The following is a 112,523-nucleotide window of genomic DNA, read 5'->3' as shown; positions in this document are numbered from 1 at the left end:
GTGTTGGGCGCATGCTGATGTCCGGCATTGCCGACATATGCCGCGAACGTGGAGTTCGCGACATCTATTGGCATACGCACGAAAGCAATCAGCCAGCGCGCGGTCTTTACGACCGGGTGGCGAAAGACACCAAGTTCACCGTCTATCGGAAGGATATCGACTGACGGCTCCAAATCACATGTTGTTCCGCCAATGGACCAGAACAACCTTGTTGATGCGCTGCTCAATTCGTGTAGCGGTTAGACGTTCCAGCTTGTCTTATGTTTTCCATATCGATCTGCGAAGATTGAACCAGTGCGCATCAGATCGTTTTTTGATGGGCAGTGGTGGCGGCTGGATCGCTTTGGGCTTGGTCGTGATGGACCGTTTGTGAGTACGATCAGCCGCCGTCTTCGCATGAGGCCTGAACGGATACGCAAGCCAGTTTTTGTGGGCTTGCATGACAAGCATAGGACATGACGATGATGACGGATGATAGCATAGGTATTGATATTTCTAAAGATTCCCTTGATGCGCATCGGCTGAGCGATGGGCGCACAGCGACCTTTCCCAACGCTCGTGCTGGGTTCCGAGCGCTATCGGCATGGTTGGGTCGCGATATGCCCACCCGCGTCGTGGTCGAGGCGACAGGTCCGTATCACAGGGGTTTTGAGCGCGCATTCTCGGGGAAGTTCCCATTGGTGAAGGTCAATCCTTTGCAGGCGCGTCGGTTCGCGCAGGCATGCGGGACAAGGGTCAAAACGGATTCTGTGGACGCACGCATGCTTGCCAGCTTTGGAAACGCTTTGTTCTTGGAACCAGATCACCCTGTCGATAGAGAACAGTTTGATCTTAGAGAGTTGTTCAGCGCGCGCGCGGGCTTAATCAAGGACCGCACCCGTTTGTTAAATCGTCTGCAAACACAAACTCTTGCGCTCGTTAAGCGGCAAACCAAAGCGCGGATTGACCAGCTGACGCGGCAACTCAAAGCACTGCAACACGAAATTAACGAAAGGCTGCAAGGCTGCCCAAGCCGTGCCCGAGCCAACACCATCTTAAGGTCGATACCCGGCATTGGTGAAGTGGCCGCATCAACCATTCTGATTGAGATGCCAGAGATCGGCTGTCTTCGGAAGAAGAAGGCGGCAAGCCTCACTGGACTTGCTCCTATGACCCAACAATCAGGAAAGTGGCATGGCAAAGCACGCATCCAAGGAGGGCGAAAACCACTGCGCGATGCGCTCTACATGCCTGCTCTTGTAGCCACAAAACACAACCCGCAAATGCGCGACAAATACAAAGCTATGATTGATCAAGGGAAACCAAAAAAGGTTGCCCTCACAGCAGTCATGCGAAAACTCATCGAACTTGCAAATGCCTTAGTCAAAGCAGATCGAGAATGGCTACCAAACACGACTTGACCAAGACGGATACTCATAGTGCACTAGGCTGATGCGAAACGGGGGATTTGAAGATGGCCACAAAAAGATTTTCGTATGAGGGTTTGGGCCGATGCGAAGCGGTTGTATCGGATGGAACTGTTTATGCCGTTGCGACTGATCCACAGGGCTCAGACGGAATTCTAACGCAGACGCAGAATACGCTCGATGAACTCAACCGCATCCTCGAAAAAGCGGGGAGCGGAAAAGCGGGGTTGCTGCAGGTGACCGTCTATCTCAGCGACGTAAAACTAAAGCCGGAAATGGATACAATCTGGATTGATTGGATCGGGCCAGAAGAGAACTGGCCGCAACGCGCGTGTGTTGGCGTTGATCTGGATGAAGGATGTCTGATTGAGATCGTGGTGACGGCAAAGGTTATCTGACCGAGAGGCGTGGAAAGTCGCGCATCTTTGACTTAACGCGGCGGATTCTCTGAATCCCGCCGCGTCGATCTGTCAGGAAATATTGGCCCAAACGTCGTGCATTTCTAACCTAGAAAAGCGTCAGCCAGCTTAGCTGAGGTTTTGCGCGTATTCTTCAAGTTGGGTAGCAACCGTTCCCCACCCATCAAAGAACCCCATACCTTCGTGCGATTGACGGGCTTCAGATGTACGGTGCCGTGCGGTCGCGGTATATGTAGTCCCGCCGTTCCCATCATCTTCAAACTCGATAATAGCGGTCATGAACGGATCGGCGGCGGGCTTCCAACCTTCGCTGTAGGTGTCAGTGAACACCAGCCGCTTGCCTTCCTGGACCTCAAGATAAACACCCTCGTTTGCCATCTTTTTACCGTCAACATTCATCACGGTATTGAAACGACCGCCGACCCGCAGGTCAATTTCGCAATCGTCAATGGAATGCGGTTTCGGTACGAAGAAATTCTCTATGTGTTTGGGTGTCGTCCAGCATTCCCAAAGCAAGGAACGCGGCGCATTGATCGTGCGGGTGAAGGTCAGGTCGGTTTCAGGATTGAGTTTCATTTGTTACGGTCCTTCATCAAGTTGGTGATATAATCGTCCAGACGGTCGAGCCGTGCATCCCAGATCGCGCTTTGCTCGCTCAGCCAGTCTTTGGCGGGCACGAAAGCATCGGGAGCAAGTTCGCAGGTGCGAGTTCTGCCCTTCTTTTCCGATTTAATGAGGCCAGCCGCTTCCAGCTTCTTCAGGTGTTCCATGAAGGACGGCAGCGCCATGTCGTGCGGTTCAGCCAATTCGCTGACGCTGGCCTGGCCCCGCGCAAGGCGTTGCAGGATCAAGCGCCGCGTCGGATCACCGAGAGCGGAAAAGCAAAGATCAAGGTTCGAATCATACTTAGACATATCCCTAAGTAACATTCCGGGTGGAAAGCTGTCAATAAGACTTAGGTAATTTCCTAACTGTTTGCGATAAATCCACTCAAGTACATGGGTTTGAAATCACCCAAGGATAGCCATGGGCAGGTGACGTATGGATGCGTTCGCCCCGGTTTCTTCGCCAAATGGCTTTTGATGTGGATTGACATACATACCGTATAGTCGGTATTTTGAAACTATGCCAAGACCCACAAAATATCAGCCTGAAAGTGGTGACGCCCGCACAAGGCTTCTGAATGCCGCAATGGATGCAATTCGCCAGAAGGGGTTTTCGGCCACAAGCGTAGACGACCTTTGCAAGCGAGCTGGTGTGAGCAAAGGAGCCTACTTTCATCATTTCAAGAGCAAGGAAGATGTCGGCGTGGCTGCTGCAGATCATTGGTCCGCAGTCACTTCAGACATCTTCCGTACTGCACCTTATCATGACGCGGCAGACCCGGCAGATCGACTCATCGCATATGTCGATTTTCGCAAAGCCATCATTCAAGGTGATCTGGCCGCATTCACCTGTTTGGTCGGCACAATGGCTCAGGAAATCTTCGAAAGCTATCCGGCTATTCGCGATGCCTGTGGTGCAAGTATTATAGGCCATGCAGAAACACTAGAGGCTGATATTGCGGAGGCGATCAGTCAGTCGGCGCTGGACGTTGATTGGACCCCAATTGGCCTAGCCACACATATCCAAGCCGTCATCCAGGGTTCTTTTGTTGTGGCGAAGGCCACGAACAATAGCGCTGCCGCTGTCGAAAGCCTCGACCACTTGAAACGATATCTGGAACTACTCTTTCACCCCAAAGCAACGGAGGACGCAAGACATGCCAAATGAACACAAGGTCAGAACCTGTCTATGGTTTGAGAGCAATGGGGAGGCAGCAGCAAATGCCTACATCGCCCTGATCCCAAACAGTGAGATTGAAAACGTCGTCCGAGTGGAGCCGGATGGAGACGCCATCGTTGTCGATTTCACTCTTGCAGGGACGCCGTATCAAATTCTCAATGGTGGCCCTCAATTCAAGCAAACGCCTGCTGCATCGATTTCCGTCATGACAGTCGATCAAACCGAAACTGATCAGCTATGGGACGCATTGACCTCCGATGGTGGGGAAGAAGGTCGCTGTGGCTGGCTGGTAGATCGGTTTGGTGTCTCGTGGCAGATCGTTCCAAGGGCGCTGTCCGACATGCTGGGGGCGGAAGATCAGGCAGCCGCTGGACGTGCGCAAGCTGCGATGATGGAAATGAGCAAGATCGAGATTGGAACGCTCGAAGCTGCGTTCAACGCGGCCTGATCATCGATGAAAGCCGAACAAATCATATCGTGGCTGCAAGACAATAGTAGTGCGGAAACCAAGGCGGGGCTGCTACGGTATGGTATTCCCAATGAACGCGCCGTTGGGGTCCGCATGGGAGACATGAAACGCTATGCTAGGACCCTTGATCGTGACCATGACCTCGCACTGCAACTGTGGAAAGATGGTCGGTACGAGGCGCGTACGATGGCTGTCTTTCTGGCAGAACCTGACCGGCTGACACCTAAACAGGCGGACGGTTGGTGCAGCGACTTCGACAATTGGGCGATCTGTGACACGGCGTGCTTTGACCTGTTCGACCGAACGGCCTTCGCATGGGACAAGGTGCATCAATGGGCCCCCGGCCATGAAGAATTTGTGCGGCGTGCCAGCTTTGCATTGGTCTGGGCACTGGCCTTCCATGACAAATCGGCGTCAAACGCCGCGTTTGAAGCGACTTTCCCTTTGATGCGCGAGGCGGCCATTGATGAACGTCCACTTGTCAAAAAAGCCATCGACATGGCGCTTCGTGCCGCCGGGAAACGCAACTATGCGCTCAATCGCACGGCGGTTCAGTTCGCAACCGATCTGACAGACATGGATGACAAAACGGCCAATTGGATAGGGCGGCAAGCTCTCAAGAAGTTAGATGATGAAGCGTTACTGGAGAGATTAAGAGCCAATTGAGCTAGCATGATATTAATTGTTCGTTGGGGCTTAGGGCAAGGTCGGAGGCGCGGGACCAAGCGGAAGCTGGCCCAATGTCGGTTTTCAAGTTTGCGTCCCAATACAGGATAAATCGGTCAGTGCGCCATGCACGCACATACTAATCTATTTGGTTAAGTGTCTTGCCATCTACAACACTTGGTAATAACTTAACCAAATGGATAAGCATTTACATCACACTTTTCACGCCCTGGGTGACGCCACCCGCCTTGCAGTGGTCGAGCAATTGCTGAAAGGCCCCGCCTCCGTCAGTGAACTGGCCGGACCACATGATATGGCCCTGCCAGCCTTCACCAAGCATCTGCGTGTGCTGGAAGGGGCTGGGTTGATTTCGAGCGAGAAGAATGGCCGTGTTCGGACCTGCTTCATCCAAGCACCTACGATGCGCGACCTTCATGGATGGTTCGCGCAGCGTCAAAGAATGTGGGAAGCGCGGCTCGATAATCTTGCCGCCCATGTTGAAGGCAATGGGAAAGGCTGATCGTATGGATATTCATCACGAAACACTCGTTTTCGAGAGGGAGTTTGACGCCCCGCCCTCCCGGCTATTTGCAGCCTACATCGACACACGGGTACGGGAGCAATGGTCAACACCATCGCCTACCGCAGAGGTTAAGATCGACAGTTCGGATGTGCGAACAGGAGGGCACGAGACGGGGAGGTGCGGTGGTAAGGGCGACCTGCGATGGACGCTGAAAGTGATCTACCATTGCGTCACGCCCGACCGTCAAATTACGTTCACGGAAGAGCTTTGGGATGGAAATCAAGTCCTGACAGTCGCGTTGATCACCTTCGATCTGAAGCCCATTGGCGACAACAAGACGGCGCTGACTTTGACCGACCAGATCACGTCCTTTGTCGGTGCTGACGCTGTTGGTGGTCATCGAGAAGGCTACACCCAAGCCCTCGCTAATCTGGAGCAGCATGTAACGGTGGACGCCTAACGAGGAGAGAACTGATATGCCGCTTGTGAAGATATTTGCACAACTGAGTTGCACTGACATGGAGCGAAGCACCTTGTGGTTAACGCGACTGTTTGGACGATCACCTGACGCAAGCCCGATGGCTGGCCTAAATGAATGGCACCACGCGGGCAACGCGGGCTTTCAACTTGTAGAGAATGAGCATGACGCAGGGCATGGATGCATGACATTGATTGTCGACGATATCACCTCAGAACTGAGGCGGCTTCATGCTGTTGGCATTGAGACAGGTGAGACCAGCACCGGCGATATAGCGACCATTGCCCAAATGCGCGATCCGGACGGAAATGTCATTGTCTTGGCCGAACCAAGCAAATGATGGGCCGGAAACTGGCCATTCGTGCCGTCCGCAGCATCCTGTACTTTGGGCTCTTCCGGCACTTTCGCCGCTCCAGTCATTAAGGGCAGGTTCGGGCGACGCCGTCGTTCACCGCGCCACGCACGAACTGGTAAGACGCGGGACTTTGCCGACATTGGATTTTGCTACTTCGCTGACGCAGCATACATTCGCACGCGCGGCACTCCTAGCGCTGCAACGCAGTGCATGTCGCCAAACCGGTCGTTGATGTGTGTCGATTTCACCCGATCAAAGACCGCGCTTTCGCCGCAACTTGGTCGAACCAACGAGACACGGAGATTGTGTTGAAAAACTCCAAAATTCAGATTTCGCAATTTTCGAGCAGAAGCCCATCATACCAAGAAGTCAGATGAGATCGTTCATGAGGCGGCGAGAGCTGACACATGATTGGCGAAAGGCAAGTTTGGCCGAACCCCTCGCCACCAAAAGCTGGTCGGCCTGTACGGCGGGAAATTTCATCAATCAGAGCCAAAAACGGAGTTTTTCAACAGTATCCGGACACAGCGAGCTTTCGCTGCAATCGCACCAATGTCCGCTCTGGAATGGGCGGAATGCATACCAAACTGATGTCGTTGCCAATCAGCGTTCTTGCTGATCTTATTGGAAGGGGTCAAGAAGGCGATCTGGTCCGGGGGTGCATGTGCAAAACAAATCTGAGCCACGAGAACGCGTTGGTACGCTTGAAGCCAGTCTTCAGGCGATCCTGTCGTCGGCCGTCGATGCCATCATTATTATTCGCCACGACGGGATTATCGAGACGGTGAACCAGGCCGCTGCCGGCTTGTTTCTGTATGACGTTGAAGACTTTGTTGGGAAGAACGTGAAGTTCCTGATGCCTGATGAACACCGGCACAAGCACGATGAATACCTGCATAACTACAATACAACCGGCCACCGCAAGATCATCGGCATTGGACGCGAGGTTACCGGCAAACGCAAAGACGGTACGATCTTTCCGATGCACCTATCGGTTGGGGAATTTACGGAGAATGGCGAAAAATATTACACCGGGATCATTCACGACCTGACGGCGCGTAAGGATGCTGAGCAAGCATTGCTTCAGGTCCAGAAAATGGATGCGATTGGCCAACTGACCGGTGGCGTCGCTCATGACTTCAATAATCTCTTGACCGTCATTGTAGGCAATCTGGAGTTGATGGAAATCCAGATGGGCGAGTTTGAACACGCTGACTTGCTCAATGAAGCAATGGAGGCCGCCGAACTGGGCGCGCGCCTGACCGAACGGTTGCTGTCCTTTGCCCGACGCAGTCCGCTTGAGCCCCATGTTGTTGAATTGAATGGGCTCATCAGCGGCCTGACAGACATGTTGCAGCGTACATTGGGCGCGACCATTGAGCTAACGACGGTGCTTATTGATGATCCTTGGTCCGTAAAAGTCGACCCAACGCAATTTGAAAGTGCGATCGTCAATCTGGCCGTCAATGCACGCGATGCGATGCCCGATGGCGGCCGGTTGATTGTTGAAACCCGCAACATGACATTGGACGAAGACCTCATTGCAGACGAGTTGGAATTGAGCCCGGATGATTACGTGCAGATTTCGGTGACGGACACTGGAACGGGCATGCCTGCGGATGTCATTCGGCGCGTGTTTGAACCATTCTATACCACGAAAGATGTGGGTGAAGGCACAGGATTGGGACTGTCGATGGTCTATGGCTTCGGCAAGCAGTCAGGCGGCCACGTGACAGTCTACAGTGAATTGGGAACCGGCACGACCATCAACCTTTATCTCCCACGTTATCAGGATGCATCAGCCATGCCCGAAAAGAAAGAAGTCGAACCTGTTCTCAAATCTGCAACCGGCGGCACGATCCTCGTGGTTGAAGATGACGAGCGCGTGCGCCGGCTGACAAGAGGGCGGCTTGAGGCATTGGGATATCATGTGCTGGAAGCTATGCATGGACCAGCAGCCCTTCAGGTCCTCGCGGAACACACTGATATCGATCTCGTGTTTACCGATTTGGTCATGCCCGGCGGGATGTCCGGGTATGAGGTGGCCCAACACGTTCAGGAGAACCACCCTGACATCAATGTGTTGCTCACCTCTGGCTATGCTGAAGAACTGATGAACAGCGATAAGCTGTCAGCGCGCAATCTAAAACTCCTGCGCAAGCCCTATCGCCAAGCCGCATTGGCCGAGGCCATAAGTGGAGCGCTTGAGGGAAGCTAGCCTTCGGTGCGCTGCACATCCATGGCGAACATGTAGCCAATACCACGCACGGTTTTGATCAAGACTGGTGAAGCTGGATCGCGTTCGATTTTCTTGCGCAACCGCGCCACATGATTGTCAATCGTGCGGTCCAGCGGTGACCACTCTATACCATGCAACAAGTCCATGATCCGATCTCGCGAGAGCATACGCTTTGGGCTGTCCAAAAAGACTGCCAGCAGTCGGAAGTCGCCGCTGGTCATCTCGACTTGCGTGCCGTCGCGGTCCAGTAATTCGAAACGATCAAGATAGGCCGTCATCTCATCAAAGGTCACTCTTTGTGTTCCAGAGTCTGGCTTGTGGATTTCGGGTGCTTCTGGTTGCGTATCCGTTGTTTCACGAGTGCGGCGGATGACGGACCGAACACGTGCCAAGACTTCGCGCACATGAAACGGTTTGGTGATATAGTCGTCGGCACCGATCTCAAGTCCAACAACGCGGTCGATCACATCACTACGCCCCGTCACCATGATGATTGGCACATCAGATTGCTGACGAATTTTTTTTGCAACTTCGAGCCCGCTGTCGTCTCCCAGCTGAACATCAAGGGTAACAAGCTGAACATCCTGCGTTTCGAGTTCCGCTAGACATCCCGCTTCGTCTTCGGCTTCGATGACGTTGAAGCCATCACTTTCCAAACACTTGCGCAGAAGCAACCGCACCTTCGGTTCATCATCTACGATCAGAATTGTGCCTGAACTCATCGACATGCCCCCACAGAAAATTGGTCGCACGGTCTGACATGCCCTGCCTGATTTGTTACAGAGAACCGCTTGAATAGCAAAAGATTACAAAACTTTACGTTGCGGCGGAAGTCCCGCAGACAGTCTATGGCCAAAGTCGTCTCAACCAGAACAGGGAGACGACCAATGTATATTTCCAAAGCAACGGAATTTGAAACTTCGCAAGCAACTGCATCGCTGCAGATCAAGTGCCGTGGTGCCTCGGTCACTATGCGGGTCCGCCAGTTGAAGCCCGCGCAAAACCTGTTCCGTGAAGGTGACGAAGCCAAACATGTGTACGAAGTTAGCAGCGGCGTTATTCGGTTGAGCAAGGTCCTCGAGAACGGTCGTCGCCAGGTTATCACCTTCGGATACCCCGGTGACATCATTGGCTTCCCGCAAGATGGGTCTCATACCGCCGAATGCGACGCGATTTCGTCCGCTGAAGTCGTTGCACACAAGATAGGCGATCTCGAATGTGGTGCGCAAAATCCCGACATTCATCAGCGTTTGGTGAATGCTGCGCTCAAAGAGATCAGCGCAATGCAAGACCATTTCATGATGCTGGGGCGGAAATCAGCGGTCGAAAAAGTCGCATCATTTCTCCACGTACTGATGGAGCGCACGGGAAAGCCCTTAGGAGCATACACCCATTTTGAATTCCCGATGATCCGCGCCGACATCGCCGATTTTCTGGGGCTGACCGTCGAGACGGTTAGCAGGACAATCACATCGCTTCGCAAACAAAAACTGATCGCGTTGGACAACCCCAATTCAGTGATTGTGCTTGATGAAGAAGCCTTGTTTGACATCGCAAACCCGGCTTAAGCATTTCGGTTGGTTGGCGACACTAATCTGTCACGATTACCTCTGAGAGAGCTCTGCGTGCTGACGGCGCAGGGCTCCTTTCTGACCGACCGATACGCAAAAGAATCTGAGGCAACTCTGTCACCCCAGCCGCATCTTGCAGCGCGGGGCGCAGTCTATCAACTTCGATGGGCTGGTTCAGGTAGGAGGCCGTGAGACCGCGCGAGGTCAGCAGAAGCAGCAGTTTTGCCAAGGCGCGGCCTGTATTCAGCCAGTCTTCAACGCCATCGGAGGCGGTGCTCAGCAGCGCCAGAGCTGGTGAGCCAGCCAGAATCTTGCTTCTATCGGCAGCAGCGACGTTGTTGCCAAGATCAAAGGTCCGGATCACAAAACGGGCCGCAGGCGCAAGAACATCAGGCATACCGAAGCCTGAACCGGACATCCCGTCGCGACTCCCAAACCGGAAGGAATGCACCCAGGCGGCTAACTCACGCCGGAAGCGCGGGTCATCGAATTGTAACTGGTCACCCCGTGCGACCATATCCGCAATCTCCTCCATGGCTTGACCCTCGTCAAAGAATTGGACGTTTGCGCCAGTGCCTTCAACAACACTGCGACAGGCTGGCATTAAATCGTCAGGAAGCGCTTCCATGAAATAGGCCATGCGGTCGGTTCGCCGTGATTGGATGGCGTCAAACAATGCAATCTCGATTTCATCTGGCTGTTGACCCTTAGATACAGTGATCTGTGCCAGATGGTCTTGGAATGCCCCGTCCGGTACAAGCGCGACATCGGTTCGCAGCGCGAAACGTCGTGCCGCCACTTCAAGCAAACCAATCGCGGCCCCGCAACTGATTGTCAGCTCTCTGTCGTGAGGGTCCACAACCGGCAGCGCACGGGTTCGGTCGGCAAGAACATCAAGCCAATCCGGGCCAGTCCCGAACATCCAAGGTTGGGTGTTATGCCCTGATGGGGCGAGTGTCGCGTACCCAACAAGAAATCGGATTTGCTCTTCCAGCGTTCCACTGGAAGGGAAGTCCGTTTCGGGGCGTTGCCACAGATCCTCGTGGAGTTTCATTGCTGCCATCGCCTATCGTTACTGCAATTAATGATACATGAACCTACGGGAAGGAGTTTGATCTTGCTCAATGTCTCGTTGGTTCAGAAGCGTGACGGTTGCGCGTCAGTACGAAACACGTCCAAAAAACCCAGCGCCCTTCGATCTGCATATTTGTCGCTCATGAAGAGACGGTCTGCCAGCAGGTTGCCCGCCCTCTGAGTTTCCTCCTGGTTGCGATATTGTGGATGAACCGCCAAAGCGCGCAGCACTGCCCTCATGGTCGCATGCGCCGATGGCTTCGCCACGTTCTGACCAGCAGCAGCTTGCGATCTGACGCTAATAGCAGAGTGAATGCCTTTCCACCTTGTCGCGAGAGTCAAAGTAGAAGTTTTGTTTGGTTGACAAAAGTCAACGTCGGTTCGGAAGATCCATATTACCACTTGCCCAATCTAGGCGATCAGGTGGCCGCAAGCCCCAAGAAATGGCTGCTGTCGCAAATAGGAGCAGGATTGATGTCGCTACAGCCGTTTAAAGGATTTCAGAAGTACCCGACCCACCACTGCATCACTGGTTCGCTCAAACGTATCTATGATTTTCACAATTACCCGATCTCCGAAGAATTACTTTTTGGACTCGGGCAGGGGTTAGGATTTGTCTACTTTCACATTAAGGATACGGATCCATTCTTCGGTGGGCGCGCAAACCATGTAGGTGCAAAATTCGAAGGCTTGGAATGCACCGTTGGTCGACGAACCGGCGTCGTTGTGGAGTCGCACATCACTTCAAGTTCGCGCAGAGCAGAGCAGAATCTGCGAGAGATGCTGGCCGTCGACGAACCAGTGATGATCTACCTGGACATGGGCTTTCTGCCGTATTTCTACTCCCCTGAAGAGTTTCATTTTGGGGCACATGCCGTGGTCGTGGCGGGACACGATCCCAAATCCGATCAAGTCTTGATTGCTGATCGAGAAACGACATTTCATCCTGTAGATTGGGGCGTTCTCGAACAGGCCCGCGGGTCGACGTTTAAGCCATTTCCACCAAAACACCGCTGGTACAGCTTTGACTTCAAGAATGCCCGTCCGCCGGGGCCAGACGATATTCGCAAAGCGGTCTCTGGGGTGTGTCAGCAAATGCTTGAACCTCCAATTGCGAACTTTGGGATCAAAGGCATTCGAAAAGCCATCAAGCAGACACGCAAATGGCCTACAGTTCTCGATGATGCCGCACTTCGCCGGACGTGTCACGGCGTGGCTACGTTCATAGATCACAGAGGCGGAACTGGAGGCGGACTTTTCCGCTATATGTATGTCCGTTTTCTTGAGGAAGCCGCATCTATTGCCACCGAACCTCGTTTGAGAAAGCTCGCTCCTGAATTAGAGGCAATTGGTGATCAATGGGAGACCGTTGCCAAGGCATTCACAAAGGCTGCCGAAGCTAAGAACCCGGCAGACCATCTGGTCATAGTGACCGAACCAATGGAGCAAATCGCGACCCGCGAAGAAATTCTCTGGAATGCTCTCAAGGGGATCGTCAATGGTTAGATTGGATGATGTGCGCCGCAGAGAATTCAATAGCGGAGCTTCTCGAAGATGACCTTGGCTGCATCGCAGAAAACGGTATAAATGGGTTCCTCGCGGCCTAATGCACTTGCAGAGGGAATGCGTTCTCGTGCCTTCGGACAACGGCCATTCAAGTCGATGCTATGCTCTCAGCGTCAGCGCGGTGCTGATGTCTGGGTACGGAGGGAGGACTGGAGGGCATCCAGGAGCAGAAAGGATCAGGATGGCTCCATCGGAGGATTTGGCAATGAGTGAAGACGCAAACGGCAATGAAGGCGCAAGACTCGAGCGCGTTCGGAACTTCCTTTCAGGCTTTTCGATTGCGGTCTTCCCGGTCATGTTGTTTTCCGGTTTCGTCACGCATCCCAATATACTCAGCTTTGAGATGGTCACTGATCTCAATGAATGGATTGCTGAATGGCACAACACTCTTATGTTCCATGTCGGCCATTTATTGGTGATGTTTGCAGTGCCGTTTATCTTCGTGGCGACGATCCGGCTGATGTCGCTTCTACGCACGGACGGTGCGTGGTTTGGCTTGGTTGGCACCGTGCTCGCAACATTTGGCGCGTTCATGCTGGCCGTGGACAAGGGTGCTCTGACCTTCGTTCTGACTGCATTCATGGACATGCCCGAGGCTGAGATTGCTGCCATATCACCAGCTCTTGAAGCGATATTTGAGCGTTATGGATGGCTATGGGTCACTTGGGGATTCATCACACTTCCGATCGGATTTGCCCTGATCAATGTGGGACTGATGAAAGAACAGATTGTTCCTCGCTGGCAGGGCATTTGCACGATCATCGGACTGCTTTTCCTGATCAACCCAGACATTGAGATCATTAGCAGCATTGGAGCAATGCTGATGTGTATTGGGCTGATCCCACTTGGCATAAGGGATATGGCCGGAAAACTGGGATAGACATCTGACCTACCTTGGCGAGCGGCTCCGCCGTTCGCGATTTCGAAGCGGTTGTTTGTCTTTCGTGCGGCGACGGGCAGGATCGAGCCCAATTTGACCGATTTTCTGTTATGCGGCGCAGGTCGGCTCTTACTTGAGAAAGAACCGTCGGTTTGATCGCCGCTTTAGTTCCAAAACGAGATCGAGCTGGACCCGATGATCTTATTCTCAATGGCCTCTGTCATCACGGTCCAATCAACGTTGATACTGTCACCCGCGGGCAAGGTGTCTGCGGGGCTGTTGAGAGCGTAGAGGGTGATCGTATATTCATGGCGCGATCCGGGCGGTGAGCAAGGGGGTGTATAGCCAATATGTCGAGCATCCTTGTCCGACCCTTCATCGCCGACTGAAGCGGGATTTCCGCGTGGCAGGGTCTCTGTCTCTGCGGGTACATTCCAAAGCAGCCAGTACTGGCTGGGTACGTCAACGCCTTCGGCCCTGCCCTGGGGATAGTGATGCATGATCAGAGCCAAGCTTTCGGTTCCCTCTGGCGTGTTCGCCCACTCAAGCGGTGGCGTCAGCCCGTCACCACCGTCGCGGATACATTTCAGATCGTCTGGCAAGTCACCGCCATCTGCGATGGCGGGACTCGTCAGAGCAAAAGCGTCTTGTGCCGTGGCAGTAACGCTAAGCGCGAAGCACGCAACACACGATGCAAGTGCGTGTCGGATGACGGAGGTCATCTGCAGAATTCTCCTTCCATGACTTCGCCGCCATTGGTGACCGTGCTGGTCGTGTAGTCATAACAGTTCTCTGTGCCGGAGGGGGCGTAGCGAATGTAGTAGTCTTGGCCCTGATAGGTGTAGTCCATGCTCCGGCTGCCGTCTGCGTTCTGCGTGAACACAAGGTTTTCCACCCGCCGCGCGGCGGACGCCCCGGTTCAGCCCCACCACCCGTCGCGGCAGTGAGCGGACGCACCCTTGGCAGTTGGTCAAAACCTGCAACCGTGCCCATCAGGCATTGCACGATGTAGGGTGCCTCTTGAGTCGTATGATATCGGTACCCGTAGGTGTCATCCGTCTGCCCATTGCACACATCCAACACGCCGTCGGCAATGGCTGAGCCGTCGGGATTGGTGTCGCCGTAGATCGGAAAGCCATCAAAAGCCCAGCCAATGATGGCGTCTGGACCTGCGTTGTTCATCTGTTCGATCATGCAGGTCGGGGTGACGTGGTAATGATAGTCGTCGCCCCGTCCGGCATGTCCACCGCAGACGTCCAACTGGCCCGTTTGCAGCGTGTCATGCTGGGCCTGATGATGGGCCAAGTCGGCTTCGGTCATTTCGCCGCCGCCTGTATAATCATAGATTGGCACCCCGTTGACGGCGACGCCCAAGGCCGCGTCCCGCGTCAAAGGTGTGCCGTTGAATTCGGGGTTCAGCAAGATCGGCGCGCCATATTCTGCGGGCACGGGCACCTGTTCGTTCGTGCCGACAATGCCGGTCATCATCTCATGATTGGGATAGGTGTCGGATGTGAGAGTGGCGTGCGTGTCAGAGCAAGTGACGGCAACGCTGTCCGCAAACCCGGCATCTTCGACTGATGTCGCCACAGCAGCGCAGTGGTCCTCATGGGCCAATGCAGGAGCAGCGAGGATGCAAAGTAGTGGCACAAAAAAGATGGAACGGTTCATGGCGATGGCCTTTCTCAAATGGGTCATTCGACGGCCAGGCGGCACAAGACGGTGTTGCTTTGTTCAAGGTCGGGACCCCAGATGAACTCGGCTTGCTCGGCCCAGTTGATTTGGTCGTATCCGTCCTTTGGGTCGACCGCGCGCGCGGAATGTATATAGGCTGCGTCCCAACCCGAAGCGTCAAAATCTGCTGTGTCCCAACCGGCAGGTTCCTCTTCGGCTACAAATCCGCACGCGCCCTCACCAGCCACAGGGTTTGCAGTCTGTTCGCAGGCCTTATCCAAAGGTGCTGTGTGAATCACATAGCATTGCCAACCGCCGTTGCTGACAGCGGCAAGGATGCCTGCGCTATCCATAATCTGAACGATCACGCCGCCGTCGCCCATCTGCTGACGATTGGTGCCGATATACTCAAGGCCCGTATCGTTTTCCTTGAAATCCTTGGCAACAAGGCCAATCACGAAAGGGCGCTCTGCCTCAAATGTGAAACTTTCGGCATTAAAGGACCGCTCGGTCGTGATGGGGACACTGTCTTCGGCGACCTGTTCGCCGTTGATCCGCATTTCGAACCAATTGTCGGCCCAGACATCGGCAGAAAAGGTTTCAGCCGCAGCAGCCGTACTTGTCGCAATCACGGCGAAGATTGGAAGTAATCGGGTCATGGTGCAGTCCTTGTCTGTAGTTTCTGTGATTAAACGGATGGGTTTCACTTCTCCGTCGAGGGGTATTGCTGCTGAGGATCGACCTTCTGTGCTGTTCGGTCCTTCTTTACTCATCTGCGTCCGCGTTCGGGATGACAGGAACCAGCAAATGTGTATCGTATCGCCCGCCTGTGTGGATCAAATGCGTCCCTTCGTTGATGGTTGCGTCATGCGCCAGCGTGGGATGATCAAACTGATCGTAGCCTTGTATGGATATCTCAAGCGTTTCGCCCGGCGCAAAACGTGTGCTGCTCGGCAGTATCTCAATTTCGACCGGAACGACTTCACCGCGATCCATGGGTAGGCTTCGGGCGTGGGTTAAGACTGGCTGCTGCGGCGTGGACTGCTCAGCATCAAGTTCTCGTTGCGAGACACGCAACCAGCCAAGTGCAGCAGGCGCCTGATTGAAGCCCGTCTTGCCGTAGAACATGACCTCTTCACCGGCGGTATCATACTTCCGGATTGCAACGAAAAGGTCCATGTCCGGTGCGCCGTCTGTCTGCACCCACAGGCGTAGCTTCATATTCCCAGTCAGTTCGGTTTCTTGATCAAACGTCGTGCGAAAAATAGCTTCGCCGGTTTGCGCGTCGTATCTGGCCACGTCTTCATTTGTTGGCGTTTCTTCGCGCAGTGTCGCGTCAGAAGCATCAAGGTAGAGTGGCGTGTACACAGTTGAAGGCAGCGGCCAATTCTCTTCGTAGTTGACATCGTATTCGGTCAGCGTGTCGCGCACGTCCATCCTGACGCGTGGTCTCGTATCAAATCCGTTGTCTTCACCCTTCAAAAAGTGGTCGAAAAACGCCGTCTGAGTCTCACGCGCCTCATCACTGTAATAGACGGCCCATTTCAGCTGGCCATGGACGTACAACCACTTCTGGTCCGATGCGATACGTTTGAATCCCTCGAACGATCCGCGCGTATGTAGGCCCTGATCAGACCAGCTGGCACCTATGAGTGCGGGAACGGTAATACTCTCCAGGTCAATACCGGACGGCGGTTGTAAGTTGTCTTGCAACCAACGCATCAACATTGGTCGCACGCTGGCAAACGCGATTATGGACGTGGGCGGCAGACTGGTCTCAGTTGCCATTTCCTTAACCCTGTTTGACCAGAAGGCCGTGAACGCGGTCTCGGGAATGCCGCCGTGAAACTGGACGTCGCGGAAACTATCGGTCTGCCCTTCCCATGGCATGATTGCCTTGAGGTATTCGGGCGGTGTGCCGCTGGCAGCGACCCATTGTGCGATGGCCAAGTAGGACACCCCCGTCAGGCCAACGTCCCCGGTGCTCCATTCACGTGTGCCTGCCCAGGTGATCGCATCGTGAAAGTCACTCCGATCTTGCTCGGTCAGAACGCCAGCCACGCCTTCGGATTTGCCATATCCGCGACTGTCTATCGTGACAACGGCATACCCTTGCTGCACCCAATAGGCCGGATCTGGCCCCTCCCAAATCGTCCATGGGCTGACATTGATTTGCCCCAAGTCGAAATCGTCCTGCGCATTCAGACGCATGATGTCGGGATATCGATCTAACCCATCATCTTTGTGATAAGCGGTGAAGGCCATAATGACCGGAACCGCGCCTTCGGCTTTCGATCTGAAAACGTTGGCTGATAGACGCGTGCCATCTCGTGTGATGATAGCCACGTCGCGTTCAATGATGACCTCATCCTCAAGCCTCGAGGTCTCAGTCACCACAAGCGGATTGTCAGGCGTTTCAAAGAGGTCTGACAGGTCGGTTGGCTCGTACACTGACGGATCGTCCGACAAAATCCACACTGCACCAACAACGATACATCCCGTCAACAGTCCGAATCCCAAAATAGCCTTTTTCATGCGCGTTCTCCTTCGGTCACAGACGCCAGGCGGCTGGAGACGATGATCCAAACGAAAGACGCCAGACAGAAAATTACGAGAGTAGCCGGACCGAAAACTTCGAAACCTGCGAACAAGGCAGTGCCGGCAGCGAAAAGCGCCCATAATTGTGCAGGGTTTGCGATTCCCTCTCGCAAAGCGGCGCTCAGGATCACTACGTTGACTGGCAAGTAGACCAAAAGAGCCGTGATCGAGCCGGGGCTGAAATCCTGAAAAACCAACGTTCCCCCAACGTGAAAGATCGTATTCACAAGCTGAGAAGACATCAGAAAAATGATCACAACCCAGTTCGCTGCGCGAGTGCGAAGCGTTGTCGCAATCAGAATACAGACCAGTGTGATTGCGGTCAGAACAACGAACACCGCTTCCGTGCTCAGCGGGTTGTTATCCGCAAAATACCGAAGTCGCCAAACGCGGAAATCAAGAACCAGGTTCTCCTCGGTGTGGTGAATTGCGTAAGCCAACGGCGCAAGCAGGAGGGTGGTGTGAAACGGCCAGTTCAACATGTGTGTCTCCATATCCAATTGCCCTTTGGGTAGACTTCACCTAATTGACTATCTAGTCACTTAGCATTTGGGGGAGGGAAACGGCCATGAAACGCCAACCGGGATACCGTGGATTACGCCACACAAGCAACCGAGAGGCCCTTCTCGGTGCTGCGTCAGACCTGATCGGCACGCGCGGTCTTTGGAACGTTTCTATTGATGAAATCGTGCATCATGCCGGTGTGGCTAAAGGTACATTCTACAACCATTTCAAAGATAAACAGGATATTGCCCATCACGTCGCCCTTGGTGTCAGGCAAGATGTTCGAGATCGGATTGCACGGTTCAAGACCATCAATCCCGATCCCGCATGGCGCCTGTCCATCGCGCTGACGCTCTTCCTGGACCTCGCAGTTCATAGCCCGAAAAAGGCGCAGATACTGGTGACAATGCTGACTGATGTGTCAGATGTTGGCGCGCCGATGAACGCACGTGTTCGTGAAACACTGGAAGCAGGACTTTCGACGAACCGGTTTTCTTTCCGGTCTCTGGATTCCGCGTTTGTCTTTATTCTGGGCATCGTTTCCGCAGGGATAAAATCCATTCTGGAACGCGACATCCAAGGCGATACTCCCGAACTGATTGGCGATTTGATCGCGCATGGTCTGATTGGCCTCGGGCTATCATCCACAGACGCAGAATTGATGGCCACAACGGCAAGAGACCAAGTGCGTTCAGCATCGACATCTGATCAATCGTAAAACGGCTTCAAAAGCTTTCTTTTTTAACTCATAAGGTGCGACGGTTCCGCAGGTTGTTTCCAATAGCAGTCATTAAACAACGAATATTCAAGGGCAACCTTGTCCGCATCGACGCCTTCGACTTCATCCGGCTACAATTGGCAATGAGTGAGTGTACGTAATGGGAGACCGCAAATGCCGATGCCCTGGACATACCGGCACGCCTCCAAAGAATGGCGGGCTTTTTTGGACGATGTGAAAGAGCGCATGTCCCTTGAAACCGACAATATGGCCTACACCGCCGTAGATGCAGTTTTGCAGGTCTTTCGACGCCGCCTCACTGCACAGCAGGGGCTGGCCTTCGCAAGTGTTCTGCCAACCGTTCTTCGTGCGATTTTCGTGAACGGTTGGGATGTCTCTGAACCGCCCGAGCCGTTTTCGGATCGACTGGCACTCATCGACGAAGCCAAGCAGGTTCGCGTGAACCATAACCTGACGCCAGACAATGCAATCGAAGCGACGGCCTGGGCTATCCGCCGTTGCACGGACCAGAGGGATTTCGAGAGAGTGCTCGCGCAACTACCTGACGAGGCTGCGGCATACTGGCATGTCGAGGTTGAAGATCCGACAGAACTGGATCAGCGGATTATCTAGCGGCAGAAGCGGACGTTCAAAGTGCGAGAACAAACGTCAGGAAAGTCCGCGACCTGATCCTTGCCCTCGCGTTCTTCGCCGCACGCTGCACAGATGACTGGTTAGGCCGCTGCTTCGCGGCGAAGCGCTTTACGCAAGTCCAGAAGTTTTCACGCTGCGTGCGCGCGCAGCACAAATTCATTACTCCTGCTATGGGCTCTTCTGGTACCCTCGCCGCGGTGGTCATGAAAGGCCGGTTCGGGAAACACCGCCTCTCGCTGCACCGCATACGAACTGGTAACATGCGGACAAACCGGTCATCCAATCTCTAACTCTGAATGACCGCTAAGTAACCGAAAACCCGCTTCTAGAATGTTAGTTCTTGTATCGCCGTCATTACCGCGCCTGCGTTCCCCGATGTCATGGATGCAAAGTTGCCAGTATCGTTGTCCCAATATTTGCCAGTTGCATCCGCAAATGCGTCGTCCAGCGCCAGGCGGATGAGAATGTCCGCTCCGATCTGAAGGTCGTTACCTGCCACTCCAAAGCCTTCCTTGACCATTTTGGACGCAAGGAGAGAGCCAGGATTGACGGCAAGTAACACGGGTCCGTCAGGAAGGTCCTTCGCCACTTGTTGCGACCAGATCGCAATGGCGCGTTTGCTTTGAGCGTAGGCTCCCATGTCGTCCAATTTGATTTCCCCGGTTAGGGCTTGGATATCGACGGGGGCTTGGGCGGCCGACGACAAGTTGATGATGCGCCCATCCTTAGGAATAATAGGCAATAGAGCCTTGGTGAGCGCAAAAGGAGCCAATGTGTTGACCAAGAACCGAACATCCTGACCATTTGATAGAACCGGGTTGGGTACTTTGTAGACACCCGCGTTGTTGATGAGAACATCAATGTGTTTATAATCTGCTTGGATGGCTGATGCCAAATCCGCCGTCGCCTCAAGTGAGGACAGATCGGCATTGTAGGTTGCAACATCACCGCCAACCTCGGCGGCCGCTGCCTCAAGTTTAGACGGGCTGCGCCCGTGCAGTATGATCTGATGCCCTTTATCTTTCAGCGTTTTTGCCGTCAAAAGGCCGATGCCGTCCGTTGATCCTGTGATCAAAATGGTCTTGGTCATTTTAATGGTCCTTGTGTGGTAAAGCCCGGCAGCAAATCGTCAGCCAAGCGCTTCATTGTGTCTTCGATATTGGCTTGGTTGAAGCGGAGGTTCAGGGCGACATGATTGATGCCCCGCGCTTGCAGTTCGGCCAAGTAGGATTTCAGGAACGAGACACCAGAACGAAACCCGAGGTGTATCGGTTGGGGCTGCATATCTGCGTCTTCAACGAGGTCCACGTATAGCGACTGCATCACCGGTTTTTCGGACAATCCTGCTGACATGGATCGCGCCCGGTAATCTGCAACCAGCCGCCCTTGCGCACCCACGTCGCGTGGATAGGTCATCCATCCATCGCCATGGGCTGCGATCCATTCGGGGCTTTGTTGACTGCCGCCGGTGATCAGGATCGGCAGGCGTCCGGCACTAGGCTTGGGCAGCATATCCATATCGCCATGCAGGGCACCGTGACTACCCGCATATGTAGGATAGTCGGATGCCATCGCGCGGATATAGGCGAGGCTGTCGCGGAAACGCTCACCCCTGTCCGGGAACGTCATGGCTAAGGCCGGATACTCTTCGGGGCGGTCACCTGACGCTACTCCTAGAAGCAGTCGTCCGCCCGAAAGCTGATCCGCAGAAGCTGCGGCCTTGGCGACATGTGCCGGGTGCCGGAGCGGAAGAATGACACTGGCGACACCAAGCGCGATGTCGCGCGTCACGCCAGAAAGAAGTCCGAGATACACGAAAGGATCAAACATTTGACCCGCATCGCCGAAGGTCGGGACGTTATACGGTACGTCCCTCAGCCAGAGTGCCGCGAAGCCCAGTGCATCAGCCAGTTGTGCCCGCTCGATATGGCGTGTCATGTCGGGCGTCGGACTATTGCTGTGGGCGTCAAGTGGGACGACTAGGCCGATACTCAGCGCACCCGGCTGGAACACCGCGTTATAGGCGCGGTTCAGCTTGGGGAAACTAGTTGTCGCAGTGCCATCGGGCATATTATCGTCCTTTCATCGTTCCAGTGAGTTAATATAAAACCAGCGTCCGGCTCTCGATGCTCTTGCGTGGAATGGTCAGTGATGTGTCTTCGATCAGATCAAGCGCACTATGGGCGACAGAGGGTTTCCCCTGATTGTCATAGATGTTGAACAGTGCCACTTCGTCCGGGGTCATGCGCGACTGATAAACCCATTCATGATCCGGGTTCGCAGCCAATCCCATGATGTGGCCTTTGCGGTCCGGATAAATTAGGTCGATCAGCAGCCAGTCTTGGTCGATCACACCGGATGGTCGCACGAAGCCGAGCGGGGCCGAGTTGATCGGGTTTTCGATAGGACGCCACACGTTGATAAAGGCGTAGTGACCGTTGGCCCATGATGCGGCTTTTTCGTCTCCCAGCACTGTAATCAGCCGTTGCTCTGCCCCTTCGCGACTATAATCACTGTGAACATTGCGTGCCGGTTTGCGGGAGAAATTTGGATCATCTATCCGCACGGTATGATCAAACACCACCACCTCTTTTGCGCCAATCTCGCGTTTCAGAAGTGTTGATAATTCCTGATCGTAAGCGCTTTGCCATTCATTGTCTTGCTCGAACCCTTTGACTTGCGAGGTTGCTTTGAAAAACCCAACACTATCACTGGAGAAATTCACATTTGCGTCGCTGCGCACATCATGGACAGCAATTTCTGTCACTGCATGCGGCGGCGAGATAATCTCACCTTCTACGCCGCCCGCATCGATGTGATACGCCTGACGCTGATCCGAATGGATGTGGTAGTTGACAATCGCTGTACGTGGCATGTGTTCACCTTTCGAGGAACGAGGCCCGACATTATGCGCCGGGCCTCTTGGAAGATCAGGCGAGGTCGTCTTTGCCTTCGATCAGGAAGTGATAGCTCTCGGATCCGGCGTGACGGGCTTCCAGATGTGGCTTATATTCCGGGTCGTTCATAAAGTTCATCGCGGCTTCTTTGGACGGCCATTCCATCACGATGCGCAAGGCGGCGGGACGATCATCGCCTTCCACCTGTTCATGACTTGATGTCCGGGCAAGGTATTTACCACCATGCTTTTCAACGAGCTTGTTGGCTGTTGGCAGGTAGTCTGGAATCCAGTCATCGTTGGATGGTGAAACTGCAAGAACGGAATAATAGGTCATAGTGGTCTCTCCTTTGGTTGACGGGTTGTCCTCACACATATGAGGCATTGAAATTCAGAAGAAACCGCTCATTATTGAGTTCAGAATTCTGGTTTTGGATATAATATGGATACGGAAGCGTTGCGCCTGTTCGTTCTCGCCGCTGACAAGCTGAACATCAGCGCAGCGGGCCGTGAGCTTGGCCTTGCCCCATCGGTTGCGAGCGCATGGATGGCGAAACTGGAGAAGAGTGTCGGAGCTGATCTGTTGCACCGTTCTACACGTCAAGTTTCTCTTTCGATTGAGGGTGTCGACTTCTTGCCCTATGCGCGTGACATCATCGAGCGGGAAGACGCAGCTCGCGCGGCCTTGGGTCAGGGCAAGAAGCACGTTTCAGGCACATTGCGGTTTACGGCTCCCAGCACCTTTGCACAGCTCTATATCGCGCCCATCTTGCCGGATTTCATGGGACAGCACCGCGACCTTACGCTTGATCTCCACCTCTCGGACAAACAGGTTAATCTCATTGAAGGGAGTTTTGATCTGGCACTCCGAAACGCGACCCTTGAGGATTCAAGTCTCCGAGGTCGGAAGCTGGCGGATGACACACGCATCTTGTGCGCCTCGCCCGCCTACTTAGAGCAACATGGACACCCAAAAACACCGGATGACCTGTACAAGCACCAGATCATTGCATTTGGCACTACTGACAAAAATGAGCTAATCGGCAACGATGGCTCAGAACATGTCTTTGCACCGAAGCAGGCGGATTGCCGTTTGATCATTGATGATGGTTGCAGCCACAAATGCGCGACTTTGGCTGGAGGCGGGATATCAGCAAATTCGCTCTGGAGCGTCCATCAGGAATTGTCGTCAGGAACGCTTGTGCGGGTTCTGCCTGAGTACAAGCTTGCCGAAGAAACAGTCCTTTGGCTGATCTATCCACAATCGAACGTCTTGTCCGCCAAAGTCAGGCTCTTCATGGATTACCTGCTAGATCGAATTGGACGACATCCTCCGTGGGTAGCCCGATAAGTTAGTGATGAAGTTAGGAGCTAGAGGGGCGAAAAATTGCATCAAGATGTCTGCAAAGGAGTTTCAGAAGTTATTCGGGTAGCGCCCAGCATTTAGTAGCTTGAGCTCGATCCAGACCTTCGCTGCGCCCCACCCTAAGTCCGCTGCGCAGACAAAAACGACCTTGAGTTCTGACACTTCGCTGACGCAGCATCCCTTTACGGTTGCGGCGGGAACACCGCTGCCGTGCCGCACGTTTCACTGAACCGGACGTCTATGGTAGTCAAGATGACTGAATCGAAACGGCAAGTTCGCCGCAGCTTGATCCAACTAATCAGACGCGGACGAAACCGACCTTGGGTTTTCTGACTTTGCTGATGAAGCATCGCATTGCACATGCGGTGACCACTCTTCCAAAAAGACCAAACTTTTCGACTCAATTCGCGCGGGTAACTGAAGCAGCAAAACATCCAGGTTTTGCATTGTGCAGATGTGCATAGGAAACCTGTTCATCCTCAAAAGCAGCTTTGATGGCATCGGCAAGCTCATCTCCTTGCAGGACATCAGCATCAATCATCATATGATTGCGGTCGAACAAGCGAAGTGAAATGGCGCGAGATCGCAAAACCTCTGGAACCTCGCCAACATTCAGCTGCGCTTGCAGAGCATTCTCACGCACAAAGATTGCGTGGGTGGCTTTATAGGGTGAGTGCGCCGGTTGATGTTCATAGTTCAGTAGAATGACCGTCTCGCCCACCTCGGCGTCCGCCATGCTAACGCGACAAGGCGTACCCGGCTTTGATTGAACAATCTGCCGACAGGCGTTCCTTTCGACTAGTTCAGTATCAGAAAGCGCAAATAGATTGGCAAAATCTTCGGCGGGAAGAGAATGAATTTGAAAGCTCATTTTGTTAGTTTCCTTGTGTGTGGCTTCCGAGTTTTGGCATCATCATATGCGCCACTCGGTCCATAGCGCGGGCAATACGCCGGTTGCCCGCGCTTGTTTCGCAGAGCGAATTGTGAAGTCAGATCAGTTCTTGCTTTAGTCCAGCGAGTTAAAGCCGATCATGTTGCCTTCGGTGTCTTGCGCCAGTGCGACAAAACCGAATTTGCCGATTGAGAACTTCGGACGGATCACTTTGCCACCGGCGTCTTCAATGCGGGCCTGTTGGACAGCGCAATCCTCAACCGAGAAGTAAATCTGCGTCCCACCAGGTCCGGGTTTCGCATAGGGAGCCCTAACAAGCGCGCCAGCCGCGCCATAGACCTCCATGTTACCTACGAAACCCTTCATCTCAGTCTCACCTGTTGGGTCGGCCATATCTTCCATTTCAGCGCCCAACACCGCTTCGTAAAATCCTTCGGCACGATCCATCTGATCCACATAGATGTCGAACCAACCTACTGCATTCGTCTGTGTCATAGTTTTATCCTTTCAAGACAACTTCAATTCCACTTGTACGGGCCGCAGCTCGGAGAGCCGCACAGCACAAGGAAAGAATTAGTTGGCGGAACTGATTATCGAAATACCCGCAAATGCGGGGGGGACCAAAAGGTCAAATTGAATGGTGCTTTGGTTGTGGTTCAAATCAGTCCAAGCGAAGAAGCTCTGGAAACCGCTTGCGCCAGCGTCACACTCTCAAGCTTCATGCGCGCGTCTTTGAGGTAGCTGCGAACCGTATGCTCGGACAAATTGAGAATAATCGCAATCTCGGTATGCGCCTTGCCTGCGGCGGTCCACCTCAGGCACTCCAATTCGCGCGGCGACAACAAGGGAATGCTTTCGTCATCGCCAACGATCTCAGCAAGCGCCATTCGGTGCAGCTCGGCCGCAAGACAGATCAAGTGATCGCAATTTTCTGTCAGGAATGGCTCCCAAGTCTCCCCGCCATTGGCAACGCGGGCATTGAAAGACAGCACGCTGCGCCGCCCTATTGGGTCGACGTGGCTGACACTGAAACCTGTGGGCAAAACGCCGTGCTTTTCAGCTTGTTCCATCATAGCTGTAAGCTCAGGTTTGAGCCGAAGTGATGACCAGCAGAACGGCAAGTTCGTAGTCTCCGCCATCTGCAGGACCGGGTCGATCCGAACATAGTCATTCAGCAGATAGTGGCTGACCCAAGCTTCCGGATAGTTGGTTCTTACATATGGCTTGTCTTGGGCATCTTTTCCTCGTCGGAAGAGATGCAAGGTCACATACTCGACGCTAAAATGTTCGGCAATACGCGGGACAGAGGCCTGAACCGATTTAGCCAGATAATTTACCTCGCCCCGGTCCACCATCTTATCTCCCTTGCTGAAGGTCAGCATTGAGCACGCGGAAACCTCAAATTTATCCCACGCTCAATAATGTCCGCACGAGCGCCGTTTGGGAGTTAACACCGGTTTTCTCATAAATACGAGACAAGTGCGTTCTGGCGGTGTTTTTACTTATGCCAAGCTCTTCGGATGCCGCAATCAAATTATCACCTTGTACAATACGATATGCCAGTGACATCTGCCCCTCCGACAACCCAAAAATAGTCTTTGCAACAGTCATGCGGGCCTCCACGTCACCGTCGCTTTCGGTTTCGACAAAGGTTAGGCCATCTCTGACAAAAAGTACGCAGACAATGACATTCCCTTCGTCTGTTTCCCCAAAGACCACAGGGAACCGAAAGCTCCTGCCGCTTTCGGAGATGTATCGGTAGTGCTGAAAGTAGCCGTGTTGTTCGGCAGCGCATTCCAAACCCGCTTGAAGCAGCTTGTCCCATGAGGGTCTCGTGGCGCGCAGACGGTTGTTTGAAATTTGAAGCCCCTTGTGGTTCTCAAGTTTCTTGCGTGCTTCATCCGGGGCACATAGAATTTTGCCCTTAGCATCTACTGCCAATCTGCTTGCGTCAATTTGCTGATGCCCACGTAGTACGAAAGAGGCATAAAGGATGCGCCATATTCCGTCTGATCGCTCCAGCACTCTGGTTTCGAACGTATTTTCAATCCGCCCATTCGCATGCCGTGAGGTTTCATCATACACAACGTGTGCGATGTTTCCGCTGACTGTGACGTTCACATTGAGACGCTGAATGTCGGATATCTCATATGTTGCGCCGTTCGCCATCACGTTTTGCATGTAGCGACTCAGCGACTCCCACCCTTCAAGAACAGTTGCGCCGAAAGAAGACGAAACGCAGACTTCACGCGCCCGCGCGTCTTGCACCCAACATTCTGCCCAGCCATCAAAGTCCTGCCGCACAAACATATCAGTTTCGCGTTTGAGAACGTCCATAATTTTGGAATTTCCGGTAATTCCGTTGGTTGGTTGCGTCATAGTTCGCTAGAGCTCATGAGGATGTGAATTTCGTAACGGTTCAAGATGTTTTTGCGGTTTCAATTTCGACGTCTTGCAGGCTATCGATCTAACCACTGCAAGCCACTCGCAAGAATGTCGTCTATAGAATTCATCTTCGGTCAATCTTAGTCCAGAAAGAAGATCAGCCCCAACTTTCACTTGTAAAGGGTCCATCCGGTTTCATCCTGTTAACAATTTCTATCAAGATGACATTGGCAGAAAGCGCGGGCCCAGATTGTCATCCGAAGTGACCACACGCTGGGTTTACTTCCAAAGAAAGTGGCAACCTAAGAAGACCATTGCACATCAATACTGAACGGCTGCTAAGCCGCGCGGCTGGTTTCTTTGTCTGCGCCCCTCTCGTCGCATGGCGTATGAATGGCCGTTTGCTGCCATGGGGCACAATCGTCACGTGATCGCTTGGACGCCAAGGTTTGCGTCCATTCCCGACCTCGTGGCGAGAACCGGCGCAATCGCGACGATGCCTTTGCCAATCGCACGGCACCACGTGGCCCGCTTTGGGCTCGGTGTGGCCCAGCTACCGTTCAATCTCGATTCCGTTCCCGTCCGTCTTTGCTGGCACGAGAGACGGCGGACCGACCCCTTGAACAAATGGCTCCGCGAGCAGGTCAGGGTCATAGTCGAAGATCGTATGAAGAGTTGATCGCGCGCATTGCAGACATTCGCCGCATTGCGCGAAATTGGGAGGTATGGGCTCTCTCCAGACCTTTGCCGCAACGACGACCGATGTAAGCAAAGCAGATCAGAGCCCAATCCCCCGGCTTCGTCCGAAGTCCCAATCGACGCCGCCATTTCCGCGCGTGACGCCTGAGATGTGTTTGCCGAGATGCTTCTCGACGGACGGTGTCCAGGGCACGAGTTGGAATCCGAGGCCATCGTCGATCATCGCGAAACGGCCCGAGGCGAGCGCGATGCGCCGCTGATAGGTGCCGGCGACATATTCCCCTGATGCAGACGGCACGTATGGGCGGCCGAGCTCTTCCGACAGTTGTTCGCCGACCGCATCCAGTTCTCCCTTGCGCAGCGTGTTCAGCAAGTCGCGATTGAAGATCACACGCTGACCTTGCCTCATCGCTAAGCCTTCACCAATCAAATGCTCGGCGCGCCGTTCCAGCGCATCGCTGACCTCGGCGCCAAACCCGCCACCGCCGAGCGGCGTCGGTTCGCGTGCGATCGCCTGCCGATCGAGCCAGGTCGCCCCTGACGCGGTCACTTGCCGTTCTGTCGAGAGGTCAGAGCGGACCGCGAGCACCACGCGGCGGCGGCCCTTCGCATCGTCGAATTTCCGCAACTCGACGATTGATCCGGGTGCGCCGTCTCCGGCCGCGTCGATATGCGGCAGCCGGACATGATGGGTGCGACCGTCGACACCGTCGATCACCGCATAAGCCGTTCCCTTGAGTTCGTCATCGAGACCGCGATCGACCAGTCGGCCGATGACAGGATCGCTCAGGCTTTCGCCAGCCAGCACGTAGCTCGATGCGCCTCGCTCAATGCCGCGCTCAGCAAGCCCGCGATGGATGCGCTTGATGATGTCGCCGCGCTCACCGAGTTCGCGCAGCGTCGCCTCTGCGCTCTCCTCCATCACCCACTGACCGGGGCTGATCTGACTGGCGAGGCCGAGGGATTCAAGCCTGCGGATTCGTCCGACCTTGAGCGTGTGAAGTTCGTCTGGCCCGCGTCCGCGGCGGGGCGCGAGGTCGATGATGCCGTGGGGATTGGCGTCACGCTGGAGTTGGCGGTCGAGGGTGGTCCAGCGTTCGCTGTCGATCTGTCGTTCAAGGGATTTGCGGATGTCGTGGTCGGTGCGTGGACCGAGTTCCAACGTGATGAAATCGCGGGCGCGATCGCGCATACCCTCCCTGATGTAGTCCCGGGAGATCACTAGGTCGTCGCCATCATCCCGCACGCCGCGCACGATGAGATGAATATGCGGGTGTTCGGTGTTCCAGTGGTCAACGGCGACCCAGTCAAGTTCGGTTCCGAGATCTTTTTCAATCTGCCGGGCGAGGTCGGCGGTGAAGGATCGGAGGTTTGCCATCTCCAGCGCATCGTCAGGTGAGACGATGAAGCGAAAATGATGACGGTCATCTTCGCAGCGCTCGGCAAATGTCTTGGCGTCTATTTCTTCCTCGCCTGGCCCGAACAGCCTTGCCTTTTCTCCATCGCGGGTCACACCCTCTCGGCGCAAATAGGTGAGATGTTTTGCAAGCGGCGCACTGCGTCCATTGTTACGGACGACGTGCGCCTTGACGACGGCGCCGCGGGAGCGTGCCGTGATGAATCGATTGGCTTGTACGGTCGCCCGTTTCCCGCGCCCGAAGTGGGAGCGGTTGCCGGGCACGATCATCCCCTTGCGCGAGATACCGGAACCCGCCTTCTGTGCCGCCGCCATTGCCTGTGCGATGAAGGGTCGTGCGCGCTGGCTGGTCGAGGAGCGGATGCGGCCAGGCCGGATGCGGAAGTCGTTTTCGTCGCTCATGCCGAATGTCCCGCACATCGCGCAAACGCATTGAATTTGCGGAGAAACAAAGATGATCGCAGGCTGCGCGTGTGCTGCGCACATCGTGAGTGCATCACATAACCCTTTGAAAACCCACAACCGTCCACAGCCGCACATCGTCGGCTTTTATCCTGCCATCCCCTTCCCCTGTTGCAGACCTTTCCGCTCATTCCACGCCACATTGCGCTTCTGCTTTCGGAACTGCGAATTGCGCCAGCGATCGTCATGGGCGCCCATCTATACGCGTCCGCGCAACAAACATGGCATCGGGCTGTGCGCCGTCGGCGCTTTGGTGATGCGATTTTGGTCGTCGTGGATGCGTCTCCAAACGGCGCTTGTCTTGCGTTGCGTCTGCAGCCGAATTGCTCTGGGATCGTTCGACAAACAGCGGAGCTTCGCGCCAATCGGGCGGTAGCGGAACCGCAACGCGAGTGTTGCCATTCGACGCCAGTCCGAGCATCGGAAGCAGTGTCGCCATGTAAACGCGGGTCTCGCGTGGCAGCGCGCGACCGGTGTCCAGATGCTGCTGGTAGCGTTCCGGCCCTGCATTGTAGGCCGCGAGAAAGCCGGGCGAACCGAAGCGGTCGTGCATCTCGCGTAGATAGGCTGTACCGCCGAGAATGTTGTCGCGCGGGTCGAACGGATCGCGGCCGAGACGATGGCGGATGCGCAGATCCGCCCAGGTTGCGGGCATGATCTGCATGAGGCCCATCGCGCCGGCGCTGGAAACGGCGCGCACGCGCCCTGCGCTTTCGACCTGCATTACGGCGCGGATCCAGCGCTCGGGGATGCGGAAGCGCTGCGATGCCTCTGTGAAGTAAGCGCCATAGGGATCCTGCACCGACTGCGCGATCGGCGTGCTATGAGCGATGCCGACCGACGGCAGTCCGACAGTGGAAAAGAGGCCGGTAAGGAGAAGGAGAGCAACCGACCGGATGGCGCAAAGCCATCCGGCGGCGCTGCGATGGCGGAGTATGTGCATCGCTTCAGCTCTGTTCGCGGCGCTTCGGCGGCCGGTTCCAGGTGAGTAGATAGGTGTCGTTCTCGCTCACCGAATGAAACAGGTTGGCGTGGATTGGATGCGGCAGAGCCGGATCGTCGATCAGCAGCGAAACGTAATCCCCGGCCTTCTCGCCGGTGCGTTTCCAGCCTGCGCCGATCTCCTGGGCTTGGTCGTCCGTGCCGATATGGACACGGTAGTCTGGTGCGTTCTCGGCGTCGGTTTGTTCGGCCGGAACGAGCGTCAGTTCAGCGTCGAGGGTGAGCGTCTTGAGGTGGCCGCGATAGCCGTCCCTGGTGCGGGTGAAGTGTCCGATATGTGCCATGGGAATGTCCTTTCGGTTGGCGTTGGTGGAAGGTTTGCCGTGCTGGTCATCGGGAATCCGCACGCCAGCGGTAGCCGCCCGTTCCATCCTCGTCGGTCCACAGCGGGACCGCCGAGCCGATGATCGAGGTGGCGGGGATCGGGCCGAAATACCGTCCGTCGAGGCTGTTCTCGACGCTCCGGTTCATGAGGAAGACTTCGCCTGCCGCGATGCGCCGGCAGCCCTGCCAGACGGGCATCGGTCGACCGATGGAATCGTGCCGAAGCGCCTCTCCCATCGCCACTCCATCGACGGTGATGTTGCGGTCGATGCGGCAGACGGTCTGATCCGGCAGGCCGACGATGCGCTTCAAGAGCGGGATGTCCGGCGGCAGATAACGGCGTTCCGTCACGAAGCGTTCGAGCCGTTCAGGCGGATTGACGGCGACGAAGTCCTGTACGTCGATCTGGTCGACGGGGTGCACCTGGTAGAACCCGATCGGAGCGGACGGGCTGGCGTTCCAAATGACACGCGTGGGGAAATCGACGAAAGCAGACGCTGCGATCGCACCGATCGCCGCGGCGCCGACGAGGAGCAGCGCTCGGTGTTTCATTGGCCGACCCTCCGCCGCTTCAGAAAGGCGGTATGACGGGTCGGTGTGTAGCGCCGTGGCTCAAGACGTGCGGCCATTCGGTTGTGAACGTGCCGCCAATATTCCGGTGGAACATCGGCGGGATCGATGTCGATCGCGTCGATGGCATCGACCGCCTGCAAAACACGCGCGACCTTCGGCCAGCGCTGGGCATGTAGAAGGATGTCGCCACCGGGCCGCACGAAGGGGAGCGTCTGATATGCTTCGCCGGGTTCGACCGCGCGCACGATGTCGATACGCGACAGGACCGTGCCATAGTCGTTGGACTGCCAGCGCACGAAGGCGAAGACGCTTCCGGGCGCGAAGCTGACCATACGCCGCTGGCGATTGATGATCCGTTCGCCGGCCTCGCGGCCGAAGCGAAGCCAGTGTTCAACCTGCTTCTCGATCCAGATGAGCTCAACTTGGGTATGGTGGGACGCGAACGGGATCATCGCTCCGCTCCCGGAATAGAGCTTGTGCGACGGCGCGGATGCGTTTCGGTCGCGCGGGATTGCGTCTCTGCGGATCTGTTTTCCACACTCGCTCGCGCGCAACAAATGTTAGATTCTTGGTTAGACTCTAAGTTAGAGGCGCGATTTTCGTTTTTGTCTTCGGACGTTAGGCCCGGTTTCGGTTCCCGATGGCACGACACCGCGGTTCCCGATGGCCCGATAGGCCGGGTTCCCGATAGCACGAGGCCGTCAACATCCTGTCCACAGGGCGCGGGCTCGAAGGCGAGCAGCGTCTTGCCGCCAATCGTGACCTCGATCGACAGAATGTATCCGGGCAGTGGCTGGCGGCGAACGATGTCGCGCAGTTCATAGGCGAAGCGCTTGAAGGGCGAGAGGCTGCCGGACTTGAGATAGAGATGGCGAAACTCGAACCGCCATCCGGCGCGCTGCTTGCCGCCGTGTTTGCGCACGATCCGGTAGAGCCAACGGTCGAAGCCGCCGGTCAGCGAGAAATAGGCGCGGTCGATGGTGAGGATCAGCGCGTCGTCGAGGACGGCGCTGTAGAACCAGTCCGGCACGATCAGTTCGATGCCGGCAGGATTGCCCTGATGATCGGTGCGCTCGACCCATTCGTTGATCCAGGAGAAGCGGTGCCGTCGTCCCAAGGCGGGCTGGCGGATCGTCGTCGCCACTGTGGTCGATTGAAGCCGATCGAGCGCGGCCTTGAGCCGTTTGTAGTCGCGTGAACTGACGCCGCGACCGATGAAGGTGAGAATCTCGTAAGGCGTCGCCGCCATGAGGCGCGACGTGCGCAGCCCGGCGTCGCGCGCTTCGACAAGCTGGCTGGCCGCCCAGATCAGGATGTCTGCATCCCAAATGGTCGCCATGCCGTGTTCGGGGACCGCCTCAACGCGTATAGCGATATCGGCAACCTCATAGTCGATCGGTTTAACCCGATGCGACTTGGACAGGCTGAAAAAGGGATAGGCCATGAGATCCTGCGCATCGCGGGGCGCGAGGTCGCCGCCGAGAGCATGAAACAGCTCCAGTTGGGCGCGCTCGGACTGGGTGGGTTGTTTCCTCATCATGGTGGGCCAAACACGCTCAGCGTGGCTCGCCGCTGGATTTCGCAAGTTTCTGATCATCATGGCGTTTGGCGGGCAGAACCGATCCGCGCGGATCGGAGGTGGACGTCACAGCGCCGCGATCAGCCCAGGCCTGCAGATCGTCTATAGAATAGACGACGCGCCCGCCAAGTTTGCGGTAAGCGGGGCCAGTTCCGTAGGTGCGATGTTTTTCCAATGTGCGGCCGGACAGGCTCAGGAAGCGAGCCGCTTCGGGCGTTCTCAGGTAGCGTGGCGGTAGGTCGGCAGTATTGGCGGGCATGATCTGGCCTCCGTGAATGCGATGGAGCCACTCACAAGGAGTGGCGAACAACGGTCACGATGGCGAAGCAGGACAGCAAAGGGGGATGGGGAAGTTGGGGGTGCTAAAATCTCACCCTCAGTCGAGTCAATATAGGCGGTTGCGGTCGATAGATTGTAGACGTTTGGTTAGCGCGCCTGATTGCGGCCTGAAGAAGCTTCTTACCTGTCGATCAGCGGCCCGGTTTGTGCTTTCGCTTGAGATGCCCGGTTAGCAATGGGGTATAGAAGTCATCGAACAGGAGCTTGTGCGGAAGCGTGGTGTCTAGTGCCGTGCGCTTCTTGATCCCACTGCGTGTTTCTCGGCATTTTGGCTGACATCCCCTAGCGACCGGTACACACCCACGGCTCCGGGTAGAAGGTCAGCTATGTAGGCCAGTCATCGGTGTCGTTGTCGGGATGTTGGCGCGATGTCCGCCGCGCGAGTGCGGTGCCCTCTGGATCGTCCTCTTCGCTTGATCCGAAGTTCGGCAAGTCAACGAGCTGCGCAGTCTGTGGTAGCTTGCCTTCGATCCCTAACTCAAAGGCAAGAGCGATGTCGGATGGATCATCAAATGCACCGATCGAGATCGAGAACCGCTCGCTTTCCTCGTTGTGATAGAAGAGTGGCGTGCCGCAATCACCACAAAACCCGCGCGCGATTCCTTCCGAGCTGTAGAACTTCGATGGTTGCCCACGTGTCCAGGTCAGATCACGGACCAAGACGCCAACGCGCGCACCGAAGAGGTTTCCAGCCGCCTTCTGGCACATGCGGCAATGGCAGACATGCGGATTGTCGCTGAGTGCCGCGGCGTGGAACCTGATCGAACCGCATTGGCATCCACCCGATTTTGCCAATTGAAGATCTGTCACTTGAGTGAGTTGGCGTATTCTTCGAGCTGCGTCGCTACTGTACCCCAGCCGTCGTAGAACCCCATGTCTTCGTGGCTCTGACGCGCTTCGGGTGAGCGACGCCGTGCGGTCGCGGTGTATGTGGTGCCGCCATTGCCGTCGTCCTCAAATTCAATGATTGCTGTCATGAAGGGATCGGCCGCAGGCTTCCAGCCTTCGCTATAGGTGTCGGTGAAGACGAGGCGCTTGCCGTCCTCGACTTCCAGATAGACCCCTTCGTTTTCCATCAGGTTGCCCTCGACATTCATCGTCGTGTTGAACTTGCCGCCCACACGCAGGTCGATCTCGCATTTCTCAATCCCGTGTGGCTTGGGGACGAAGAAATTCTTGATGTGCTCGGGCGTGGTCCAGCACTCCCATAAGACAGATCGGGGTGCATTGAGCGTGCGGGTGAACGTGAGGTCGGTTTTGGGATCGGAGAGTCATTTGTTCTTCTCCTTCATAAGGTTGGTGATGTAATCGTCAAATTGGTCAAGCCGTCCTTCCCAGATTTCGCTTTGCTCTGTCAGCCAGTTCTTCGCGGGCGAGAAGGCATCCGGTGCCAGTTGGCAGACACGGGTCCGTCCTTTCTTCTCGGATGTGATCAATCCGGCTGCTTCCAGCTTCTTCAGATGTTCCATGAAAGAGGGCAGCGCCATGTTGTGGGGTTCCGCCAATTCGCCTGCGGTCGCCTCACTACGCGCAAGGCGCTCGAGGATCATTCTCCGCGTCGGATCGCCGAGGGCCGAGAAGCACAGATCAAGGGTCGAATCAAACTTAGACATATCCCTAAGTAACAAGGCTCCGTCAGCTTTGTCAAATTATTTAGGAAAATCCCTAAGTAATGCGAAAGCCGTCATTTGCTGCACTGCACGAACGGGGAAGTATGGGGGCTCGGAGCGGATGAAGTGGATGGCTCCTGCTCCACCCGGCGTCGCAATGCGCCATAATGCAGGTGTCGAAATCTGCTTTTGAGAGGAGCCACCCAATGCAAGTAAAAACCATAGGACTGGATCTGGCCAAGAATGTTTTTCAGGTTCACGGAGTTTCTGTGACTGGCGACAAGGTCTTCAACAAGAAGATCAAACGCGCAAAACTGTTAGAGTTCTTTGAGGGCCTACCGCCTTGTGTGGTCGGTATGGAAGCCTGCGGTTCGGCCCATCATTGGGGCCGTGAACTTCGCAAGTTAGGGCACGATGTCCGTTTGATGCCAGCAACTTACGTCAAGCCATATGTCAAACGCGGAAAGACCGACGCAGTGGATGCAGAGGCAATCTGCGAAGCGGTTGGCCGCCCGACGATGAGATTTGTTGAGATCAAGACCGAAGACCAGCCAGCTCTTTTGACCGCCCACCGCACGCGCGAACTCATCGTCCGCCAGAGAACCCAGGTCTCAAACATGATACGGGGGATGCTGCGTGAGTTTGGCTATGTTCTCCCAACCGGGGTTGAGGCTGTGGCCCGCTTTTCCAAAAGCCACCTGGACGGTGATCAACCTAAAATTCCCGAACTGGCGAACGGGGTTCTCGGCACCTTGTGTTATCAACTCCTTGGGCTCAGCGCCCGAATTGAAGGCTTTTCCAAGTTGATCGAGAGCCATGCTCGGCGAGATGCCAACGCACGCCGACTGATGCAGGTGCCTGGGATTGGTCCAATTACGGCGTCGGCCATCGTGGCGACCGTCGGCGACGCCAAACAGTTCAAAACCGGACGAGATCTGGCCGCTTGGCTGGGCTTAACCCCGCTCAACAAGTCCAGTGGCGGCAAAGAGAGGCTTGGGCGGATTACCAAGAAAGGTGATCATTACCTCAGGAAACTTCTTATCGTTGGCATGACATCGCGCGCATTGATGGCAAAACTCCATCCCGAGAAAGTCGATATCTGGACAGCGAGGATGCTCGCTGGAAAGCCGGTTCGACTTGCAACAGTTGCCATGGCAAACAAAACCGCGCGCGTGATCTGGGCAATGTTGACGAGACAGGAGAATTACCGGCAGCCGGTCACCTGATCGGGACACCTGCCAGAGATGCAAGGCGCATGACGTGATGATGCGGACTAAGTCAACCAAGAGCGAGGACACTCCGGGAATGACGTTGGCCCTCGAAGGCCGTGAAGCCGATTGGAACCTCGCTTGCGGAAATCATCAAGGCCAGTGGCAGATCACCACATGAACAGGCCGGACAGACGACTGTACTGATTAAACGCCGCAATAAACGTCAAAAATGTCTTGCAATGCAGGAGCCATCCACAGACGACATTCGGTGATAGCAAGGCCCCACCTGAAGAACTCAGGTGGGGCTTTTCGTCAGGGACTCAGTCGCCATTGCGGCGATTGGGGCGGCTCCAGATGAGGCTGAAGCCTTCGCCGTCTTCCTCGTCGAAGAGGTTGGCATAGATTGGAGCCGTGAAGCTGGGGTCGTCCAGTTTGAGGCCGAGATAGCCGCGACCCTCGTTTGAGGTCTTTGACCAGGCGGCGCCGATTTCGGCGCGGCCCACCAGTACGCGGTGGCTGGGTGCATTCTCGCTGGCCTGGCTGGTTTCTGGAACGATGCGGACGTTCTTGGCCTGTACATTGAGGGTGACGATTTCGCCGGTATATTCGTTGCCGGACTTCTTGAAGGTGCCGATGGTTGCCATTGTAGTTCTCCTTGATCAGATGTTTCCGAGCCCGCACCATTGCGGCCTCGATGGAGATCGGCAGGTCGAAGGCGACCGACGGCTCACCCGTGAGGGCCCAGCGTCAGCGCCGGACGGAGGCGGGAGACTTTCTTGATTTCGCGAGGAATGGCGGCGCAGCCGGCAGGGGAAGAAAGTGGGCCGGCACCGTTGAGCCATAGGCGGTCGAGGCGAAGCCGCCTTTCGGCCAGATCAGTCCATTGAAGAGGCCGTTTGGAGCGGTCGACCCCCAACTCTGAAGATCAATGGAGAAACTGGAAACCCGGTGACGCCGCGAAAGTCCGACCCTATTACGGTGACATCGCAATCGTCGCCATGTCAGGCAAGCTCGTCTTTCCGTCAGCTAACGAGCCAATCCAGCATTGATACTGCTCCAACGTGCCATGACGGCTTGCGCTTTCGGGTGCCGTACAAAGGCCTACACATAAATCGGGTCCTGCGTCGGTCGATTCAGGATATCCATTCAACCCCCACGCCTTCGATCACCGGCCTGGGTGTTTGGAAGATCAAGGCATCAGACTCTCCCTTTCCCGTTCCGGCCATCCGGGGACTACGATCCGCGCAAATGCTCCATATCTGATTCCGTTGGGGTCATGCCTGCCATACGAGCGAGCGCCGCAATACCGATGGCGACAGCGCCCACGATCGAGACGGCGATTTGCCAGTTATCAGAGGGCATGATGTGTTTCGCGATGCCATGTGTGGCGGCGTAACCGGCCACCGCCGCCGGTCCGACGAACAGGGCTGCGACAACCAATCGGATCCACAGCGGTCGTGCGAAGCTGAAAACGAGTTGTCCAATGATGAAGATCGCAGCGGTGGCAACGGCTCCGATGACAATGGCGCCAATCGGGCCAGCTCCGCTGCCATGCACCCACAGACCCGCCGTGACACCAATGAGTAAAGGCAATGCATAGATGGCGAGCGAGAATACCAGCCAGCACAAGAGGCCGATAGTGGTGATGAGGAGCAAAATGTTGAACGCGATCATGGTGGATGTCTCCGTGCAAAACGATGAACGGTTGCGCCTGCCACCACCACCTCGGCGCTCAATCAGCATAGCAGAAATGCTGCGCTCCTGACAGTTCGATGACGGGGAACTGAGCACAACTGGCCAAAGAATGCTGGCAATCGCGAGGATTGCGCCGCGACCAAGGCTAGTGGTTGCCACGCATAAAGGAAAATGGGGAAAGAACAATATCCGATCTTGACTATATAGCTAATTAGTTATATTAATACAGCCATGTCATCACTCGATCATATTTTTCATGCGCTGTCTGACCCGACCCGCCGGGCGCTGCTGGCCCGTCTTGTCGAGGGGGAGGCGACTGTCGCCGAACTTCTGCAGCCTTTTGAGATATCCCAGCCGTCGATTTCGCGACATTTGAAGGTGCTCGAAGATGCCGGGCTCATTTCGACGCGCATTTCCGGTAACGCCCGACCCCGTCGTATCGAACCGGCCGCGTTTGAAGCGATTTCCGACTGGCTTGAGCATTACCGCATGATCTGGTCGGAGAATTATGCGCGGCTTGATGACGTTCTGGAAACCATGAAGACAAAGGAGCCGAAGACATGAGACCCCTCGCGATGACCACTCCCACGGAGACGACGATTGTAATTACACGCAGCTTCGATGCACCGAAATCGCTTGTCTGGCGCGCACATACTGATCCCGAATTGGTCAAGCGTTGGCTGACAGGGCCTTCTGGTCATACCATGCCGGAATGCGAAATCGATCTGCGTGTGGGTGGCGCCTATCGCTATGTTTGGGAATGGGCAGACGGCCGTATGGTTGCCACCGGCACCTTCCGCGAGATTGAGAGCGAAGAGCGTCTTCTCCTGACCGAAGTCTTCGACATCTTTCCCGACAATGAGACGCTGGTCGAGCAGGTTTTCTCCGAACAAGATGGTCACTCGACCGTGGTGATGAGCCTGCACTATGACAGCAAGGAAACACGTGACGGTGTGTTGCAAAGTCCGATGGATGAAGGGCTGGAAGCAAGTTATCGCAGTCTCGACGCACTGGTTGCCAAAGTTTCGTAGAGGCCATGAATGTCGCAAATCAACGATCTGATTGCCTTTTTGGAAGAGAAGGTGGAGCCTGCGAAGATCGATGATGTTGCACGCTTCTTCAAGGGCGGCGATGACGAAACACGCATCATGGGCGTCCCCATGCCCAAGGTCTTTCCGGTCGCGAAGCAGTTTGCCGATCTGGGTTTGGCGGATATCGAAACGCTGCTCGACGATACACGCTACGAGGTTCGCATGGCGGCGGTTTCCGTGATGGACTTTCAAGCTCGGCGGAAAAAGCTGCCGGAGGCGGACCGGAAGGCCCTTTTTGATCTCTACCTGCGGCGCCACGACCGGATCAACAACTGGGATTTGGTTGACCGTGCAGCACCTCATGTCGTCGGCGCATATCTGGTCGACAAGGATAGATCGATCCTCAACACACTGGCGCGCTCGAATGATCCGCACGAACGGCGAACAGCGATTGTGAGTACATTTGCCTTCATCCGACGCGGTGAAGTGGAGGACACGTTTCGCATCGCGGATATGCTGGCCGCTGACGGCGACGATTACGTGCAAAAGGCCGTTGCGTCCTGGACGCGCGAAGCAGGTAAAAGAGACGCCGAGGCCTTGATTGCGTTTCTGGAACGCAACAAGAAGCACTTGCCGCGCTCCACGATCACAGCGGCGTCCAAGCTGCTTCCGGACAGCGTCCGAAAAGCACTGCGGTCTTGACGCTGTACATTGTGCCGGAAAAAGTCTCCTGACAGGTTCTGGCAGACCGATCTGCTATACTTCCTTCAAAGCATCGTTTTTTGGAGGCTGGCCTTGCACATTATTCTTGGAGGAACTGGTCAGGTTGGCTCTGCCACGGCCCGCGCTCTGCTCGGTCTGGGTGAAAGGGTTACCGTGGTCACCCGCAAAGAGCAGCATGGTGAAGCGCTAAAGCGCCGTGGCGCGCATATCGCCGTTGTTGATATTCGTGATGTTGAGGCATTGCACGATGTCTTTCGCGGCGGGCAACGGGCTTTCTTGCTTAATCCGCCCGCTGATCCATCCGGCGATACGGATGCCGAGGAACGGGCGAATGTCGCTGCCATCATGGAGGCGTTGGACAGCTCGGGACTGGACAAAGTCGTGGCCCAATCAACCTATGGCGCTCGACCGGGTGACCGCTGTGGTGACCTGACAGTGCTGCACGCGTTTGAACACTTGCTTGCAAACCAGCCTATCCCGGCGGCGATCAATCGCGGCGCCTATTATATGAGTAACTGGACCGGGATGCGCGACATGGTGCGCGAATCCGGCACTCTGCCGAGCTTTTTTCCGGCCGATCTCAGCTTGCCGATGGTGTCCCCTGATGACCTTGGGCGCGTGGCTGCCCGTCGCCTGATGGAGCCCGTCAGCGAAACCGGAACGCTCCACATCGAAGGGCCAAACCGGTATACGCCGAACGACGTGGCTAAAGCCTTTTCTGATGCCTTGGGTCGGCCCGTCACAGTTCAGGAAATTTCGCGTGAGGAACTGGAGCGCACCTTCCGCCAGTTCGGCTTTTCCGAGGAAGCGGCGGCATCCTATGCCTGTATGACCAGGGCCGTGATCGACGGAGAGACGGATACCGCCGAGGCACCCTTGCACGGTGAAACATCCTTACGTGACTACATACAATCCAGCATCAGCCGTTCAGATCAATGAGACCCGCGACCATGGGTGGCGTGGCCACCGCCTGTCGACGCGGATGTCATATGCGTTTGACGGTCAGGCGACCGCCGCCGCAAGCCAAAGCAGGGGGCGGCCCTTGAGCAGCGATCAAGCGCAGCCCGTCTTGCGGAAATCATAGGCCTTGATGCCGAGCTTTCGCGCCTTATCCGCGAAATTGTCCTGAATACCGGTTCCTGGAAAGACAATCACGCCAATCGGCAGTACTTCTAAAATTGCATCATTGCGTTTGAAAGGTGCGGCCTTGCCGTGGCGAGTCCAATCCGGCTTGAAGGCGACCTGCGGCACTGTGCGGGTCTCAGCCCATTTGGCGGCAATCAGTTCGGCGCCCTTGGGTGATCCGCCATGTAAGAGCACCATATCGGTATGTTTGGCGTGGACCTTGTCGAGCGTCTCCCAGATCAGGTGATGATCATTGAAGTCCATGCCGCCGGTCAGCGCGATCCTTGTACCTGTTGGCAGATGCACTTCAATGTCTGCGCGTTTTTTCGCGGCAAGGAAATCCCGGCTGTCGATCATCGCCGACGTGAGGTTGCGATGGTTGATCCGGGATCCGGATCGCGGTGACCAGGGCGTGCCAGTCAGGCGGAGATAATGCTCGGCGGCCGTGTCGCGGAAGACCTCCATACCGTCACGGCGTTCAAGAAGAGTCTGGCCAGTGGCGATCAGATGTTCGAGCTGTACGGCCTGAACCTCGGACCCGTCCTGGTCACGCTGTCCGCGTTTCTGCGCCTGTTCGTTGTCGTCGAGCTTGCGTTCGATCCGGCTCACGGCGCGGTGGAACATGTTGACCGTCGACCAAAGCAGTTCGTCGAGGTCGGTATCAAGGCTGGTGTCGGCCATGGTCGCCACAAGCGCATCGAAGATATCGGCGATGGCGCCTGCGATCATATGATCTTCGGGAACATCACGCGGATCGGGCTCGTTTTCGGAATGCTGGTAGCCGTAAAGGTGCAGCTCGCTACAGATGGTGCCGGTGGCGGATGCGCTGTGATGGGGCTCGTCATCCGTGTCATGTGGATTGGTGACCATGGGAGGCTCCTTCGTCAGGTGGCCGCGACCGCCGCGGCCTTCATGGCGACGCAAGACGGCGGGCGGGACGGCCCTGCACCCAAAGCAAGGCGTAGGGCCGCAGCGCAGCGGAGGATGGTGGAGACCGGTTCTTTTGGGTCGCGATGGAACGGCGGCTCTGCCGCCACCGGAAAAGAACCGGGCGTAGCCATTGCCAGTCCGTCCCGTTTGCCGTTCTGTCGCCCTCTGAAGAAGGCCGAGGTCGCGGCTCTTGCCGATGATGGTGCGTGCGTCCCATGACCGGTCCCGACAGGATCGATCAGACCTGTTCCGCCTTCCTCCCGGACATCCCAGCGTGACAGATGAAACGGTGGACATCATGCGGGGCGATCTGAACCCGAACAGCTTGGCACAAGGCATCGCTCCCAAGGCCGCGCAGATCCTCGTTGAAGTCTCCTCGTTGTGGCGACAGTGTGATCGCCTCGAGCCCCGCCGCATGCGCCCGGTTGATCAACGTCTTCGTTGCACCATCCCCGGCGGGATCGTCATCGCTGGCGACATAGAGCCGGCGCAAGGATGGCGGAAACAGGATGGCGGCAAGATGAGCGGCGGACAGCGCTGCGACCATCGACATGTACGGCAGGACCATTTTCAGCGATAGCATGGTCTCAATGCCTTCCCCTGCCGCCATGGTATCCTGCGGGGTCCCGAAGCGGACGGCGTTCCCGAGCAGAACGCCCATGGCGCGGCGCGGCGTGTTGATTGGGGCTTTGCCGAGATTGATTTTGGAAAAACTGTCTGGATCATGCGCGGCAGGATCAAGATAGGTGCGATGCGCGCCGGTGACCGTGCCATTCAGATCCGTGACAGCGGCAACAAGGGCGGGCCACGTCTCCGACTCTTGGCCGGGTCGATAATAGCAGCGCGGATGAAAGCGGATGTTTCCGGTGTCCCGCAACGCCGTAATGCCGCGGTTGTGCAGGTAGGTTTCTGCCAAAGTGCCCGCGATGGGGTGTGACATCGCGAACAGCCGCTGGGCCGCTTCTGGCGATCCAACACGTGCTGCCGATGGTCGCGGCTTTGGTTGGGGACGCGTCTCCGGGGGCGGCAAACGCAGAAACCGTCGCGCCTCTGCGGCAACATCGGCGAAATCGACCAGCCCGCACCTCTCGCCGATGATGTCGAGCAGGTCCCCATATTCGCCAGTGGCCGCATCGGTCCATTTGCCCGCCGCCCCCTTGCCGGCATCCGGCCCAGTCAGGCGGACATACATTGAGCGACCCGGCGTATTGCGGACATCACCAATCATCCAATAGCGGCCTTCACGGCGCCCGTTTGAAAGATAGTACCGACAGACGGCTTCGGCATTGCGGGCCAGAGCCTCGGTCAGTTCCGATAGGGAATGTGCCATGGACATGCCTCCATAGAAAAAAGGCCCACCTTGCGGCGGGCCCAGTTGGGGAGTGATTTGATCATTCCGCTGCGGTGAGCTGCTCGTCCTGCCCCGCATCTTCATTGTCGGCGGGGTCGCCTTCTGCGTCCATGGCCGTTTCGCCGTCATTTGCCGCCGGTGGCACGTCGACAAGATCGCTACCATCTTCGATCTGCCGTTCCGGTGTGCGGAGCGGCTCCGGCAGCCAGCCGGTATCAGCGAGCAATTCTTCCGCCTTTGCGACCATCATGTCTTTCTTGAGAGGCTTCAGATCTGATGCAGTCTTGTCACCCTTCGCCTCGGCCACAGCCGCGGCAATGCGCGCCTTGGTGACGCGCCCGAGATAAGCATCCGCTGTTGGCTTCCAGCCTGCTGAGATCATGTCGAGCTCAAGCGCGACCGCCAACCGATCGGCATCGGCAATGGCGCGTGGTCTAAGGTTATATGCGTCCACGGTTGCATTGGTTGTCAGAGCGACACAATGGGCGAAAAGCGCCTGACATGTCGCGTCATCCAGGGCACTAAGATGATCCAACAATTGTTCAGGATCATTTGGCAACTTGTCTGCAAAACCCTCGTGCCGCGCATCAAGGGCGATCGCATAGGGTGTATCGCCAAGGCCCGGTGCCTGCGATCCGAAATAGACGCATTTCGCCGTCAGTTCGAGACAACTGTCCTGCGCGTAGCTGTAGAACTGGTCCAATACGAGCTTATGAAGGCAGGCCAGGAATGCCGTGTCGAAGGATGCACTCAGCGCAAGACGCAATGCCACTGTGCGATGCGCGGTGAGTTCGGCGACCAGCCGGTCCGGTATGGGTTTCAGGTCTTCATCCTCATCCGGTTCGCTTGCGGGATCGACGGATTGTGCACCATCATCCTCTGTCTGATCGGTTTCAGGCGTCTCCGTCTCATCGATCTGCGGCGCAACAGGAAGTTCGTCTTCGGGTCGCATATATCCGCGCGCCACATGCAGGTGACCGCTGGGGCTGACGCTGACATAGGCCCCAGCGCGCGACACCTCGTCGGCATCATAGACCAGCGGACGATCATCAATCGCATCAATTGCCGTCTCAATCTCGCCCAGGCGTTCGTCGATCTCATCGGGCAGTTCCGGCGCATCGGCATAGTCGGCCTCAAGCTGGTCGAGTTCGGTCTGCAACGCGTCGCGGGTCGCCTGCTGCTCATCGGTCAGCGGCTCCTGTTCGCCGAAGAGACGCCGCAGCCCGTAGGTGTGGCCGTAAGGGAAATCGAGACCAACCTCGACCCACTTCCAGCCTTCGGCCCGGATCGCGTCACTTTCCTCATTGAGCTTCTCGGTGACAAGCATGTCGACCAGAGCCACATCCTCAAGCCAGCCACCATCATCGCTTTCGAACAGATCGCGCATCACTGCGCCGCCTGCCTCTATGTAAGCCTCGATACCAATGAACTGCGCCCGCTTGTCCGACGCGCGCACCGCATCCTCGGTTAGCATGCGCCGGATCTGATAGGGTTGCGCGGTATAGGCGTCCTTGATCGCGTCCCAGACCTGGGTCTGCCGCGCATGATCGGGATTGACCGTGAACGCCATCAACTGGTCCAGCGTCAGCTCGTTCTCGGCATAGGCCCCAAGCAGGATTTCACTCACCGCCGCAAGCCGCAGCCGCTGTTTCACGACATTCACAGACACGAAGAACGCGGCCGCGATTTCTTCCTCGCCCAGGCCCTTCTCACGCATCACCTGAAACGCGCGGAACTGGTCGAGTGGATGCAGTGGCGCGCGCTGGACGTTTTCAGCGAGACTGTCTTCCTCGGCGAGGCCCGCTGTGCGGATCACACAAGGGATGGGTGCGGTCTTGTTCAAACGCTTCTGTTTCACCAGCAGTTCGAGCGCGCGATAGCGCCTCCCACCGGCGGGCACTTCATACATGCCGGTCTCTTTGCCATCCTCGTTGATGATGGGCCGCACGGTCAGGCTCTGCAGAAGCGTGCGTCGGGCGATGTCCTCTGCAAGCTGCTCGATCGCAACGCCGGCTTTGATCCGCCTAACGTTCGACTGGGACAGCAGCAGCTTGTTAAAGGGGATGTCGCGCGAGACACTGAGCGTGATCTTTGATTTGGGTTTTGCATGGGTCATGGATTTTCTCCGCGACGGGCGGCCGGGAGCCTCTCTCTCGACCTCCAACCCGTCACAAAACCCCTTCACGCCTCTCCCTCTTTATGACGCCGGATCAGGTCGAGGTCCGGCTAAGCTTGGGCGCGGTCATACCATCTGGCGGTATGTCGTCCGGCAAGAATCCAAGCAGATAGTCAGCTGCCTTGCTGGCCTTGGAGGCAGCGCGGATGATGGCGCGGTTGTCCTCCTTCAGAACCTTGAGCCAGGAACCGATATAGTCGGTATGTCGCACTGTCGGCACGATCCCAAGCGAGGCACAGCAGAAGGCGGCGTTCATCTCAGCGACCAATTCTTCGCAGGCGTATGTCTTCGAGCCGAATGAACCGGAGAGGTCGCGATTTAGGCGGTGCGCCGCGCCGCTGGCATGCCCCATCTCATGCAGCACCGTCCGATGCCAGTTGATCGGCTCGAAATAGACCTGCGGTGGTGGCACTTGTACATAGTCATCAATTGGCGCGTAGAAGGCGCGATTGCCGCCAATGCGAAAATCGATACCGGTCGCCGCGATCAAGGCCTCGACCCGGGGCGCGATCAGGCCAGGCGGGGTCGGTGGCGCTGCCACTGTGACATCCGCAGGCAGGTTTTCGCATTGCGCGGCATTGAAGACGGTAAAGCGCTTCAGGAACGGGATTGCTTTTGGATCATCGCCGGTTTCCCGGGCGCGTTTCTTCTCATCATTTGGGACGAAGCGATCTGCATAGACGATGGTGGTGCCGCGCTCACCCTTGCGCACATTGCCGCCTAGCGACAGGGCTTGGCGGAAGGTCAGCCAGCTCTGGCCCGGAAAACCATGCTCAATCACCGCACTCCAGAGAATGAGGATGTTGATCCCGGAATAACCGCGGCCGGTCGCGGTGTTGTTCGGCATGGCAAGCGGCGCCTTGGCCGCCGCTGTCTCCCAGGGCTGAACCCAGGGCACATGGCCAGCTTCCAACTCACCGAGGATTTTGTTCGTGATTTCGTCATAGAGGTTCGTCCGGTTCTTGGCGGACCGGGCGCGGGATTGAGATCGGGACATTATGGGATACTCCGCGACAGGCGCCGGAAGCCTCTCTCCCGACTTTCAACCCGTCACGGCACAGCCGCCTGCACTCTCACTCTCAAGAATGGTGGCGTTGTAGCGTTTCCCAGCGAGATATGGCCTCGCCACGGCTCTGGCTCGACGGCAGGTGGAAACCCAGATTTCTGCAGGCATTTTGTGGACAGAGATGGGCAGGGAGGGAATTATCGCGCATGTGAGATGCGTGATAATTCTTGACGTACGTGCGCAAATATGGAATTAGCACGCATCTGAAATGCGAGAAAATGCCATGTCCATCTATCTTGTTGGCGAAACTATTGATGCCAAACAGGCGCATCTTCGCGCCCAGGCGGGAAATCTGATCCAGCTTGTGCGCGGCGTCTATGTTGCGCATGACGTCGATATAGACCGGACGATCCTCTCGCACGCAATCCGTATTGCGCATTACCTCTATCCCACCGCCTATCTCTCCTCTGCAAGCGCGTTCCTTCTGGCGCCAACGGAAGATGGCCGACTGTTTATCAGTGGTAAGCGCAATCAACGGACGCGGCTGCGCAATTTGGAAATTGTCCAGAACCAAGCCCCCGCACATCCCTCAACCGCTCCTGCCGTCATCGGCGACGAGCTTGGCGAGGTACATTTGCAGGTCGCCTCGCCACGACACCGGTTTTTGGAAGCCTTTCGGTTAAGAAGCGAACATGCCAGCGCAATCACAACAGATATGCGCAGACAGATGGCCGAGCGACTGATTGAGGAACATGGTTCCCCCAAAGCGGCAGCCGATGCCACGTGGGCCTTGGCCCGGGAGAATGGTTGGTATCGGGAAGGCGAGGGGGCAGAGCGGTTTCTGCTAACACAGCCGGGTACGGCCAAGCCGCCCGCCAACAAGGCGGCGCTTGATTTGTTGATTGCCTGGCATGGTGAACCCTTGGGGCAATTGACCCATGATGGTTTTGAATGGCGTTGGACACCCCGAAAGAGGCTAGGTCCCGTACTTGTGCGCGAAACAACGCCGGGCAAGCTCCCCGCCTTCGTGGAGTCGCTCCTGCCGGAAGGCTGGCTTGCGCAGATTCTCCATGACCGCGATGAACGTGAAGCGCTGCGGCGCGGTCGGCGCTATATGTCCAACATCACAATCGTCGAAAGCCGCGCGGAACTGGCGGAATTGCCTGCCGATGTGCTGACCATGCCATTGTCGGTGTTCACGGATGCCGGGCGTTTTACCGGCCATTATGCAGGACCCGCGCGCGGCGAAATCGAAGAGACGTTCGAGCAAAACCTCGCACGCGTCTTTGCGCGGGCTGAGACACCGCGTCTGTCGGGTGTCCAGATCAAGGCCCCGATGAGTCTCATGGCCGATGGCGCGTTGGTCCCCGCGATCGATCACCCTTTCACGCATATTCTCAAACCAGCGGGCACGGCAGGGTTCGAAACGCTGCCGATTGTGGAATGGCTCTGTCTGGAGCTGGGACGTGTCGCCGGTTTTGATGTGCCCGCTGCGGCGCTGATCGAGATGCCGGACGGTATGCCGCCGGCGCTGGTGGTCGAACGGTTCGACATCCGGCACGGTTCCGACGACATGCGCCGGTTTGCACTGGAAGACTTCTGCTCCATTCTCGACCTGCCCGCGTCTGCTAAATATGATGGCACCATCGAACGCATGGCCAAAGGGTTGCGGCCGTTGTCGACGGATCCCGCTGCTGATCTTGATATCTTGTTCCGGCGCGCCGTCTTTGCCTGGCTCGTCGCGGATGGTGACATGCATCTCAAAAATCTCGCCATGCTGAAAATAGCCGACCCGGAATCAAAGAACTTCACCTCGGTCCGTTTTGCGCCCCTTTATGATGCGGTGACAACACGGGTCTTCCCTGGTCTTGCCACCGACCGCATGGCGCTCAAGCTCAACGGCAAGGATGATCGGCTGACAATGGCGGATTTTCTGGCACTCGCCCGGACGATTGGTTTGCCAATGGGTAACGCCGAGGCAGCGGTGAATGCGCTAACGACGACGCTGTTGGAACATGGGGCAGAGATGGACTTACCAGAGTTTGCTTCACAGCTAGAAACTGCGACAAGGGCAAGGGGGCAAGTCCGCGCTTTTGTGTGCGGCCGTTCTTCCGATCTCACAGCACAGTGATATCCCGCTCGGCAAGGCTGAGCATCGCCGCAAAGGAATGATCCCATGTCTACAATTTGCTATTCAACGTTCCCAAGAACCGAACCGCCTCCGGAATTCATCGCACCGCTTGTTCAACTCTTTGTAAACCACGAAGCGTCAATTTCGACTCTCGGGCGCGAAAAGGGACTCACTAGCAATGCGGTGCTTTCAGAATTGCGAAGAGATCTCGAGAAAATTGGATTTGACGTAGAGCAAGGCAAAACAGCTGCGGATAAAGCGGTTGCTGATCCAGCGCGCAAGGATTGTCAAACGCGCTGAAGGAAAAATCTCCTTGGCCGCTGAAATCGTGTCTGGATCCTACAGACCTGGTGAACGCTGGATTGTCTATTGCGACGATCAATACCAACTCGCGAGTGTCAAAGACGCTATTTCGTCGGCGGGAATCGAAGACAATTTTGAGTATCACAGCGCCATGGTTGGAGATCGGGCACGCACACTTGATATCTTCAGCAAGCGAGGTGGCGTATTGGTATCGATCCGGTGCCTCGACGAGGGGGTGGACATACCGTCGGTCAGTCACGCACTTATTCTGGCGTCATCCAAGAACCCCAGAGAGTTCATACAGCGGCGGGGGCGGGTCCTGCGAAAGGCAGAGGGCAAAGCGCTTGCGCATATTCACGATGTGATCGTCGCACCTGAGATGGAAGATGACGACCATGGCGGTGGATCGATCTTAAAGGGGGAGATGGCAAGGGCCATCGAGTTTGGCCGGCATGCGATTAATCCAGGAGCAGTTGCGGACCTTACTGTCAGTTGGTCACAATATACTAAGCCAGATACGATTGCCTTCTAAAAACCAGTTGAAAAATGCATTCATTGTCTCGGTCACAATGCTTGGCTTTGCAGCCGAACATGTGCCACGATAAACACTTGTGTAGGTGCTGTTCTGTCTCGGAGTGGTCGTGCCTAGAGGGTGCTCAGCGGGAGCAATGTCAATTCTCCAAGATACTGGCAACGCCAAAGCAGATACCTGCAACACCAAGAATAATGGACCAAACCGCAAGCCACGCGGGGATACGTATCAATGGGTCACTGATTGTGAGGTACCACCATAACTTAGCCGGTAAGCGTACCGACGCGACGTCAAAGGCGAGTGTGTCACCCTTCGAAACGCCGATCTCATCGCGGGTGTCATAATCCATATAGATTCCTTGGATGTCATCGTGGCCTAGAATGACTGCAACGACACTCTTGCCTGTCTCGGTGTTGGTAATCTTCCCAAGACCGTATCGCTTCACACCGTTCCTATGTGAGTAGTGCAGACGCACACGGCTCGTACCCCACTCGCGGCTATCCAGTCCTTTTACAGTTAGCATATGAACCAGCTTCTCCCCTCAAGCGTGAACTTCGTACCGTTCTGAGTCTATGTATTCTGATACCCATTCTATCTTTGCAATTTTTATTTTCCGCCCACTCCACCATCGGGTCGATCAGGGGCGAGAATGTTACGAACTCACCTTCACATTCGTTGGCCTCGTTTTGCCACTATGCGCTGACACCGGACACTGGTGCGGTTCCGGCGAATTCATATTTCGTCCGCTTTGCAGTCGTCCTATTGGCAAATGATGAACGTCAGCTTTGCCTTTGTGGATTCAACGGATATGGGACTGAAAGCCGTGGTCGACTATACGCAACCTGACAGGCCCCAACAGGTTCGAGATCTGACAGACAGCAGCGGGTAGATCGCGTCATTAACATGGGTGGAATGTCGATCTTTGGCCAGTCGATACGCTGCGCGGTGCAGGGGGCATATCGCAGAGATCGCGGGACGTTGGCTGGTCCTGGAGCGCTTGACGGGGCCGCATTTGGTGCGAACAGAGGCTATTTTTATAGTGTCATGACCGTCCGCACCTGCAAGAGCAGCTACTATCCAGCAGCTCGAAACAACCCGCTCTTTGCCGCCCCAGGCAGCCTTTGTAGAAGTTCAAAATCAGACGATTGATGGCGCAAGTTGAAATTTGAGCGCCCTCCCGCAACCAACTTTGCGACGCTAGGTAGAAGGCTTAGCAAGTCAAATTTATGTAAATCAAAATTGAATGCAGCACCTTGGTGATTTTGTTCACCTTGATGCAACCCTTGAAAGATACGCCATAGCGGCTGGGTCGGCCCTGATTTATGTTAATTATCATCGCGGCAGGCAAAGCTGATACGTCCGCAGCTGCGATATTTCAGGACGGCTGTATATTCATCCGGAAGGTTTCCTGAAGGCTCCAATACCTCGAAAACGGGAATGCTGAACTCTACTGTTTTACCGTTATTTTTCAGAACACCGTTAGTATCTTCGATCTCCAAAGCATACAGACGGAAAATCATATTTTTACCTGCCAGATCTTCCTGGGCGCCTTTAAATTGCGTTTTGTATTGGTTGAACTGAGATGGTTTAAAGGCGATATTTTCGAAATCCAGCGGCAGCGTTACCTTAATGCGCTCTTTATCCAGACGTTCCAGTTTTATGTCTTTTAAAAATGGGTCCAGATACTTGATTTTTGCGACATTGCTAATCGCTTCCTCAATATTGGTCTGTTCCGAAAACTCGCAAATAACCGCTCTTGTGCCGACTTCTCTTCTTGCGTTTGGCGGGCATACTTTTTCAGCGCCTGGGTTGTCTTCTATTACCATGTCAAACAGCGCCCTGCTGACTTCAACCGTCATATCGGAATCAATGGTTCCATCAGAATTGAGCTGCAAATCTGCTTCAGACTTCAAACAGGCTGAAAGCATCAGCGCTAACCCAAGGGCGGTAAAAATACGTAAAATAATCATAATGTTTCCCATAAAATTTTTAGTACTTTAAAACAAAGCGCCAAAAGGGAAAGTCTTAACTTGCTATGCGAGATTGCCGCTTACGCTCATGCGGATCAAGGAAGCGCTTGCGCAAGCGGATCGCATTCGGTGTGACCTCGACCAACTCATCATTATCAATATAGGCAATCGCCTCTTCCAAAGACATTTTCACCGGTGTCGTCAGACGAACAGCCTCATCCGTACCAGAGGCCCGCACATTGGTCAGTTTTTTGCCTTTCAGCGGGTTCACTTCAAGATCGTTCTCGCGGGAATGTTCGCCAATGATCATGCCCTGATATACATTTTCCTGCGCGCCAATGAAGAATTTCCCACGATCTTCGAGGTTAAAGATCGCATAAGCAACAGACACACCATTCTCCATTGAGATAAGAACACCTGCACGCCGCCCTGGAATAGACCCTTTATGAGGTGCCCATTCGTGAAAAACACGGTTCAATACGCCAGTGCCACGCGTGTCGGTCAGAAATTCGCCGTGATATCCGATCAATCCGCGGGATGGGACATAAGCGATAATCCGTGTCTTGCCCACACCAGCTGGTTTCATCTCGATCAATTCGCCTTTGCGCGTCCCAGTAATCTTTTCGATCACCGCACCGGAGTATTCGTCATCTACGTCAATGGTCACTTCCTCAATCGGTTCAAGCTTTTCACCGTTTGGACCATCCTGAAACAAGACTTGCGGACGTGAAATGCTCAGCTCGAACCCTTCACGGCGCATGTTTTCGATCAGAACGCCCATCTGTAATTCGCCGCGTCCAGCGACCTCAAAGGCATCACCGCCCGCTGTATCTGTTATCTTGATAGCAACATTAGATTCCGCTTCTTTCAGCAGCCGTTCGCGGATCACGCGGGACTGGACTTTCTTACCGTCCTTGCCTGCCAATGGGCTGTCATTAATCCCGAATGTTACAGTAATCGTTGGTGGATCAATCGGTTGTGCCGGAATAGCCTCTGTTACATCAGCCGCGCAGATCGTATCTGCCACTGTCGCTTTGGCCATACCCGCCAAAGACACGATGTCGCCCGCCTCTGCTGCATCGATAGCCACCTGTGTTAGTCCACGGAAGGCAAAAATTTTCGTCACACGAAACTGTTCGATCCGTGTGCCGTCCCGTGAAAGCGCTTTGACACTTTCACCGGTTTTCAACGTACCGCTTTCAACGCGCCCTGTCAGGATACGGCCAATGAAGGGATCAGCGCCCAATGTTGTCGCCAGCATCTTGAAGGGTTCAGCACGATGCGCGATCTGCGCGGGGGCTGGCACGTGATCTACGATCAAATCCAGAAGGGCAGACAGATCCTTGCGCGGGCCGTCCAGTTCCATGTCAGCCCAGCCGCTGCGGCCTGAAGCGTACATTGCCGGGAAATCAAGCTGGTCGTCATTGGCGCCAAGGTTGGCAAACAGATCGAACACCTCGTTCAACGCGCGGTCTGGCTCTGCATCCGGCTTATCGACCTTGTTCAGCACCACGATAGGACGCAGGCCCAGCGCCAGCGCCTTGGAGGTCACGAATTTGGTCTGTGGCATCGGCCCCTCAGCAGCATCCACCAGCAAAACGACACCATCTACCATGGACAAAATACGCTCTACCTCGCCCCCGAAATCGGCGTGGCCAGGTGTGTCTACGATATTGATGCGTAGACCTTTCCACTCCAAAGACGTGGCTTTGGCTAGAATGGTGATACCACGTTCGCGTTCCAGATCATTGCTGTCCATTGCCCGCTCAGCAACAGCTTGATTTTCCCGGAAAGACCCGGATTGTTTAAGCAGTTCATCCACCAGCGTCGTTTTGCCGTGGTCAACGTGAGCGATAATCGCGATATTGCGAAGGTCCATAATCTTTGCCTTTGAAGGAATGTTGCGGGCGGCGTACCCGACCTTGCCCCAAAAGGCCAGCGTTTATGCGGCACTGCGGCGTAACGCTACGGAAATCAGCGGTTCAGACGCTTTAACAGCTGCAAAGACGCATACCCATCTGGCACCATCCCAACCGAACGTTGGAAACCGCGGATTGCTTCGATCGTCTTTGGTCCGATCCTGCCATCCACACCCTGAGTGCTAAAGCCGGCGGCTGTAAGACGGCGTTGCAATTCTTTGCGCTCAGCAAATTTCAATGCGCGGTCTCCGCGTGGCCAGCCTGCTTTAATAGGGCCGCCACCCTTCAGACGGTCGGATAGATGGCCAACGCCAATCACATAGGCATCTGCGGTGTTATAGCGCTCAATCACGCTGAAATTCTTGAAGATCATGAAGGCGGCCCCTTGCGCACCGGCAGGCAAAAGGATCGAGCCCGCGCCATAATTTGGCACAGCCGACCCTTTCTGCCCTCGCACACCAAGTGAGGCCCATTCGGCCGGGGACTTCTGAATTTTCCGGCTTGCCAGCGCGTAATCGAATCCGCTTGGCAAAACCACCTCAACACCCCAAGGCTGTCCAGTAACCCAGCCAAACCGTTTGAGATAAGCTGCCGTGGATGCCAGGGCATCAGTTGGGTTATCAGACCAGATGTCGCGCTTGCCGTCTCCGGTAAAATCTACAGCATATTCAAGATATGATGTCGGGATAAACTGCGTATGCCCCATTGCACCAGCCCAGCTTCCGGTCATTTGACGTGGTTCTACATCACCTGACTGAATGATTTTCAGCGCTGCAATCAACTGCTGCTCGAAGAATTTACCGCGCCGTCCGTCAAAAGCCAGTGTGGCCAGTGAACTAATCAGATCATTGCTGCCGCGAAACTCACCATAAGCGCTTTCCAGTCCCCAGACTGCCGCAACAACTTCTTTCTCAACGCCATAACGCGCTTCGATAGCCCGCAGAGCTTTATCTTGTTCGCGCAAGGCTTTCTTGCCATTCGCGATCCGTTTGTCACTGGCCGCGCTATCAAGATATTCCCACAGTGTTTTCGTGAATTCGGACTGATTGCGGTCTTTCTCGATAACATCGGGATCATAGCCTGCGCCCCGGAAAGCGCGGTCGAAGGTGCTTTCTGAAATTCCTTGGCTCAGCGCACGAGGACGAAATGATCGCACCCAGCTTTCGAAACCGGCATTTGCAGCGACCCGAATTACAGGCTCTTGTTTCTGACGCAAAATAGGCCGATTCGACCGTGTGACAGGTTTATTAGAGGCGCTAGCCAATGTGATATCGACCCCGCCTGGTCGTATCAGAGGCCGTTGCGAGAACTCTACCGCCTTTGACGGCATTGGGCCAAAGATAAATAGTCCTGCGGATAAGACAGTCAGAATTATTTTCATGTGAAACACCTGCTCGTGTTTGTTATTTTGTTCTAGTCTACCCGGAATGGCATCAGTCGCAAAGTATAAGAAAAATTACAGTCGGATTAACGCCTACGTGCTGCTTTCTTTTTGAGCTTTGCGCCTTTTTTTCGATGTTTAGCCAGTTTGCGCGACCCGCCACCAGGCCGCCGATGACCAGCGGTTTTCGGCAAAGCTTTGCCTTCGAGCTCTAAAAGGTCGACCACCAGACCACCTGTAACCGGCTCAGCCTCCGCAAGACGCACCAGAACGCGCTGTCCTAATGATAACGTCAGCCCTGACGATTCGCCTGTCAGAGTCTGCGCGTCACGATCATGGTGGAAATATTCTCTACCAATGCTGCGCACGGGAACCAGTCCATCCGCGCCACTACCATCCAACCTGACAAATACCCCGAATTTCGCAATGCCTGAGATACGGCCTTCCATCTCGGCCCCTACTCGCTCTGACAGGTAAGCCGCAAGGTAGCGATCCACCGTGTCGCGTTCCGCCATCATTGAACGGCGTTCGGTTTCAGAGATATGCTCGCCTGTTTGTTTCAGTTCCTCCATCTCTGCGCTACTCAGACCGTCATCACCCCACTTATGCGCCGAGATCAAAGCGCGATGGACAATCAGGTCAGCATAACGGCGAATGGGTGACGTGAAATGCGCATAATTTCTCAGTGCCAAGCCGAAGTGCCCTAGATTTTCGGGCGCATAATAGGCCTGCGTCATAGAGCGCAGGGTCGATATATTCATCAGTTCCACATGTTCTGTATCTGCGGCTTGTTCAAGCAACCTGTTCAGGTGGCTGGTTTGCAGAACTTGCCCCTTGGCCAGCACAAAGCCGCTGGCTTGTGCCGTTTCACGCAATGCATCCAGCTTTTCAGGCGCTGGCTCTTCATGCACCCGAAACAAAAGTGGGCTTTTGCGTTTGTTCAGCTCTTCCGCGGCAGATACATTCGCGAGGATCATGAATTCCTCGATCAGTTTATGCGCATCCAGCCTGTCCTTGAACGAAACCGACGTCACTTTGCCTGTCTCATCCAGAGTAATGCGGCGTTCCGGCAAATCCAGATTCAGCGGTTGCCGTTTGTCACGGGATTGCTGCGCTGCATAGTAGGCCGCGTAAAGTGGTTTGATGACATCTTCCAGCAAAGGCGCGACTTTATCGTTCGGGGAGCCGTCAAACGCTTGCTGAACCTCCTGATAATTCAGTGAGGCTGGCGACCGCATCAAACCGCGGGTAAACCTATGGCTGATCTTGTGGCCGTCAGCATCAAGCACCATACGCACAGCGACACAAGGCCGCTCAACCCCTTCATGCAGTGAGCAAAGATCGCCAGACAACGCATCGGGCAGCATTGGGACAACCCTATCCGGGAAATAGGTTGAGTTTCCCCGTTTGCGTGCCTCACGATCCAGAGCAGAGCCGGGTGTGACGTAGTGGGCCACATCAGCAATGGCGACCCAGACCACGTGGCCGCCGGGATTTTTCGGATCGTCATCTGCATGGGCATAGCAGGCATCGTCATGATCGCGCGCATCGAATGGGTCGATCGTGATCAGAGGCAGATCGCGTAAATCCTCGCGCTTACCCAGTTTTACAGGTTTCGCGGCTTCCGCCTGTGCAATGACTTCCGCAGGGAAATCGTCAGGGATGCCATGCTGATGAATGGCTATGAGAGATACCGATTTCGCCTCAGTTGGATCACCCAACCGCGCTGTGATCCGCGCAAGTGGCAGGCCCAAGCGTGATTTCGGACCCGTTTGCTCTGCCTCTACCAGCTCCCCCTCAAGCGCGCCTTCGGTCGCACCAGCGGGCACGCGCCATTCCCGGTCAGAGCCTTTATCGATTGGCATGATCCGCCCGCCTTCGGCGGTTTTCTTGAAAATCCCAAGTATCTTTGCAGGGCCTATGCCAATTCGTCGGATCAGCCGTGCTTCATAGGCGTAATCACCACCAGAAACCTTGGTCAATCGACACAGAACGCGATCACCTTCGGCCAAAGCAGGCTCCGTTCCCTTCGCAATAAACAGAATACGCGGAGGCACGCCATCGCCAGTCCAATCAACAGGTTCCAGAAACAGATCGCCATCCCCGTCAATGCTAGACACACGCAAGACCGAGACAGGCGGCAAGCTGTCCGGGTCACGATAGGTCTTCTTGCGTTTTTCCAGGTGCCCTTCGGCTTCCAGCTCTTTGAGCAAACGCTTCAGGTCAATTCGGTCAGCCCCCTTGATCCCGAATGCCCTCGCAATATCGCGTTTGCTTGTTTTCGTTGGATTATTTGAAATCCAGGTCAGAATATCTTCTTTGGTGGGAATATTTTTCATATGCCTGCCCTATCATGACCAAAGCAGAAGGTCATGATGTCTTATTGGCAAAACCATCTTAGCCAAGATCATCAACCGTATCGACATCGCGCAAGGTCGTAACAAGGCCGACGCGCTTGTTGCCTAATGATGCAACACTGTCAGATAATGCATGTTCTGTAGACCACCGAACATTTTCGAATAAACAGGGCGGAACAGCCGAGTTCCGCTTCAGCCCGACCGTCCAGTAGCCGCCGTCAAAGGCAGGCCCAAACACCGCATCATTATGCCCAAGCGCGGCAAAGGCTTCTGCAACCCTTGCACGATTTATGCTTGGAATGTCCGACCCGATGATACAAATTGGTCCAAGGAACACATGGTGAAATATCCGTCGCATCCTGTCGCCCAAATCACCACGTCCTTGTGGCCAGCGGGGAAGATGCACAGGCCATATGCGGCTTCGCACCCCTTCATAATCCGGGGCAACGGCAAGTACCGTATCCCAGCGTGGGTCTTCGATGCGGCGGATCAAAGCAGCACTTTGATGGCGAAACCACCATGCAGCGCGGGTCATGCCGATATCACGCCCAAGGCGTGTTTTGACCTGCCCCGGGCGGGGTTCTTTGACCATAATCACCAGGGTTTTACGCAAAATAATCCTGCAAAATGCGGGTATAAATCGCCTTGAGCTGATGTATCTGCGCCATCTCAACCCGTTCATCGACTTGATGCATGGTTTTGCCGACCAGCCCGAACTCGACCACCGGGCAGTGGTCTTTCACAAACCGGGCATCCGACGTGCCGCCCGATGTAGACAACACCGGCATGCGATTGGTTTCGGTCTGCACCGCTTTGGCAACCAGATCGGATAGCGGGCCGGGCGGCGTCAGAAAACTTTCGCCCGAGACTTGGGTGGTCATATTAATCTTTGCTCCAGTCTGCGCTGCAAGCGTATCAGCAACCCCTTGCAGCCATTCGGTCAAAGACCCAGAGGAATGTGCATCGTTGAAGCGGATATTCACCGTTGCCCTCACTTCGGCTGGAATCACGTTATTAGCGGGGTTGCCTGTATCAATTGTCGTCACAACAAGGGTCGAGGCGTCGAAATGGTCTGTCCCTTCATCCAGCACATGGGTGCTTAACTGATCCACCAGCCGGGCCATCACTGGAACAGGGTTAAGTGCCCGATGCGGGTAGGCAGAATGCCCCTGAGTACCCGTCACAGTAAAATAAGCCGTCATCGAACCGCGCCGTCCGATTTTCATCATCTCGCCTATATGGTCAGGACAGGTCGGTTCCCCGACCAGACAGGCAGACATTGCTTCGCCTTGCTGGTCCATCCAGTCAAGCAACGCGATTGTGCCATCCGTCGCGATACCTTCCTCATCCCCGGTGATTGCCAGAACTATCGAACCATCCGGCGGGGTGTTTCGGACAAAATCAATCGCAGCCGCCGCAAAGGCTGCGACACCGGATTTCATATCCGTCGCCCCACGACCATAGAGCCAGCCATCCTTTTGCTCTGCCCCGAAGGGATCAACGCTCCACGCTTTGCGATCGCCCACAGGCACTACATCGGTATGACCATTAAAGCCAAATGTCTTCGGGTGCGCCTTGGTACCCCAACGCGCATACAGGTTGGCAATCCCACCTCGATCCACACGGCTACATTCGAAACCGACACCATCAAGCAGATCCGCCAAAAGCGAAATTGCCCCGCCCTCTTCCGGAGTTACGGATGGGCATTTGATCAGATCTGCGGTCAGCGCGACCGGGTCTGTTGTTTGTGTCATAGGCCTTTTTCTCGTAAAATGCTGTCGTTTGAGCAATGACGACAGAGTTCTCGTCAAGCACTCGCTGCATCAAAGCGCGTTCATCATCATCAATATCATGCCCTTCAGCCAAACGTTCCTCAAGGCTGCCATACCCCGTCACATCCAATGGCGCGAGGTCCGCCTGCTTGAGCAGTGCAACGGTTTCGCGCACCGCCTCGGCCTCATCCACACCGCTGGCATAACACATCAACGCAGCACCTGTGGCCTTGTCCGGCAAGCCATCGCTGTCCCTACGACCGACCTCGACCAGTAGGGTGTAGACATAGTGGGGGCGTTTGGGTTTATCAGTCACGCAGTAGCTCGTTGATCCCAGTCTTGCTCCGCGTCCGTTCGTCGACGCGTTTCACGATCACGGCACAGTACAAATTCACCCCGTTTTTCGATGGCATAGAGCCCGCAACAACAACCGAATAAGGTGGCACTTCGCCATACATTACCTCGCCCGTGTCACGGTCGACAATCTTGGTGGATTGGCCAATGAAAACACCCATGCCAAGAACCGAGCCTTCGCGCACAATGCAGCCCTCGACGACCTCGGACCTTGCACCGATAAAGCAGTTATCCTCAATGATTGTGGGCCCCGCCTGCATCGGTTCAAGCACACCACCAATGCCGACACCACCCGATAGATGCACATTCTTGCCGATCTGTGCGCATGAACCGACCGTAGCCCATGTGTCAACCATCGTGCCCTCATCAACATACGCACCGAGGTTTACAAAAGACGGCATTAGCACCACACCCGGCGCGATAAAGGCTGATTTGCGCACAATGCAGTTGGGCACGGCACGAAAGCCCGCGGCTTTCCATTGATTGTCACCCCATCCAGCGAATTTACTATCAACCTTGTCCCACCAGCCGCCACCTTGCGGGCCGCCGGCCTGTTGTTCCATATCCTTGATACGGAAGCCCAGAAGAACGGCCTTCTTGGCCCATTGGTTTACATGCCACGATCCATCGCTCTGCTTTTCAGCAACCCGCAATCCGCCACTATCCAAAGCGTTCAATGTGTCTTCAATCGCCTCACGCGTCTCGCCTGTGGTGGCTGGGGTGATCGTGTCGCGGGCGTCCCATGCGGCTTCGATTGCGGTCTCAAGTTGGGCGTTAGACATGATATTTCCCTCAAACTGGCTGGCTTAACTGTTGCGCTCGGCTATAGAGGTAAGACAAACAAGACGCAATCAACCCAGAGGCAGGCATGAAAGACGATCACCGCAAGCATCCGATGCGCTATTCGCGTCAGGATATTGAGACAGCAGAGACAGTTCCAGACACGCCCCAGACCCGATCCCCTGCTTATGCTTTAGCCTTTGCGGATGAGGACTTTCTGTGCCGGGACGAGCTGCGCCCGGTTCGCTTGCAACTTGAACTGCTCAAGCCCGATATGATGATGAACGAGGCCCAGATCGAAAGCACCATTGTGCTATTTGGTGGCGCACGTATTCCGGACCCAGCGATGAAGCATGCTGCCCGGACCGAGACTTTGGCCGAGCTTTCCAAATATTATGAAGAAGCGCGGAAATTTGCAAAGCTTGTGACTGAAAATTCTGATGGCAAGAAAAATGTCATCGTCACCGGTGGTGGCCCCGGTGTGATGGAGGCCGGCAATCGCGGTGCGCAAGAGGCTGGTGGCAAAAGCATCGGCCTGAACATTGTGCTACCGCATGAACAGGCCCCAAATGAATATGTCACGCCCGAACTGTGCTTCAACTTCCATTATTTTGCGATCCGTAAGATGCACTTTCTGATGCGTGCTAATGCGGTCGCGATCTTTCCGGGTGGCTTTGGGACGTTAGATGAAATGTTTGAATCCCTCACCCTGATACAAACCGGCCGCATGGAACGTCTACCATTTCTGCTGTTTGGAGAGGCCTTCTGGCGCAAGATCATCAATTGGGAAGCTTTGGCCGACGCAGGGACTATTTCGGCTGAAGACCTGGATCTTTTCCATTTTGTCGAGACTGCCGAAGACGCGTTGAAGATTATCAAAGATTTTGAAAAATAGGCTCTAAAAAGGCGGTTTTTGCTTTATGGGACAAGGCGATACTCAACTAGCTCTGTCCGTTGAAAGAAGTTGAAGTTATCATCCGAGATCAGCGTTACCCATATATCACCCTTTGGTCCGTGCCAGACCGAAATACCTTCAAGGTTGTCATGGGCGGCAGACGCTGTTTCCAACAATGTCTGCTCTTGTGTCAGGGCTGTATCCGTCACGGTAAACCGACGTATGCGGGCCGAGAACCCGGACAAGCCGCGAAAATCACGTTCAAGCAGGTAGAGCTTACCGTCTGGTCCAAAGTCTGCCCCCACTGGCAGAAACGTTCCCCGTCGCAGAACGCTCATTGGCTGGTCCCATTTACCATTGCGAAACCGCCAGATAGGAAAGGGTTTATTCAAGCGGCCAGATCGTTCGGGTAACGTATAAAGCGTGCCGTTTTGGTCGACCGCCAATGCCTCTAGTGACGCATTTCCCTGAAAGGTATCAAACGCTTTGAGGCGCGGCAGCGCCTTACCGGCACCAGAGATCTTTTCATACTCAAGAATGCGATGCAGACCCTCAAAGGCAACCCAGAACACTTTATCCATGATCGCCAATCCTTCGGCGTCTGTCCCATGGTGGATCAGAGGGCTACCATCTGTATTTTGAAGTGGGGAAAGCTGGGTATTCTGCACCTCAATGATTTGACCATTCGCGTCACGTAACAAACTTGCTTCGGCAAACTGTCCGCGATCAGATGTCGCAAAAAACTTCTGACCATCCTGCGTTACTTCAATTGACGAGAACCCGCCAAAGCCCTCGGATGGATCTTGCCATGTATAGCTGCCAACCAATTCCAGTACCTGCGCATTTGGAGCCCCTGCAAAAGGGACAGAACGCAGGCCATAAGCGTTAATTTGATTGCAGAACCCCCCTGCAGGCTTGAGGAAGATCAGCCATAACAAGTTCCCGACGAGGTTTAACCGGCGGTGGATTCTTTGGAGGTGGGGGTGGGTTGAGAATATCGTTCACCCAACGCTGCGCGTCAGCACACCCGTCCCCGGCAGGGGGCGGCGCCTGATTGGTACAGTTACGTGACCCTTTAGGGCAGGACAGGCGCACGTGAAAATGATAGTGGTGTCCATACCAAGGGCGGATTTTACTTAGCCATCTACGGTCGCCCTTTTCATCTTTGCACATTTGCACCTTGGCACCGGGAAACACGAAGATCCGCGCGACACGACGATCGCTCGCTGCAGCTTTGAGAACTTCGTGATGGGTACGTGTCCAGTTCTTGTTTACAAAAGCACCGTTTGCGCGGCGCATGGAAATAGCCGAAATGTTCTCACGTTGAGATGGGCTGAGCGTCATTTTTTTGGCGGGGTTCATCCAGATATCCGCATCCAGACCAATTTGATGTGAACGATGTCCGGTCAGCATCGGCCCGCCACGCGGTTGCGACATATCACCAACATAGATACCCGCCCATCCCAGCGAACGCGCCTTACGGCTGAGGTCTTGAACGAAATCCACGGTTTCGGGGTGCCCCCAGTTGCGGTTGCGTGACAGGCGCATGGCTTGCCAGGTTGGCCCTGTTTCTGGCAGCTGCATCAAGCCTGCAGCACACCCTTTTGCGTAAGAACCATGAGCCTGCGGTGACTGTGTTGACCCAGCGCGCTTGGCACCGAAAAGCTTCTTGGCTTCGACAAACCTGTTGGGGTCAGCTTTTTGGCTTACCTGAACCTCACGCGGCGCAGGTGCGCAGCTTGAAATCAGCATAACAGTCAGAACGGTGATCAGGTAGCGATTGCCCATACGGATTTGTCCTCTCCTTCTGGTTTCACCCAGACTAACAGAACAAGGGCCAATACGAAAAGCCCAATGACGGGTGAAACGCCAATTCGTTGGCTGTTTGAAATGTCCGTCGCAAAGGCAATCAGCAAAGGTGCAAGAAAAGAAGTGGCTTTGCCTGCCAGGGCGTAAAGGCCAAATGCTTCGGTCATGCGATCCGGGTTGCCCTGCCGAACCAGCATCGTACGCGATGCTGATTGCAGCACACCACCTGCAGCCCCAATCAATACACCGCAGCCATAGAAGGCAATATCAGGTATAATAGACCCTTCTGGTGTCATTATGCCCAGAACCGAGTCGCGTGCGATGCACACGACACCGACCGCTGCCAGGATCAGCAGAATAATGCAGACCAAAATCACAGGTTTCGGTCCATAAGCGCGGTCTGCATGGCCGCCAAGCCAGGCAAATAACGCACCGGAGGCTACGGTAAGTAAGCCAAATACGCCAACATCAATCACAGACCATCCCAGCACCCCAAACGCGTAGAAGCCACCGAATGTATACATTCCATTCAGCGCGTCCCGGTAGAGCATGGAAGAGGACAGGTAAGCTGTCAGGCTGGGGCTTTTGGGCAAACGCTTGATGGTGGCCAGAAGTCCTATCAAGCCTTCCTTGATCGCACCTTTCTTTCGTTTGACGGGCGGCTCATCTTCACGGACCCAAAGGAAGAACGGAATCATGAAGATTATAAACCACAGCGCCGTAAAAGGTCCGACGGACCGGGTTCCTTCGCGCGCTTCGGTATCAAGACCAAAGAGCGGTGAAATACCCAAAAGCGTCTTGCCTTTGCCATCAGCAGCTAGAAAACACAGGCACAAAATAAGCGCGAACAATCCACCAACATAGCCCATCGCCCACCCTGTACCAGAGATACGCCCAATCTCGGATCTGGGCCCAAGATCCGGGAGCATCGCATTGGTGAAGATAGTCGCGAACTCCATTCCGATCAGGCCAATGATGAAAAACCCTAAGATCAGGGTCGTATTTACTGCATCAGGTACCGCGAGCCATAACCCTGCCGATCCGACTATGTAGAGCAGTGAAAACACATAGATATAAGGCATACGCCGACCAGCGCTGTCGGCTACGGCCCCCAGCGTGGGTGCCATCATGGCAATCATCACGCCGGATATCGTTAACCCTATACCCCAAAGACTTTGTGCCTCGGCTTTGGCTAAACCCACAGGCAGGCCGTTTGCAATGCCGCGATTTGTAACAATTTCTGCGAAGTAAGGTCCGAAAATGAAAGTTAGCAGCAAAGTGTTATATGGTTGACTGGCCCAATCGAACATCATCCAGCCCATGATGCGCTTGCGCATTGGCACGTCAGTCATTTCACTTCCTCATTGCTACCTTTGGATATTTAACATGCGGTAGGCAGAGGCAAGGAATTTCTTACCTTTTGGCTCTAAATAAGCCTACTAGACACTGAATCAACCTAATAGATGGGCGGCCATGGGCGAAGGCTTTCCGCTTCAATCCATGCTGCAATCCAGTCAGGCATCTCTGGTGTGGATACGACATCTTTGAATTCCGCCATGACTTTTTCTGTTGGCACAATACCAGAGCTGTCAGTTACGGCCGAACGATAAAGTATGTGGGATGCTGCTTCGCCCCTGACCCACATGCTTTGTTCAAGATATATGAACCGTGCATCCCATGCGACAGCGCGGGATCGCATCTCGAACCGGTCAAACATGCGAACCCGCTTGCGATACCGGACTGAAGCACCAGCCATGGTCAGGCCCCACCGGTTCTTTTTGAGAACCTCTATCAGACCGACCCTTTTTGCCAGAGGCAAACGCCCCAGATCGTAAAGGCTGAGCGTGCGGCCGTTGTTCAGCTCCATCCAGAAGTCCAGATCCCACGGCCAGCAGATATGATGGGAGACATGCGTTTCAGTCAGAGCCAGCGGGCTGGCATTACGGTGCACAAAAAATTCTTTAGCAAGACGGATAAACGGATACATGGAAATCTCCTTTGCAGCAGGGATTCCTCTGCCATGCGGGAAGATCAAGCGAAACCTGACGTCAGCATCAACAATACACGCTGGTCTTGCACATAGGTCATCATGCGACTACCTCTGATCCAATTACAGATCGCCGGAGACACAGAATGACATCGCTCTTTCAAATATTGCTTATGCTGTTGGGTGTGGTGCGATTTGTTATCCTTGCGCATTTCATACTGAGCTGGCTGCTGAGTTTTGAGGTACTCAACCTGCGCCAGCCAATTGTTGCGCAAATTTGGAATGGGTTAAATCGCTTGTTAGAGCCTATTTACGGCCCAATTCGCCGCTTCTTGCCGAATATGGGAGGCCTTGATCTAAGTCCAATTGTTGCGTTGTTGGGCGTCTATGCTGTTGAAATTATCCTGCGCAACAATGCTGCATTCTTCTATTGATCAATGCGTGAACGGTGCAGCATCGCCCCAAAGCGCTTTCACACGCTGGTCACGACCACAAGCTTCCCGGTAACGCTTGTAAGCAGCTGATTTTCTAAGCGGACCAAAGCGCGTGAGGATTCTATCACTGCTTTTATAATAATCCTGATGATAGCTATCGGCTGGATAGAATGCGCCAACCTTCAATATCGGCGTTACGACTTTCTGGCCAAGGGCTGACTGTGCTTCGGCTTTTGCAGCTTCCGCCGCTTTGCGTTGCTGAGCGTCCTCTACAAAAATAGCGGTACGGTAGCTATTGCCGCGATCACAGAACTGACCACCGGCATCCGTCGGATCTACTGAGCGGAAAAACAGGTCATAAATCTGCTTTGGACTTATGACCGCAGGATCATAGGTGATTTTGACGGATTCATAATGCCCTGTGCCGCCTTTCGTGACCTGTTTGTAACTTGGGTTTGCCACAGTCCCGCCGGCGAAGCCGGAGACCACATCTTTTACCCCTTTTACTTTCTCGAAATCAGACTCAACACACCAGAAGCAACCACCCGCCACAACCAGGCTATCTGTGCCCGCTGCATGGGCATTATTGCCTTTGACAGCAAAGCCAACAGATATTGCAAGTGCCAGAAGCCCAAGTTTCACGTTTTGAAGTGTCGATGAGAAAGCCATGATATACCTCATTCATAGGTTATGGCGAACATGCCGAGTGAAACAGTTATGCGCAATTAACGACGCTGTGACCTCACACAAGGGTGATTTACTGCGCTTCAGGGCAACGCTTCGATAATCTCGTCAATGTCTTCAAGGCGTTCACTGCTGGACGGGTGTGTTGACAACCATTCGGGGGGTCCCCGCCTAAATCCGACATGGTTCTAAAAAACACCTTGAGGCCAGCAGGATCATACCCGGCCTTGTCAGCAAGGATTATACCAAATTCATCCGCATCACTTTCATGACCACGGGAATAGGACAGCGATAAAAGAAGGTTTCCTTCAAGTATGATATCTTCAAGAATAGGTCCTGTATCCCCCGCCAGAAACGCGATCATGATGTAAATACCAAGCGAGCGGTAGATCTGGCGTAACCCGTGCTGTTCAACGACATGGCCCATTTCATGACCAAGAACACCTGCAAGGACATCCTCGCCGGGAAATTGTCGCACGAAGTCGTCCGTAATGATCATCGTACCGCCTGGAAGCGCAAATGCATTTGGGCCAATTCCTGGCATATCGCGGAAAAGCAGTTGAAAATTGGCAACCTCTTTGTCTTCTTTATCCAGATTGTTCAGCATGTTTTTGAAAATTGCGGTAACGCGTTTCCGCTCGGCCTTATCCAGATTTGTCTCTTCTGCCATGCTGAAATCAATCGCACTGAGCGTGCCCTGATCAATTTGCTCAATCAAAATAGGCGGCGTCAGCGCGATTGCAGCAGATGCAACAAGATCCAGCCCGTATCGCCACAGTATCCAGCCAATAGCCGCGCAGACCACAATTACACCAAGAAGACGGGGATGCAGCGCTTCATAATGATGCAAAAGGCCCCCGCGGGTCTGGCCGCTCAAGGCTTGTATGGCTGCGTGGTTTTCTGTCTCAAACATCAAGCCATCGGGGAAGGTTATTCGGCGTGGGGTCGAGCCCAACGGAGGATCGAGTTTGCATTGGCTTAGAAATGCCGCAGACAAAACGGCGTTTGTTTCATCCACAACCTTGATCATGATATCTTCGCGGCTGGCATAATCACCTGACATTGTCAGTTGGGTGATAAGCTGTGCCGGTGTTGCGCGCGAACTCAGCGGCGCAAAAGCCTTACCTGAGATCGCAGCGCTTTTGTCTTGCCGCAAATCAACCATGTCTAAAGTGCTTTAGATGGGCAGGCCAATATCAATACCTTCCAGATCAGTATAGGCATCACCAAGAGCTGAGCCCTCTTTCTGTACCTGACCTACAAAATCATCAACAGACCCACCCGGCGTGAATGTCGTGTTGTTCGCCATATATCGCGCCAGACGTATCTGTGCCCATGGTAGCATCAGGCCGAAAGTAAACACCACAGCCAGCATGTTTGAGACGGCAATCCAAAGCAGTTTTGGTGCAGTTACACTTGATCCAAAACTATGTCCGCCTTCAAGCGTCGTTGAGTTGTAAATCACATTACGGGTCATTGCCTGATAGATAAAGGCAGCAGGTAGGAAAGCCGCAAAGAAGATACCGTAAAACAGCATCACGATGGCCAGCACAACTGTCGGATCGCCCTCGTCAGGATTTTCCATGGTTTGCGCAAAATCGGCAAAGTTAAACCCAGTCAGCACGACCAGAACACCACCGACAAATAAAACCCACGCGATGGCGGCTAGAAATGCTTTATAGAAAGGGCCAATCGACGCGTCCATCTTGAAAGATGATGTGCCCAAACGGTGATTATCTATAGAAAACCTCTTAACGGCGCGATCAAGAAACGGGAATGTTGTGTATAGGGTCAACGCCGTCAATATTGGGAAAATCAGGTAAACCAGAAATGCACGCCCAACCCCACCAATAAAATTGAAGCGCACATTTGACCAGCTGGACATGCGCGCATTAAAGGCCAAGCTACGCACTATGAGATAAGGGAACACTACAAGAAGCCCCAAAATCAGGATGACGCCGACAAACGGAATAGCTGCAAGAAGCGAATAGACAATGAAGCCGACCACCACGATGATCCGTCCAATCAGGATCTGCATGCCAGTGGCGTGATAGTCAAAATTTCGACCCGCAACATAGGTGTTGTTGTAGAAATACTTCTTGGTTCGTACCTTTGCCCATGCAGAATATATGCCAAGTGTTATGCCGCTTAATAGCAGGTTCACGATCCATATTCCGAACCATTCCCCGGCTTTTCCACGAAATTCAAACTGTTCCGGACCAGTTTGGCCTTGAGTGTACATGCCACCTATCCCTCTGAATTATTTTGCAGGACACTAACGAACCAGCCCTAAAAGTGAACTATAAAGACACTTATCTGCTATTAATAATTTAACATTGTCACAGTAAGGCCTAGCGCAAACGACGGTCTCGCATGGCCAATAGCCGCAAGCGGAGTGCATTCAGTTTGATGAAGCCTGCCGCATCCTTTTGATCATAGGCTCCGGCATCATCCTCAAACGTCACATGTTCTTCAGAATAGAGCGAGTGGTCAGACCAGCGCCCGACAGTACGTGCCAGCCCTTTGTAGAGCTTCAGGCGCACTGTGCCTGTCACATGCTCTTGCGACTTATCTATCGCAGCCTGCAACATCTCGCGCTCAGGGCTGTACCAGAATCCGTTATAGATCAGCTCTGCATATTGCGGCATAAGCTGGTCTTTAAGATGCGCAGCTCCACGATCCAGAGTGATCTGTTCAATACCGCGGTGGGCCTCCAGCAGTATCGTACCGCCAGGGGTTTCATAAATGCCACGAGATTTCATACCGACGAACCGGCCTTCAACCAGATCAAGCCTGCCAATACCATGCTTGCCGCCAAGCGCGTTCAGCTCGGTTAGAAGTGCTGCAGGCGACATGGCCTTGCCGTTGATTGATACTGAATCACCATGCTCAAATCCGACCTCGATAAACTCGGGCGTATCGGGTGCGTCTTCCGGATTAACCGTTCGCTGATAGACATAATCAGGCGCGTCATCCGCCGGGTCTTCTAAAACCTTGCCCTCGGAAGACGTATGCAACAGGTTCGCATCGACACTGAACGGTGCTTCGCCACGTTTGTCTGTGGCAATCGGTATTTGGTGCGCTTCTGCAAATTCCAGCAACTTTGTCCGCGACGTCAAATCCCATTCGCGCCATGGCGCGATCACCTTGATGTCTGGGTTCAACGCATAAGCCGACAGTTCAAACCGGACCTGATCGTTGCCCTTGCCCGTTGCCCCGTGCGCTACGGCATCTGCGCCGGTCTCTGCCGCAATCTCGATCAGACGTTTCGAAATCAATGGGCGCGCAATCGAAGTTCCCAGCAGATATAACCCTTCATACAACGCATTGGCCCTGAACATCGGAAACACGAAATCGCGCACGAATTCTTCCCGCACATCTTCGATGAAAATACTTTCCGGGCTGATCCCCAAAAGCTCGGCCTTCTTGCGTGCTGGCTCAAGCTCTTCACCTTGGCCGAGATCGGCAGTGAAAGTCACAACTTCGCAGTTATATTCCGCCTGCAACCATTTCAGGATGATCGAGGTATCAAGCCCGCCCGAATAGGCAAGCACAACTTTCTTGGGGGCAGACATAAGAACGCTCCGACATTTATCAGTTGTTGCGCGATAGCGTCTCTTCCGCCGCTGTGCAAGACCAGCGGGGGTCTATGATTGACCCGAAGGACCTTTGCCTCTTAATCAAGGGAAGTTAAAGACACACTTTAAGGCAAGGCATAGCATATGCGCACAGGTTTCGGCATTTTCTTGAACAGTTTGAAATTACTGCTTGGTAATTTTTTTCAGGCAATCCGTCTGACCTCAGTGATCTGGATACTTTCTGCGGGCGCGCTGTGGTATATGGCCGACGTTCTGCTTGGCTGGGAGTTTGAAACAACCGCACAGTCAGACACGTCGCAATTACCACCTCTGTTCTGGACCTTCACAATGCTATCGATCGTGATGAATTATGTCACGCTCAGCTGGATTGCGGTACGCTGGCATCGATACATATTGAGCGGAGATGAAGGCCGCGGATGGATACCCATGGTTTCGATGATAACCCTGTCCAATTACATGACGCAGATATTGTTGCTTATCATGATATTTGCGCTGATCTACGTACCGGTTCGTTTTGCAACACTTTCGATCATACAATCTGATGCTGTACCAATTTTTGTGATCAGTATTATCAATATTTCGGGTCTATTGATCGCGTTTTATGTGGTTTTGCGGCTCTCTCTCAGCCTGCCAGCCAATGCGATAGACAAATCGATCAATATTCTGAAATCGTTTAAAGCGACGAAAGCCATTCGGAGTGTAATTTTAATTCCACTGATGCTAACCTTAATACTTAGTATCGCGCTTCTTCTTCCGGGACTCACGCTCAGGATAAATCCGCTTGTTTCTGTACTGCTCAGCTCTCTGTCCGGGTGGATCGTGACATTGCTTGTTGTCAGCCTTCTTAATGCGCTGCACCTTCATTTGGCCGATGAACTTAAACCCGATGCCGTAGCGGCATGACCGATTTTGCAGAAGCTGCCCGCTCTGCCACGCAACAGATGCGGTCGCTTTTTGATCAAACGCCATTGCAGCGTAATGATTATCTCTCGGATCGGTATGATTGTGAGCTTTTTCTGAAGCGTGAAGATTTATCGCCTGTGCGATCCTACAAGATACGCGGTGCGTTTAATGCAATGTTCAAACGCAGGATTGCAGCACCGGATCAAAACCGCTTTGTTTGTGCCAGCGCGGGAAACCACGCACAGGGATTTGCCTATGCCTGTCGGCATTTCCATGTGATGGGCGAGGTGTTTATGCCAATCACCACGCCGCAGCAAAAAATTCACAAGACCCGAGCTTTTGGCGGGGAGAATGTGAAGATCAGGCTAACCGGTGACTATTTTGACCAAACGCTGGCCGTAGCGCAGACTCATTGCGTCGAGATCGGGGCGCATTTTCTGGCACCTTTCGATGATCCGGACGTGATCGAAGGGCAGGCCTCGGTCGCAGTCGAAATACTTGCAGGAATGGATTTATCGCCTGATCTGGTTATCCTTCCTGTTGGTGGCGGTGGTTTGTCTGCTGGGATGCGGCGGTATTTCAAAGAAGCTGCGCCAGAGACAGAGTTCCGCCTGATCGAGCCAGCAGGTGGTGCCAGCCTGACTGCGGCACTTGCCCACGGTGGTCCTGTAACCTTACCTCATGTGGATAGCTTCGTTGACGGTGCCTCGGTGGCCCGGATCGGCGATCATACTTTCGAGCAGCTCTGTGATATCGACCCAGCCAATGTTCTGACCGCCCCTGAGAACCGTATATGCGGCACGATAGTTGATCTTCTGAATATTGAAGGCATGGTGCTGGAACCTGCGGGCGCACTTGTGATTGATGCGTTGCAGAATCTGCAAGACGATATTCGGGGCAAAAAGGTTGTCTGTGTGACGTCTGGTGGAAATTTCGATTTTGAGCGCTTGCCCGAAGTGAAGGAGCGCGCCTTGCGCTACGCAGGTGTGAAGAAATACTTCATCCTGCGCATGCCACAGCGTCCTGGTGCATTGCGGGATTTTCTCGCGCTCTTGGGGCCAGATGACGATATTACCCGGTTTGAGTACCTGAAAAAGTTCGCCCGCAATTTCGGGTCTGTTCTTATTGGTATCGAAACCAAGCATGCCAGTGCATTTGAAAAGCTACAGGCCGAAATGACCGCTGCGGGATTTGATCCCCGTGACATCACGAATGATGAAGTTCTGGCGGAGTTCTTGATCTGATTTCAGGTGTACGCCACGCTTCAAGCAACATGTCTTATGTCGTCGGACGCGGCTAAAAACGCTTCTTTCGACGCCTTATAGCATGTCATGATAGCGCTGATTGCGTCTGTATTCTGCTCTTTCTCAGCCTGTTCACATAGCTTTCTGAAAGACGCAAAGCCCAGATTGGCCGCACTGCCTTTCAAAAAATGCAGATCATGGGTGAACATGGCCGCATCACATGTCGCCAAAGCCGCTAACTTATCTTCCACTTCTTCAAGAAACAGCGCGATCACTTCGTCAAAGTCATCTATGCCAAGATCGTCCTTTAATTCCTTTACACGCGTCCAGTCTATCATATTGCACCCCTTGCAACTCTAGCATGGGTAGAAAGACATAAAGGCTGTTAACAGCCAGTTATTGCTAAAATTGAAATGAACAGCATTTGAACAATAATCTCTCTTTAAGTTCTTTCGCGCAAAGAAATCTATCAAGGTAATGTAATCATCAGACCTATAGCTGTGACTGCACATGTAAATATGCAAATAAGCCCATCGGATACATCCCGGCTTGTACTGGTCGTGGACGATAGCCGTATGCAACGCAAGATGCTAACAGCTTCTTTGCGCAAATGGGGTTATGAGGTGATCGAAGCCGGGTGCGGGCATGAAGGTCTTGAGCTGTGTGAGACCCATGATGTCAGTATGATAATCAGTGACTGGATGATGCCCGGCATAGACGGTCCGACATTCTGCAAAAGCTTCCGGAATATGGAACGCAGCGATTATGGCTATTTTATCCTTCTAACCAGCAAAGCCGAAACGCAGGAGGTCGCTCAAGGTCTCGATTCTGGTGCAGATGATTTTCTTAAGAAACCGGTCAATTTTGGTGAGTTACGGGCGCGTATGCGGGCGGGCGAACGGATCTTGCACATGCAGTCCGAACTGGTCGAAAAAAATCGTATCGTCCATGAGACACTGGACGAAATCCAAACCCTTTATGATGGTTTGAACCGTGATCTGGCCGAAGCACGCAAGTTGCAACAGTCACTGGTGCGTGAAACGGATATCCATTTTGGCACCAGCAGTGCCGCTTTGCTTTTGCAGCCCAGCGGGCATGTCGGGGGCGATCTGGTTGGGCAATTTAGAATTAACGACGCCGAAGTGGGCTTGTTCTCGCTTGATGTGTCTGGCCATGGTGTGACGTCAGCACTGATGGCTGCGCGTTTGGCAGGTTATCTGAGCGGTTTAACCCCAAAGCAGAATGTCGCGCTTTGCCAGCGTGAGGATGGCAGTTATAAAGCCCGCGACCCCTGTGAGACCGTTGGCCATCTTAATGACCTGTTGCTGCGTGAACTGGATACAGAGCATTATTTCACGATGGCGCTCACGATTATCAATCTGCAAACCGGGCAGCTATGTTGTGTGCAAGCTGGTCATCCTCATCCGATGATCCAGCGTGATACGGGTCAGGTAGAACTACTGGGCTCGGGTGGCCTGCCTGTTGGTCTGATTCCAGGCATAAACTACGAAAGCTTTGAGGCATGGCTGAAACCGGGGGATAGATTGATCCTCTATTCCGACGGTGTAACCGAATGCGCAACCCAGGATGGTGCCTTGCTGGACGAAACGGGGTTGATAGATATTTTGCAAAACCATAGCGCGCTTAACGGACGGGCGTGGCTTGAAAAATTGATGGATGAACTGCAGATATTCAGCGGCACATCAGATTTTGAGGATGATGTCTCAGCCCTTGTGTTTGACTTCGCCGGTTCAGCCTGACGCCCTGAAAAATCGTTCCACAAAATGTCTGTCACCATCATTGGCTAATGCGTCGTAAACCTCGGGGACCGGCATCCAGAGCGCTGTATGCGCAGGCTCTACCGGGTCGCTTCGCCGCAAAACTGGCCGGGCAAGGTAGATATGGCACAGCTTCTCGGCCCAGATGTCGTATTCTGGCATATACACAAACCGCCGGAATGCCCCTAGACGACGCGGTGCTGCAATGGCCCAGCCGGTTTCCTCAAATACTTCACGATGCAAAGCCTGAACAGGGCTTTCGCCTGGATCAATGCCACCACCGGGTAGTTGAACCTCCGGTTTTGGCTCTGATTGGAATGTCACGAGCATATCGGACCCGGCCCAAAGAATCGCATAGGCACCGGGGCGTAAACGATAGCTTTGCCCATGCCTTACAGGCTCTCCAAACCGTCTGATCATGCTGCCTCTCCAAACTGTTGATGCATCGCAGGTCTTGGAGACCCCGTTGCCGTGCCTATATAGACGCGGTATGCCAATCTCGATGGCTTAAGGAAACCCCATGACACTTGGACAAAAAATCGCTTGGGACGATACTGTTCTGCCCTTTCAGCTGGACCGTTGCGACATTCGTGGACGGTTTGCACGACTGGATGGCGTTCTGGATCAGGTTTTGTCGCAGCATGACTATCCCCCTGCTGTTGAAGCCGCTGTTGCTGAAGCTGCTTTACTGACAGCTCTTATCGGACAGATGGTCGAATTGCGCTGGAAACTGTCTTTGCAAATCCGTGGGGATGGCCCTTTGCGGTTGATTGCAACGGATTACTACGGGCCGACAGAAGACGGCGAGCGCGCACGCATACGTGCCTATGCCAGCTATGATGCCGAGAAGCTTGACCAAACCGCACCGCATTTCCCGCAAATCGGGAAAGGTTTCTTTGCCATTTTGATTGATCAAGGTGATGGGATGACCCCCTATCAGGGGATCACGCCTTTGTCCGGTGGCAGCCTGTCTGCTTGTGCCGAGACCTACTTCGCTCAATCCGAGCAATTGCCTACCCGCTTTGCATTGACCTATGGCCGCAGTCAGGAACCGGGGCAGGACGAAGGTTGGCGTGCTGGCGGTATCATGTTGCAACATATGCCAAAGGCTTCCCCTTTTGTCGCAAAAGATGGCAGTTCTGGGGAGCAAGGGCTTCTATCCGCAGATGATATTCTGGATGGGGCTGCGTCCGAGAACTGGACCCGTGCCAATGCGCTGTTAGATACGGTCGAAGAGATGGAGCTGATTGGGCCAAGTCTTGCACCGACAGATTTACTGGTGCGCCTCTTCCACGAAGAAATGCCCATTGCTTATGATGCACAGCCCATGAAGTTTGGATGCACCTGCTCTGAAGATAAGGTTCGCCAAAGCATGTCGATATATTCTGCCCGCGATATTGCGCATATGACCAAAGACGATGGAACATTGACCGCTGACTGCCAATTCTGCGGGGCGCATTATGTTTTGGACCCCAAGACGCTTGGTTTTGAGGCAGAGCCCAGTGCAGGAAAGTGAAGATATCGCCCAGATCAAAGCGGCCCTGCGGTATAGTGGATCGGCCTCATCTGACTTTGATCTGAACCCTGATACTGTGCTGCCCGCCAATCGCAAGTTGCGTGACGCAGCAGTCCTGATCCCACTGATCGAAGGGTATTACGGGTTAGAGGTGCTGTTGACCAAGCGCTCTTCGGCGCTGAAACATCATCCGGGTCAGATCGCCTTTCCGGGCGGGAAACTGGATGCCTCAGACGCAACATTGGAAGCAGCAGCCATACGCGAAGCTCGGGAAGAAGTGGGCCTGCCGGACAGCGCGGCAGCTATACTCGGGGCTTTGCCATGCCATGAAACCGTGACCGGTTTTCAGGTCACGCCTTTCGTTGCCCATATCACGCAACCTTTCGATCACCGCCCAGAAGCTGGAGAGGTGGCAGAAATATTCACCGTACCCCTTTCTCATGTCCTAAAACCGGAAAACTTTGCTATCGAAGGGCGCCGCTGGCGGGGACAGATACGCCGCTATTATACCGTGCCATATGGCCCCTATTATATCTGGGGGGCGACGGCACGGATGTTGCGCGGCCTTGCCGACAGGCTGAAATAATGCGCGCCGACGGTTCATGGAGGAATATGCCGGGCACACAGGCGCTCATGCGCTTGTTGTCTGATGCAGACTATAAGGTCTTTTTCGTTGGTGGCTGCGTGCGTAACGCACTTCTTGGTGTCCCCGTATCAGATATTGATCTGAGTACGGATGCCACACCTGATCAGGTAACTGACCTGGCCACGACCGCAGGTCTGAAGGTGATTCCCACAGGGTTAGACCATGGCACCATCACTGTCATGGCGGGTGGGATCGCCCATGAAGTGACGACCTTTCGCAAGGATGTCGCAACGGACGGTAGGCGCGCGGAGGTGATGTTCTCCAAGGATCTGCGCGACGACGCAAGGCGACGCGACTTCACGATGAACGCACTTTATGCTGATGCGAATGGAGTGATCACAGACCCGGTCGATGGGCTCCGGGATTTGCGGGCAAGGCAGGTTCGCTTCATTGATGATCCAGCCCAACGCATCGCAGAGGATTATCTTCGTATCCTGCGCTTCTTCCGGTTTCATGCGTGGTATGGCGATCCACAAACTGGAATTGATCCAGAAGGTCTGGCCGCCTGTGCCGACGGTGCCGATGGGCTTGCAGGTCTGTCGCGCGAACGGATCGGGGCGGAAATGATCAAGCTTTTATCTGCCCCTGATCCGGCCCCATCTGTCGCTGCAATGGCACAAGCAGGTATTTTACAGCGCGTCATGCCCGGCGCGGACCCAAAGGCTTTGGCACCGCTTGTGCATCTGGAAAAGGGCCTCACGCCCGATTGGATCAGACGTGCGCTGGCATTGGGTGGTGGTGAGTTGCGCGACAACTGGCGTCTCTCAAAAAGCGATGCACGCGATCTGGCGACAGCACGTGGCGATCTGGGGAACCTCAGACCATTAGCAGAATTGGCCTATCATTATGGGGCTGCACATGCCCGAAACATCGCACTGGTTCGGGCGGCACTGTTTGAGCAACCTTTGCCTGAAGACTTGGACAAAGAGATTAAACACGGCTCAGAAGCCAGCTTCCCCATCAAAGCCAAAGATTTAATGCCAGAATTTACTGGTCCAGCCCTTGGCGCAAAACTGTCAGAGTTGGAAGAACGCTGGATCCGCTCGGGCTTTGCTTTGACACGGGAAGATCTGCTTTCGTGACATTCGATCCGCTGTACGCCTTTGTTTTTGCGGGCCTCTTTTCTCCGGGTCCGAATGTTATCCTGCTGACAGCATCAGGGGCGCGTTTCGGGCTAAGGGCAACTGTGCCACATATTCTGGGCGTTGCGTTTGGGGTCGGGATCACGTCCGGGTTAACAGGGCTCGGCATCGGGGCCTTGTTGCTTGCACAACCAGAATTGGCACTCATCCTGAAAACCCTGGCAGCATGCTGGATTCTGTGGATGGCCTGGAAGCTGTTCACAGTCAGCCGCAGCCCTACTGCAAAAGCGCAAGACAAACCGTTTACATTCGTTGAGGCTGTCCTGTTCCAATGGGTCAATCCAAAGGTCTGGGCCGTAGCTCTGGTCGCCTCAACCGCCTATGCAAGCGGTCTTCCGCCAACGCAGGAAGCGGTAAGGTTGGCGACAGCTTTCTCGGGCCTGAACCTCTTTGTTTGCTTGTTCTGGACCTATGCTGGATCGCTTTTGACATACCTTCTGAATTCCCAAAAGGCCTGGCAAATTTTTATGATAGGTATGGCTGCATGTCTTGCGGCGTCAGCTGTCATGGTCTTTTTATAAAGACCTGATTATATGTGCCACTCATACACAAGGCACATTTTCAATGTTTCGGCTTCTGGGAAATCGGGGCGCCCTCTATTGGGAGTGCGCGGTCGTGTCATTAACGACCCTACGATCTACCAGCACAGCAACCGCGGACATGATTGCAGCGATCATGGATATGTTCCTGAGCAAGGAGGCAGCAGAATGATAGAAAGAAGCTTGAAAGCGCTTGAGCCGCTGCTGGTCAAGCTTGGCAACCTCATCGATGGGTTTCAGCCTGCTGACACAGATCCGCCGCGCACGCTATGGGCCTTTTGCAAGTGGTGTATTGCAGGATCCTGGCCTGTGCTTTGGGTGGCTGCGTTTTTCTCGGCATTGGCGGGCACGATGGAAGCTGTGACTGCCTTGCTTCTGGGGGCTGTGATTGATGCAGCCACTGGCGATCCTGCGACCTTTTTTGCTGATAATTGGGTTCTTGTTGCAGTCTTCGTTGGGTTCTTCTTGATTCTGCGACCTTTGAGTTTTGGGACGAGTGCTGCATTTAACGGCATCGTTGTGCCACCCAATGTCTATCCGCTGATCCAGAGCCGTCTGCACCGCTGGACCCTTGGCCATGCAGTGGATTACTTCGACAATGACTTCGCAGGACGCATTGCGCAAAAGCAGATGCAGACTGCGCGTGCACTAACGGAAGTGGTTAATGAAACCATCAATGTTGTATTCTTTGCGCTTGCCTCGCTTATCGGATCAATCCTGCTGCTTGTGACAATAAACTGGACCATGGGCGTTCTTCTGACCGTCTGGCTGGTCGGCTATTTGCTGATGATCCATTGGTTCATGCCACGCATCCGCAAACGATCAGCAGCGCGTGCAGGTGCACGCACGATGGTCACGGGGCAAGTGGTGGATACGATCACCAATATCAAAACAGTGAAACTTTTCGGCCATGCCCGTCACGAGGACGCGGCCGCCATCGATGCCATGGCCACTCTACGCGACCGCGCCTTGGAGTTCGGGCGTTTGTCTACCGGGTTCCGTTTTGCACTTATGTTCACCGCAGGCGTGCTGCCAGTGATCCTGATCGGCGGCACTGTGATGCTTTGGCAATCGGGCAGCGCAACAGCTGGTGATATTGCCGCTGCCGGGGCGGTCTCTATCCGTATCGCGCAGATGACGGGTTGGGTCAGTTTCACGCTGATGGCGATGTATGCCAATGTCGGCGAAGTCGAGGACGGGATGCGCACACTGACCCCGCCGCATGGGTTACTGGACAGCCCGAACGCCAAAATGCTGCAAGTCCAGAAGGGTGAAATTGTTTTCGACCATGTCAGTTTCACCTACGGGCGCGAGATTGGCGGTATTCGCGACATTTCCCTGACAATCAAACCGGGCGAAAAACTGGGGCTTGTCGGGGCGTCCGGTGCAGGCAAATCAACGCTCGTGGCGCTGCTCTTGCGCCTTTATGATCGGGAGCAGGGCGACATTCTGATAGATGGTCAAGACATCGCGAAGGTGACACAGGAAAGTCTCCGCCAGAGCATTGGTATGGTTACGCAAGAGACTGCGATGTTCAACCGCTCTGCGCGCGACAATATCCTTTACGGTCGCCCTGATGCCTCAACAGGCGAAATCTTCGAGGCCGCCAGCAAAGCCGAAGCGCATGAATTTACCCTTGGGCTTCAAGATCATAAGGGTCGTAAAGGATATGAGGCACATCTGGGCGAGCGGGGTGTAAAGCTTAGCGGTGGACAAAGACAACGCATCGCATTGGCCCGCGCTATGCTTAAAGACGCGCCGATTCTGATACTGGACGAAGCGACAAGTGCGTTGGATAGCGAGGTCGAGGCCTCGATCCAATCCGCGCTGGAAAAGGCAATGCAAGGTAAAACCGTTATCGCCATCGCCCACCGTCTGTCTACCATTGCGCGGATGGACAGGATCATCGTTCTGGATCAGGGCCGCATTGTAGAAGACGGCACGCATGATGCCTTGCTGAGCAAAGACGGGCTTTATGCACGCTACTGGCGACGCCAATCCGGCGGGTTTATCGGGATCAATGAAGCCGCCGAATAAACGTAAGCGTTTGGCAAATCCGCTCTGTCATTTCCCTTCGTTGTCCAAGAGCGTCAGCTTTTGAACATCGGTCCGGCGAATCTGACGTAAAGCTAATCCGCGCACCGGAAGCTACATAATAATATCAGGGGCCGCCGGGACCGACTCTACTATCTGCGCTCACTGCGGCGTCATACCAGACACCACCAGGGCGATCAGGATGCTTGTCCGAACTGCGCTCATCCCCACTTGCTTCGACCCATCTGTATAGGCGCGCGTCGCTATCATAGCGCAGGCTTTCACGTCTGAGGCGCAACTCTGCAACGCGATTTTTGCGCATGATAAGAAAACCCACGCCGCCAAACGCAATGCTACCGGCAGAAATAAGCAATAAGAATATAAATTCCAACTCTCGTATCCCCAATACTGCGGTTTATCGAAGTGGCGCACTACAACTTTACATATTTGAACGAACAAACCAATTACGTGATCAGACGGATCTTGCTTCGATTCAGTTCCGGCCTTTTTCCAATAAAGCGGCTTTCTTGGATAGGTTCGATACGCTATCCCAAGCCAATGCAGACGGTTCAGATCACAAGGATAAACCATAAGGGTGAGGGCTTTGGCAGTGACCAAGGCCCGTTTGAGCGCGTATTGCCGGGTGAAGTGATTGAGCTGAACCCTGACTTGCGCATTGTGACCCCATCCTCAGATCGTGTTGCGGCGCCGTGTCGTCATTTCAAAACCTGCGGTGGCTGTGCAATGCAACATGCCAGCGATGACTTTGTCGCCGCTTGGAAAACAGACATTATCCGACAAGGTCTTGCCGCACGCGGGATCGAAACATCGATCTTCCCAATTCTGACCTCACCACCTGCAAGCCGCAGGCGCGCAACATTGCATGGGCGGCGCACGAAGAAGGGTGCCCTGATCGGGTTCCATGCAAAAGCCTCGGACGTTTTGACCGACATCCCTGATTGCCAGCTTTTGCAGCCCGATCTTATGGCTGCGCGCCCCGCGCTTGCCGCTTTGACGCAAGCGGTTGGCTCACGCAAGCACGAGGTTTCCTTTGCTGTTACGCTCTCTAAAGCTGGCACCGACATTGATATACGTGGCGCAAAACCGGTTGGGCCACAGGATCTGGTAACACTTGCCGCGCTCGCCAAGCAGTACAACATCGCGCGCTTGTCCAACGAAGGCGATGTGGTCGTGACCCGACATGCCCCTGTTCAGACGTTCGGTCCGGCGCATGTTACGCCGCCACCCGGCGCATTTTTGCAAGCAACACAGCATGGCCAATATGCGCTCGTGTCTGCTGTTCAGAAAGCCATAGGGTCAGCAGAGCATGTCATCGATTTGTTCGCGGGATGCGGGACGTTCACACTCCCATTGGCGCAAACGGCTGAAGTTCTTGCATTTGAGGGGCACGCCGATCTTGTCGCGGCATTGGATCAGGCATGGCGCAAGACACAAGGGATCAGAAAAGTTACCGCGATCGCGCGCGATCTGTTCCGCAGACCCCTTCTGCCCGATGAGCTGCGCCATGTGGATGCTGTTGTCATCGATCCGCCGCGTGCAGGTGCCTTGGCACAAACAGAAGAGCTGGCGCGAGCCGCGGTTCCCAGAATTGCCGCTGTATCGTGCAATCCGGTCAGCTTTGCGCGCGACGCGGAAATCCTTCTCAAAGCAGGTTACACCCTTGACTGGGTGCAACCCGTCGATCAATTCCGTTGGTCAACCCATGTTGAGCTTGCCGCGCAGTTCACAAAACCCCATATCAGCCGAACTTGAATGTCTGAGATATTTTTATGACCTTAAGAGAAAAGACAAGCCAACTGCTGGACCGACGGGATGTTCGTAATTTCATCCTTGGGGTGATCCTGTTCAATGCGGTTCTGTTGGGCTTTGAGACATCGAAAACTGTTATGGACAGCTGGGGCTGGTTGATCCACGTTTTGGATGCGGTTTGCCTTGCTATTTTCGTGGCCGAAATATTGGCTAAGCTCTTTGCATACCGCCTGTCCTTCTTTCGCAGCGGTTGGAATAATTTCGACTTCGTAATCGTCGGTATCTCACTGGTTCCCGGGACCGGGGGGCTGTCTGTCTTAAGGGCCCTGCGGATATTGCGTCTGTTGCGGGTTATATCGGTTGCCCCAAGTTTGCGCCGCGTGGTGGAGGGCTTCATCACAGCATTACCCGGCATGGGGTCTGTCTTTGTCCTGATGGGCCTGATTTTCTATATCGGATCTGTCATGGCGACCAAGCTGTTCGGGGACGCTTTCCCGGATTGGTTCGGAACGCTGGGCCTGTCGGCCTACTCTCTGTTTCAGATCATGACGCTGGAAAGCTGGTCCATGGGCATCGTGCGCCCTGTTATGGAAATCTACCCCTATGCCTGGGCCTTCTTCGTACCCTTCATCATGGTCACGACATTTGCTGTGGTAAACTTGCTGGTCGGCCTGATCGTGAATTCGATGCAAGACGCCCATCATGTGGAAGATACCGAAAAGACCGATGCTTATCGGGACGAAGTCATGATGCGCCTTGATGCCATCGAGGTGATGCTGAAGGACGAAAGATCTAAAAAGCAGTGACAGCGATTGTGTCAATTGCATCTTCCGCTCGCATGTTTGTGCAGAGTTTCCAAGTAATGATGTAGCGGTTGTAATCATCAAGGATTGTACTGAGATAAATCAACCGCAGCCTAGAACCTTGAACTAGGGAAAGCCCGTCTGCCAAAGCTGGTTGACGGCATTCGCCATTGTTGCTTGGACCAATGGCGCCACATGGCTCATCTTGTGCCCGGACGGATTACTGACACCCAAGTGGCTTGATTTAACGGGGCCGGGTCAACAGGCTGACATCAACAAACTGCTACCCTGGAACTACACCAAATCTGTGTGACTGCCGCGCAGCTTACCGCTTACAACCTAGCTGAACATCTCGCTCATACTAATTGCCAAACTATCATAGATATGATCCGGCACGGCTTGACCTCTTTGGACTGTCAAGCACGTTTCTGTGACAAGTTGATCTTCGCGTTCAGGAAAGCCGTTGTGTCGGATTTTTCTTCGTAACTCTACAGCTTCATTTCGTGTTCTGGCGAGTTCTGATACTCGAGGTAACGGCGCGTGTTCAGGGTGATATCGCATGGCAATAGCATAATCTCCCCAATAAAAGCACATATTCGCCTTATCAACTCCGATTGCTGGCGCTGCTCGAGCCTCTTCGTTTTGAATGCGTCGGCGTTCTTGCTTAATCTCAGGCGATCCAGATTGCTCTTTTTGTTCTTTCTTTACCTCTGAGTGCGTCATTTTCTGTTCGTTCAAAAACAGAAATTTCTGTACAATCATGTCGATAACGCCCGATACAAGCATAATTATTATAGCGATCAGCACCATCTTCTGCGCGGTCGAAACACTTGTTTCTACAATACACGGAATACCGCAGATATCGAAATGTAAGACAATGTCTCGGACAGTCCAAATTAAGACCAACACAGCAATTAGCCAGATCAAGAACCGAACAACAGCTTGCAAGGTTTCTAACCAGCCACGCATCCCGTAAATCCGCTTGAACCCACTTTTTGGTGAAATTCTAGTTATATCTGGAATAATTGGTTTCATCGCAAAAGCGATGCCGCGATTATATATTAATGTTAGTAGTATTGCCGAACCCGTAACAATGCCAATAACCGGTCCTGTTATGAGCGCCAACTGCACCAACATCTGGCTTAGAACCGCCGAAGCCGCGAAACGAAACGGCTGTCCTATTTGTGAGATAGACAAATCGAACAAACCACCTAGTCGATTTATGATCAGGCCTAAATTGCCCCACAGCAAAAGAATTGCAAAGATTATTGCCAGTATTGCAGCAGCATCTGTTGCTTGAGCGATACTGCCGTCTTGTCTTTGCTTGCGTAGTTTTTGATTAGATGCCGGGTTGTTCTTACTTTCGCTTTCACTCATCTCAGCAAACTTCCTAATAGCATTAGTCCGTCATTAATGCCATTCGTAAGCATCGGCGACATCCGGAATATCACCATAGTAATGACAGGCAATGCGACAACTGCCAGTGTGTTTTTGGCTGCAAATGACAAATCATAGACCCCCATCTTTCTGCTCATTTTGGCACCTGCAATTAACGTCAACTCGACGGCCATCATAAAAAACAAGAGAGGACTGCAAATCTTGATTGCAAGCAGAAGCGTGTCGGTAACGATCGTGCCCGATACTTCAATCCAGCGATTTGAAGGAATTGGAAGTAGTACTGTCGCTGGCCATATTTCGAAACTTTGATAAACCATGCTAATGACGTTCCACATACCGCCACTTACAAAAAAGACAAAAAAACCAATAATCATATATAAAACAGAATATGTCTGGATCGCCCCGCCAGCGGGGTCCTGAAGCCCACTCTCAGTTTCACCGCGAAAGCCGTCCGTCACTGCACCGGCATATTGCAAAGCAAAAAATGGCAAAGAGCAAAGAATCCCAATTCCATAACCAAGTGCAAATTCTTTGGGTGCAAGAAGAGCTAACTCGAAAACAGATGCCGTTTGTGCGAGAAGACCAACATCCTGAATATTGCCGATTATCAATGGCATTGCCAACGACATGGCCACGCTTACACGCAATACTGAGGACTGCCCAAAGCACCATTGAAATACGAGGAAACCAAATGTAAAGCCTAAGGGCCTCAATAGACCCATTATTATTATGAGGTAAAGATTTTCAAACCTTGCGCCAAGCACAACGATTGCAAGTTCGTCGGACATACTAGCGTACCATCATATGGAATGTTCCGAAAACTTCATTGGTACTGTTTAGAAGCGGCCCGGCGAGCCCTGCACCAAATGATAAAAGGATGAGAGCAATCGCGCTTATCTTGATAGTCTGGCTGAGGGTTTGGTCCTGAATTTGTGTAATCGCTTGAAACATCGAAACTACGAGCCCTAGCACTGTCGCTGCCGCCAAAGGCACACCGGCGAGAAGTGCGGTGTCAGCCATGAATTTGACAAGGTAGTTAAGGTATAGACTACTTTCCATGATTACCCCACATAGGTGAGTATCAGGCCTTGAACGAGCTTCGACCAGCCATCAACGAAGACAAAAATCAGTAATTTGAATGGCACGGCAAGAATATTTGGCTGCACCATTTGCATACCCATGGCCATCAAAACGCCAGTAACCGCGAGGTCGATTGCAATAAATGGCAGGTATAGCAAAAAACCGATCTCAAAAGCTTCTGTCAATTGGGTGATCATAAAAGCTGGAACTTGGATGACAAAGTCATCCACAGTGCCAACTAGGCCTGATCCTTGCCAGATCTGATTGGATACATCGACAAAGAACATAAGATGTTGAGGGGTTATGTTTGCTTTCAAAAAATCTTGAAATGGTGCGATTCCAATGCGCCATAGGTCAAGCAGATCCTCGGCAGTTTTAATCTCAATGTTAGCCTCAACAAGCGCTGTCGTTGCTGCGCTAAATACGGGCATTGAAATGAAAAACGCGAGAAATAGTGCCAGGATCATCAAGATCATATTCGACGGCACTTGTTGAAGTCCCATTGCATTACGTATGATCATAAAAACAACTGACAGCTTGATAAAAGCCGTTAAAGACAGCACGGCGACCAGAAAAAACGATCCAAGAAACCCAACGACGAGAGGTGTGGTAAGCTCCATAGATCAAATCATCTTACTGATACGAATACCGGTCTGCGTTCCAACTTTCACCAATTCCCCCTCAGCAATAGCGGTTCCATTTGCGATTAGTTTAACGGTCTCAGGAGTCTCTGTATCAAATGTCAACACGCTACCGACCGACAAGTCTGTCAATTCGGACAGCATCACTTCCTTGCGGTCAATCTCGATGGAAATGACAACAGGCAAATTATTCGTGTCGAGCGAAAGGGCATGATCTTGCATGTTTGGAAGTCTCCTTTGTTCAGGTGAAATTGGTATAAAAGCATCTATGCAAACATGGTCACCTGAGACGGAGGCCATGGCTACAGGTTGATTGGAAACATAGACTTGGTAGTCATTGTGAATATTCCATGATTTGCCGAAAGTCAGCGCATCACCGGGGGCCAATTGCCTTATCTGATCGAGACCCAAAGCATACTGGGCACTTCGCAAACTCAGATTAAATGAGATGTCGACAAATGGCGGATCATCTTCGTCTTCATCTTTGGCGTAGAGCAGAAGTTCCTGAACTAAATGGTCGATGACATCCTTGACACCTTCGATCATTACAAAACCGCGTAACTCGCTCAGTTCGGTATCAATACACTCTAAATAAACACTACATGCTGTGTTTGCAGGCACGACGCAGTCTCGGCAAGCCTTTTCAAATCTAACTTTGATTTCGAGAATTTCTTCCAGCTTGGCCAGTTCCGCGGTAAAAATATGTTCAAGCAGCAGCGCAAAAGCATCTTGGCCCATCACACTTGTGTCTATGGTAATCCCGGCAAGGGACAGAAAATGATCTACCAATCTCTGAGAAACAACTAAAGTCGTTACTTGCCCATCAACAACCATACCAATGACTGTTACCAGCGCAGAAGCGCGGTCTGGCTGACCCGGCGCTGAAACATGGAAGGAATGACCGCAAAGTTGAATCGGCACACTCAATTCACGACTGTCCAGCTCTGCGGCAATGCTCGCGCAGGTTCTGTTTTGCTGTTCAAGATCAAACCTGTACAATGTAGTTGCGGGGACAAGGTCCAGATTAGGATTAAGCATATCTGTCTCGCCCAAGTTTGTTAGAGATTATTTCGGAAATGTCCTCATCTTCTTGAAGCTCATGTTGGCGTTTTAAGAGCAATGTTTGTTGATTAATAATTTCCTCAATCACGCTAAGTTTCTTACGAGCAAGTTTCAGTTCGACGCTAGCGCTATCCATTAGCCCTTGGGACGCCGCTTTACGATCTACCGCTCTACTAACACCGCGGTCGGCGCGTTCTAGATCGGCCTTCGCATGTCTGAGAATATGACCAAAAATTGCAAATCTCGCAGCTGGATCACGCACGAATTCAGCAGTTTCCTGTGCCTTCTTGATGTCCTTCCGTACCGATCGCTCTTTGTCTTTCTTACGTTGTTGCATCACACGAACTCGTTCCTGCCGCCAATCAAAATCTTTGCGCGCCGCTTGCGTTTGACGCTCTAGACGCTGCTTGCTAAACTCGCGAATTTGGCGCATCTGACCCAATCGACTGTCTGTGCTCATCGGACCAATTCCTGAAGTGTTTCAACTGTGTAAGAAAAGTCACTTGCATCGTGGGTGTTCTGCGACAGGAATGATCGAATATCATTGATTTTGGCAATTGCGATATCGGCATCATCATCATGGCCCGGCTGGATTTCGCCAAGCTGCACCAAGACCTCTATTTCTTGATACTTCGCCAGTATCTTACGCAGTTGAATACTCGACCGCATATGTCGCTGGGACACGATATCGGGCATCACACGACTCAGACTCTGCAACACATCAATCGCCGGGTATTGACCTTCGTCAGCAATTTTTTGGCTGAGCGTAATATGGCCATCGGTCAGGCTCTTGACTTCTTCAGCAATCGGGTCGCCCTGGCCGTCGCCCTCAACGAGTACGGTGTAAATTGCTGTGATCGAGCCGGAATTTGCACAGCCAGCGCGTTCGATCAGTCTTGGTAATTCTGGATAGACAGAAGCCGGATAACCTCTACGTGTCGGAGCTTCTCCAGCTGCCAGCCCGATTTCTCGCAACGCTCTCGCAACGCGCGTGAGGCTATCGATTAACAGAAGTACAGATTTGCCTTCGTCGCGAAACCCTTCTGCAATTGCTGTTGCAGTATGGGCTGCATAAAACCTCTCCATCGGAGGTGCCTCTGATGTAGATGCCACAACGACTATCCGGTCCCGCATATCTTGGGGGAGCTGGCGATCCAGAAACTCTCGTAATTCCCGGCCTCGTTCTCCAATCAAACCCAAGACAACTACGTCCGCATCGCAGTGCGTCGCAATCGCCGCAAAAAGTGATGATTTACCTGTGCCTGGTGGTCCAAAGATCCCAATGCGTTGTCCACGCCCAAGTGTTATCGTCGCATCAATCGCGCGCAATCCAGTTGGCAGGACATTCTCAATCAATGGGCGCGTCATTGGGTTCAGGCGTTCTCCTCGCACAGGTCGAACAGCCTCAGACCACTCCGTTGTGTCATCGTTTTCCAACTGCGTAATAGGCTTGCCCAGACCAGAAAATACGCCGCCCAACATGTGATCGCCGACGCTTACTGTAAGCGCTCCAGTTCCAGGAGACACCATTGCACCGGTTGATATGCCCGATAGCTCCGAAAATGGGCTAATTAAAGCCAAATTACCCCTGAACCCGATAACTTCACCCGGAATTGAGCCGGTCTCAGTGTGTATGGTGCAGGTCTCATTAATATATGCGGGTGACATTATCGCACTTACTATTGGTCCTTGAATGTCACAAACGCGGCCATATCTGCGATGCAATACAGCATCGTCTATTGCGCGTTTTGCCGATTCTGTTCGGCGTATCAGCTCTTTTACGTTCATCCTTCCGTACTTTGCTCTTCTTCCAAAATCCGCAACAGGATTTCGAGTTGGACCGGCAAACTGATGTCAAAAACGCCAGATTGACTTAGAACACGCATCTCGCCTGACTCCAGCCCAGTGATAGCCCGGATTTCCTTTATGCCATCGAAGACCGAGTGACCGCTCTCTTTCAATTTTGATAATTTCGTTGCCGTCGTGACATCGGTTTCCAAGATCAATTCCCAGCGTTCAGAAATTTTTTTGAGCCCTTCCGATAGCACTGCCGTGGCTACTTCTTCCTCAGATAATTCCCCAAGTATTGACTTCATTGCAGATCTTAGAAGATCTGAGAGCCATGGGGTCAGTTTTTCAAAATCATCCCGGATTTCTTTAACAGTTTCTGAGGCCTCAATCATAGCGCGCGCAAAGATATCGTCGGCAGCCTGCTCTGCCTTCATAATTATCTTATCACGGTGCTCACTTTGTAATGCTTCTAATTGGCGTTCATACTCTTCTTGGGCGGTAACTTTCAAAGAATGAGCGGCTTCTTCTGCATTGGCCAAAATTTGCTCGGCTTGTTCCGTCGCTTCGGCCACAAGAAGCGCGCTGCTTTCGATTTTCTTCATATCCTCAGCAGGAATTCTTTTAGCGTAACTCAGACCGCCCATATCAAGCCTCGCCTTGACCAAGTGCGTCTATGGTGATCTGCGCTACCTCTAACTCTTGATTGCTACTGACCCCGACTGGCGATTGGAATAGGTCTGGCCTTAAAAACGCGATACGCTCAACTACTAAATCTGGAATTTGTGCCAACCATGCTCCGAGGCAACGTTGGCCATCTTCACATATTTTCGACAAAGAAAAATCCTTAGCCGAATTTTTGTAGCTATATTCCGGCGATAATTTAACATGATGTCGCGCGGCAAATCGAAAATGTGAATCAAAAGCTTTTAGTTCATCCGCACAAAGCTGCCCCTCAAACGCGTATCGCAAAACGGTTTTTGCGTTCCACAAAAACCCCATATTTTTTGTAAGCAACTCAACGTCAGCTTTAAGCAATTTCAAAAGATCTGCCATTTCTGAAAATACAGGACACTCAAAGTTTGTTTCGATATCAAGTTGACCAGCAAGGTATTCCTCAATACGTCCTTTGAGGCGCGTGTTCTGTTCCATCGCCTTCCGAGCATCGCCTTGGGTGATTTCTGGGTACCAAAGTGCTCGCAGGTCCTCGTCGACATACTTCAGATCCAGGCATAGTAGCGCCGACACTTCGAGAGCGTCCGATTGTTCAACATTAGTCATGATTGCTGTACCCAAGACCCAGTCGACGGAACAGAATGCGACCCCCAAAGAATATTCCCATTAGTGCCAGCGCACCAAAAAAGATGAGGTCTAGGGCATGTCCTTTGCGCAGCTGATCTGGCATAACCAGATTGTTGATGTTTGAAGCGGCGGCTGCAGTCGCAGAATCTGAATACGTTGGGTTCACCTGTCCTACCTGCGGACTAGAAACTTCAAAAGATGAAATCGCGACTGACTCGTAGTTCAAATTTTCTACGGCATGCGACATCATCGTTTTGAGAGCGGATTGTATTTCGATTAGATCGAAGCCGGGTTCGGTGTACAGTACAATCGACGCACTGGCTTCCATGCTTTGTGTATCAAAGTTGTTCTGCTCTGGTAAGACAACGTGAACCCGCGCAGCCTGTATTCCATCAATTTGCGAGACTGTATTGCTCAATTCTTCATTCATCGCGTAGGTAAATCGTGCTCTTTCTTCTAAAGCTGTGCCGACGATGCGATCGGAAGTGAATACATCAGCAAGCGATTCAAACTTGCGATGTGGGTATCCATTGTCACGCAAGATAGTGACGGATGTGCCAACCTCATCTGTTGCAACACTAATTGAGTAGATGCCGTCCTTATCGCGCTCTCGGCTTGCCGCAATACCATGCGACTCCAGAACAGCCACCATTTGGTTGGCCTCGATTTCATCAAGATTGGAATACAAAATCTCTTTGCACCCAGCCAGACTGACGAACAAGGCTAACAGGGCGATCAATATTATCCTACGCACTGAGCGTTTCTCCCGCATTTCTTTATCGCGACTCACTGGCCGCACACAAAGCGTAGGCCAAGCTTCAGTTAGAGTTTGCGATAGAGAATACGTAGAAATATGCGGGGTTACTTAGTGCCGCTCGCAACGTCGTTGTGGACTAGATATTTAGCTGCTGAGTTTCTGCATCATATAGCCGATTTTGGAATCGGACCGGCTGACGGGGTCCACCACCTTGAATGGAGGCACGTGATGGCGCTAAAATCGTTGAATTAAGACGATCTATTGCATCCTGTGGTTCCAGCGAGATACCCATCTCAGTTGCAAGACTTACAATCTCACGCGAAAACCCATCTACCGTCGCGGTTTGAAGATCCCGAAAACCCAGATCAGCAGACAATAGCACAACGCTCTCGCTATTTTCGTCTTGAACGAACGCACTATCCGCATCCTGCGGCAATACATTTGCACCAGGGCCTTCTTGCACACGCCAAGAGTCGCCAGATACGGCACTAACAAATGTTGGTGGGCTAAAAGCTTCAAAACGAATATCTGCCGATTGATTATTCGGCATTTCGAGACGGTCTAGAAGCTCTTCAATTTTTTCCTGTTCACTCAGACTGCGTTCGCCTTCAGTTTTCCCATCAATCGCAGTAGCCAATTCAGCTCGTGCTTCGAAATCTGAAGCCATACGCCCGATGCGCTTTCGTACAGTAGAAACTGAAACATCGATATCTGCGGCGTCAGTGTCCTGAACTTCCCTACCCCGCATCACAGGAGGCTTGCCAAACTCAATATCCTCCGGCAACGACATTGGCGGAGAAAGCTGGCTTTGTTTCAGGTCATCAGTTGTTCTAAAGATAATTACATTAGAAGATGCCTTAATGTCATCGGCATTACGCAACAATAATACTCCCTCATTAGTACTATATTAGTGCCTAACTGAGCTTTAGAGTATTTTAAATAGGAAAAATATACGTACTTTTGTCGCGCTGCACTACCGAACGCAGTTGTAAGTCATCTTAATTCATTGATAATACTATTTTATTTAGATCCGCCGAGCAGTTGCAATCGGTCTTACGATAGATACTATTTCTGTGAGTTTCGACAGTTCGTACACTAATATTGAGGTTATGGGCCACTTCCTTTGTCGTTTGACCACTTACACAAGCCTCCAAAATTTCCACTTCGCGGGGCGATAATCCGAAAATATTCCCCGTTCGGGTCAGATTACGACGCGACTTGACGAATTCCTTCAAGAATTCTACCGGCAAGTACGTATAGCCACTTTTTGCAGCATTTACTGCGTTAATAAAATCTGCACCCTTAGCTTGTTTCGGCATAAAACCAATCGCACCTTGCGACAAAACAAAAAAAGCATTCGATATGCTCGGATCTGATGAAACGACGACTATTTTCATTTCCGGGTTGCTACTACGCACCTTTGTAAGAGTCTCCTCGCCTGAAGGTCTTGTTAATGACAAATCCATCAATAGAATATCAGGCTGGTGATGGCGACATGCTTTTATAGCTGTGTACCCATCTGCTGCCTCAGCGACTACGTCTGCTTCGCAAGATGCCTCCAAACGGGCAGCGATACCTTCTCGTACGATTTCATGACTGTCTGCTATAACTATAGTTGTCTTGTCCAAGGTAACGCTCTCCCGGGCTTAGAATACCAAATTCAGAATCAAAGATTAACGTAAGGTTAACGATTTTATTCTTGAACTTGCAAACATTAATAATATGTACACTAGGCTGCCCTAAATTAATCGAAAATATAGGCTATACGGGCCATTTGAACAGCTACATGCTGTTTTATTCGCCCATTTTTGGCTTGGCTACGGCGCAACCGATAGTGATCGCCACAGTTTGGAATTGGGTATGCCCGATACAGGCCATTTGCCTATTTATTGCTCAAGTTGTTGGACTCATAAGCTCTGGTCCAAAACCTCGCTGATGCAGATTCAACGGGTAAAAAATAAGTGACAAACAACTTTCCAAATCGAACGGCGGATGTGACCCGCCATGGTTTTTCCGGAGACCGGTTACTCTGTTTCACGCGACTTTACCGAACTCGTTATGCTGCTCATAGAATTTCTGCTAGACCCATTTCAGAGTCTCCCATTCTGCGGGATCGAAACTGCGCCATGGGCCACGGCGGTGGATGACCTCAGCTTTGAATAGGCCGTTGATGGTTTCGGCGAGTGCATTGAAGCTGCAGCGAAGGTATCGAAAGCCCATTTTAGCCGGCGCTGCTCATTGAACGAATGACGTCTTACATGAACACTGCATAGGCAGTTGTCCATGTTAACCGCCTTGTTGATCTGCGTACCTGACTGGATATTTGTTAAGCCTGCCTTTGTAGTCACATGAGAATGAGAAAGTTACCCATTTCCCGAATAACAGAGAAAGCACCGACTAACCGACGTTAGCTAGTGTCAAATTCAGGCTCCTTGCCAACATTTGACATGAGTCGTTACCTATTTCGCCAACCAGATTTCCACCCGACGGTTGATCGCGCGACCATTTTCGTCTGTATTACAGACGGCCGGTGCCAATTCGCTGTAAGCGCGTGTCTCAAAGGCAATATTTTGAAGTCGTCCGCCTGCCTGCGCCGCGATAGCCCCGGCGACTGCCTCAGCACGCCTACCCGAAAGACGCTCATTATTTTCAAACGGCCCGATGCTGTCTGCAAATCCTAACACAGCAACGCGTGTGCCGTTTGGAAAACGAACTGTCGTTGATAGGCGGTCCCATTGCGACATGTCATCACGCATTTGTGCAGCCAGACTAAACTCATTTTGGCTGCCCAAACCATTGAACAGGGAGTTGATCCGCGACCGGCTTTGAGGCGATCTTTCCACTACAAACTTTGATTGCGCAATCGCATCATCAGCGTCAGGCGATAGGACGTACTGCATGAACTGGCGCGCATCACGCCTAGATCTGTGTCAATAAGATAATTCCCATCCACTATGTCTGTAATCTTGCCGGTAATATTGATCACTCCGTCAGGGGATTGCAGCGTTATCTCAGCGTCGGGGTCAAAAGAACTGTTTGTTGGGCAACTTGCACCAATGCAATCCACCCTACTTGCGTCAATCTCCATAACTCCGGCAGCGGTCGAAATGCGGAATTGCCCGGATGGCGCTTCCAATAGCGTGCCGGTTAGCGTCGTATTGCCGTCTTTGCTTTGCAAGGTGACTGTATCGCTCGACTGCGCTATTGCCATCGTCCCACACGCCACGCTCAGAAGCATGCCCACAATGAGCTTTTGTCAAATAATCATACTATGTCCTAACTCGTTTTACATTCACCCGATGATAGCTTATCTCGCAGCTAACACATTTTTCGCCTAAAAATCATGCATTTTTTATTTTTAGGCGCTTTGAGAACTTTTCAGGGGGTACGCGCGCGGAATCTTCAATTGCTCAACTGCCCTTCAGCGGGTGTTTGATTTTTCACTGATTAGCGCGGTCTGACATTGATGTAGCTGTATCTGGGGCAGAGTTATGCAAGTGGATATTAATGGATGATCAACCAAAAGCAGCTCTGCCCTCAGTGAACGGTGCGGGATAGACTATCTGGCCCGGGTAAAACCACGGTATCGAGTCAAAAGCCCGCGACGTTCGACAATGACAAAGTTACGAACAGCCTGCACAAAAACTGCACAAAATTTGTGGAAGACTTGCATGACTTGCGAGGCTGATATGCAGATCAGCTTGCTAACTTTGGTCCATGATACATGATCAAAGCAGATATACAGCATATATCCACCACCTTTTTCTGGCAATAGGTGCAGCGATCCTGGCGATCGACCCTGTTCTATGGCTAGGGCGTAGTTGGTTTGATCCCGCTTACGATTCATTTGGGTGGGTTTTCTTTCTGGCGGTGATTGCCTTGTTCGTGTTCAGCCTGTCATCCCCGCAACGGGCGGGGGTGCAGGGGATCAGCGCGGCCCCAATGTTATTGTTATTGGGGTCCGCGCTGATCCGACTTGCGGGTCAGATACTGGATATAAACACCCTAAGCGCGCTGACCTTGTGCATCGATGCCTATGCGCTGGCGCGCCTATGCCGGGTGGACCAGCGGGTACGGGCCATATCTCCTTTTTGGATTGGTGTGGTGTTCTTCTTCACTCTGCCGGTAGAGCGGCTGTTACAACGCTCGGTCGGCTATGGTTTGCAAAAAATGTCTGCGGATGGGGCTTGTGGGCTGCTTGGCTTGGTTTTCCCCGATACTTTGTGCAATGGGGTGCAAATCACAGTACGCGGACAGATCATCTTGGTGGATCTGCCGTGCGCCGGAACGGTGGGCCTGACGCTGGTTGCGGCACTCTATGCAATCGCAACTTCGATCATACGACCGCAATTACGCAACGCATTGGTAGGGGCACTGCTGATCCCCATCGCCTGCGTTGTTGCAAATACAGTTCGGATCACGGGGTTGTCTCTGGGTCTTGTCCTGCTGCCCTTCGATGTGATGGCAGAACCGTGGCACAGCCTGATCGGGCTGGTCACGCTAGGTTTCTCAGCGTTGCCGCCACTGATCTGGTTGGGCCGCGGACAAGTTCGCACGGTGCAAAGCTTTCAGTTGAAAATGCCGCAGCTACCGCGCTGGTTGGTTCTGATCTTCCCTGTCATTGCATTTCTGATCGTGGTTGTTCCACATAAACCACTTGATAATTCGACCGACGTTGCGCAGGCGCGGCTGCCTTTGTCACTGAACGGCTTCCTGCGTCAACCTAAGCCTTTGTCGCCTCAGGAAGTGGCGTATTTCCAGCAATATGGCGGCAGTGCTGCGAAAGCCCATTTTGGCCCGATGGGTCTGTTGCTGACCAACACACGATCCCCACTTCGACATTTGCATGACCCCGAGGATTGCCTGCGCGGTCTTGGCTTTGACGTGCAGTTCATCGGAACGCGTGCTGGGCCAATCCCCACAAGCGTTTACCGTGTGACAGATACAGAAGGTCAGTCATGGCGCGCCGAGGTCAGCTTTTTCTCGGATAGTGGTCATGTTGTTCCAAGCGTCAGTGCCGCTGTTTGGCACTGGTTCACAAAGCCCGGCGCGACATGGTCCGGTTTGCAACGGATCACGCCCTGGGCGCTGCCCGATGCGGAGCGCGCCGCGCTCGAAATAGCGACGCTTCATGCCCTTGATATCCCTGTTAATTCCTCGAAAGGAGATGAAAATGATCCTGTCTAATACTCTGCAACGCGCAGTCCTGAGCATCATACTCAGCTTGCTTGCCCCCCTTGCTTTTGCGCAAGAGGATCAGGGTGGGCAATTGAATGCCGTTGTTAACGGACAAGAGGTTTCGTTACCTCTGCTCAGTACCGATATTGACGCGCAGATCAGTGGCGATCTGGCCACCATAACCGTTCGTCAGGTGTTTGAGAATCCGACGGATGCCGCACTTCATGCAACCTACCTTTTCCCATTGAACAAAGGGGCAGCTGTCTATGCCATGACCATGGAGGTCGGGGACGAGATCATCGAAGCCGTCATCCAAGAGAAAAAGCAAGCTCAGGCCACATATAATAAAGCCGCGTCCGAGGGGAAGGCCGCGACACTGCTGGTGCAACATCGCCCGAATATGTTTACCCAGAAGGTCGCGAACCTAATGCCGGGCTTGCCGGTCACTGTTACCATAAAATACGTCCAGACCGTTCCACGTATTGATGACGCGTATGAGCTTGTCGTGCCATTGATTGTAGGCCCACGCTATGAAGGTAAATTGCAACCGGCACTACCTGCCTATCCCGGTGTTGCTGGTTTGAACCTGCCTAAATCCATCGCGCAGGATCGCGTCTCGATCCGGGCCGATTTGCAGGCGCCAATGCCTGTTACAGCTGTTCATAGCATCACGCATGAGATTGATGTCACCGGGCGGGATACGCGTCAGATCAATCTGAGCCGTGGCAAGACCATTGATAATCGTGACTTCGTCCTGCGGTATGATCTGTCGAACGAGACAGTTCAGGCCGGAACGCTGACCCATCGTGATGAACGTGGCGGTGTGATCAGCCTGATGATTGAACCGCCCAAGCTACCTGACCCGTCCCTTATCCAAGCGCGGGAACTGGTGTTTGTGCTGGACACGTCGGGCTCCATGGGGGGTGCGCCGATCGAAGCCAGCAAAGCCTTCATGCACCATGCCCTGAACAATCTGCGCGCAGGGGATTACTTTCGTATCATCCGCTTTGCAGGAACTGCCGAGGCGTATTCGCAACAGGCCCAGCCCGCAACACCTGAAGCCATTCGTAAAGCCAATGATTTTGTCAAAAACTTGCAGGCCAGTGGCGGTACGGAAATTGCCAATGCCATCCGCACATCCTTTGCCGCCCCGCAACCTGACAACACATTGCGCATCGTCGTGTTTTTGTCAGACGGCTATATCGGGGACGAACAAAATGTGCTGGCGACTGTGGATGAACTCATTGGTGATGCCCGCATCTACGCCCTTGGGGTTGGAACATCGGTCAATAGGTATCTTCTGGATGAAATGGCCCGCGTTGGGCGTGGCTTTGTCCGTTATGTTGACCCGACCGAGTCGGGTCTGGACGCAGCGCAATCCCTGGCAATGCGTCTGGAAAGCCCGCTTCTGACCAATCTGACAATCGACTGGGGCGATGTGAAGGTGGTCGATCAGACACCGGACGTGCTGCCGGATCTATTCGCTGGCGATACAGTTCGTGTGCTGGCGCGGTACGATGGCACTGGCACCTACCCCATTACTGTGAACGCTATGGCGCAAGGACAACCAGTAACACTGCCCGTTCGTGTCGATCTTCCTGCCGAAAATACAAACGGTACGGAAGCCCTGCCGTTGGTCTGGGCCAGGTCCCGGATTGCCGATTTGATGCGCCGTTACGCGATTGATCGCACTGGATTGCAAGGTGATCTGAAACGTCAAGTGACGGAGCTTGGGTTGCGTTACGGCCTTGTGACGGACTGGACGTCCTTTGTCGCGGTGTCACGCAAGATCATCAACGCGAACCCCGAAGGAACGCCAACCGCCTCGGTCCCGTTGCCCAAAGTCAAAGGTGTGGAAGCGTCAGCCTATCCAAGCGGTGTTACAGGGAGCTCCACGCCTGAACCGGGTGAGCTTATTGGCATGGCGCTTTTGGCGCTCATCCTTGGGGCCTGGGTTTACCGAAACCGTCAGAGGGCATTCTAATGGCACATCAATTCCCAAACTATGTGCCGCGTGGTCTGGCTGTGGACGCGTGGTGGATGATGGCTGATACAGGTGGCGGGGATACTGCTCCACCCACCCTTCATGGTGAAATCTCTGGCGTACCAAATAGTCAAAATCTATTGGCAGTCATCGCCTTGCTCTGCTTCGGGGACTGGTTGCTTTGGGGCTATCAACCGGGCCTGTCTGCCGTATTGTTCGCGGTGGCAATTGTTCTGACGCAGGCTGTTATACGCAGATCGCGGCATATTCTGAAGGCCAGCGTAGTTCTGATCATTGCCGCATTGCCAATACTGGAACATGCAACGCCTCTGTCGCTTCTGTTCTTGATGGCGGGCTTTTTGATCACGTTTCTCTGCGCTGAGGGTATTGCCCTGCGGCATTATCAAAACGCGGTTTGGCAGATGATTTGCAAGGCAACCGGCTGGATCGTTGATGATCTCGGCGCTATTTTGCAAGCAACACATGGCACGCTGCATATGAAACGTCTGCTAAAAAGCTGGGGTATCCCGGTGGGTCTGGCCTTCGTATTTGCGATTCTGTTTCTGGCAGCAAACCCTTTGTTAGAAAGAAGTGCGGATAACCTTTTGTCCAATATCTTCTTGGCCGTGTTTGACCCTTCACGTATTGTCTTTTGGGCTATCCTGCTTCTGGCGCTCTGGCCATTTTTGAACCCGCATTTCACGCCTTTCAGAACCAGCACTATGCCGCATGTTGCTGCCCCAACATGGCTGCGGGCCGATGTGATTATGAACACGCTGATCCTTTTGAATGTCCTGTTCGCAGTCCAGACCTTGTTGGATGTGACCTATCTTTGGAGCGGGGCAGAGCTGCCTGATGGTATGACCTACGCCACCTATGCCCATCGCGGCGCTTACCCACTGTTGTGTACCACGATCCTGTCCGGTGCAATTATGTTGGCGGCAACGACTTTCGGGCCGCTCGACAAAAAGGCGAAGGTATTGCTGTATCTTTGGGTCGGGCAAAATATCGTGTTGGTTGCATCCTCGGTTTTGCGTTTAAACCTCTATGTCGCGGCTTATTCCTTAACCTATATGCGACTGTCTGCATTTATCTGGATGGGGCTTGTCGCAGTGATTTTCGCGCTTATTCTTATCCGAATTGCTTTGGATAAATCCAATATCTGGATCATCACACGTATCTTTGGCGCCAGTCTATTAACGCTCTACGCAACAAGCTTCGTCAACTACCCGTCCGTTATCGCCCATTACAATGTCAAACACAGCCTGGAGGTTTCGGGCGAAGGTCAGCCATTGGACAAAGACTATCTATGCAGCCTTGGGATACACGCAAAACCTGCCATCTTGCCGTTTGATACCATCTCTGTTCCATGTTTCAGCGGATACGAAACGGCAAACGGCGTTTGGCAACCTATGTATTTGGACCTTACGAACAATTGGCGCGAATGGGGCTATCGCAATTGGCGTCTCAGCCGCTATCTTACCGCTCAAACCAGCAGCGATGGAATGCATCCTTGAGTCTCCGTATCCTGATCGTCGATGACGACCCCCATATCCGCGAGGTCATTACCTTCGCCCTCGACACCGCCGGAATGGACCTGCGCACCGCCACCAACGGGACCGAAGCGCTGGCCGCCTTCAACACCGAGGCCCCCGATCTGATCGTGCTGGATGTGGGTATCCCTGAAAAAGACGGCTTCGAGGTTTGCCGCGAAATTCGACGTCAGTCTGAGGTGCCGATCCTGTTCCTGACCGCCCGTGATGATGAGATTGACCGTGTGGTTGGGCTCGAGATCGGCGGCGATGATTACGTGACAAAACCATTCAGCCCGCGCGAACTGGTCGCGCGTGTTCGCGCTATCCTGAAACGCACCCGTGACCGGGACCCACTTGAAACCAGCCATATCGTCCACGGAAAGCTGAGTATCGACCCTGACCGACATGCATGTCGTTTTGCAAATCAGGACATATCGCTGACCCAGTCAGAGTTCGCTTTGCTTCGTGCCTTGTTCCAGCGTCCCGAAATGGTTCTGACCCGCGCCCAATTGCTGGAACAGCTTTATGGCTCCAACATCCATGTGTCTGACAGAACACTGGACAGTCATATTCGCAATCTGCGCAGCAAATTGTCAGCGGCTGGCTGCGTTGATGGGGTCAAGACCATCCACGGTGTCGGCTTGCGGCTTGATGCATGCCAAGGGTAAACCTAGAAAAATGGCGCCCCTCGCTTGCGTTGGTTGTGGCGTCTGTCTTTGCCCTATTACTAAGCCTGCCTATAACAGGACTTTTGCTGCTGAATTTCTACAGCAAGCAATTGGTTCAGCAGACAGAGGAATCGCTGATCGCTCAAGCCTCGGTCATGGCATCCTCTTTTGCGGAAGCTTTTCTGAAGGCAGAGGGTGATCCAAGGCAAGGCTATATGATAGCGAAAGAGTTATGGCCTGACCCGGAACAGCCCTATGCACCGGTTCCGCCCACGCTTTACCCGCGGAACTCGACCATTCAACCCCCGCGTCCGGATGGGCAGCCAAATCTGCGCCCCATGCGCCCGGTTTATCAGAAAATCGCACCCGACCTTTCTGCAATAGCCGAACGATCACAGGTCAGAACGCTGGCGGCCTACCAGTTTGTTGATCCATTCGGCCATGTCATAGGTGGCACCGGCGAGCGTGGATATAATCTTGCCCATGTGCCAGAGATCGCGCTGGCTTTGTCCGGCAAGCCGACCTCCGTTTTGCGTCAACGCATTTCGGATGAGCCGACCCCACCCCTTTGGTCGATAAGCCGAAGGGCAAATATTCGTGTTTTCGTTGCGATGCCTGTCACGTTGGACAAGCGGGTGGTTGGAGCGATTTATGTCAGTCGCACACCCGGCAATATTCTTGAATACGCCTATCGGGAACGCAAAATTCTTTTGCGCGCCGGGTTTATCGTCTTGCTCTCGTCTTTGCTGATCGGTTTCGTCTTCTGGCGTTTTATCACACGTCCAATTTATGGGCTGATTCAGACAACCGAGAATATTAAGGACCAAGGCAAAACATCGATTATTCGACTGAAGCATTATGGAACACGTGAGATTGCAAAATTAGGGGACAGTTTTTTGTCAATGGCTGGCACTTTGCACCGACGCTCTGACGCAATTCAGACCTTTACGCGACATGTGACGCATGAGCTGAAATCGCCAATCACATCAATTCTAGGCGCGGTGGAGCTGTTGCGCGATCAGGGAACAGACATGTCTGACCAGCAGAAGGACCGTTTTCTGAAAAACATCACCGAAGACGCGGAACGCATGACACTCCTTCTGGCGCGCTTGCGCAGCTTGGCAGCCGCCAAAGAGATCACTGACGAAGGGCATGCAGATCTGCAGGTCAGTGTCCGAGACGTCGCCTCGCGATTTCCAAAGCTGGACATTCGCCAGTCAGGGCGTGCCGCACCTGTGCCGTTGTCTCAGGAAAACCTTACGATTATCCTGACCCATCTGGTCGAGAATGCCCGCGAACATGGCGCAACCATGCTTGAGATTTTGCAAAGCGGTACTGATTTGAAAATTCAAGACAACGGCACAGGCATCTCTGCCGAAAACCGCAGCCGGGTATTTGATCCGTTTTTCACCACGCGTCAGGACAATGGAGGCACCGGAATGGGATTGACCATTGTCTCCGAGATCATAGCGTCCGCCGGTGGGCAAATAAAACTTGGTTCATCTGAAACAGGAACTGCTTTTGAAATTCTATTTTCTGCAAGTACCGCAGATCGTTAAGCGCCCATATCCTCTTTCGCCTATCTCATCGATCCCTTACTATCGTTTCAAATACCATTCTGAACGGAGCCTTCCTATGACCCAACGCCTGCATCTTGTTTTCGGTGGAGAACTTGTTGATCCCACGAAAAATGCGTTCAAGGATGTTGATGACATTCATATCGTTGGAATGTACCCGGACTACGATAGCGCCTATAATGCATGGAAATCTGAGGCACAACGGACCGTAGACAACGCCCATATGCGTTATTTCATTGCACATATTCACCGCCTTCGTGATGAAGAGACAGAGGCCAGCCCAACCGAAGAACTGGGCTAAACCGGACAGAAAAATGGGATACTCCCTTGGCCTTGCGGCTTATTTGGCACTTTCTCCTCGATTGGTGGGCTATGCCAACCGCAAATTGGAAAAGCGGCTGGCAGAAGGCAAGGAAGACCCGAACCGTGTCGAGGAACGCCGTGGTATTGCCTCGGCAGAACGGCCGCATGGCCAGCTTATCTGGTTTCACGCTGCAAGCGTCGGCGAATCCCTGTCGCTTCTGGACCTCATTGGCCGTTTGATCGAGGAACACCCGGATATTCATGTCCTGATTACCACTGGCACCCGCAGTTCTGCCGAGCTTTTGACCAAGCGCTTGCCTGATCAAACCATTCACCAGTTTGCACCTATGGACACAGTCCCTTTCGTGGATCGTTTTCTTGATCACTGGAAACCCGATATCGCCATTTGGACCGAAAGTGAGCTTTGGCCAGCCTTGGTGGCCAGAACCCACGCACGCAGTATTCCGATGCTTCTTCTTAATGCCCGTATGTCGCAAAAATCTCATGACGCATGGCGATGGGCCCCTGCTTTCATCGGGTCACTGCTGAATCGCTTCGACCACATCCTTGTGCAAAATGAACAAACCGCACAATTCCTTCGCCGTTTGGGTGCCACAACGGACAAAATCCGTGTCAACGGGTCGCTCAAGGAAAGCAGTGGTGCATTGCCTCATAATGAAGGAGAGCGCGCCGAGCTTGCACGTCTTCTGGAAACCCGCCCGATCTGGCTTGCGGCCTCTACCCATCCCGGTGAAGAGACGATCGTTGCGCAGGCCAACGCTCTGGCGCGCAGGACAGCCCACCGTTTGCTGCTGATCATCGCGCCACGCCACCCCGAACGGGGCCCCGATATTGCCAAAACCTTGCGCGCTGACGGTTGGGATGTCGGCCTGCGTTCGGATGGGGATGAGCCGAATAATAATACCGAGATTTATGTGGCCGACACACTGGGCGAAATGGGTCTGTGGTATCGCCTCGCTTCAATCAGTTTTGTCGGAGGATCGCTTGTTGAAATCGGCGGGCATAACCCGTTTGAGCCCGCTGCGCTTGGCTCGGCCATACTACATGGTCCCCATGTTAATAATGCCCGCGAAATCTATGTACGACTTGCAGAGGCCGGTGGCGCGCGGCCAGTCACAAACGCCAATAGTCTGGGGCAAGCCGTTACTGATCTGCTGGAACCTCAGAAAGCCGCCGAGATGGCCCATGCCGCATGGGAAATCAGCTCTAGCGGGGCCGAGGCCAGTGATAACGCATTCACTCTGATCAACTCCATCCTTGATCAGGCCGGGACGAAGTAATGCAACCGCCGCGCTTTTGGTATCAGCCTCCGGGAATAAAAGCGTATCTTCTGTCGCCGTTGGGCCGCCTTTATGCAGCGGCGACAGCCCGGCGGTTACGGCAGGGAACACCTGAAAGGATAGCTGTACCTGTGATCTGCGTTGGCAATATCAATGCGGGCGGAACCGGTAAGACGCCGACTGTTATCGCACTGGTCGAGCATCTGCGCACGCGGGGCCTGTCCCCCCATATTATTTCCCGCGGGTATCGCGGTAGCGAAACTGGCCCCATACGGGTGTCCGCGCAGAAACACATTGCCACGCAGGTCGGGGATGAGCCGCTGTTATTGTCGGCCTTCGCCCCAACCTGGGTTGCAAAAGATCGTCGGGCCGGGGCCGAGGCTGCTGTTCAGGCAGGTGCGGAAATCATTGTTCTGGATGACGGGTTTCAGAACCCGTCCCTGGTGCAAGACATCGCATTGGTGGTCGTTGATGCCATGCGCGGGTTTGGCAATGGTTATGTCCTGCCAGCAGGCCCCTTGCGTGAACCGATCAACACCGGGCTGACGCGGGCCGATGCAGTGATCAGCATTGGAAGTTCAAAAGCACAAAGCGGTTTTGAGACACAATGGGGCGAACATATTACCTGCCCAAAGATCAAAGCATATCTTGAACCATTGCAAACTGGCATGGATTGGCAAGACACCCGGGTACTGGCCTTTGCTGGTATCGGCCACCCCGAGAAATTCTTTGCCACATTGCGCGACCTTGGGGCTGACATCGCAAAAGCTGAAGCTTTGGAGGATCATCAACCGTTGTCTGATACCCTGATGACCCGGCTTGAGACCGAAGCTGCCGCCCTTGGCGCGCAATTGCTCACGACTGAAAAAGACGCGGTGCGCCTTCCCCTTGCGTTTCGCTCAAAAGTTCTGACTGTCCCCGTCCGTTTGGGTATCGAGGACTGGTCAGCCCTCGATACCCTATTGGACAAGCTTTAAAGCGCCTCGTCGATCAGACGCTTCATGTCCTCGTAGCTCATGTTCGAATGAGTGGTCCCATCGATCACGAAGGACGGTGTCGCGCGGATACCGTCGGCTTCGGCATTCTGTTGATATACAACTGTCAATGCCTGCGCCTTTTCGCTGTCTTGCAAGCAGGCATCTAGTGTTTCGCCATCAATGCCAGCCAAGCGGCCCATCTTCTTCAGATTGTCCGCTACCTGAGCAGGCTGACCCTGAGTCCAGGTACGCTGATCCTTGAAAATCAGATCGACAATTCCGAAGTAACGCGATCCGTCACCACAACGCGCAACCATGCCGGCCCATAGACCAAGACGGTCAAAATAGACCTCGCGGAACACAAACTTGACCTTACCCGTATCGATGTAATCTGCCTTCAACTGCTTAAAGACATTTTCATGGAATGTCTGACAGTGAGGACACGTAAAGGACGCATATTCCACCACTGTCACAGGTGCGTTCTCGTCACCCAAAAACATTTCCTTGACCACAGAGGTATCCACCTCCGACGCATCCTGCGTCTGTGCGTTTGCGGATGCTACCGTTTGCTGAGGCGTTGTATCTGTCAGGAAATACGCACCAATCCCAACAAAGAAGAAGGCAACAGTCGCCAGAATGATATTCTTTTTCATATCCATTCGATCCTTATGAATTTATCTTTCGCGTCATCACGTTCTCACCAAGTGCCTGAAGGGCATGGCGCAATCTTTCATCTTCGACGCCTTCGGACACGCGGGCCGAAGCTTCTTTAACTTCGGGCGGTACTATGGCTGCCTTATCGCCAGAAGCACCTTGAAATGCAACCTGACCTTCGCTGAAACCTGTTGGGGCTGTTTGGGTGATCCGCACGCGGCTGATGGCAGAGTATCCATAGCACGCATTTACTTTGTCTCGGATAATCTGCAACTGCGTCTGCAAGATTGGCGCATATGATCCGGTGGTCAGCACTGTTAAAGTTGCGCCAAATCCTTCACGTCCGTAACCCACTTTGACAGGGTGGGCCATTTTTGCCAGATCGTCGCCTACAATGTCAGACCAGTGGGTCAGAAGCCGCATCACCGCAAAGCCCCGTGTTTCCCCTGCTTTGCGCACGCGCCCTTCAATCAGCCCGGACATAGCCGTAAACCCACGCCTTCGACGTGATTGTTTTCCGGGCTGCGAAGTGGTTACCGTGCGGGCCATGACATCCATCTGGTTTGAGTATCATATACTAGCGGGCATTGTCCCACATGCCAGCAATTTAACATCGCAGGAGATTATAAACTTTGCGTGATATCCCTGACGCCAATGACCTTCTTGATTGGTATGATGTTCATGCCCGAACCATGCCGTGGCGCGTGTCACCGGCAGACAGACAGGCAGGCGTTCGCCCCGATCCGTATCATGTCTGGTTAAGCGAAGTCATGCTACAGCAAACCACTGTCGCAGCTGTTCGGGACTATTTCATAAAGTTTGTGGCCCGCTGGCCTACTGTGAATGATCTGGCTGCCGCCGAGGACGCAGACGTTATGGGCGCCTGGGCTGGCCTTGGCTATTATGCCCGCGCCCGCAACCTGCTGAAATGTGCGCGTGTTGTGACGCGTGATTATGGCGGCACCTTTCCTGACACGCGTGAAGCTTTGCAAAAATTGCCCGGTATCGGCCCCTATACCTCTGCCGCGATCTCGGCAATTGCCTTTGATCAGGCAGAAACCGTTGTCGACGGCAATGTTGAGCGTGTTATGGCTCGCTTGTTTGCGGTCGAAACACCCCTTCCCACAGCCAAATCTGAGCTAACCGCATTGGCCGAAACAGTGACCCAAGTTGATCGTCCCGGCGATTATGCGCAGGCAGTTATGGACCTTGGGGCCACACTCTGCACCCCCAAAAACCCTGCTTGTGGCATCTGCCCATGGCGTGATCCATGTAGCGCGCGTGCCAAGGGTATTGCCGCCGACCTACCCCGCAAACTGCCCAAGACGACAAAGCCCATCCGCCACGGTATCATTTATGTTGCCCGCCGCAGTGATGGCGCATGGCTTTTGGAACGCCGTCCGGAAAAAGGTTTGCTTGGGGGGATGCTCGGCTGGCCTGGTAGTGACTGGTCCGATAACCCTAAAGTGGTCCCACCGGTCACGGCAGATTGGCAAAGCGCGGATGTCGAGGTCCGGCATACCTTTACGCATTTCCATCTGAAACTTGAGGTGCAGATCGCCCATAGCAGCCACGAGAATACCCCGATCACGGGTGAATTTATCCCGCATTCCAGCTTCAAACCCTCCGAACTGCCGACTGTTATGCGCAAAGTGTTTGATGTCGCCCATCCAGCTTTGACCGGGATCAATGACTGATCTAACTTAAGTCCCTAGAAAGAGTCTCAGGATAAAATCGACCCATGACCACTTTAAGCCCAACCAAGGTTTCAAGATTAAGCAGCGCACTACCGTTTGCGCTGTCCTTCGGATTGATTCCGCTGGCGATATTCGTATCCCAGCAAGGGCATTGGTGGCTGGTGCTTTTACCCTTGTCCAGTTGGGGGCTGTTTTCCCTGCTTGATGCATTCATCGGACTGAACACTGACAATGCAGACCTTGAGACGTCCGAGGGTGATCTGTACTGGTATCGTCTGATCACACTGATCTGGTTTCCGCTACAATTCGCACTGATTTTCGGGATGATCTGGCATGTCACGCACACGACGCATTTGTCCGGGTCCGAGAAAATCTGGCTCTTCTTCGGTATTGGTGTGATCTCGGGTACGATTGGGATCAACTACAGCCATGAACTCATGCACCAGAAAAACCGGGTGGAGCGTTGGCTGGGTGACTTGCTGCTCGCCTCTGTGCTGTACTGCCATTTTCGGTCTGAACATCTGCTGGTTCACCACCGTTATGTTGCCACACCCAAAGACCCGGTCACAGCCCGGTATAATGAAGGGTTTCATCGCTTCTTTCCGCGTGTTCTGCGCCAAAGTCTGGTGTCGTCCTGGGGCGCTGAAAAAGCGATGCTGGCCCGCAAGGGTCTTGGCGCTTTTCACCTTTCCAACCCGTTTGCAAGATACGCAGCATTGCAAGGCGGTATGCTTTTATTGGCCTTTTTGCTTGGCGGGTGGGCGGGCGTTGGCCTGTTTTGCTTTCAGGCCTTTGTTGCGGTCTGGCAGTTGGAGTTGGTGAATTACATAGAGCATTACGGCCTGACCCGTGAGCATCTGGGCGATGGCAAATATGAGCATGTCAAACCGCGCCATTCCTGGAATGCAGCCCATCGCGCATCGAACTGGTTGCTGATAAACCTGCAGCGCCATTCGGATCATCACTATAAACCCGACCGCCGCTTTCCGATGTTGCAAAACTATACCGAAGCCGAGGCCCCGCAACTGCCCTATGGGTACCCGGTTATGACACTAACCGCCATGATCCCACCGCTATTTCGCAGAATAATGAACCCAAGGGTCCGCCAATGGCGGAAGCTGTATTACCCCGAGATAACGGATTGGCTACCCTACAAACACGCGACCAATCCAATGCCACGATAGAGCGCTTGGGCGGATGACTTATGCCGCCCTGTTTGTTTTAAACTTTACCCAGCGGATGATAATCAGGTTTATTTAACCAGCCAAAATGCCAGCAAGAATACCATGCTGGATGGCGGAGCGGCTAATTTCTGCGACGCCGGAACATTTTAACAGGCTGGAAGAAGTGACCTTGTATGATCTTGTCAGATACGAAGAAGAAAAGGCTTACGCAGCTCGGGAAACAGTATTTACATGGCCTCTGAACGCGGTGTTTTTGAACAGCACAATTGGGTTTTCTGCGGCCCATACCCAATGGCGCTGGTGTGGAGATAGTGTTGAAGAAGTTGACGTTGGAGTTGCCGATAGGCGAAGCCCAAAGCAGCTGGTCCGTTCCTCTCAGCCTGTTGGTTCTGGTTGCGGAACCAGTTTTGCAAGTTTCCAAAGGTTTTGGGCTGTGGCTGCGAGTTGGAACTGTTCACATGCGCCTTTGGGCCCTCTGAGACGCATCATCGGCAGGCCTATGTATCGCTTTAGGTGCGCGAAGAGCATCTCGACTTTCCGCCTCTGGATGAACGAGGTCATGTAGGCATCCATTTTGCGTATTTCGCGCGCGACGTCTCGTGCCGCTTCGTGGACTGACCGCATCACGCATCGCCCGGGGTCACTAGGGCAGCATTGCGGCTTGAGAGGACATGCATCGCAGTCGTGTTTTGATGCACGGTATCGGATAAACCCATCTTTACCGCCGTTGGGCTTGCGAGGTTTTGAGAAGTTCCGGCGATATGTTCGCAGTTCCTTGTTGCCGGGACATGTGTAGCTGTCGGTCGCAGGGTCGTAGGCAAAACCCCAAATCCTCAAGTTGCCGCTGAAGCCAGATCGATATCTGTCCGCTTTCATGCACGATCCTCTGTGGCACCACCTTTTACTCTTCCAAGGCATCCCGCACCGCCAGCGGACAAAAGGGCAAGCTCTTCCGAAAGACGACACGTCCCTCGTCATCGACAACACACATCGAAATCTCTTTCAAAGAAACATCCAAACCTGCAAAGTACTTCATGGTCGTTCTCCTTACGGCTTTTTCCATGAGGCCAACATACCGGACCTCGTTCGCCACCGGAGAGCGACCGCCGCAATCACATCATGTCGAATGATCCGGAATACGGTCGGTCAGATCGAGGCGACAAAACCACCGATAGGCCAAGTTCAAATGCACCTCTTCGCAGAGCCGTCGCTCGGACCGGATACCAAAACAGTACCCCACAAGAAGCATCCGAGTTAGCAGCTCAGGGTCGATAGATGGGCGATCTGTATGGCTGTAGAAATCTGCAAGGTGAGACCGAATACTGCTCAGATCAACGAAACCATCAATCGACCGTAGCAGATGATCTTGCGGAACATGATCCTCTAGCGAACACTCATAAAACAAAGCCGCCTGCACTTCTTGCTTCGGTTCCATCATCGTCAATCCCACCGCTCAATACAGGAATTGATGGGGTGGATGCCCCCATCCCGACGGCATCGCAATGTGCCAGATTGGTGAAGTCAATGTCACCCAACAAAGGAGAGAGCATCCATGTCCCAAATTAGCATAGTCGGCGTCGATCTTGCCAAACGTGTTTTCCAAGTCCACGGAGCAACATCGAATGGAACCGTCGTTTTCCGCAAGAAGCTCAGCCGAGCACAGTTTCTACCATTTTTAGAGCAGCTTCCAGTCTGTGTGGTTGCAATGGAAGCCTGTGCAACTTCGCATTACTGGGGACGGGAGGTTTCTAAACTGGGTCACAAAGTGCGACTTATCGCTCCGGTCTATGTGAAGCCGTTTGTCAAACGTCAAAAAAACGATGCGGCGGACGCAGAAGCGATTGTCGAGGCAGCATCGCGCCCGACCATGCGATTTGTCGAAGTAAAAACTTAACAACAACAAGCCAGTGCGATGGTCTTTCGTGCGCGAGACCCGCTGATCCGTCAGCGGACGCAAATCATCAATGCCCTCCGTGGCCACTTGGCCGAATACGGGATCATTGCCGGGAAAGGCGTACGACAGCTGAAGGAGCTCCGAGACCTCATATGCTTGTGATCTACAGATTTGCCGGAGGCGGTATCAGAGGTGGCATTCATCTATCTTGATCAAATCGATGATTGCAGCGCGAAGATCGCTGTGCTGGAGAAAACCGTCCGCGCCAGATCATCTATGACAGAAAGGGCAACACTCCTTCAGACCATGCCGGGAGTTGGCCCGATCGGAGCCACTGCGATTGAGGCATTCGCGCCGCCTATGGAGGAGTTCAGGCGCGGACGCGATTTTGCCGCATGGCTTGGTCTTGTCCCGCGCCAGCAGTCTACCGGCGGCAAACAGATCCTCGGCAGGACATCCAAAATGGGACAGCGAGATATCCGGAGGTTGCTGATTATTGGCGCTATGTCGTCAATCCGCGCCGCTCTTCGAAATGGCCCACAAGAAGGCACCTGGCTGGCACGGATGCTTGCGCGCAAACCACGTATGGTCGTTGCTATCGCGCTTGCGAACAAAATGGCTAGAGGAATCTGGGCCATGTTGACGAAGGGCGAAGGCTATCGAGATCCGAAGGTGATGGCATGACGTCAGATCCCTTCGGTTAGTCGGGTGTGAGGAGGTCAAACAACAGTAAGGGCAGATGATCGCAAAGATCCGGAATGGGAAAACCAGACTGATTCAATGAGCCATGAGCTCGCCGAATTGATGTGGACCCTCTCCGCGCATCTCCATACCGGCCCGCGGCCATGAACGGTGCCGCACACTGAGGCCTGACACATGACCGCACCCGATCACACGCTCAATTGTAAAATGGCCTTGCACATTGGGGGACATCCACACATGAATCAGCAGTTCATGCACCAATCAAGAAAGAGTTTTTCAACATGGCGTAATCAGGACGAGCGCTCCACCGCGCCTGTTATTCAGGATGCACTTGTCATCAAAAAGGAGACTGACGAATGGAGTATTTTGCTGGTTTAGATATCTCGATGGACGAGACGCACATCTGCCTTCTCGATCGAGATGGCCAATTGATCCGCGAAGGAAAAGCGTCCTCGACGCCGAAAGCGATTGCCGCGTTTCTCGCCGACGGCCCAATTTGCGCCAAGGCTGTTTTTGAGACGGGACGGATGGCTCCAATGCTTTTTCATGGCCTGACAGAGCTTGGCGTTCCGGTTGTTTGCATTGAAAGCCGTCAGGCCTATCAGGCACTGAAATCGCTCGCCGGGCACAAAACTGACCGCAATGATGCACGAGGCTTAGCGCATTTGGCGCGGACGGGGTTCTACAAGCCGACCCACGTCAAATCTCTGTCCGCGCATGCAATCTGGTCGCTGATCGCCGCGCGCAAGAAGCTGGTTGGACAGCGCGTAACCATCGACAATCAAATCCGGGGGCTGGTCGTCGTGTTTGGTGTGCGACTGCCACGCGCTCTGTCGCCGGTCTTTAAGGACGTAGCCTTCAAAGTCAGCGATGGTGTTCCAGGTCTTCACGCCGCATTGCGCGGCCTGTTTGCGGCACGTGAAGCGATATTGGCGGCGGTGGCTGCCATCGACAGCGATATAAAAATAATGACCCGCATTCAGAGGTCTGCACCCGCCTGATGACAGTCCCAGGCGTTGGCCCGATAACCGCATTGGCGTTTGCAGCGGTCATCGATAACCCGGCACGCTTTAAGCGATCGCGAGATGTGGGACCCTATCTCGGGCTGGTTCCCAAACGTCACCAATCCGGCGAAGTGGATTACACCGGGAGCATCTCAAAACGTGGCGACGTTCGCGTCAGAACGCTGCTTTACGAAGCCGCAAATGTGATGCTCACGCGATATGCAGCACCACTGAAGTTGAAATCGTGGGCGCTCGCCATTGGGCAACGCTCGACAATGCGAAAGGCGCGTGTGGCGCTGGCAAGACGGCTCGCGATCATCCTGCATGCCATGATGCGAGATCAGACCGACTTCCAGATCGCGTAAGAATTGCCAGAACGACAACAACGAGGATTCCAAAATCACAGTTCCCATACGGGAAGACGCCCGAGGGAGGGCGTGGAACATGGCGCCGATTTTGTAGCGACAGAGCAGACTATCAATCTGATCGCGGTTTCAACCTTGCCGATCCACACCCAGCCAACCCCATCATGAGCCCTTGAGCTCGAAGAGAACCAAGGCAACCTCAGACGATAGACAACCCGCAAAGTGAGAAAGCGTATTGACAGATTAGAGAACAAAATCCGGACAAAACCGACCTTGGATTTCACGCCTTCGATGGCGCAGCATGGCGTCGCGCTTGCGGCATGCCTGTCGCTGCGATGCAGCTCTTGTCGCCAGTGCGGATGAAGTGGATGGCTCCTGCTCCACCCGGCGTCGCAATGCGCCATAATGCAGGTGTCGAAATCTGCTTTTGAGAGGAGCCACCCAATGCAAGTAAAAACCATAGGACTGGATCTGGCCAAGAATGTTTTTCAGGTTCACGGAGTTTCTGTGACTGGCGACAAGGTCTTCAACAAGAAGATCAAACGCGCAAAACTGTTAGAGTTCTTTGAGGGCCTACCGCCTTGTGTGGTCGGTATGGAAGCCTGCGGTTCGGCCCATCATTGGGGCCGTGAACTTCGCAAGTTAGGGCACGATGTCCGTTTGATGCCAGCAACTTACGTCAAGCCATATGTCAAACGCGGAAAGACCGACGCAGTGGATGCAGAGGCAATCTGCGAAGCGGTTGGCCGCCCGACGATGAGATTTGTTGAGATCAAGACCGAAGACCAGCCAGCTCTTTTGACCGCCCACCGCACGCGCGAACTCATCGTCCGCCAGAGAACCCAGGTCTCAAACATGATACGGGGGATGCTGCGTGAGTTTGGCTATGTTCTCCCAACCGGGGTTGAGGCTGTGGCCCGCTTTTCCAAAAGCCACCTGGACGGTGATCAACCTAAAATTCCCGAACTGGCGAACGGGGTTCTCGGCACCTTGTGTTATCAACTCCTTGGGCTCAGCGCCCGAATTGAAGGCTTTTCCAAGTTGATCGAGAGCCATGCTCGGCGAGATGCCAACGCACGCCGACTGATGCAGGTGCCTGGGATTGGTCCAATTACGGCGTCGGCCATCGTGGCGACCGTCGGCGACGCCAAACAGTTCAAAACCGGACGAGATCTGGCCGCTTGGCTGGGCTTAACCCCGCTCAACAAGTCCAGTGGCGGCAAAGAGAGGCTTGGGCGGATTACCAAGAAAGGTGATCATTACCTCAGGAAACTTCTTATCGTTGGCATGACATCGCGCGCATTGATGGCAAAACTCCATCCCGAGAAAGTCGATATCTGGACAGCGAGGATGCTCGCTGGAAAGCCGGTTCGACTTGCAACAGTTGCCATGGCAAACAAAACCGCGCGCGTGATCTGGGCAATGTTGACGAGACAGGAGAATTACCGGCAGCCGGTCACCTGATCGGGACACCTGCCAGAGATGCAAGGCGCATGACGTGATGATGCGGACTAAGTCAACCAAGAGCGAGGACACTCCGGGAATGACGTTGGCCCTCGAAGGCCGTGAAGCCGATTGGAACCTCGCTTGCGGAAATCATCAAGGCCAGTGGCAGATCACCACATGAACAGGCCGGACAGACGACTGTACTGATTAAACGCCGCAATAAACGTCAAAAATGTCTTGCAATGCAGGAGCCATCCACAGACGGTCAATCAACCTCACTTTATGGCCACAAACCTAAATCGTCTCTTCGTTGCAAGGAGCAGGAAACGCTGAGATGCTTGATCAATCAGTCATTCGTCGCAATTGCTCCTAC

At 53.8% G+C, this 112,523-nt stretch carries 116 protein-coding genes and 6 pseudogenes (1 of these 122 running past the window's edge); 51 read left to right on the top strand and 71 right to left on the bottom strand.

Going from position 1 to position 112,523, the window contains the following annotated elements; genetic code table 11:
- The 3 genes from ACZ1HF_RS13005 to ACZ1HF_RS12995 all read left to right on the top strand — a co-directional run.
- Positions 1–164: the 3' portion of a GNAT family N-acetyltransferase gene (locus tag ACZ1HF_RS13005; protein WP_472657914.1), read on the top strand. It extends 298 nt beyond the left edge of the window; 164 of the gene's 462 nt are visible here — the last part of the coding sequence; its start codon lies beyond the left edge, outside the window; it ends in the stop codon at positions 162–164.
- A 291-nt stretch (positions 165–455) separates the two neighbouring features.
- A complete protein-coding gene (locus tag ACZ1HF_RS13000; RefSeq protein WP_472657913.1) occupies positions 456–1,400 on the top strand; it encodes an IS110 family RNA-guided transposase in 945 nt (314 codons plus the stop codon).
- A gap of 53 nt (positions 1,401–1,453) precedes the next feature.
- Positions 1,454–1,804, top strand: coding sequence for a RidA family protein (locus ACZ1HF_RS12995; protein WP_472657912.1), 351 nt, complete (start codon positions 1,454–1,456; stop codon positions 1,802–1,804).
- A 129-nt stretch (positions 1,805–1,933) separates the two neighbouring features.
- Here the strand turns inward: ACZ1HF_RS12995 and ACZ1HF_RS12990 are convergent, their stop codons facing one another.
- Together ACZ1HF_RS12990 and ACZ1HF_RS12985 are read right to left on the bottom strand one after the other, a co-directional pair.
- Positions 1,934–2,401 (bottom strand): SRPBCC family protein, encoded by a 468-nt coding sequence (locus tag ACZ1HF_RS12990; protein ID WP_472657911.1) that lies wholly within the window; start codon positions 2,399–2,401, stop codon positions 1,934–1,936.
- The gene (locus ACZ1HF_RS12985) at positions 2,398–2,676 is read right to left on the bottom strand and encodes an ArsR/SmtB family transcription factor (RefSeq protein WP_472657910.1); all 279 of its coding nucleotides are present in this window, start codon (positions 2,674–2,676) and stop codon (positions 2,398–2,400) included. The genes ACZ1HF_RS12990 and ACZ1HF_RS12985 overlap by 4 nt, the downstream gene beginning before the upstream one ends.
- Before the next feature lie 274 nt (positions 2,677–2,950).
- Here ACZ1HF_RS12985 and ACZ1HF_RS12980 point away from each other — a divergent pair, with 274 nt between their 5' ends.
- The 7 genes from ACZ1HF_RS12980 (at position 2,951) to ACZ1HF_RS12950 (ending at position 8,319) form a co-directional block, all read left to right on the top strand.
- On the top strand, positions 2,951–3,598 hold the full coding sequence (locus ACZ1HF_RS12980) for a TetR/AcrR family transcriptional regulator (protein ID WP_472657909.1): 648 nt from the start codon (positions 2,951–2,953) through the stop codon (positions 3,596–3,598).
- Positions 3,588–4,058, top strand: coding sequence for a VOC family protein (locus tag ACZ1HF_RS12975; RefSeq protein ID WP_472657908.1), 471 nt, complete (start codon positions 3,588–3,590; stop codon positions 4,056–4,058). Before ACZ1HF_RS12980 ends, ACZ1HF_RS12975 begins: the two co-directional genes overlap by 11 nt.
- A gap of 6 nt (positions 4,059–4,064) precedes the next feature.
- A complete protein-coding gene (locus tag ACZ1HF_RS12970; RefSeq protein WP_472657907.1) occupies positions 4,065–4,745 on the top strand; it encodes a DNA alkylation repair protein in 681 nt (226 codons plus the stop codon).
- A 196-nt stretch (positions 4,746–4,941) separates the two neighbouring features.
- On the top strand, positions 4,942–5,265 hold the full coding sequence (locus ACZ1HF_RS12965) for an ArsR/SmtB family transcription factor (protein ID WP_472657906.1): 324 nt from the start codon (positions 4,942–4,944) through the stop codon (positions 5,263–5,265).
- Positions 5,266–5,269: 4 nt separating this feature from the next.
- Positions 5,270–5,728 carry an SRPBCC domain-containing protein gene (locus ACZ1HF_RS12960; protein ID WP_472657905.1) on the top strand — a complete coding sequence of 153 codons (459 nt, stop codon included), beginning with the start codon at positions 5,270–5,272 and terminating at the stop codon, positions 5,726–5,728.
- Between the two features lie 16 nt (positions 5,729–5,744).
- Positions 5,745–6,086: a VOC family protein gene (locus ACZ1HF_RS12955; protein ID WP_472657904.1), complete on the top strand. Its 342-nt coding sequence runs from the start codon at positions 5,745–5,747 to the stop codon at positions 6,084–6,086.
- A gap of 679 nt (positions 6,087–6,765) precedes the next feature.
- The gene (locus ACZ1HF_RS12950; RefSeq protein ID WP_472657903.1) at positions 6,766–8,319 is read left to right on the top strand and encodes a PAS domain S-box protein; all 1,554 of its coding nucleotides are present in this window, start codon (positions 6,766–6,768) and stop codon (positions 8,317–8,319) included.
- Here the strand turns inward: ACZ1HF_RS12950 and ACZ1HF_RS12945 are convergent.
- Positions 8,316–9,062 (bottom strand): response regulator, encoded by a 747-nt coding sequence (locus ACZ1HF_RS12945; protein WP_472657902.1) that lies wholly within the window; start codon positions 9,060–9,062, stop codon positions 8,316–8,318. The genes ACZ1HF_RS12950 and ACZ1HF_RS12945 overlap by 4 nt on opposite strands.
- A gap of 165 nt (positions 9,063–9,227) precedes the next feature.
- Here ACZ1HF_RS12945 and ACZ1HF_RS12940 point away from each other — a divergent pair, with 165 nt between their 5' ends.
- Positions 9,228–9,908 carry a helix-turn-helix domain-containing protein gene (locus tag ACZ1HF_RS12940; protein ID WP_472657901.1) on the top strand — a complete coding sequence of 227 codons (681 nt, stop codon included), beginning with the start codon at positions 9,228–9,230 and terminating at the stop codon, positions 9,906–9,908.
- Positions 9,909–9,930: 22 nt separating this feature from the next.
- On the opposite strand, the gene ACZ1HF_RS12935 is transcribed toward ACZ1HF_RS12940, so the two are convergent.
- On the bottom strand, positions 9,931–10,965 hold the full coding sequence (locus ACZ1HF_RS12935) for an Acg family FMN-binding oxidoreductase (RefSeq protein WP_472657900.1): 1,035 nt from the start codon (positions 10,963–10,965) through the stop codon (positions 9,931–9,933).
- Between the two features lie 380 nt (positions 10,966–11,345).
- Between ACZ1HF_RS12935 and ACZ1HF_RS12930 the strand changes: the two genes are divergently transcribed.
- A complete protein-coding gene (locus tag ACZ1HF_RS12930; protein ID WP_472657899.1) occupies positions 11,346–12,491 on the top strand; it encodes a BtrH N-terminal domain-containing protein in 1,146 nt (381 codons plus the stop codon).
- A gap of 265 nt (positions 12,492–12,756) precedes the next feature.
- A complete protein-coding gene (locus ACZ1HF_RS12925; protein ID WP_472657898.1) occupies positions 12,757–13,431 on the top strand; it encodes a hypothetical protein in 675 nt (224 codons plus the stop codon).
- A gap of 164 nt (positions 13,432–13,595) precedes the next feature.
- Here ACZ1HF_RS12925 and ACZ1HF_RS12920 read toward each other — a convergent pair whose 3' ends face one another.
- The 5 genes from ACZ1HF_RS12920 to ACZ1HF_RS12900 all read right to left on the bottom strand — a co-directional run bounded on the left by ACZ1HF_RS12920 (position 13,596) and on the right by ACZ1HF_RS12900 (position 18,185).
- Positions 13,596–14,153, bottom strand: a complete 558-nt coding sequence (locus tag ACZ1HF_RS12920) for a YbhB/YbcL family Raf kinase inhibitor-like protein (protein ID WP_472657897.1) — start codon at positions 14,151–14,153, stop codon at positions 13,596–13,598.
- The gene (locus ACZ1HF_RS12915; RefSeq protein ID WP_472657896.1) at positions 14,098–15,102 is read right to left on the bottom strand and encodes a YHYH protein; all 1,005 of its coding nucleotides are present in this window, start codon (positions 15,100–15,102) and stop codon (positions 14,098–14,100) included. Before ACZ1HF_RS12915 ends, ACZ1HF_RS12920 begins: the two co-directional genes overlap by 56 nt.
- Before the next feature lie 23 nt (positions 15,103–15,125).
- A complete protein-coding gene (locus ACZ1HF_RS12910) occupies positions 15,126–15,764 on the bottom strand; it encodes a PEBP family protein (protein WP_472657895.1) in 639 nt (212 codons plus the stop codon).
- A gap of 106 nt (positions 15,765–15,870) precedes the next feature.
- Positions 15,871–17,640: a CocE/NonD family hydrolase gene (locus tag ACZ1HF_RS12905; protein ID WP_472657894.1), complete on the bottom strand. Its 1,770-nt coding sequence runs from the start codon at positions 17,638–17,640 to the stop codon at positions 15,871–15,873.
- Positions 17,637–18,185 carry an HXXEE domain-containing protein gene (locus ACZ1HF_RS12900; RefSeq protein WP_472657893.1) on the bottom strand — a complete coding sequence of 183 codons (549 nt, stop codon included), beginning with the start codon at positions 18,183–18,185 and terminating at the stop codon, positions 17,637–17,639. The genes ACZ1HF_RS12905 and ACZ1HF_RS12900 overlap by 4 nt, the downstream gene beginning before the upstream one ends.
- Before the next feature lie 86 nt (positions 18,186–18,271).
- On the opposite strand from ACZ1HF_RS12900, the gene ACZ1HF_RS12895 reads away from it, so the two are divergent.
- Together ACZ1HF_RS12895 and ACZ1HF_RS12890 are read left to right on the top strand one after the other, a co-directional pair.
- On the top strand, positions 18,272–18,925 hold the full coding sequence (locus ACZ1HF_RS12895; RefSeq protein ID WP_472657892.1) for a TetR/AcrR family transcriptional regulator: 654 nt from the start codon (positions 18,272–18,274) through the stop codon (positions 18,923–18,925).
- A 174-nt stretch (positions 18,926–19,099) separates the two neighbouring features.
- Positions 19,100–19,558 (top strand): DUF2267 domain-containing protein, encoded by a 459-nt coding sequence (locus tag ACZ1HF_RS12890; RefSeq protein ID WP_472657891.1) that lies wholly within the window; start codon positions 19,100–19,102, stop codon positions 19,556–19,558.
- Between the two features lie 346 nt (positions 19,559–19,904).
- Here the strand turns inward: ACZ1HF_RS12890 and ACZ1HF_RS12885 are convergent, their stop codons facing one another.
- From ACZ1HF_RS12885 to ACZ1HF_RS12870, 4 genes are read right to left on the bottom strand one after another with little or no spacing between them, the layout of a single operon-like run.
- Positions 19,905–20,669, bottom strand: coding sequence for an SDR family NAD(P)-dependent oxidoreductase (locus tag ACZ1HF_RS12885; protein ID WP_472657890.1), 765 nt, complete (start codon positions 20,667–20,669; stop codon positions 19,905–19,907).
- The gene (locus ACZ1HF_RS12880) at positions 20,666–21,649 is read right to left on the bottom strand and encodes an LLM class oxidoreductase (RefSeq protein ID WP_472657889.1); all 984 of its coding nucleotides are present in this window, start codon (positions 21,647–21,649) and stop codon (positions 20,666–20,668) included. The genes ACZ1HF_RS12885 and ACZ1HF_RS12880 overlap by 4 nt, the downstream gene beginning before the upstream one ends.
- 28 nt (positions 21,650–21,677) lie before the next feature.
- On the bottom strand, positions 21,678–22,454 hold the full coding sequence (locus ACZ1HF_RS12875) for a CmcJ/NvfI family oxidoreductase (protein WP_472657888.1): 777 nt from the start codon (positions 22,452–22,454) through the stop codon (positions 21,678–21,680).
- A gap of 55 nt (positions 22,455–22,509) precedes the next feature.
- Positions 22,510–22,812, bottom strand: coding sequence for a DUF1330 domain-containing protein (locus ACZ1HF_RS12870; RefSeq protein ID WP_472657887.1), 303 nt, complete (start codon positions 22,810–22,812; stop codon positions 22,510–22,512).
- A 105-nt stretch (positions 22,813–22,917) separates the two neighbouring features.
- On the opposite strand from ACZ1HF_RS12870, the gene ACZ1HF_RS12865 reads away from it, so the two are divergent.
- Positions 22,918–23,826: a LysR family transcriptional regulator gene (locus ACZ1HF_RS12865; RefSeq protein WP_472657886.1), complete on the top strand. Its 909-nt coding sequence runs from the start codon at positions 22,918–22,920 to the stop codon at positions 23,824–23,826.
- Between the two features lie 415 nt (positions 23,827–24,241).
- Here the strand turns inward: ACZ1HF_RS12865 and ACZ1HF_RS12860 are convergent, their stop codons facing one another.
- The 4 genes from ACZ1HF_RS12860 to ACZ1HF_RS12845 all read right to left on the bottom strand — a co-directional run bounded on the left by ACZ1HF_RS12860 (position 24,242) and on the right by ACZ1HF_RS12845 (position 27,070).
- Entirely contained in the window at positions 24,242–24,712 is a 471-nt protein-coding gene (locus ACZ1HF_RS12860) for a DUF1203 domain-containing protein (protein ID WP_472657885.1), read from the bottom strand.
- A gap of 135 nt (positions 24,713–24,847) precedes the next feature.
- Positions 24,848–25,228, bottom strand: a complete 381-nt coding sequence (locus tag ACZ1HF_RS12855) for a VOC family protein (RefSeq protein WP_472657884.1) — start codon at positions 25,226–25,228, stop codon at positions 24,848–24,850.
- Positions 25,229–25,389: 161 nt separating this feature from the next.
- A complete protein-coding gene (locus tag ACZ1HF_RS12850) occupies positions 25,390–26,088 on the bottom strand; it encodes a LuxR family transcriptional regulator (RefSeq protein WP_472657883.1) in 699 nt (232 codons plus the stop codon).
- Between the two features lie 49 nt (positions 26,089–26,137).
- Positions 26,138–27,070 carry a LuxR C-terminal-related transcriptional regulator gene (locus tag ACZ1HF_RS12845; protein WP_472659043.1) on the bottom strand — a complete coding sequence of 311 codons (933 nt, stop codon included), beginning with the start codon at positions 27,068–27,070 and terminating at the stop codon, positions 26,138–26,140.
- A 412-nt stretch (positions 27,071–27,482) separates the two neighbouring features.
- On the opposite strand from ACZ1HF_RS12845, the gene ACZ1HF_RS12840 reads away from it, so the two are divergent.
- The gene (locus ACZ1HF_RS12840) at positions 27,483–27,797 is read left to right on the top strand and encodes a LysR substrate-binding domain-containing protein (protein ID WP_472659042.1); all 315 of its coding nucleotides are present in this window, start codon (positions 27,483–27,485) and stop codon (positions 27,795–27,797) included.
- Between the two features lie 99 nt (positions 27,798–27,896).
- Here ACZ1HF_RS12840 and ACZ1HF_RS12835 read toward each other — a convergent pair whose 3' ends face one another.
- The 10 genes and pseudogenes from ACZ1HF_RS12835 to ACZ1HF_RS12790 form a co-directional block, all read right to left on the bottom strand.
- A complete protein-coding gene (locus tag ACZ1HF_RS12835) occupies positions 27,897–29,636 on the bottom strand; it encodes a relaxase/mobilization nuclease domain-containing protein (protein WP_472657882.1) in 1,740 nt (579 codons plus the stop codon).
- Positions 29,637–29,880: 244 nt separating this feature from the next.
- Positions 29,881–30,639, bottom strand: a complete 759-nt coding sequence (locus tag ACZ1HF_RS12830; RefSeq protein ID WP_472657881.1) for a lytic transglycosylase domain-containing protein — start codon at positions 30,637–30,639, stop codon at positions 29,881–29,883.
- A gap of 4 nt (positions 30,640–30,643) precedes the next feature.
- On the bottom strand, positions 30,644–30,982 hold the full coding sequence (locus tag ACZ1HF_RS12825; protein ID WP_472657880.1) for a DUF736 domain-containing protein: 339 nt from the start codon (positions 30,980–30,982) through the stop codon (positions 30,644–30,646).
- Between the two features lie 46 nt (positions 30,983–31,028).
- Complete coding sequence (locus tag ACZ1HF_RS12820) at positions 31,029–31,574, bottom strand: S26 family signal peptidase (protein ID WP_472657879.1); 546 nt, start codon at positions 31,572–31,574, stop codon at positions 31,029–31,031.
- Positions 31,571–32,047: a DUF2840 domain-containing protein gene (locus tag ACZ1HF_RS12815; RefSeq protein ID WP_472657878.1), complete on the bottom strand. Its 477-nt coding sequence runs from the start codon at positions 32,045–32,047 to the stop codon at positions 31,571–31,573. The genes ACZ1HF_RS12820 and ACZ1HF_RS12815 overlap by 4 nt, the downstream gene beginning before the upstream one ends.
- Positions 32,044–33,135: a replication initiator protein A gene (locus ACZ1HF_RS12810; protein ID WP_472657877.1), complete on the bottom strand. Its 1,092-nt coding sequence runs from the start codon at positions 33,133–33,135 to the stop codon at positions 32,044–32,046. Before ACZ1HF_RS12810 ends, ACZ1HF_RS12815 begins: the two co-directional genes overlap by 4 nt.
- 16 nt (positions 33,136–33,151) lie before the next feature.
- The gene (locus ACZ1HF_RS12805; protein WP_472657876.1) at positions 33,152–33,433 is read right to left on the bottom strand and encodes a helix-turn-helix transcriptional regulator; all 282 of its coding nucleotides are present in this window, start codon (positions 33,431–33,433) and stop codon (positions 33,152–33,154) included.
- A 404-nt stretch (positions 33,434–33,837) separates the two neighbouring features.
- Positions 33,838–34,323 carry a GFA family protein gene (locus ACZ1HF_RS12800; protein ID WP_472657875.1) on the bottom strand — a complete coding sequence of 162 codons (486 nt, stop codon included), beginning with the start codon at positions 34,321–34,323 and terminating at the stop codon, positions 33,838–33,840.
- Positions 34,320–34,778, bottom strand: a pseudogene (locus tag ACZ1HF_RS12795) (SRPBCC family protein); the annotation flags it as partial. The gene ACZ1HF_RS12800 and the pseudogene ACZ1HF_RS12795, both read right to left, overlap by 4 nt.
- Positions 34,779–34,784: 6 nt before the next feature.
- On the bottom strand, positions 34,785–35,126 hold the full coding sequence (locus ACZ1HF_RS12790; RefSeq protein WP_472657874.1) for an ArsR/SmtB family transcription factor: 342 nt from the start codon (positions 35,124–35,126) through the stop codon (positions 34,785–34,787).
- A 203-nt stretch (positions 35,127–35,329) separates the two neighbouring features.
- On the opposite strand from ACZ1HF_RS12790, the gene ACZ1HF_RS12785 reads away from it, so the two are divergent.
- Positions 35,330–36,349 (top strand): IS110 family RNA-guided transposase, encoded by a 1,020-nt coding sequence (locus tag ACZ1HF_RS12785; RefSeq protein ID WP_472655593.1) that lies wholly within the window; start codon positions 35,330–35,332, stop codon positions 36,347–36,349.
- Between the two features lie 305 nt (positions 36,350–36,654).
- On the opposite strand, the gene ACZ1HF_RS12780 is transcribed toward ACZ1HF_RS12785, so the two are convergent.
- Both ACZ1HF_RS12780 and ACZ1HF_RS12775 read right to left on the bottom strand, forming a co-directional pair.
- Positions 36,655–36,978: a DUF736 domain-containing protein gene (locus tag ACZ1HF_RS12780; RefSeq protein ID WP_299555696.1), complete on the bottom strand. Its 324-nt coding sequence runs from the start codon at positions 36,976–36,978 to the stop codon at positions 36,655–36,657.
- Positions 36,979–37,567: 589 nt separating this feature from the next.
- The gene (locus tag ACZ1HF_RS12775; protein ID WP_472657873.1) at positions 37,568–38,008 is read right to left on the bottom strand and encodes a hypothetical protein; all 441 of its coding nucleotides are present in this window, start codon (positions 38,006–38,008) and stop codon (positions 37,568–37,570) included.
- 252 nt (positions 38,009–38,260) lie between these two features.
- Between ACZ1HF_RS12775 and ACZ1HF_RS12770 the strand changes: the two genes are divergently transcribed.
- From ACZ1HF_RS12770 to ACZ1HF_RS12755, 4 genes are all read left to right on the top strand, one after another.
- Positions 38,261–38,593 carry an ArsR/SmtB family transcription factor gene (locus ACZ1HF_RS12770; protein WP_472657872.1) on the top strand — a complete coding sequence of 111 codons (333 nt, stop codon included), beginning with the start codon at positions 38,261–38,263 and terminating at the stop codon, positions 38,591–38,593.
- Complete coding sequence (locus tag ACZ1HF_RS12765) at positions 38,590–39,060, top strand: SRPBCC family protein (RefSeq protein ID WP_472657871.1); 471 nt, start codon at positions 38,590–38,592, stop codon at positions 39,058–39,060. The genes ACZ1HF_RS12770 and ACZ1HF_RS12765 overlap by 4 nt, the downstream gene beginning before the upstream one ends.
- Before the next feature lie 9 nt (positions 39,061–39,069).
- Positions 39,070–39,762, top strand: a complete 693-nt coding sequence (locus tag ACZ1HF_RS12760; RefSeq protein ID WP_472657870.1) for a DNA alkylation repair protein — start codon at positions 39,070–39,072, stop codon at positions 39,760–39,762.
- Positions 39,763–39,855: 93 nt separating this feature from the next.
- Positions 39,856–40,722: an NmrA family NAD(P)-binding protein gene (locus ACZ1HF_RS12755; RefSeq protein WP_472657869.1), complete on the top strand. Its 867-nt coding sequence runs from the start codon at positions 39,856–39,858 to the stop codon at positions 40,720–40,722.
- A gap of 114 nt (positions 40,723–40,836) precedes the next feature.
- Here ACZ1HF_RS12755 and ACZ1HF_RS12750 read toward each other — a convergent pair whose 3' ends face one another.
- Entirely contained in the window at positions 40,837–41,778 is a 942-nt protein-coding gene (locus ACZ1HF_RS12750) for a DUF2493 domain-containing protein (protein ID WP_472657868.1), read from the bottom strand.
- Positions 41,779–41,796: 18 nt separating this feature from the next.
- Between ACZ1HF_RS12750 and ACZ1HF_RS12745 the strand changes: the two genes are divergently transcribed.
- Complete coding sequence (locus ACZ1HF_RS12745; protein WP_472657867.1) at positions 41,797–42,057, top strand: hypothetical protein; 261 nt, start codon at positions 41,797–41,799, stop codon at positions 42,055–42,057.
- A 19-nt stretch (positions 42,058–42,076) separates the two neighbouring features.
- Here the strand turns inward: ACZ1HF_RS12745 and ACZ1HF_RS12740 are convergent, their stop codons facing one another.
- The 3 genes from ACZ1HF_RS12740 to ACZ1HF_RS12730 all read right to left on the bottom strand — a co-directional run bounded on the left by ACZ1HF_RS12740 (position 42,077) and on the right by ACZ1HF_RS12730 (position 46,362).
- The gene (locus tag ACZ1HF_RS12740) at positions 42,077–43,168 is read right to left on the bottom strand and encodes a DUF7146 domain-containing protein (protein WP_472657866.1); all 1,092 of its coding nucleotides are present in this window, start codon (positions 43,166–43,168) and stop codon (positions 42,077–42,079) included.
- Positions 43,169–43,229: 61 nt separating this feature from the next.
- A complete protein-coding gene (locus ACZ1HF_RS12735) occupies positions 43,230–45,305 on the bottom strand; it encodes a ParB/RepB/Spo0J family partition protein (protein WP_472657865.1) in 2,076 nt (691 codons plus the stop codon).
- Positions 45,306–45,399: 94 nt separating this feature from the next.
- Positions 45,400–46,362 carry an ArdC family protein gene (locus ACZ1HF_RS12730; protein WP_472657864.1) on the bottom strand — a complete coding sequence of 321 codons (963 nt, stop codon included), beginning with the start codon at positions 46,360–46,362 and terminating at the stop codon, positions 45,400–45,402.
- A 292-nt stretch (positions 46,363–46,654) separates the two neighbouring features.
- On the opposite strand from ACZ1HF_RS12730, the gene ACZ1HF_RS12725 reads away from it, so the two are divergent.
- On the top strand, positions 46,655–48,502 hold the full coding sequence (locus ACZ1HF_RS12725) for a HipA domain-containing protein (protein WP_472657863.1): 1,848 nt from the start codon (positions 46,655–46,657) through the stop codon (positions 48,500–48,502).
- 313 nt (positions 48,503–48,815) lie between these two features.
- Positions 48,816–49,337, top strand: coding sequence for a helicase-related protein (locus ACZ1HF_RS12720; protein ID WP_472657862.1), 522 nt, complete (start codon positions 48,816–48,818; stop codon positions 49,335–49,337).
- 139 nt (positions 49,338–49,476) lie between these two features.
- Here the strand turns inward: ACZ1HF_RS12720 and ACZ1HF_RS12715 are convergent, their stop codons facing one another.
- The 9 genes and pseudogenes from ACZ1HF_RS12715 to dapD all read right to left on the bottom strand — a co-directional run bounded on the left by ACZ1HF_RS12715 (position 49,477) and on the right by dapD (position 59,872).
- The gene (locus ACZ1HF_RS12715) at positions 49,477–49,860 is read right to left on the bottom strand and encodes a hypothetical protein (RefSeq protein ID WP_472657861.1); all 384 of its coding nucleotides are present in this window, start codon (positions 49,858–49,860) and stop codon (positions 49,477–49,479) included.
- Between the two features lie 802 nt (positions 49,861–50,662).
- Positions 50,663–51,307, bottom strand: a complete 645-nt coding sequence (locus ACZ1HF_RS12710; RefSeq protein WP_472657860.1) for a hypothetical protein — start codon at positions 51,305–51,307, stop codon at positions 50,663–50,665.
- A 55-nt stretch (positions 51,308–51,362) separates the two neighbouring features.
- A complete protein-coding gene (gene typA, locus ACZ1HF_RS12705; RefSeq protein WP_472657859.1) occupies positions 51,363–53,186 on the bottom strand; it encodes a translational GTPase TypA in 1,824 nt (607 codons plus the stop codon).
- A 95-nt stretch (positions 53,187–53,281) separates the two neighbouring features.
- The gene (locus ACZ1HF_RS12700) at positions 53,282–54,607 is read right to left on the bottom strand and encodes a lytic murein transglycosylase (protein WP_472657858.1); all 1,326 of its coding nucleotides are present in this window, start codon (positions 54,605–54,607) and stop codon (positions 53,282–53,284) included.
- Between the two features lie 86 nt (positions 54,608–54,693).
- Positions 54,694–56,946, bottom strand: a complete 2,253-nt coding sequence (rnr, locus tag ACZ1HF_RS12695) for a ribonuclease R (RefSeq protein WP_472657857.1) — start codon at positions 56,944–56,946, stop codon at positions 54,694–54,696.
- A gap of 58 nt (positions 56,947–57,004) precedes the next feature.
- A complete protein-coding gene (locus ACZ1HF_RS12690; protein WP_472657856.1) occupies positions 57,005–57,577 on the bottom strand; it encodes a TIGR04282 family arsenosugar biosynthesis glycosyltransferase in 573 nt (190 codons plus the stop codon).
- Positions 57,570–58,718, bottom strand: a complete 1,149-nt coding sequence (dapE, locus tag ACZ1HF_RS12685; RefSeq protein WP_472657855.1) for a succinyl-diaminopimelate desuccinylase — start codon at positions 58,716–58,718, stop codon at positions 57,570–57,572. The genes ACZ1HF_RS12690 and dapE overlap by 8 nt, the downstream gene beginning before the upstream one ends.
- A gap of 10 nt (positions 58,719–58,728) precedes the next feature.
- Positions 58,729–59,052, bottom strand: a pseudogene (locus ACZ1HF_RS12680) (hypothetical protein); the annotation flags it as partial.
- Positions 59,045–59,872 (bottom strand): 2,3,4,5-tetrahydropyridine-2,6-dicarboxylate N-succinyltransferase, encoded by an 828-nt coding sequence (dapD, locus tag ACZ1HF_RS12675; RefSeq protein ID WP_472657854.1) that lies wholly within the window; start codon positions 59,870–59,872, stop codon positions 59,045–59,047. The pseudogene ACZ1HF_RS12680 and the gene dapD, both read right to left, overlap by 8 nt.
- 86 nt (positions 59,873–59,958) lie before the next feature.
- Here dapD and ACZ1HF_RS12670 point away from each other — a divergent pair, with 86 nt between their 5' ends.
- Positions 59,959–60,765: an LOG family protein gene (locus ACZ1HF_RS12670; protein ID WP_472657853.1), complete on the top strand. Its 807-nt coding sequence runs from the start codon at positions 59,959–59,961 to the stop codon at positions 60,763–60,765.
- Between the two features lie 23 nt (positions 60,766–60,788).
- Here the strand turns inward: ACZ1HF_RS12670 and ACZ1HF_RS12665 are convergent, their stop codons facing one another.
- The 4 genes from ACZ1HF_RS12665 to ACZ1HF_RS12650 all read right to left on the bottom strand — a co-directional run bounded on the left by ACZ1HF_RS12665 (position 60,789) and on the right by ACZ1HF_RS12650 (position 64,561).
- On the bottom strand, positions 60,789–61,703 hold the full coding sequence (locus tag ACZ1HF_RS12665; protein ID WP_472657852.1) for an esterase-like activity of phytase family protein: 915 nt from the start codon (positions 61,701–61,703) through the stop codon (positions 60,789–60,791).
- The gene (mepA, locus tag ACZ1HF_RS12660; RefSeq protein WP_472657851.1) at positions 61,651–62,553 is read right to left on the bottom strand and encodes a penicillin-insensitive murein endopeptidase; all 903 of its coding nucleotides are present in this window, start codon (positions 62,551–62,553) and stop codon (positions 61,651–61,653) included. The genes ACZ1HF_RS12665 and mepA overlap by 53 nt, the downstream gene beginning before the upstream one ends.
- Positions 62,535–63,926, bottom strand: coding sequence for an MFS transporter (locus ACZ1HF_RS12655; protein ID WP_472657850.1), 1,392 nt, complete (start codon positions 63,924–63,926; stop codon positions 62,535–62,537). The genes mepA and ACZ1HF_RS12655 overlap by 19 nt, the downstream gene beginning before the upstream one ends.
- 104 nt (positions 63,927–64,030) lie before the next feature.
- Positions 64,031–64,561, bottom strand: a complete 531-nt coding sequence (locus ACZ1HF_RS12650; RefSeq protein ID WP_472657849.1) for a thioesterase family protein — start codon at positions 64,559–64,561, stop codon at positions 64,031–64,033.
- A 146-nt stretch (positions 64,562–64,707) separates the two neighbouring features.
- On the opposite strand from ACZ1HF_RS12650, the gene ACZ1HF_RS12645 reads away from it, so the two are divergent.
- A complete protein-coding gene (locus ACZ1HF_RS12645) occupies positions 64,708–64,995 on the top strand; it encodes a YggT family protein (protein WP_472657848.1) in 288 nt (95 codons plus the stop codon).
- On the opposite strand, the gene msrA is transcribed toward ACZ1HF_RS12645, so the two are convergent.
- From msrA to ACZ1HF_RS12625, 4 genes are all read right to left on the bottom strand, one after another.
- The gene (gene msrA / locus ACZ1HF_RS12640; RefSeq protein WP_472657847.1) at positions 64,996–65,664 is read right to left on the bottom strand and encodes a peptide-methionine (S)-S-oxide reductase MsrA; all 669 of its coding nucleotides are present in this window, start codon (positions 65,662–65,664) and stop codon (positions 64,996–64,998) included.
- Positions 65,665–65,752: 88 nt separating this feature from the next.
- Positions 65,753–66,844 carry a M48 family metallopeptidase gene (locus ACZ1HF_RS12635; RefSeq protein WP_472657846.1) on the bottom strand — a complete coding sequence of 364 codons (1,092 nt, stop codon included), beginning with the start codon at positions 66,842–66,844 and terminating at the stop codon, positions 65,753–65,755.
- A 12-nt stretch (positions 66,845–66,856) separates the two neighbouring features.
- Positions 66,857–67,921 (bottom strand): YjgN family protein, encoded by a 1,065-nt coding sequence (locus ACZ1HF_RS12630; RefSeq protein WP_472657845.1) that lies wholly within the window; start codon positions 67,919–67,921, stop codon positions 66,857–66,859.
- A gap of 109 nt (positions 67,922–68,030) precedes the next feature.
- On the bottom strand, positions 68,031–69,254 hold the full coding sequence (locus ACZ1HF_RS12625) for an argininosuccinate synthase (protein WP_472657844.1): 1,224 nt from the start codon (positions 69,252–69,254) through the stop codon (positions 68,031–68,033).
- Between the two features lie 147 nt (positions 69,255–69,401).
- On the opposite strand from ACZ1HF_RS12625, the gene ACZ1HF_RS12620 reads away from it, so the two are divergent.
- On the top strand, positions 69,402–70,181 hold the full coding sequence (locus ACZ1HF_RS12620; RefSeq protein ID WP_472657843.1) for a hypothetical protein: 780 nt from the start codon (positions 69,402–69,404) through the stop codon (positions 70,179–70,181).
- Positions 70,178–71,425, top strand: coding sequence for a threonine ammonia-lyase IlvA (gene ilvA / locus ACZ1HF_RS12615; RefSeq protein ID WP_472657842.1), 1,248 nt, complete (start codon positions 70,178–70,180; stop codon positions 71,423–71,425). Before ACZ1HF_RS12620 ends, ilvA begins: the two co-directional genes overlap by 4 nt.
- Positions 71,426–71,445: 20 nt before the next feature.
- Here ilvA and ACZ1HF_RS12610 read toward each other — a convergent pair whose 3' ends face one another.
- On the bottom strand, positions 71,446–71,763 hold the full coding sequence (locus ACZ1HF_RS12610) for an Hpt domain-containing protein (RefSeq protein ID WP_472657841.1): 318 nt from the start codon (positions 71,761–71,763) through the stop codon (positions 71,446–71,448).
- 180 nt (positions 71,764–71,943) lie between these two features.
- Between ACZ1HF_RS12610 and ACZ1HF_RS12605 the strand changes: the two genes are divergently transcribed.
- Positions 71,944–73,185: a PP2C family protein-serine/threonine phosphatase gene (locus ACZ1HF_RS12605; protein ID WP_472657840.1), complete on the top strand. Its 1,242-nt coding sequence runs from the start codon at positions 71,944–71,946 to the stop codon at positions 73,183–73,185.
- On the opposite strand, the gene ACZ1HF_RS12600 is transcribed toward ACZ1HF_RS12605, so the two are convergent.
- On the bottom strand, positions 73,177–73,623 hold the full coding sequence (locus ACZ1HF_RS12600; protein ID WP_472657839.1) for an NUDIX hydrolase: 447 nt from the start codon (positions 73,621–73,623) through the stop codon (positions 73,177–73,179). The two genes, ACZ1HF_RS12605 and ACZ1HF_RS12600, sit on opposite strands and share 9 nt — an antisense overlap.
- Before the next feature lie 100 nt (positions 73,624–73,723).
- Between ACZ1HF_RS12600 and hslO the strand changes: the two genes are divergently transcribed.
- The 5 genes from hslO to ACZ1HF_RS12575 all read left to right on the top strand — a co-directional run bounded on the left by hslO (position 73,724) and on the right by ACZ1HF_RS12575 (position 79,083).
- Positions 73,724–74,719, top strand: coding sequence for an Hsp33 family molecular chaperone HslO (gene hslO / locus ACZ1HF_RS12595; RefSeq protein WP_472657838.1), 996 nt, complete (start codon positions 73,724–73,726; stop codon positions 74,717–74,719).
- Positions 74,664–75,305, top strand: coding sequence for a CoA pyrophosphatase (locus tag ACZ1HF_RS12590; protein WP_472657837.1), 642 nt, complete (start codon positions 74,664–74,666; stop codon positions 75,303–75,305). Before hslO ends, ACZ1HF_RS12590 begins: the two co-directional genes overlap by 56 nt.
- Positions 75,305–76,447, top strand: a complete 1,143-nt coding sequence (locus ACZ1HF_RS12585) for a CCA tRNA nucleotidyltransferase (RefSeq protein WP_472657836.1) — start codon at positions 75,305–75,307, stop codon at positions 76,445–76,447. Before ACZ1HF_RS12590 ends, ACZ1HF_RS12585 begins: the two co-directional genes overlap by 1 nt.
- A complete protein-coding gene (locus ACZ1HF_RS12580) occupies positions 76,444–77,028 on the top strand; it encodes a LysE family translocator (RefSeq protein WP_472657835.1) in 585 nt (194 codons plus the stop codon). The genes ACZ1HF_RS12585 and ACZ1HF_RS12580 overlap by 4 nt, the downstream gene beginning before the upstream one ends.
- Before the next feature lie 186 nt (positions 77,029–77,214).
- Entirely contained in the window at positions 77,215–79,083 is a 1,869-nt protein-coding gene (locus tag ACZ1HF_RS12575) for an ABC transporter ATP-binding protein (RefSeq protein ID WP_472657834.1), read from the top strand.
- Between the two features lie 124 nt (positions 79,084–79,207).
- On the opposite strand, the gene ACZ1HF_RS12570 is transcribed toward ACZ1HF_RS12575, so the two are convergent.
- Positions 79,208–79,402: a hypothetical protein gene (locus tag ACZ1HF_RS12570; protein WP_472657833.1), complete on the bottom strand. Its 195-nt coding sequence runs from the start codon at positions 79,400–79,402 to the stop codon at positions 79,208–79,210.
- Positions 79,403–79,638: 236 nt separating this feature from the next.
- Between ACZ1HF_RS12570 and ACZ1HF_RS12565 the strand changes: the two genes are divergently transcribed.
- Both ACZ1HF_RS12565 and ACZ1HF_RS12560 read left to right on the top strand, forming a co-directional pair.
- Positions 79,639–80,853, top strand: a complete 1,215-nt coding sequence (locus tag ACZ1HF_RS12565; protein WP_472657832.1) for a class I SAM-dependent RNA methyltransferase — start codon at positions 79,639–79,641, stop codon at positions 80,851–80,853.
- A 17-nt stretch (positions 80,854–80,870) separates the two neighbouring features.
- The gene (locus tag ACZ1HF_RS12560) at positions 80,871–81,656 is read left to right on the top strand and encodes an ion transporter (RefSeq protein ID WP_472657831.1); all 786 of its coding nucleotides are present in this window, start codon (positions 80,871–80,873) and stop codon (positions 81,654–81,656) included.
- 4 nt (positions 81,657–81,660) lie between these two features.
- Here ACZ1HF_RS12560 and ACZ1HF_RS12555 read toward each other — a convergent pair.
- The 15 genes and pseudogenes from ACZ1HF_RS12555 to ACZ1HF_RS12485 form a co-directional block, all read right to left on the bottom strand.
- Positions 81,661–81,809 (bottom strand): annotated as a pseudogene (locus ACZ1HF_RS12555) (DDE-type integrase/transposase/recombinase); the annotation flags it as partial.
- Positions 81,810–81,992: 183 nt separating this feature from the next.
- Positions 81,993–83,030, bottom strand: coding sequence for an EscU/YscU/HrcU family type III secretion system export apparatus switch protein (locus ACZ1HF_RS12550; RefSeq protein WP_472657830.1), 1,038 nt, complete (start codon positions 83,028–83,030; stop codon positions 81,993–81,995).
- Positions 83,027–83,839, bottom strand: a complete 813-nt coding sequence (locus tag ACZ1HF_RS12545; RefSeq protein ID WP_472657829.1) for a flagellar biosynthetic protein FliR — start codon at positions 83,837–83,839, stop codon at positions 83,027–83,029. Before ACZ1HF_RS12545 ends, ACZ1HF_RS12550 begins: the two co-directional genes overlap by 4 nt.
- 1 nt (position 83,840) lies before the next feature.
- Positions 83,841–84,110, bottom strand: a complete 270-nt coding sequence (locus tag ACZ1HF_RS12540; RefSeq protein ID WP_472657828.1) for an EscS/YscS/HrcS family type III secretion system export apparatus protein — start codon at positions 84,108–84,110, stop codon at positions 83,841–83,843.
- A 2-nt stretch (positions 84,111–84,112) separates the two neighbouring features.
- Complete coding sequence (locus ACZ1HF_RS12535; protein WP_472657827.1) at positions 84,113–84,751, bottom strand: EscR/YscR/HrcR family type III secretion system export apparatus protein; 639 nt, start codon at positions 84,749–84,751, stop codon at positions 84,113–84,115.
- 3 nt (positions 84,752–84,754) lie between these two features.
- Positions 84,755–85,810 carry a FliM/FliN family flagellar motor switch protein gene (locus ACZ1HF_RS12530; protein WP_472657826.1) on the bottom strand — a complete coding sequence of 352 codons (1,056 nt, stop codon included), beginning with the start codon at positions 85,808–85,810 and terminating at the stop codon, positions 84,755–84,757.
- Positions 85,803–86,294, bottom strand: a complete 492-nt coding sequence (locus ACZ1HF_RS12525) for a hypothetical protein (RefSeq protein WP_472657825.1) — start codon at positions 86,292–86,294, stop codon at positions 85,803–85,805. The genes ACZ1HF_RS12530 and ACZ1HF_RS12525 overlap by 8 nt, the downstream gene beginning before the upstream one ends.
- Entirely contained in the window at positions 86,291–87,622 is a 1,332-nt protein-coding gene (locus tag ACZ1HF_RS12520; protein WP_472657824.1) for a FliI/YscN family ATPase, read from the bottom strand. The genes ACZ1HF_RS12525 and ACZ1HF_RS12520 overlap by 4 nt, the downstream gene beginning before the upstream one ends.
- Positions 87,619–88,269, bottom strand: a complete 651-nt coding sequence (locus tag ACZ1HF_RS12515) for a hypothetical protein (protein ID WP_472657823.1) — start codon at positions 88,267–88,269, stop codon at positions 87,619–87,621. Before ACZ1HF_RS12515 ends, ACZ1HF_RS12520 begins: the two co-directional genes overlap by 4 nt.
- Position 88,270: 1 nt before the next feature.
- Positions 88,271–88,903 carry a hypothetical protein gene (locus ACZ1HF_RS12510; RefSeq protein WP_472657822.1) on the bottom strand — a complete coding sequence of 211 codons (633 nt, stop codon included), beginning with the start codon at positions 88,901–88,903 and terminating at the stop codon, positions 88,271–88,273.
- Positions 88,896–89,663, bottom strand: a complete 768-nt coding sequence (gene sctJ, locus ACZ1HF_RS12505) for a type III secretion system inner membrane ring lipoprotein SctJ (protein ID WP_472657821.1) — start codon at positions 89,661–89,663, stop codon at positions 88,896–88,898. Before sctJ ends, ACZ1HF_RS12510 begins: the two co-directional genes overlap by 8 nt.
- Positions 89,664–89,817: 154 nt before the next feature.
- Positions 89,818–90,561 (bottom strand): hypothetical protein, encoded by a 744-nt coding sequence (locus ACZ1HF_RS12500; protein ID WP_472657820.1) that lies wholly within the window; start codon positions 90,559–90,561, stop codon positions 89,818–89,820.
- A gap of 118 nt (positions 90,562–90,679) precedes the next feature.
- Entirely contained in the window at positions 90,680–91,309 is a 630-nt protein-coding gene (locus ACZ1HF_RS12495) for a response regulator (RefSeq protein ID WP_472657819.1), read from the bottom strand.
- 831 nt (positions 91,310–92,140) lie between these two features.
- Positions 92,141–92,581, bottom strand: coding sequence for an OmpA family protein (locus tag ACZ1HF_RS12490; RefSeq protein WP_472657818.1), 441 nt, complete (start codon positions 92,579–92,581; stop codon positions 92,141–92,143).
- Positions 92,524–92,892: a hypothetical protein gene (locus ACZ1HF_RS12485; protein ID WP_472657817.1), complete on the bottom strand. Its 369-nt coding sequence runs from the start codon at positions 92,890–92,892 to the stop codon at positions 92,524–92,526. The genes ACZ1HF_RS12490 and ACZ1HF_RS12485 overlap by 58 nt, the downstream gene beginning before the upstream one ends.
- Before the next feature lie 506 nt (positions 92,893–93,398).
- Here ACZ1HF_RS12485 and xrtT point away from each other — a divergent pair.
- From xrtT to lpxK, 8 genes are all read left to right on the top strand, one after another.
- A complete protein-coding gene (gene xrtT, locus ACZ1HF_RS12480) occupies positions 93,399–94,868 on the top strand; it encodes an exosortase T (protein ID WP_472657816.1) in 1,470 nt (489 codons plus the stop codon).
- Positions 94,855–96,843 carry a VIT and vWA domain-containing protein gene (locus ACZ1HF_RS12475; RefSeq protein WP_472657815.1) on the top strand — a complete coding sequence of 663 codons (1,989 nt, stop codon included), beginning with the start codon at positions 94,855–94,857 and terminating at the stop codon, positions 96,841–96,843. Before xrtT ends, ACZ1HF_RS12475 begins: the two co-directional genes overlap by 14 nt.
- Positions 96,843–98,360, top strand: coding sequence for a DUF4153 domain-containing protein (locus ACZ1HF_RS12470; protein ID WP_472657814.1), 1,518 nt, complete (start codon positions 96,843–96,845; stop codon positions 98,358–98,360). The genes ACZ1HF_RS12475 and ACZ1HF_RS12470 overlap by 1 nt, the downstream gene beginning before the upstream one ends.
- Positions 98,357–99,046 carry a response regulator gene (locus ACZ1HF_RS12465; RefSeq protein ID WP_472657813.1) on the top strand — a complete coding sequence of 230 codons (690 nt, stop codon included), beginning with the start codon at positions 98,357–98,359 and terminating at the stop codon, positions 99,044–99,046. Before ACZ1HF_RS12470 ends, ACZ1HF_RS12465 begins: the two co-directional genes overlap by 4 nt.
- Positions 99,034–100,605, top strand: a complete 1,572-nt coding sequence (locus ACZ1HF_RS12460) for an ATP-binding protein (RefSeq protein WP_472657812.1) — start codon at positions 99,034–99,036, stop codon at positions 100,603–100,605. The genes ACZ1HF_RS12465 and ACZ1HF_RS12460 overlap by 13 nt, the downstream gene beginning before the upstream one ends.
- Before the next feature lie 76 nt (positions 100,606–100,681).
- Positions 100,682–100,924, top strand: coding sequence for a DUF4170 domain-containing protein (locus tag ACZ1HF_RS12455; protein ID WP_472657811.1), 243 nt, complete (start codon positions 100,682–100,684; stop codon positions 100,922–100,924).
- A gap of 13 nt (positions 100,925–100,937) precedes the next feature.
- Complete coding sequence (locus tag ACZ1HF_RS12450; protein ID WP_472657810.1) at positions 100,938–102,227, top strand: 3-deoxy-D-manno-octulosonic acid transferase; 1,290 nt, start codon at positions 100,938–100,940, stop codon at positions 102,225–102,227.
- Positions 102,227–103,204, top strand: a complete 978-nt coding sequence (gene lpxK / locus ACZ1HF_RS12445) for a tetraacyldisaccharide 4'-kinase (RefSeq protein ID WP_472657809.1) — start codon at positions 102,227–102,229, stop codon at positions 103,202–103,204. The genes ACZ1HF_RS12450 and lpxK overlap by 1 nt, the downstream gene beginning before the upstream one ends.
- Here lpxK and ACZ1HF_RS12440 read toward each other — a convergent pair.
- Together ACZ1HF_RS12440 and ACZ1HF_RS12435 are read right to left on the bottom strand one after the other, a co-directional pair.
- Positions 103,201–103,857, bottom strand: coding sequence for a DsbA family protein (locus ACZ1HF_RS12440; RefSeq protein ID WP_472657808.1), 657 nt, complete (start codon positions 103,855–103,857; stop codon positions 103,201–103,203). The two genes, lpxK and ACZ1HF_RS12440, sit on opposite strands and share 4 nt — an antisense overlap.
- 13 nt (positions 103,858–103,870) lie before the next feature.
- Positions 103,871–104,407, bottom strand: coding sequence for a DUF721 domain-containing protein (locus ACZ1HF_RS12435; RefSeq protein ID WP_472657807.1), 537 nt, complete (start codon positions 104,405–104,407; stop codon positions 103,871–103,873).
- A gap of 83 nt (positions 104,408–104,490) precedes the next feature.
- Between ACZ1HF_RS12435 and mutY the strand changes: the two genes are divergently transcribed.
- Together mutY and ACZ1HF_RS12425 are read left to right on the top strand one after the other, a co-directional pair.
- Positions 104,491–105,555 (top strand): A/G-specific adenine glycosylase, encoded by a 1,065-nt coding sequence (mutY, locus tag ACZ1HF_RS12430; RefSeq protein ID WP_472657806.1) that lies wholly within the window; start codon positions 104,491–104,493, stop codon positions 105,553–105,555.
- Between the two features lie 44 nt (positions 105,556–105,599).
- Complete coding sequence (locus ACZ1HF_RS12425) at positions 105,600–106,739, top strand: alkane 1-monooxygenase (protein WP_472657805.1); 1,140 nt, start codon at positions 105,600–105,602, stop codon at positions 106,737–106,739.
- A 375-nt stretch (positions 106,740–107,114) separates the two neighbouring features.
- Here ACZ1HF_RS12425 and ACZ1HF_RS12420 read toward each other — a convergent pair.
- Positions 107,115–108,177 (bottom strand): annotated as a pseudogene (locus ACZ1HF_RS12420) (transposase).
- 114 nt (positions 108,178–108,291) lie between these two features.
- On the opposite strand from ACZ1HF_RS12420, the pseudogene ACZ1HF_RS12415 reads away from it, so the two are divergent.
- The 4 genes and pseudogenes from ACZ1HF_RS12415 (at position 108,292) to ACZ1HF_RS12400 (ending at position 112,168) form a co-directional block, all read left to right on the top strand.
- Positions 108,292–109,317: pseudogene (locus ACZ1HF_RS12415) on the top strand (IS110 family RNA-guided transposase).
- 192 nt (positions 109,318–109,509) lie between these two features.
- Complete coding sequence (locus ACZ1HF_RS12410) at positions 109,510–109,713, top strand: hypothetical protein (protein WP_472657804.1); 204 nt, start codon at positions 109,510–109,512, stop codon at positions 109,711–109,713.
- Positions 109,692–110,704: pseudogene (locus tag ACZ1HF_RS12405) on the top strand (IS110 family RNA-guided transposase). Before ACZ1HF_RS12410 ends, ACZ1HF_RS12405 begins: the two are co-directional and overlap by 22 nt.
- Positions 110,705–111,148: 444 nt before the next feature.
- A complete protein-coding gene (locus tag ACZ1HF_RS12400) occupies positions 111,149–112,168 on the top strand; it encodes an IS110 family RNA-guided transposase (RefSeq protein WP_472655593.1) in 1,020 nt (339 codons plus the stop codon).
- The last annotated feature ends 355 nt before the right edge of the window (positions 112,169–112,523 follow it).

It is taken from the genome of Litoreibacter sp. GN1-5 (assembly GCF_055693805.1).
The sequence above is the reverse complement of the archived record's forward strand: the minus strand, read 5'-3'. Positions and strand labels throughout refer to the sequence as shown.

Bases quoted from the DNA above. Each gene is read 5' to 3' on its own strand.
- ACZ1HF_RS13000 (WP_472657913.1), top strand. From the start codon at position 456: ATGACGATGATGACGGATGATAGCATAGGTATTGATATTTCTAAAGAT.
- ACZ1HF_RS12995 (WP_472657912.1), top strand. From the start codon at position 1,454: ATGGCCACAAAAAGATTTTCGTATGAGGGTTTGGGCCGATGCGAAGCG.
- ACZ1HF_RS12990 (WP_472657911.1), bottom strand. From the start codon at position 2,401: ATGAAACTCAATCCTGAAACCGACCTGACCTTCACCCGCACGATCAAT.
- ACZ1HF_RS12980 (WP_472657909.1), top strand. From the start codon at position 2,951: ATGCCAAGACCCACAAAATATCAGCCTGAAAGTGGTGACGCCCGCACA.
- ACZ1HF_RS12975 (WP_472657908.1), top strand. From the start codon at position 3,588: ATGCCAAATGAACACAAGGTCAGAACCTGTCTATGGTTTGAGAGCAAT.
- ACZ1HF_RS12970 (WP_472657907.1), top strand. From the start codon at position 4,065: ATGAAAGCCGAACAAATCATATCGTGGCTGCAAGACAATAGTAGTGCG.
- ACZ1HF_RS12965 (WP_472657906.1), top strand. From the start codon at position 4,942: ATGGATAAGCATTTACATCACACTTTTCACGCCCTGGGTGACGCCACC.
- ACZ1HF_RS12960 (WP_472657905.1), top strand. From the start codon at position 5,270: ATGGATATTCATCACGAAACACTCGTTTTCGAGAGGGAGTTTGACGCC.
- ACZ1HF_RS12955 (WP_472657904.1), top strand. From the start codon at position 5,745: ATGCCGCTTGTGAAGATATTTGCACAACTGAGTTGCACTGACATGGAG.
- ACZ1HF_RS12945 (WP_472657902.1), bottom strand. From the start codon at position 9,062: ATGAGTTCAGGCACAATTCTGATCGTAGATGATGAACCGAAGGTGCGG.
- ACZ1HF_RS12940 (WP_472657901.1), top strand. From the start codon at position 9,228: ATGTATATTTCCAAAGCAACGGAATTTGAAACTTCGCAAGCAACTGCA.
- ACZ1HF_RS12935 (WP_472657900.1), bottom strand. From the start codon at position 10,965: ATGAAACTCCACGAGGATCTGTGGCAACGCCCCGAAACGGACTTCCCT.
- ACZ1HF_RS12925 (WP_472657898.1), top strand. From the start codon at position 12,757: ATGAGTGAAGACGCAAACGGCAATGAAGGCGCAAGACTCGAGCGCGTT.
- ACZ1HF_RS12920 (WP_472657897.1), bottom strand. From the start codon at position 14,153: ATGACCTCCGTCATCCGACACGCACTTGCATCGTGTGTTGCGTGCTTC.
- ACZ1HF_RS12915 (WP_472657896.1), bottom strand. From the start codon at position 15,102: ATGAACCGTTCCATCTTTTTTGTGCCACTACTTTGCATCCTCGCTGCT.
- ACZ1HF_RS12910 (WP_472657895.1), bottom strand. From the start codon at position 15,764: ATGACCCGATTACTTCCAATCTTCGCCGTGATTGCGACAAGTACGGCT.
- ACZ1HF_RS12905 (WP_472657894.1), bottom strand. From the start codon at position 17,640: ATGAAAAAGGCTATTTTGGGATTCGGACTGTTGACGGGATGTATCGTT.
- ACZ1HF_RS12900 (WP_472657893.1), bottom strand. From the start codon at position 18,185: ATGTTGAACTGGCCGTTTCACACCACCCTCCTGCTTGCGCCGTTGGCT.
- ACZ1HF_RS12895 (WP_472657892.1), top strand. From the start codon at position 18,272: ATGAAACGCCAACCGGGATACCGTGGATTACGCCACACAAGCAACCGA.
- ACZ1HF_RS12890 (WP_472657891.1), top strand. From the start codon at position 19,100: ATGCCGATGCCCTGGACATACCGGCACGCCTCCAAAGAATGGCGGGCT.
- ACZ1HF_RS12885 (WP_472657890.1), bottom strand. From the start codon at position 20,669: ATGACCAAGACCATTTTGATCACAGGATCAACGGACGGCATCGGCCTT.
- ACZ1HF_RS12880 (WP_472657889.1), bottom strand. From the start codon at position 21,649: ATGCCCGATGGCACTGCGACAACTAGTTTCCCCAAGCTGAACCGCGCC.
- ACZ1HF_RS12875 (WP_472657888.1), bottom strand. From the start codon at position 22,454: ATGCCACGTACAGCGATTGTCAACTACCACATCCATTCGGATCAGCGT.
- ACZ1HF_RS12870 (WP_472657887.1), bottom strand. From the start codon at position 22,812: ATGACCTATTATTCCGTTCTTGCAGTTTCACCATCCAACGATGACTGG.
- ACZ1HF_RS12865 (WP_472657886.1), top strand. From the start codon at position 22,918: ATGGATACGGAAGCGTTGCGCCTGTTCGTTCTCGCCGCTGACAAGCTG.
- ACZ1HF_RS12860 (WP_472657885.1), bottom strand. From the start codon at position 24,712: ATGAGCTTTCAAATTCATTCTCTTCCCGCCGAAGATTTTGCCAATCTA.
- ACZ1HF_RS12855 (WP_472657884.1), bottom strand. From the start codon at position 25,228: ATGACACAGACGAATGCAGTAGGTTGGTTCGACATCTATGTGGATCAG.
- ACZ1HF_RS12850 (WP_472657883.1), bottom strand. From the start codon at position 26,088: ATGGTGGACCGGGGCGAGGTAAATTATCTGGCTAAATCGGTTCAGGCC.
- ACZ1HF_RS12845 (WP_472659043.1), bottom strand. From the start codon at position 27,070: ATGGACGTTCTCAAACGCGAAACTGATATGTTTGTGCGGCAGGACTTT.
- ACZ1HF_RS12835 (WP_472657882.1), bottom strand. From the start codon at position 29,636: ATGAGCGACGAAAACGACTTCCGCATCCGGCCTGGCCGCATCCGCTCC.
- ACZ1HF_RS12830 (WP_472657881.1), bottom strand. From the start codon at position 30,639: ATGCACATACTCCGCCATCGCAGCGCCGCCGGATGGCTTTGCGCCATC.
- ACZ1HF_RS12825 (WP_472657880.1), bottom strand. From the start codon at position 30,982: ATGGCACATATCGGACACTTCACCCGCACCAGGGACGGCTATCGCGGC.
- ACZ1HF_RS12820 (WP_472657879.1), bottom strand. From the start codon at position 31,574: ATGAAACACCGAGCGCTGCTCCTCGTCGGCGCCGCGGCGATCGGTGCG.
- ACZ1HF_RS12815 (WP_472657878.1), bottom strand. From the start codon at position 32,047: ATGATCCCGTTCGCGTCCCACCATACCCAAGTTGAGCTCATCTGGATC.
- ACZ1HF_RS12810 (WP_472657877.1), bottom strand. From the start codon at position 33,135: ATGATGAGGAAACAACCCACCCAGTCCGAGCGCGCCCAACTGGAGCTG.
- ACZ1HF_RS12805 (WP_472657876.1), bottom strand. From the start codon at position 33,433: ATGCCCGCCAATACTGCCGACCTACCGCCACGCTACCTGAGAACGCCC.
- ACZ1HF_RS12790 (WP_472657874.1), bottom strand. From the start codon at position 35,126: ATGTCTAAGTTTGATTCGACCCTTGATCTGTGCTTCTCGGCCCTCGGC.
- ACZ1HF_RS12785 (WP_472655593.1), top strand. From the start codon at position 35,330: ATGCAAGTAAAAACCATAGGACTGGATCTGGCCAAGAATGTTTTTCAG.
- ACZ1HF_RS12780 (WP_299555696.1), bottom strand. From the start codon at position 36,978: ATGGCAACCATCGGCACCTTCAAGAAGTCCGGCAACGAATATACCGGC.
- ACZ1HF_RS12775 (WP_472657873.1), bottom strand. From the start codon at position 38,008: ATGATCGCGTTCAACATTTTGCTCCTCATCACCACTATCGGCCTCTTG.
- ACZ1HF_RS12770 (WP_472657872.1), top strand. From the start codon at position 38,261: ATGTCATCACTCGATCATATTTTTCATGCGCTGTCTGACCCGACCCGC.
- ACZ1HF_RS12765 (WP_472657871.1), top strand. From the start codon at position 38,590: ATGAGACCCCTCGCGATGACCACTCCCACGGAGACGACGATTGTAATT.
- ACZ1HF_RS12760 (WP_472657870.1), top strand. From the start codon at position 39,070: ATGTCGCAAATCAACGATCTGATTGCCTTTTTGGAAGAGAAGGTGGAG.
- ACZ1HF_RS12750 (WP_472657868.1), bottom strand. From the start codon at position 41,778: ATGGTCACCAATCCACATGACACGGATGACGAGCCCCATCACAGCGCA.
- ACZ1HF_RS12740 (WP_472657866.1), bottom strand. From the start codon at position 43,168: ATGGCACATTCCCTATCGGAACTGACCGAGGCTCTGGCCCGCAATGCC.
- ACZ1HF_RS12735 (WP_472657865.1), bottom strand. From the start codon at position 45,305: ATGACCCATGCAAAACCCAAATCAAAGATCACGCTCAGTGTCTCGCGC.
- ACZ1HF_RS12730 (WP_472657864.1), bottom strand. From the start codon at position 46,362: ATGTCCCGATCTCAATCCCGCGCCCGGTCCGCCAAGAACCGGACGAAC.
- ACZ1HF_RS12725 (WP_472657863.1), top strand. From the start codon at position 46,655: ATGTCCATCTATCTTGTTGGCGAAACTATTGATGCCAAACAGGCGCAT.
- ACZ1HF_RS12715 (WP_472657861.1), bottom strand. From the start codon at position 49,860: ATGCTAACTGTAAAAGGACTGGATAGCCGCGAGTGGGGTACGAGCCGT.
- ACZ1HF_RS12710 (WP_472657860.1), bottom strand. From the start codon at position 51,307: ATGATTATTTTACGTATTTTTACCGCCCTTGGGTTAGCGCTGATGCTT.
- typA (WP_472657859.1), bottom strand. From the start codon at position 53,186: ATGGACCTTCGCAATATCGCGATTATCGCTCACGTTGACCACGGCAAA.
- ACZ1HF_RS12700 (WP_472657858.1), bottom strand. From the start codon at position 54,607: ATGAAAATAATTCTGACTGTCTTATCCGCAGGACTATTTATCTTTGGC.
- rnr (WP_472657857.1), bottom strand. From the start codon at position 56,946: ATGAAAAATATTCCCACCAAAGAAGATATTCTGACCTGGATTTCAAAT.
- dapE (WP_472657855.1), bottom strand. From the start codon at position 58,718: ATGACACAAACAACAGACCCGGTCGCGCTGACCGCAGATCTGATCAAA.
- dapD (WP_472657854.1), bottom strand. From the start codon at position 59,872: ATGTCTAACGCCCAACTTGAGACCGCAATCGAAGCCGCATGGGACGCC.
- ACZ1HF_RS12670 (WP_472657853.1), top strand. From the start codon at position 59,959: ATGAAAGACGATCACCGCAAGCATCCGATGCGCTATTCGCGTCAGGAT.
- mepA (WP_472657851.1), bottom strand. From the start codon at position 62,553: ATGGGCAATCGCTACCTGATCACCGTTCTGACTGTTATGCTGATTTCA.
- ACZ1HF_RS12655 (WP_472657850.1), bottom strand. From the start codon at position 63,926: ATGACTGACGTGCCAATGCGCAAGCGCATCATGGGCTGGATGATGTTC.
- ACZ1HF_RS12650 (WP_472657849.1), bottom strand. From the start codon at position 64,561: ATGTATCCGTTTATCCGTCTTGCTAAAGAATTTTTTGTGCACCGTAAT.
- ACZ1HF_RS12645 (WP_472657848.1), top strand. From the start codon at position 64,708: ATGACATCGCTCTTTCAAATATTGCTTATGCTGTTGGGTGTGGTGCGA.
- msrA (WP_472657847.1), bottom strand. From the start codon at position 65,664: ATGGCTTTCTCATCGACACTTCAAAACGTGAAACTTGGGCTTCTGGCA.
- ACZ1HF_RS12635 (WP_472657846.1), bottom strand. From the start codon at position 66,844: ATGGTTGATTTGCGGCAAGACAAAAGCGCTGCGATCTCAGGTAAGGCT.
- ACZ1HF_RS12630 (WP_472657845.1), bottom strand. From the start codon at position 67,921: ATGTACACTCAAGGCCAAACTGGTCCGGAACAGTTTGAATTTCGTGGA.
- ACZ1HF_RS12625 (WP_472657844.1), bottom strand. From the start codon at position 69,254: ATGTCTGCCCCCAAGAAAGTTGTGCTTGCCTATTCGGGCGGGCTTGAT.
- ACZ1HF_RS12620 (WP_472657843.1), top strand. From the start codon at position 69,402: ATGCGCACAGGTTTCGGCATTTTCTTGAACAGTTTGAAATTACTGCTT.
- ilvA (WP_472657842.1), top strand. From the start codon at position 70,178: ATGACCGATTTTGCAGAAGCTGCCCGCTCTGCCACGCAACAGATGCGG.
- ACZ1HF_RS12610 (WP_472657841.1), bottom strand. From the start codon at position 71,763: ATGATAGACTGGACGCGTGTAAAGGAATTAAAGGACGATCTTGGCATA.
- ACZ1HF_RS12605 (WP_472657840.1), top strand. From the start codon at position 71,944: ATGCAAATAAGCCCATCGGATACATCCCGGCTTGTACTGGTCGTGGAC.
- ACZ1HF_RS12600 (WP_472657839.1), bottom strand. From the start codon at position 73,623: ATGATCAGACGGTTTGGAGAGCCTGTAAGGCATGGGCAAAGCTATCGT.
- hslO (WP_472657838.1), top strand. From the start codon at position 73,724: ATGACACTTGGACAAAAAATCGCTTGGGACGATACTGTTCTGCCCTTT.
- ACZ1HF_RS12590 (WP_472657837.1), top strand. From the start codon at position 74,664: ATGTTTTGGACCCCAAGACGCTTGGTTTTGAGGCAGAGCCCAGTGCAG.
- ACZ1HF_RS12585 (WP_472657836.1), top strand. From the start codon at position 75,305: ATGCGCGCCGACGGTTCATGGAGGAATATGCCGGGCACACAGGCGCTC.
- ACZ1HF_RS12575 (WP_472657834.1), top strand. From the start codon at position 77,215: ATGATAGAAAGAAGCTTGAAAGCGCTTGAGCCGCTGCTGGTCAAGCTT.
- ACZ1HF_RS12570 (WP_472657833.1), bottom strand. From the start codon at position 79,402: ATGCGCAAAAATCGCGTTGCAGAGTTGCGCCTCAGACGTGAAAGCCTG.
- ACZ1HF_RS12565 (WP_472657832.1), top strand. From the start codon at position 79,639: ATGCAGACGGTTCAGATCACAAGGATAAACCATAAGGGTGAGGGCTTT.
- ACZ1HF_RS12560 (WP_472657831.1), top strand. From the start codon at position 80,871: ATGACCTTAAGAGAAAAGACAAGCCAACTGCTGGACCGACGGGATGTT.
- ACZ1HF_RS12550 (WP_472657830.1), bottom strand. From the start codon at position 83,030: ATGAGTGAAAGCGAAAGTAAGAACAACCCGGCATCTAATCAAAAACTA.
- ACZ1HF_RS12545 (WP_472657829.1), bottom strand. From the start codon at position 83,839: ATGTCCGACGAACTTGCAATCGTTGTGCTTGGCGCAAGGTTTGAAAAT.
- ACZ1HF_RS12540 (WP_472657828.1), bottom strand. From the start codon at position 84,110: ATGGAAAGTAGTCTATACCTTAACTACCTTGTCAAATTCATGGCTGAC.
- ACZ1HF_RS12535 (WP_472657827.1), bottom strand. From the start codon at position 84,751: ATGGAGCTTACCACACCTCTCGTCGTTGGGTTTCTTGGATCGTTTTTT.
- ACZ1HF_RS12530 (WP_472657826.1), bottom strand. From the start codon at position 85,810: ATGCTTAATCCTAATCTGGACCTTGTCCCCGCAACTACATTGTACAGG.
- ACZ1HF_RS12525 (WP_472657825.1), bottom strand. From the start codon at position 86,294: ATGAGCACAGACAGTCGATTGGGTCAGATGCGCCAAATTCGCGAGTTT.
- ACZ1HF_RS12520 (WP_472657824.1), bottom strand. From the start codon at position 87,622: ATGAACGTAAAAGAGCTGATACGCCGAACAGAATCGGCAAAACGCGCA.
- ACZ1HF_RS12515 (WP_472657823.1), bottom strand. From the start codon at position 88,269: ATGGGCGGTCTGAGTTACGCTAAAAGAATTCCTGCTGAGGATATGAAG.
- ACZ1HF_RS12510 (WP_472657822.1), bottom strand. From the start codon at position 88,903: ATGACTAATGTTGAACAATCGGACGCTCTCGAAGTGTCGGCGCTACTA.
- ACZ1HF_RS12490 (WP_472657818.1), bottom strand. From the start codon at position 92,581: ATGCAGTACGTCCTATCGCCTGACGCTGATGATGCGATTGCGCAATCA.
- ACZ1HF_RS12485 (WP_472657817.1), bottom strand. From the start codon at position 92,892: ATGGCAATAGCGCAGTCGAGCGATACAGTCACCTTGCAAAGCAAAGAC.
- xrtT (WP_472657816.1), top strand. From the start codon at position 93,399: ATGATACATGATCAAAGCAGATATACAGCATATATCCACCACCTTTTT.
- ACZ1HF_RS12475 (WP_472657815.1), top strand. From the start codon at position 94,855: ATGATCCTGTCTAATACTCTGCAACGCGCAGTCCTGAGCATCATACTC.
- ACZ1HF_RS12470 (WP_472657814.1), top strand. From the start codon at position 96,843: ATGGCACATCAATTCCCAAACTATGTGCCGCGTGGTCTGGCTGTGGAC.
- ACZ1HF_RS12460 (WP_472657812.1), top strand. From the start codon at position 99,034: ATGCCAAGGGTAAACCTAGAAAAATGGCGCCCCTCGCTTGCGTTGGTT.
- ACZ1HF_RS12455 (WP_472657811.1), top strand. From the start codon at position 100,682: ATGACCCAACGCCTGCATCTTGTTTTCGGTGGAGAACTTGTTGATCCC.
- ACZ1HF_RS12450 (WP_472657810.1), top strand. From the start codon at position 100,938: ATGGGATACTCCCTTGGCCTTGCGGCTTATTTGGCACTTTCTCCTCGA.
- lpxK (WP_472657809.1), top strand. From the start codon at position 102,227: ATGCAACCGCCGCGCTTTTGGTATCAGCCTCCGGGAATAAAAGCGTAT.
- ACZ1HF_RS12440 (WP_472657808.1), bottom strand. From the start codon at position 103,857: ATGAAAAAGAATATCATTCTGGCGACTGTTGCCTTCTTCTTTGTTGGG.
- ACZ1HF_RS12435 (WP_472657807.1), bottom strand. From the start codon at position 104,407: ATGGCCCGCACGGTAACCACTTCGCAGCCCGGAAAACAATCACGTCGA.
- ACZ1HF_RS12425 (WP_472657805.1), top strand. From the start codon at position 105,600: ATGACCACTTTAAGCCCAACCAAGGTTTCAAGATTAAGCAGCGCACTA.
- ACZ1HF_RS12410 (WP_472657804.1), top strand. From the start codon at position 109,510: ATGACCGCACCCGATCACACGCTCAATTGTAAAATGGCCTTGCACATT.
- ACZ1HF_RS12400 (WP_472655593.1), top strand. From the start codon at position 111,149: ATGCAAGTAAAAACCATAGGACTGGATCTGGCCAAGAATGTTTTTCAG.